The following is a 115,343-nucleotide window of genomic DNA, read 5'->3' as shown; positions in this document are numbered from 1 at the left end:
CGGAAGGGAGGACAAAAACCGGCTGCTTGTGGATACGGTCAAAGAAATGATCGAGAAACACTACGTCGATCCGGACCTGAACGTCCAGAAAATCGCCGAAATGCTGAAGATGAGCGCCGTCTATTTGGGCCAAGTGTTTAAAGCGCAGGAGGGGACAACGGTGGTCGACCAGATCAATGCGACTCGATTGGCCCGCGCGCAGCAGTATCTGGAACAGCAGCATTTGACCGTGGCCGAAATCATGGAAAAGGTGGGCTTCGGCAATGAAAGCTATTTCTATCGGCTGTTCAAGCGCCGCTACGGAGCGACGCCGAAAGAGTACCGTCTGAAATCAGCCATCGACCGCAGCACCTAACATTAGAAATATTCCATAGGACCCGCAGGTGAGGTTTGCCGTTTGCGGGTCTTTGGCATGCCATGTTTCCCCATCAGGCGAGCGAGCTATCGGAATCGGTGCAATCGTGTATGTGCAAGCTCCTATCGAACATCGGATGGATCACCGCGGAGTTGAAGATATTGCCATCCCTAACACCTTCGGCATTGCTTTTATGGGGAGAATACGTACGGTGGTACTTTATTCAGGTAAGATCCAGAAATTTTCCACAGTACAGCAAACCTGCTTCTATACAGCGGGCTGTACAGCATTCCGAAATCCTTACAGCCCGCCCGTACAGCAATCCTGAAATTGTACAGTAACGCAGAACCCCGGGTTTGAGCTATCGTTAATCATGCAAAGCCTGGGATGCAGGCGAGGAAAGCATGAGAAAAGGAAGGGGCTTTCGCTATGTTGAAGAAGGTAACACTATCGGGTTCTATGGACGCAGACCCGGCTAACCGTTCGGGACCCGAAACGGGACCGAATCCTGGACCTGCCGGCGCGCGCCAAAAAAAATCGGCGCTTCGCAGAGAGCTTCGCCATTTTCGCAACAACCGGGAGTTGTTTCTGCTATCGCTGCCAGGGATTCTGTACAAGCTGATTTTTGCCTATATCCCGTTAGTGGGATTGATCATTGCTTTCAAGCATTACCGCTACGATCTTGGCATATTCGGCAGCGAATGGGTTGGACTGGAAAACTTCCGTTACTTGTTCTCGACCGATACGGCTTGGCGGATCACGCGCAATACGGTGCTGTACAATGCGGCTTACATTGTAGTTACCACCGCCGCAGCGCTGCTGCTGGCGATCCTGATGAACGAACTCAGGGCGAAATGGAGCAAATTTTATCAGACCGCGCTGTTCTTGCCCCATTTTTTATCCTGGGTGCTGGTCGGATACGTCGCCTATGCCTTCCTGAACCATTCCGACGGGTTCATTAACCGCACCTTACAGATGTTTGGCATGGATCCGGTCAGCTGGTACCAGACGGCCGAGGCATGGCCGGCCATTCTCATCCTTGTTCACTTATGGAAGGCGGTTGGATTTAATACACTCATCTATTTTGCGGGCATTCTCGGCATTAACAGCGAGTATTACGAGGCAGCGCGGATCGACGGAGCGACGAAATGGCAAATGGCGATGAAAATTACGGTTCCGCTGTTGGCTCCGCTGGTCATCATTCTGCTGATTTTGTCCATCGGCAACATGTTTCGCGGCGATTTCGGGCTCCATTATTTCATTCCGAACAACTCCAGCTTCCTGTACGGCTCCACGGATATTATCGATACGTACGTATACCGTGCGCTCCGCGAGATCGGCAACGTTAGCATGTCGGCGGCTACGGGCTTTTACCAGTCGGTTGTCGGCTTCGTCCTGGTGCTGGTGGCGAACGGGGTCGTGCGAAAAATTAATCCCGAGCATTCCCTGTGGTAAGAAGGAGGACATCCGATGCCTAAGAAGTTCGAACTACCCAAACTGTTGATCCATCTGCTGTTCATCCTGCTCTCGCTGGCGGTCGTCCTGCCGTTTCTGCTTGTTGTTGCCGTGTCGCTGACGGACGAAGCTTCGCTCACCGGCAACGGGTATCAGTTTCTGCCCGAATCATTTAGCCTGGAGGCGTATCGCTATCTTCTGGATGCTCCCGATATTCTGCTGCGGGCTTACGGGGTTACGATCACGGTGACCGTCATCGGAGCGCTGGCCGGTCTGCTGCTCACCGCGATGACCGCATACGTCATCTCAAGGCCGGATTACCGCTATAACCGGGCAACGACGTTCTACGTATTTTTCACGATGCTGTTTAGCGGAGGACTCGTTCCTTCCTATATTCTCATCACGCAGTACCTGCATTTGAAAGACAGCTTGCTGGCACTGATATTGCCGGTGCTGCTCTCGCCATTCAACATTATGGTCATGAAAGGATTCATGTCCAAAATTCCGCTCGAAATCGTGGAATCCGCCAAAATTGACGGGGCGAGGGAGCTGCGGATATTTTTCAGGATCATATTACCACTGTCTACACCGGCTTTGGCTACGCTTGGCTTGCTGATCTCGTTTACGTATTGGAACGAATGGTTCAATGCCATGCTGTACATCGACGATCCGAACAAGGTGCCCCTGCAGCTGCTGCTCGTGCGGACGCTTGGCAGCATTGAGTTCATTACTTCCAATTCGGAATTTGCGCAGCAGTTGGGCGTCGATTTATCCAGCTTTCCGAACAATTCGGCAAGAATGGCAATCGCGGTGCTTGCGGGTGGGCCGATGCTGATCATCTTTCCATTCTTCCAGCGGTTTTTCGTGAAAGGGCTTACGGTTGGCTCCCTTAAGGGTTAACATACAACAACCAATTAAACATTCAGGAGGTCATGGTATGAAAAAAAGACTGCTAGGACTTTTGGCGATCGTCTTGATCGCGATGTCCGCTCTTGCCGGCTGCGGGGGCAGCGGCGGAAACGGCGTGACGGAAAGCGGAACGCCGGACACGAAAGGGGCGTCACCGGAGATAGGCGGCGAGAGCAAGCTTGATCCCGTCGAGCTGACTTGGTATTACCCGCTACTGCAGCTGCAGCCCGACCAGAAGAAGGTCGAAGAGGAAATCAACCAAATCGTGAAAGAGAAGCTGAATGCCACCGTCAAGCTGATGCCTGTTGCGATTGGTGACTACGTGCAGAAGATGAATACCGTGCTCGCGGCGGGTGAAAAGTTCGATATTCTCTGGACCGGTTACATGCTGAAGCCGGAGGAGCTGGTCCGGAAGGGAGCCATCCAGCCGCTGGGCGGACTTCTGGATGAATACGCGCCGGAACTCAAGGCGGACGTCCCCGAGGTGATGTGGGAAGGCCTGTCGGTTGACGGGGAATTATACGGCATCCCAAACCAGCAAATCAATGGTTCAAGATACGGCTTCATCGTGCAAAAGCGCTTTGCCGACAAATACGGCCTGGATCCTTCCGCGATCAAAACCATAGCGGATATCGAGCCATTCCTTGAGCAAATCAAGCAGAACGAGCCGGGCATCATCCCGATCGGGCTGTTCGGCGGTTCGTTCGTCAATCCCCAAGCGCATGATGACCAATACTGGGTGGTACCGGGACTTGACGATCATTTCTACATCAAGACGGATGATCCGTCCTATACGCTTCATCGCTATCCCGAAGAGGAGCTGGACAATTTCCGACTGGCCAGCAAATGGTATAAGGCAGGATACATCCACAAGGACGCAGCTACGGAGAAAATGACCGACTATCAATCCAAAGGCCAGATTGCGGTCGAGTTTGACGTCACGCTGAAGCCGGGAGTGGAAGCGGAAGTGAAGCCGAAGAACGGCGGCAACGATGTTGTTATCATTCCGCTCAGCGATTGGTTCTCCAACGGCTATTCGGCGACAACCAATCAGTCGATCAGCCGAACTTCCCCCAATCCGGAACGAGCCCTGATGCTGCTCAATCTGATCAACACCGACAAGGAGCTCTACAATCTGTTGATCAACGGCTTAGAGGGAGTCCATTACGAGAAACTGAGCGGTGATTATATCAAAGCGATGCCGGATTCCAGGTATCGTCCGAACATGGATTGGGTCTTCGGCAGCGTGTTCAATTCCTACCTGAAGGAAGGACAACCGGAAAACATCTGGGAGGAAACGAAAAAAATCAACACCAGCTCCGAAATCAACCCGGTCGGCGGATTCAAATTCAATTCCGAGCCGGTCAGCACGGAAATCGCCAACCTGAACGCCGTATGGGGCGAGTACAAACGCGGACTCGTGACCGGAACGCTCGATTTCGAGGAAACCTGGCCGGTTCTTTACGGCAAGCTGAAGGAGGCTGGCGAAGAGAAATATGTGGAGGAGGTGACGCGTCAGTTCGAGCAATTTCTAAAAGAGAAGGGCTTGAAATAAAGGTCCATGAACTTGCCCATGGATGGAGTCGAAACGGGAGGAACCTGCTGTCCTAAGGAGGGCTTTGACCGCACTGCGTCGGCAAAGCTGACCGAATTCCACGCTGGAGGAAGGGGAGCAATTCATGAAGAAGCTTTTGCTTGCGGCGCTGGCGGCAAGCCTGTTGTTCGCGCTTTATCCATTCCTGCCGATCGCCGAACAGGCGTCGGCCTATGGAAATCCGCACGGGACGGCTTTTTACGTAGCTTTAGACGGAAATGACTCAAACAAAGGGTCGAAAAACAAACCGTTTCGAACGTTGGAAAAAGCGCGTGACGCCATCCGGGCGTTGAAAGTAAAGAAAGGGCTGCCGAGGGGCGGCGTCACGGTCTATCTTCGCGAAGGACGTTACGAGCGGACGGCAAGCTTCGAACTGGGTTTGCAGGATTCAGGGGAAGCGGGTAAGCCGATCACTTATGCGGCCTATCCAGGTGAAACGGTCATCTTGTCCGGTTCTAGGCTTCTGGAGAAATCCGCATTCGTTCCGGTAGATGATCCTGCCGTTCTGAACCGCATTATCAGTGAAGAGGCACGAAACGAAGTGCTGGTAGCCGATCTGGCAGCCCTCGGCATTACCGATTACGGCGAGATGAGCCGACATGGTTATTATTTGGCCAACGATTTGAGCAAGGTACCGCCGATGGAGTTGTACGTAGGCGGGCAAGGCATGACGCTGGCCCGCTGGCCGAACGAGGGAACCGTTCAAATGGACGAAATCCTCGATCCGGGACCGACGCGGAAGGATCCGAACGGGGAAGTTCATAAGAGGGGCGGCACTTTTACGTATACGTATGACAGGCCGCAATACTGGACGCAGGCGGATGACATCTGGCTGGATGGCATTTTCGGCTATAGCTGGGAATGGTCCTACAACAAAATCGCTTCCATCGACACCGAAGCCAAAAGCATCACGCTCCGGTACGGGGAAATGAGCGGTATCTTCAAAAATTGGTACCCGGATTTTCATTTCGCGCAAAACTTGCTGGAGGAGATCGATATGCCCGGCGAGTATTACATCGACCGCCAGGCTGGAAAGCTGTATTTTCTGCCGAACGCCGAATTCATGACCGCGAATCCATCCATTGAAGTGACGATGCTGAAGACGCCGATGATCAATGCACTGGATGCATCCTATATCGATTTCTCGGAGATGATTCTGGAGAACGGACGCGATTCGGCAGTCGTCTTCATGGGCGGCAGCCATATGCGTGTCCTCCATAGCGAAATCCGCAACTTCACAAATAGCGGCGTGCTGGTCAACACCCAAAGCCGGTTCCATTACAACGACTTTACCGGGGTTCCGGGCAGGGATCATAAGATCGAGTATACCCACATTCATCATATCGGGGGTACCGCCGTCACCCTCACCGGAGGCGACAAGACGACGCTCGCGCCGGGCAACAATGCGGTGGAGAACTCTCATATTCATGATTTTGCTTATTATCATAAGGCCTACAATCCCGGCGTTCTCTTGTCCGGGGTGGGTAACCGCATGTCGCATAACGAGCTGCACGATGCTCCCCATCCCGGCGTGCTGATCTTCGGCAACGATCATCTCGTGGAGTACAACGATATTTACGACGTATGCAAAACATTCTCGGATCTCGGCGCTATCTACATGAATGCGGGCGAAACGCCCCAGCAGCGCGGCACCATTATCCGTCGCAATTACTTCCATAACATCGGAGAAAGCAAACCCGGCGTAGAAGGGGTCTATCCTGATAATTTCACGATGGGACTTCAGATCGATGAGAATATCTTCTATCGTATGGGGAATTCGGCAATCAAAAACAACGGGGGCGCGCATATTTTGGCTCGCAACAATATCTTTGTGGACAGCAAGGTTCCATATGATTATGCGGATTTGTTTCTCGGCGATGAGCCGGAGGATCAAGTTCCGCTGAATTACATGCCGAAATGGAAGGCGCTGTTCGAAGTCAATAACGACTTCGTCGGAACGCCGTACTTGACTAAATATCCGGAGCTGGCGGATTTTTTCAACGAGAACCGCTATTATCCGGACACCAATACGTTCCAAGGTAACGTTGTATTTAATCCGACGCTTCCGCGCAGCACGACGACGAACGATCAGGGGGCGTACGACAAATTCAATCTGGTCCAATACGCCGATAACTGGGTAACCGACGAGGATCCGGGATTCGTCAATTTGGCAGGGGGCGATTTGACGCTGCGTCCGGATGCCCAAGTTTATCAGGCGATCCCCGGCTTTCCTGATATCCCGTTTCACGAGATCGGCATTAACGGGAAAGCGGGTACCACCAACAGCCCGGACAGCTACCCGGTGCAAAGCGTGGTAGTCTACAACAACGAAATCACGGTGGATCGGTGGAAAACGGTGAAGCTGCAGACGGCGGTTCTGCCGTGGAACGCTGACAATCCGAAGCTGCTCTTCACGACGGCCGAGCCCGGTGTCGCCACGGTCGACAATAACGGCATTGTCACGGGTCAGGCGGTGGGCCAGACGATCATCACCGTGGCATCGGCGGAGAATCCGCAGCTCACGGCAGCGGTGGACGTCACGGTCGAAGCCGGAGACGGTGTCATGGATTTCACCGATTTCGAGTCAGGTGCGAACGGCTGGCCGCAGGATGCGAACCGCAGCATCGTCAAGGAAGGAGACAACCGCTGGTACAAAATTGTTAACGGCGCTACTGCCCTAAGCAACAAAACCTTCTCCGATTATGAGCTGACCTTTAAGCTGAAGACGCCTGAGTCGATCGGTGAAAACGCAACGCTGTATGTGTTCGATCGCCAGGCGGGCAGCGGCTCGACCCGTATCGGCTACAAAACCCGTCCGGACGGATATTCCTCCTGGCTGCTGTATAATGCAGCTTGGACCGTGCTGCGCGAAGAGAAGCTTCCAGGCCACGACTTGCAGCCGAATACGAAATACGAGATCAAGATGCTGGTCAAAGGCGGCGAAATTAGTGTGTACGTGGACGGTCAGTTCCGCCTGAAGGCCGCCGATCCCGGCCATAATGCGGCGGGCAAGGTCGGATTCTACGTGAATAACGTCAGCCACATGCTGTTTGACGATATCCAGTTTAAGGCGTTGAGCTCGGAACTGGCCGGTATCATCCCGTCGGAGCGCGAAGTGCGGCTTGCCGCCGGCGAGCAGCGACAGCTTGAGCTGACGTTCGACCCCGAGGACACCCCGGACACCGGCGTTCTCTGGCAGTCCGCCGATCCGGCCGTAGCGGAGGTGAGCGACAAGGGGGTCGTCAGTGCCGTTTATGAAGGAGAGACGACCGTCACAGCCGTATCCGTCATCAACCCGCTCGTTAAAGCGGATATCAAGGTAACCGTTTCGAACATCATGCACGAGACCGATTTCGAGACGGGAGGCAACGGCTGGCCGGTGGACCCGAACCGCAGCATCGCGGCGGATCCGGACGGCAATCGGCGTTACAAAATTTTGAACGGAGCAACAGGCCTGCTGGACCGGGTCTTCGAATCGTATGAGCTGGATTTCACGCTGAAGACACCGGCCCTCATGCCGGACGACGGCACCATGTATGTCTTTGATCGACAGGATGCCAGCGGTTCAACTCGAATCGGCTATCGTACGCGTGCGGATGGAACATCAGGCTGGATCCTGTATGACACGGCTTGGCAGACGATCGCCGAGTCCGGCTTGCCGAATCGAGACCTGCAGCCGGACACAGAATATGCGGTCAAGATCATCGCGAAGAACGGGGACGTTGCCATCTATGTGGATGGCGAGTTGAAGCTTGTCGGCACCGATCCGAATCATCGGCCATCCGGTAAAGTAGGCTTCTACGTGAGCGGATTCGACTACATGCTGTTTGACAACATCCGATTCACGGTGGTGCCTTAAGGAAATGAGGCGCTTCCTCCCGGTAAATGGGGGAGCGCCTTTTATGATCGGCAAAATAAAACGGATACGGATTTTGATCTCCACGAGCATCAAAATTACGATGGGAGGTACATCATGCAGCGATGTCTATTTAGGGCCGAAGGAATCGAGGAAGATGCCCTTACACGGTTACGGGGCGAATGTGTTTCACAAGAGATCGAAGCGGCGATGGAACGGGAACGCGTGGTCCGATTAAGCTTGTTTGCAGACGGAAGCCGGTTGTTTCTTTATTATGAATGCCTCGGGGAGAAGGTGCCTCCGGAAAGTTTGCTGCCGCGAGCTGAGGCATGGCTGGCCGTTTGGCCAGGAGGAGATTCTGAACGCAGGTGGGCGTCGATGACCGATATTTTTCATTATCAAGCACCCGTTTCGGAGCAGGATTGGGTACGGACGAATGATCACAGCGTGCCGTATGGAAGGATTGCCCGGCTTAAGCCCGAAGAGATCTCAAGCTACGTGTACTACCATTACCAGTACCAGGAAGAACGGCCGGGCGATGGAGATAAATTCGGCATCATCGGGATGCATGAGAATCTGCTCTTTTTTTACTCAGAGCTTCCTGCCACACTCGAGCCTGCCCCATATGAAGGAAAGTTGAATACATCGCTCCGTCCGGACGATTGGGCCGCGGTGATGGAGCCGCATTTCATGAAGTGGGAGGAGGCCCCGGACGGCCAAGAGATTTGGCGCGAGCTGGAGCTTGTGCTGGAAACGCGCTTCTCCACCGAAAGACAGGGAACAAACCATGCGTAACCGATTATGCCTGAACGGGGACTGGGATTTCATGCCGCTGTATGGCCAGCCTCAGTGCCGCCGGCTTCCGGATGAAATCGTCTACGAGCCGCAGCATATCCAAGTCCCTTCCAGCTGGAGACGGTCCTACGAGCAAGCCAACGGCAAAACGTTCGGCGAAATTCGCGAGCATGGATATGCTCCGATGGATCTCTACGGCTACCCGAAAGAATGGGACGGAGCGGAAGCGGGCGTGTTGCATCGAAGTTTCCATATTCCCGAATCCATGTGGGGAGAGCGGATCGTGCTGCGGATGGACGGCATCATGCAAAAGGCCGTCATTTTTCTTGATGAGGAAGAGGTCGCCGTATGGGAAGATGGCTACCTGCCGCTGCGTCTCGATATCACGCCTTGGGCCGAGCATGGGCATGAGCATCATCTCCATGTCATATGCGGCAGTTTCGATAAAGTAACGTTGGCAAACGGCATGGAGAAGGTGACCGGGCTGATGGGCTCCTGGTTCGGCAATGTTGCCCGGGGAATATGGCAGGACGTTTATCTAGAAAGCTATCCGGTCTTGTCTATAGAGGATGTAACCATCCGCACATCCGTTCGGAAAGGGCGGCTTGAACTGGATGTCACCGCTGGGGCGGCGGAAATAGGAGGGGAGCTCGATCCCCTTCAAGTCAGATTGAGCGTGCGGGAGATTGGCATGCTAAGGCAAGGAGAAGATTCAGATACAAGGGAAAATGCATATTCGATAAGCAGTGACCATTATACGGCTGATGAAATGAAACCATCGCAAGGCCGAGGGCGAGGAATTGGGATGGAGGGATTACCTGCTGAGGAGGAGGGAGGCGGCGAGCTGCGATTCGGAGATAGAGGGCGGTCCGTGCCTGTCCTACAGGCAGAGCAGACGGCACAGCGCATCGATCCGGTGGAAGAGATGAAGATTAGACTGTGCGAAAACATACGCGACGGGACGGTCTACCGCGCTTCCTTTAATTTGGAGTGGAGCGATGCCATCCTATGGGATCCCGATACGCCGTATTTGTATACGGCGAAGCTTGAGCTTGTAGAAGGTGAGAAGGTGCTAGACCGTCGCGAGGAAGTGTTTGGTTTCCGTGAATTTTGGTGCGAAGGTCCGCAATTCATGCTGAATGGCATCCCGATCCGATTGCGAGGCGATTCGTGGCATTTTCAAGGCGGACTGCAGCAGACGGAAGCCTATATCCGGAACTGGTACCGAATGTGCCGTTCCGTTGGGATCAACAGTATCCGGCTGCACGCTGAGCCTTATCCGGAGGATTACGTTCGAGTCGCCAACGAAGAAGGGATGCTGATCATCGACGAAACGGCGATATACGGATCAAGTAAATCCATGCTTGCCGACCACCCCGATTACGTGGACAACTGCAGGAAGCATGTACAGCGGCTCGTGAAACGTGACAAGAACCACCCGTCCGTGATCATGTGGAGCCTGCAGAACGAAATGCGCTGGGTGGATGGCCGGGACGGCTATAAGCGGCATATTCCTGGCTTCATGGAGGCGATCCGGGAACTGGACGCCACGCGTCCGATCGTCGCCGAAGGAGACAACCGGCTGGTGTCCAAAGCGCACACGGAGGTGGAAAGCCGCCATTACAACATTGACGGCACCATCGCGCAGTGGGACCGTACCATACCCCTTACCTTCGGTGAACACGGTGGCTGGTGGTATATATGTCCGCAAAACAGCAGTATGTATGTGGGGCTGCGGGCATATCGAGATTCGGACGAAAGCACGGCGGGGCTGGCACAAAAGGAACGTCTATTCGTGGAGTATGCGCGGCGGCAAGGCGTCTCCGGCATTGCGACCTTCAATTTCGCCCATTATTTCATGAGGGCTATGCCGGAAAGTGATGTTGGGATAACGCCGTCCGAACCGGGCTTGCCCGGGGTGAAGCCCAAGGTGATACCGGCCTATTCGCTTACGATCAACAACGGCTTGCTGCCTGATGCTCCGATGTACGTCCCTAATCCGGCTTTTTTCATCATGGCGGAGGCGTTTAAGCCAGTCACGATGTTCGCAGCCGAATACAACTACTGTTTCTACGACGACGAAACGATCACCCGCAGCTTTGACGTCTTCAACGACACATTGTCCGCACAGGATGTTCGGATCGAGTGCATGATTAGGCAAGGGGAAACAATCGTTCAAGAACGCAGTTTCATATTCCGGCAGGAGCCAGCCGAGCAGAAAACCATTGCGATGTCGTGGACTCCGCTCTCCGTCGAGACCGAAGGAATGACAGAGCTGACGGCAGTGCTGTTCCACGGCGATCATCTTATGCATGAACTTCGGAAGGAATACCGGCTTGTGTCGGGAAGCCTCCTTCGCCATCCGGCTGACGTTGGGCGCCCGGCAGCTTACTGGGGATCGGATGAAGATTACTCCAAGATCCGAAATCTTGTTCCGGACTGCAAGCGGGTAGCCCGGGATGGGCTTGCTCTGCTGTCATGCGATCATTTGCTTATCATCGGCAGTAAGGCAGAGGACCCGGATGGCGGGTTGGAGACAGAGTTAAAAGGCTTCGTCGCACGCGGCGGACGCCTGCTGATGCTGGAGCAGCGCGGGTTGTCGCTAGGCGGCCGGCTGAGGCTGTCGCGGAGACCGTTTCTTCGGGCCCATGCCGGAGATTACCAACATCCGGTGCTGAAGGGTTTAAGCGACCCAGATCTAATGTTCTGGCACGAGGAGCTTCGCGAAGAGGGCCCGCTGCCAATCATCCACGCCGCTTTCGAAAAGCCGATCCAAGGCGATTTCACGCTGCTGCTGGAGTGCAGCGCCGGCGACTTCGGCGACGGTGGGGATTTATGGTCGCCGCTCTTGGAGTACCGAAGCGGAAGCGGCATGTTTGTGGCTAATCAGCTGGAGCTGATGGCTAATCTTCGTCACGTTCCGCAAGCCTGCCTGCTGCTGCGCAACCTGCTGGCTTACATCGGTCGCAACGAAATCGCTGACAGTGCGACTGTGCGGCCGGTGGGGGCGCTGGTCCGTCCCGGCGGGGAAGCGGCTGCGTTCCTCGAGCGGCTGTGTCTGCGCTACACCGTGCTGGATGCAGCTGCGCTGATAAATGAGGCTGCGGCCCACGACGAAAATGGACGAGGCGATCTTCCCGCATTCTCTGCGCAATCATTCGGCCTGCTCGTAGCAGAAGCAAGCTTGCTTGCAGCTCCTGGAGCACCTGAGGCCGCGCGGCGCTATGCCGAAGCAGGCGGACATGTGCTTGTCCTGCCGGCGGACAGCAGTCAGCATGACACCCTTGCCCGCCTGTTGGACCGTCCTGTACGCGTGGATGCTTATGAGGCGTACCATCTCGCGGCGGCTTACAGCAACGAGGCCGTACGCGGCTTTAGCCCGGTCGACCTGTTCGGCTACGACAAAGTATTTCTGTCTCCCCGGGAAACCTCAAACCCTTTGCTAGCCGCCTTCCGACTTGAGGTTGCGGGAACGGACGCCTTATGCGTCAGCGTGGAGGGAACCGCTTGGAAGGATTATTTTGTCAATGGCTGCACAGCGGAATACAGCCGTCTCGCACTGGTCGAGCTGAATCGCAGGAAAGCGCGTTCCCCCGGAGCGTTTCTGGTCCAAGCGAGGACGGGGGCAGGCTCCATCCTGTGCTCGCAGCTTCTGCTAGACCCCGACAATGAGAAGGCACTACGGCTATATACCCGTTTGCTCGCCAATCAGGGAGCAATCTTTGATGACGGCTTGCTGGCGAGCGAAAAAGACGACGGAGCATGGGCCGTGGAAGCGGTTATGGCACTGCCTTGCCCGCCTCATATCGATTATGAGGCCATGAAGACATACTATACCGACCCCGAATTTTCGTTAAACAATTTGGGTGAAGGCCTATACGGCTGGATGCAGAAAAAAGAACGGCTGCACAAGGATGGGATGATGCGGATCGCCTGCGCCGGATATGATCCATGGTTTATGAGCTGTTTTGTACAGGTCCCTGAAGGAGCTACGCCATTCCGCAAGGGACGATTGCAAGTCCATGCCAATGTGCCGTATACCATTTACCTGAACGGTAAGCATGTGCCAGAACCGGAGCGCGAGCTTGTCCTGAAGGGCGGCCTTAACCGACTGATTGCAATCGTCCGCGGAACCGGCGAGGATATTGTCTTCGGCATGACCTTTCTGCACGCGGACGGGACGTACATGAGGGATCTGGAATACCGCATGACCCTGGATGAAGTCGAACCGAAATAGTCGCACGCATAGGATTGGGACGGGCGAGAGCAGGTGAAGCAAATTGGATATGGGGAGGACATTATGGACTGGAACGCTGTCATCGAACGAACTTTACACACAACAAAAGCGAATATCGCCCGATTTGGAAATCGGTTTCCGCATGTCGGAAACGGGGACGGCAAGTATCAACTGGTCAATCATACGGATTGGACGGAAGGATTTTGGTCTGGCATCCTGTGGCTGAGTTACGAGTATAGCAAGGATCCTTGCTATTATAAGGCGGCTGTCCGATCCGTGCGTTCGTTTCAAGAGAGATTAGCGAAAAACCAAAAACTGGAGCATCATGATATCGGCTTCTTGTATTCATTATCCGCTCAAGCGCAATGGATTGTTGAACGGGACGAAGCTGCCAAGAACACGGCACTACAAGCGGCCGATGCGCTCATGAGACGATGGAGGCCCTCGCTTCAGCTTATCCAGGCATGGGGCCCAGAAAACGATCCCCAAAACGGCGGCCGGATCATCATCGACTGCCTGATGAATCTGCCCTTGTTATGCTGGGCCACCGAACAGACCGGAAAAACTGCATATGCCGATGCCGCGCGCATCCACGCTGACAAGAGCTTAAAATTCCTGGTGCGTGGAGACGGCTCTTCCTACCATACTTTTTATTTTGACCTGGAATCAGGCGATTCCATGCGCGGCGGAACGCACCAAGGATACAGGGATGGTTCTACGTGGTCGCGGGGGCAGGCTTGGGGCATTTACGGATTTGCGTTAGCCTATCGTTATTTCAAAGATCCGCAATATTTGGATACGGCCATTCGGATGGCGCGTTATTACATCGACCACCTTCCAAATGATCATGTCGTCTATTGGGATTTTGACGTCCTGCCATCGGTGCTTATGCCGAGGGACAGCTCCGCCTCTGCCATTGCGGCATGCGGGATGCTTGAAATCGCCGACCAGTTGCCAGGCGATGATCCCCAAAGGGAATATTATCTAAATGCCGGTCGGCGTTCAATGGTTTCGATGGTTACTGGTTATTTTGCGGACGGTAATCCGGATGAAGAAGGTTTTCTGCGGCATGGTTCGTATTTTGTCAGGGGAGGGATCGCGCCGGATGATTTTGTTATATGGGGAGATTATTTCTTTCTCGAAGCACTCATCCGATTAAACAATGGGCGTCCCGGCTATTGGTATGAACGTGAAAGATAGCTGGACTTAAAAAAATGAGAATCCCTGTGCTTTTAGGTAAAGCACAGGGGTTCTCGATGCGGTTTGGGCCCTTGCGTGTGAAGGGCTTTTTTGCTTGTAGAATATGAACTTTAATGGGCTGTTATGAACGATGAACGCGGATTGGAAGCTGTGTCAACATTTGTCCTGCTGCAGACGGACTCAGGTTATCCTCCAGTTTAAAGTCAGCCATCGGCTCAATTCGCGGAAAATAATCCATAAATCTGCTTATCGCAATGTTTGCTTCAAGTCGCGCCAGCGGAGCACCCAGGCAGAAGTGTGCGCCGTTACCAAAAGTTAAATGCTTTTTGTTATTGGCCCGGTGGATGTTCAAAGTGAAGGGATCCTCGAATACCTCCTCATCCATATTGGCAGCACTCATCCATGCGATGACGACGTCGCCCTGCTTCAAATCCACGCCGAGTATGTTGTTATCCTGTTTTACGGTACGGTCCATTTTGGCAATGTTAAACCGATAGCGGAGCATTTCCTCTACGGCATTAGGAAGAAGCTCGCGGTCGGCCCGAATTTCGCCATAAATTTGGTTGTTATCATATAAAAAGGAATAGAACGTATTGGCTAACAGCAGCGTCGTCGTTTCAATACCCGCACCGAGAATGAACATCGTCGTTCTGACGATCTCGTCATCCGATAATCGATCTCCATCCACCTCGGCTTGAATGAGGTCGGAGATGATATCGTCAGATAGATTTGCTCTTTTTTGCACGATATGAGGGTAGAGATAATTGTAATATTCCTTGGCTGCATGACGTTTCAGTTCCTGTACATCTTCCGAATGGTCTTTGGGCAAGGGGAGGAATAAATGGTTGACCCATTCCTTAAACAACAGGCGGTCTTCCGAAGGGACGCCGAGCAGATCGGCGATGACGATGGTCGGCAGCGCACTCGCGTAATGTTGAACGATATCAACGACATCGGCGTCTCCCAATTCGTTCAGAAGCTGGTCCGCAATCTCTTGAATGCGCGGCTCCCAGAGCTTTAAACTGCGAGGGGTAAAAGCGGCGGAAATCAATGCTCGACTTTTTTGGTGCTCCGGCGGATCGGATTGAAGGTTGATTTTACTCATCATCTGGCCTTCGGCATTGTCGGCACCAACGCTAATCGTCGTTCGGGTTCTTGCACTAGAGAAATATTCATGATCCTTGAGAACCCTCTTTACATCATTGTAGCGGAAGACGTTCCATGTATGGGTTGCCTGGTTATAAACGATGGGCTCATGCTGCAATTTGTGCTTGTACCAATCATAAGGATTGAATTCTTCGGTCGGTGAATGGAATTGCGTGATTTCCTCTAAAGAGATGATATCATGATTCATTACATTCCCTCCAATGCTAGTGTAATATACCATATGTTAATTTAACATAATTCCACAACTGGTCATAGTTTCCAATGACCCATGTCCAAAGTTCCGTTTATATTCTGCCTTGTCGGATTTTAGTAGAACATATACTCTAGAGGTGTGCTGCTTCGATGCAGCGATTTTGCCAAATCCGTTGACGAAAGGCTTGAGCCATCATGTATCTTGAACTTCTCATTCTGATCCAAATTGAAAAATCTCCGAAACACGGTTATGAAATAAAAAAAGAAATACAAAAGGATCTCGGTTATTTGATGGACGTCAATCACAATATGTTATACCCGACATTGCGAAAATTTACGGATGAGGGGTTTGTACGCAAACATAGGAATGAGCAAGAAGGCAGACCGAATCAGTATATATATGAAATTACAGAAGCAGGCAGGGGGAAAATCGCCAACCTCATTAATGAATTCACCGAAAAAGACGCAAAACATCAAATCGAATTCATGGTAAGAGTGTCCCTGTTCGAGCGGATTTCTAAGGAGGACCGAATTCGAATATTACTTAGGAGAAAGAAGGACTTGGAAGATCTGCTGTCCGATATCGAGAGAAGACTGGATGAAGGTGGGGAGGCGTTATTCCGGGACGAGGTTCTGCAGTATTCGATCTCTCAGGTTAAAGGTGAATTGACGTGGATTGAGAAACTGATTGATAGCGTAACCTGATGGGTGAATAGAACTTCCACCAGTTCTTGATGAACTTGGCGTTTGGAAAATGTTCGAGCCCTATGGCGTATTGGTGAATTTTCACGATGAAGGCATCGTCTGATTAGAGTGATCTTTCGGGAGCCGAAGAAGTTTGATCTGGCGCCAATTGCGGGAGTGATATTAGTACCGATGAAACGATCGTTATCAAGGAGACTGAATGAGCGTGAGGGACCAAGAGAGAGTATAGCATTTGGCCAAAGCTGAACTTATATTCGGGCAGCCGTCTGTTACGGGGATTTTCTGTTCCAGATGGAGAACTACGATGCGTCTGCAGAATGGCTCCGCCGTGCACTCGATCAATATACGGCCGCATGCTGATAAGGATGTATTGAATATGGAAGTGAATTGCGCCCGCGGGTATGACGAGGATCAGGTCAATGAATTTTCCAAATCGTTCGTATATTCTGGACAAAAGAACCCACAATATGAAGGGCGTATAATAACTTTAGGAGGTACATGAATGCAATTTGAACAATCACAAAATCATCAAAACATGGAGACAGGTACGATTCCACCGCAAATGAACCATGGTGGTCATGAAATGTTTGATGTCCACGAAGTCTTGGCAGGGGCAATCAACACCATGAACACGTATACCATTCTGAGCGGGCATGTACAGGATCCGGAGCTTCGGGATATCTTGCAGCGCCAGCAGCAATTTATGGCGGATGAGTACAACATCACTTTAGAGTGCTTTAAAACAGGACAAGATCCGTCAAAGCCGACGCAAAGCTATAAAATGAAGCAGGGCAATGACTTTATTTACGGCATGAAACCAGGTCAACCGAAAAAACCAATGCAGTCCACAGCTGAGATCAACGATGAGACCATCGCGCTCAGCATGTTGAATGCAGTGAAATCGGGTGCTACGATGAAAACCAATGCTGCCATGGAATCTACGAATCCGGTCGTGCGCCGTGTGCTTGCCGATTCCCTTCCCAACTGCATTGAAATGGCTTATGAGATTTCGCTTTATCAAAATAAGCATGGCTACTACCAAGTACCGCAGCTGCCTCAGCAAGATATGCAGTACATGCAGAATAGTTACGGCACTGCCCCGATGCAGCCGCAAATGCCTGGCAAAATGGCCCCTCACTAAAAACCAAAGCGCTATGTCCGCATGGACAGGGCGCTTTTTTAACTCTTCCCAAGGGAAGAGTAATACATAAACCCCCACACATTGGATATCAATGCATTAGAAGTCGCGATTCTTGCGGCTTTTTTTTGTGGAGGATCTTCTCACTATGTTAACAACTTTAAATAGTTTATAATGATTAGATAATAGTAGATATTTTAATCTATCAATATTTATAATAGACTATAATATGGTGATTATTGACACAGAAAAGGTGTGTTTTCAGGGGACGCCTTGCTTTTTAATGACATTTTTAGCAGGGACGTCTACTCTTTTTTCAAATATATGGGATAAGGAAGGTTTATAATGAGCAACATGGAGAAAAAAACAGACGTAATCTTAATTGGTGCCGGCGTTATGAGTGCGACATTGGGATCCTTACTGAAAGAGCTAGTACCTGAATGGGAGATCAAAGTGTTTGAGAAACTCGCAAGCGCGGGGGAAGAAAGCTCCAATGAATGGAATAACGCGGGGACCGGCCACTCCGCACTGTGCGAGCTTAACTATACGTCCGAAAAACCTGACGGATCTATCGACATCAGCAAAGCGATCAATATTAACGAACAGTTTCAGGTTTCAAGACAGTTCTGGTCTTATCTGGTAAGCAGCAATCTGATTCGCAATCCGCAGGACTTTATCATGCCTATTCCTCATATGAGTTTAGTGCAAGGCGAAAAAGACGTGGCTTTTTTGAAAAAACGTTTTGAAGCGCTGTCAAACAACCCGCTCTTTCAAGGGATGGAATATTCCGAGGATCCGGATCAGCTGAAGGAATGGATTCCGCTTATTATGGAAGGGCGTACAGTGAATGAGCCGTTTGCGGCAACCAAAATCGACTCCGGGACGGACATAAACTTTGGCGCTTTAACGCGCATGCTGTTTGACCACTTGAAGAGCAAAGGCACCGAGATTCACTACAAGCATAGCGTCAAGGATATTAAACGTACACAAGATGGTTCGTGGAAAGTGAAAGTGCATGATATCGTGAACGGTAAAACCGAATATCATACGGCCAAGTTCGTCTTTATCGGCGGCGGGGGTGGAAGTCTGCATTTATTGCAAAAAACCGGTATTCCCGAGTCAAAACATATCGGAGGATTCCCGGTAAGCGGACTATTCATGGTGTGTAAGAAACCGGAAGTGGTAGCGCAGCATCATGCTAAAGTATACGGAAAAGCCAAGGTTGGCGCCCCTCCGATGTCGGTTCCCCACTTGGATACAAGATTTATTGACAACCAAAAAGCATTGCTCTTTGGTCCGTTTGCCGGCTTCTCGCCCAAGTTCTTAAAAACGGGTTCGAATTTTGATTTAATAAGCTCCGTCAAACCGAATAACCTTATGACCATGCTCGCCGCCGGTGTAAAAGAGATGGCATTGACCAAATACTTGATCCAGCAAGTGTTGCTTTCGAATGAAAAACGCATGGAAGAATTACGCGAGTTTATTCCGAATGCCAAGAGCGAGGATTGGGAAATCGTCGTGGCGGGCCAACGCGTACAAGTGATTAAGGATACTCCTAAGGGGAAAGGAACGCTTCAATTCGGGACGGAAGTGGTTAGTGCTGCAGATGGCTCGGTTGCTGCCTTGCTCGGCGCTTCCCCGGGTGCTTCGACGGCCGTTCACGTTATGCTAGAGGTATTAGAAAAATGCTTCCCGCAGCAGATGAAAGAGTGGGAGCCGAAAATAAAAGAAATGATTCCTTCTTACGGCATGTCCCTTGCAAACAACCCAGCCCTATTCGAGGAAATTCAAGAATCAACTGCGCAAGCGCTAGGTTTAAGCTCAAAAGCATTGGTCTATAGTTAGTATCTTGGATGTAGAAATAAGAACCTTTGATTCTCTTATGGATCGAATGAAATCGCGTCGCTGGAAGAACCGTATGTTCCTCATCCGATTATTGGCTTTGAGTAATCCGCAGGGCAAGAACATACACGCATAAGAAAGTCGCCATATTGGCGACTTTCTTGATTTTACGATCGTATTAACTCAATCATTGCGTAAGGAATCAACGGATGAAATTAAAGTCGACTCACACATCCTCAAGAAGCTCTTATGGTTTTACCGTACCTGTTTGACGATCCGAATGTGCGCTGTACCCCGTTTCATCTGTAGCGACTGCGATAGATGAATAGGCTGATAAGGAGACGGTGACGAATAAGGCAGCAAGCAATAAAACGAATCTTCTTTTCATGGACAAACCTCTTTTCTATTGGGATTATATTCCATATCCATTTTAGAGCACACCAATAGCTTTTGAAAAGAGCATGAGAGAAAGATCGAGGAGTGTTTTTATCATAAAGGGAGGATCATGCTGAACAAAAAATGACCGTTACGATGTTTGAGTTTAAGCACTCCGTTATGCAGCTCAATAATGCTGCGGGCAATGGAAAGTCCAAGTCCTGAACCGGATTGGATTTTCTGTACGGTACGGGAGTCGTCGGCTTTGTAGAAACGATCGAATAGCCGCGCCTCCTGCTCTTTCGTAATCGGCATTCCTTCATTTTCAATGGACAGTTCCATATGGTTATCGTAACGAGTTAAGGTAATGTTGATCATGCCAGGCTTCACCGAGAACTTGAGCGCATTCATCAACAGATTGTCGATAGCTCTGCGAATCATCTCTGGATCCGCCTCACGCAGAAGGGGGCTTTCATCGATATTCATCTCCAATTGAAGCTGGTTTTCCTTGGCAATTGGCTCCAACTCAACCAAGAGCTGAACCAGCAGTTCCCTCAGGTCAATCCTTTCCATCTCCGGCTTTGTTTCATTCGAAGCTAATCGGGTGTATGCGAACAAATCGTCAATGAGCTGTTTGAGCTGCAGCGCTTTATTGTAGGTATTGTTTACAAAACGGTCATGTTCCTCTGAGTCCTGGTACGCCTTATCTTTCAGTAAATCCAGGTAACCGATAATACTGGTGAGGGGTGTTCTCAAGTCATGAGAAACGCCGGTGATCAGCTCCAATTTGGCTTTCTCGATCTGTCGTTCCCGGCCAATCTGCTTCTCCAGCTTCTCGGCCATGGCGTTGATATTCAGCGCAATATCCCCCAGTTCATCTTTTCTTTTTACCTTGACCCGGTAATGCAACTGGCCTTGGGCGACGATGTCCAGACCAGATGCCATTTCCGATACGTATCTGATGATGTTGCGAGTCAAGAAGAAGAATGTAAATAAGAAGGGGAGGATGAACGACAGCAGCACAACCAGCAAATTCACATAGTAGACTTCTGAGAATCGAGGGGTCGCCAGGGAGACTAACAAACCCACAAGTATACTGATGAAAAAGGACCAAAGCATCCGCATGCGTAAATTGCCGGCGCCCGTGAGCATGAAATACAGTTTATTTTTCAATTTTATAGCCTACCCCCCAAACTGTCTTGATGTACTGCGGCTCACGGGGGATCAGCTCAATCTTTTCTCGGATGTTGCGGATATGGACCATCACCGTATTATCTGAGAAAAATGGAGTCTGTTCCTTCCAAACACACTCATGAATCTTGCTTACGCTGAAAATCTGTCCGCGATTTGCCGCGAGGAGCTCAAGGATTGAAAATTCAATAGGTGTCAGGGAAACCACCATACCACGAACCGTAACGACATGCTGTTTTTTGTTGATGACCAGGTCCTCGATGCGAATCTCGGATTGGTCCTCGTCCCGGAGGTTCAGGAAATTTTGCCGCCGCAATTGTGCCTTTACCCTCGCCATAAGCTCTACCGGATGGAACGGCTTTGTGACATAGTCATCCGCTCCAGTGGAAAGTCCGGTAATCTTATCCAGTGATTCCACTTTGGCCGAGAGCATGATAATTGGTATCGCCGATCGCTCACGGATTTGGAGACAGGCGGCAATGCCGTCCATTTTCGGCAGCATTACATCGAGAATTATGAGTTGAATATGATGCTGCTGAAGAAGTTCCAGCGCCTGCAGTCCGTCTTCGGCCTCCAATACGTGATAGCCTTCGTTGCGAAGATAAACATGCAGGACATCACGAATTTCCTTGTCATCATCGACGACCAGAATGTTAATGTTGTTCAAGGACGAGTTCCCCTTTGCAAAGTATGCTTGCCGTTCTTAGTAGATCCACGTTGAATTTCTCACAATCTAATGAAAGAGTATCATATCGGACAAGAAATGATAAAGTTTTAAACCATCGAAAAAAACAATGCGGACAACTGCCTTATGATGTTCATGGATTCAGCAGAGCATAGGATTATCACCAAATAGCGCTGAAGACAGGTTAGTCTTACAGTTTCGCCTTACTCGAGCCTTCTTTTTTCCGACACACGTATACGAAGGCGGGAGGGAAGTTTCTAGGCACGAAATGGATGTCGAGGATGTCAAAATGCTCCATGAGCTGCCTCTTCATCTGTTGTGAATATTGAAAAGCAATAAAGAGCCCGTCCTTTTTCAATGTTGCCACAATTTCGGCGACGATGCGATCCCGAATGTATTGCGGAAAGTTGAAAAAAGGGAGTCCGCTGATGATGCAGTCCAGTGATTCGATACCCTCCTGTTTAAGAAAAAGCCGGAGGTGGCTGCCATCGGTGTAACAGGGATAATTCGGATACCGTTCCTTCAGCTGCCCGCGCAGATAAGGATCTTTTTCGAATAAAATCACTTGGGTTTCCGCTCCGGCCGCCAGCTGTATTTGCTTCGTAATTACACCTGTGCCGGCGCCAAGCTCCGCTACCGTTCGTATACGGCCCCAGGGCACTGGCTTCATCATAGCAAGGGCAAGCTCTTTAGAGCTTGGCGCTACACTCCCGATCTGTCCCGGTGAAAGAAGAAATCTGCCTAAAAACATGGTTTGCTCATGTAACCAATCCATTAGCTTTGTCATTATGTCATTTCCCCCTAGAATCATGTGATTGGTTCCATATTAAGGGGGAGATCTTGGGATAAAACGGAGGAATTTCTGAATTATTTCTGAAGAATATATGAAAAACCGTATCGAGGTTCGTGAGCTTAATACCCATCATTAACGAGCAGGTGCCGCGACAGCCTGCTCGTTTTATTATGTTGCCAGGGATCACAGATCAATATTTCGGATAATATTGAAAGTTTGCAGGATATTATGAATGGGCCAAGCCTCTTATAATGAAATCAAGAAATTGATAACACTTACATAACGACCATAGGAGGCTTATCCATGAAAATTACCCGGCATCCGGAGAATCCGATCGTAGTGCCTGGACTTTACGATTGGAGAAAGGTGACGGTATTCAATCCGGCCGTCATTATCGATAACGGAAAATTCTATATGATTGAACGGACGGCAGGCTCCCTGACTCCCTGCAAAAACTACCTGGGACTCCTGGAAAGCACGGACGGCGTGCATTTCACCCACGTGCTGGACGAGCCCGTTGTAACGCCGGACCAGCTGGGATTCCCCTACGGCAGCATCCAGGACCCGCGGATCGTCAAGATCGACGATACCTTTTATTTGAACTATGCATTGCGTCCGTGCGCCATGAACTATTACCCGACGGGAGCCGGCATCCCCGAACGCTCGATTCCCGAGTATCCGGACGGCTGGGGCGAAGAGGAAGGTCACTGGCTGACGCGTTCCGGGATATTGACTTCCAAAGATCTCATTCACTGGGAGTACCTGTGCGATACAACGCCACTGGATATCAATGATCGCGATAACATTCTGTTCCCGGAGAAAATCAACGGCAAGTATGTGCTGCTTCGCAGACCGGAAGAATATGTAGGGGAGCCATACGGAACAGAAAAAGCAGCCATGTGGATCAGCTACTCCGAAGACTTGGTGCATTGGGACGAGCCCAAGCTGTTGGCAAAGGCCGAGAACAACGATTGGGAGTTTAAAAAAATCGGCGGCTCGACGCCTCCGGTGCGAACAGACAAAGGATGGCTGGTGCTTTATCACGGCGTGGACGAGGATACAGTGTATCGCGTAGGGGCCTTGCTGCTGGATTTGGAAAATCCGGAAAAATTCATCGCCAGAACCCGTCGCTTCATTATGGAGCCGGAGACGTATTATGAGAAGTTCGGCTATCAGATTCCCAATGTCGTCTTCCCGACAGGCAATGTGGTCAAGGACGGGCTCCTCTATATCTATTATGGCGTGACGGATACGGCGATTGCCCTCGCAACGGTTCCTCTGGATGAGTTGGTAGATTATATTTTGAACGAACCGCAATAACGAGAGGAGTGAAGGCGTGGCAGAGCAGTTGGTTTCTCTGTCGCGCTTTCCCTAGAATCTAATATGTAAGCGATACCATTTATTTGAAAACTTGCAAATTTGATGTTATTAAAATTGACGTTAAAACTGAAATTATGTATTTTGTAAGTTTCCGTGTGATTTAAAACGACTTAAAAATATTAGATGAAATCGTTTTTTTAATGGATATTGGGATCTTCAGCCTAATTGTATAATGAATATATCTTATATTGTTAAATATAAGAACATTATATGTAACATATAAAGAGAGGGGTATGAAAACATGAAAACGTCTAAGAAGCTTAGAACGATGCTGCTCACCGGAACAGCCGCGCTGCTGCTCATGTCAACCGTAGCCTGCGGATCTGGAGAGAAAGACGCTGCCGAACCGGAAAAGGTTACGTTGAACATCATGCATCCATGGACTTCGCCGAACGTGGATAACGAGGTGTACAAGGAACGGATCGCCGAGTTCGAAAAACAGCATCCTGACATCATCATCAAGCAGGACGGGGTAGCGGCAACCGAGTATAAAACGAAACTGCGCACGCTGGCTGCCGCAAACAACCTGTCGGATATTAATGTAGTATGGCCTGGTGCCGATCTGGCTCCCTTGGTAGCCGGAGATCTGCTGATGCCGCTGGATGGCCTGATGGACAATTGGAAGGAGATTTTGCCGGAGGACGCATTGGCCGGGTTTAACCAGAACGACAGTCAATTTGCCGTGCCGACCAAACAAACCTTCGTGGATATTATTTACTACAACAAGGAAATGTTCGCTGGAGTCGGCTATGACCAATTTCCGGCTACCTACGACGAATTCATTGATGCAGTGAAAAAGCTGAAAGAAGCCGGTATTACGCCGATCTCTCTGGGCAACAAAGAGAAATGGCCGCTTCAGTCGTCCTTCTTGTCCATTATCGGAGACCGTTATGTAGGCAGTGATTTCTTGCAGAAAATTCTGAACAAGGAAGCCAAATTTACCGATCCCGAATATGTGAAAGCGATTGCCGTCATCGACGAACTCGCCAAGCTGGGGGCATTCAATACCGATGCAAACAACATGGATTCCGTGCAAGGCCAGGATTACTTCATCCAAGGCAAGGCAGCCATGCATATCTCTTCTTCTACCGTTGACGGAAGGATCCGTATCAACAACGAGGAAGGGGACAAATTCGGCATTGCGCTCTTCCCAAGCGTTCCAGGTGGCTCTGGCGATCCGGTGAAAAGCGCCGGCGTCGTTCAATACGGCATTGCCATTAAAAAGGGACTGAGCGATGAAAAGAAAGCGGCTGCTGAGGAATTTATTAAGTTTTTCGTCAATGAGGACTTGTACAAAGATCTGATCAGTAAAGGCGTTGTCGTACCAGCCAACGTTGAAATTCCTGAAGACGCGAGTCCGTATCTCAAGGAAATGCTGGAGTTGACCAACAAGGGAACGGCACCGGTGTTCGACAGCGTCATTCCGACGCAAGTTACTGACGTCATGCAGAACGGATTGCAAGCTCTGACCATCGGCAGAGGGACGCCGGAGGAGCTCGCCCAAGAGGTGCAGGAAGCTTTCGACAGCATGAAGTAAGAAACAAATTTCCTTACTTAAGTCAAGATCATGATGGCACAAAGAAAAACCCGGCAGCGGGTTTTTCTTATTAAAGGCAGAAAGAAAGGAGTTACGCCAATGCATACGCTTAAGCATACGAAATGGGCTATTTTCTTGGGCTTGGCGCCAGCACTCATTATCTATATATGTATTGCTATTTTTCCCATCGGCTTATCGGTCTATTATTCTTTGATGAACTGGGATGGGATCACGCCTATGCGTTTTATCGGGCTGGACAATTTTGTTGATATATTCAAGGACGATATTTTTTGGCTGTCCGTTAAAAACAACATCATTATCATGTTTACCGGGATAGCGGGACAAATCCCGCTTGGCCTGCTGCTTGCCCTGCTATTGAATCGTGGGCTCAGGGGCTCCAGTTTCTTCCGGACCATCGGATTTTTGCCCGTGGTCATTTCATCGGTTATGGTGTCCCTGATCTGGGGCATGGTATACAACACGGAATACGGGATGCTGAACAACCTGCTAGGCGTTTTGGGGCTTGAGAGCTGGCAGCAAAATTGGCTGGGCGATCCGTTTTGGTCCATGATCTCCATCAGCATCGCTTATATATGGCAAAACTGCGGATTATATATGATCATTCTTTTGGCCGCATTGCAGAATATCCCCGATGAAGTCAATGAGGCGGCTGCTCTGGATGGGGCAACCGGTTTAAGCCGGATCATGCGGATAACCATTCCGATGATCCGGGGGACATTGCTCGTCTCCGTTGTATACAGCATCAGCAATTCGTTCCGCGTGTTCGATCTGATCCAGATCATGACCGGCGGAGGACCGGCACATGCGACGGAGGTTATGACTGTCTATATGTATAACAACTCATTTATGAATATGAGATTCGGCTACGGCAGCGCGGTATCCGTATTGATTTTGCTGTTTAGCCTTATCGTCATTACGATCGTGAATCGAATCGCTAGAGAAAAAGAATAGAAGGGAGAGGGAGGAGATGTACAGACAAACGAAATGGTTCCATTTAACGGCATACACTTTTTTGGGGATATTCGCTATTATTAATATAATCCCTTTCTTTTGGATGATTGTAGATTCTTTCAAAACCGAGCAGGAATATGCGGCGAACCCGTTCTCCATACCGACTGAACTGCAATTCTCTAATTACGCGAAGGCGTGGGAAGTCGCGAATATGGATACCTACTTCCTTAATAGCATCATTGTAACAGTTGTGTCGTTGATTGTGACGGTCCTTCTCGGATCGCTTGCCGCGTACTTTTTGGCCCGGTTCAATTTTAAGCTGCGCGGTGCGACTTACGCGATATTTCTGCTGGGCATGGTCGTTCCGATTCACGCGACCTTGATTCCGATCTTCTTAATCATGCGGAATCTGCATTTGCTGGATACCCATTTATCGCTGATCCTTCCGTACACGGCCTTCCATTTGTCCTTAACGATTTTTATTCTGGAGGGCTTCATGAGAGGATTTCCGAAAGATCTGGAAGAATCGGGCGTCATGGACGGTGCAGGCGTATTCAAAATTTTCTGGTCGATCATTTTGCCGATCACGCGGCCAGCGATTTCAACCGTGGTTATATTGAACTTTATCTATAATTGGAACGAGTATTTGTTTGCGCTCGTCTTGATCAGTTCGTCGTCGCTGAAGACATTGCCGCTTGGGCTCGCCAACTTTGTAGGCATTGAGACGGCCAGCCTTACGCTGCAAATGGCTGCACTGACGATCGCACTTATACCGATCATTATTTTTTACCTGCTTTTGCAAAAACAACTTGTTAACGGCATGACGGCAGGAGCAGTAAAAGGTTAATCCTGTTTCTATTCAACATCATGAAGACATCGAAAGAGGGAATGGACATGCGCGGCAGTTTTGGCTGGATCGGGAATTATGGTCTGAAACAGAAGGCTCTGGTCATTTTCCTCTTTTTTGTCATTCTGCCAACGCTTGGGGTCGGCGTCCTGGCCCAAGACAAGCTGAACGAAGTGCTGCGCAATCAATTTATCCAATCAAGCCAGCGCAGCCTGGAGATCGTAACGAATCAGTTGGAAGAGCAAACGACCATGATTGAGGATATAGCCGATTATTTGATCCTGAGCCATGACATGCGCCAATACCTGCGCCTTGACCCACCGCCAGAGAGCGGGAGGGCTGAGCAGTTGAAGCAAAATCTCGAAGGGTTTCTGACGTTTCAGTTAATGTCCAAAAACTATATCAAATCGATTTCGATCACCGGGTTTAACGGCAATTCCATTGAGATGGGCGAGCCGATTCACGGCAATGAAGAGTCATGGAACCGGCTTGCGGACGAGCATAAAGGCGGGATCGTGTGGAGCAGGGGCTATCCTTCAACCAGCGGTTGGTATGGAGAAGTAAGCCTCGTTTCCTTGTTCCGTGTACTGAATTCCTACGACGAGATCACGCTGCCGCTTGCCCGGCTCGTGATCCGCATGGATGAAGCCAGTATATTAAAACAGCTTCAGCGGGGGTTGACGAGGGATGAGGGGATGGTATTCATCGTGGATTCCGAAGGACAACCCGTTCTGCCTTCCAAAGATAGGTTTCCTTTGAATATCGGCGATGAGGCAGCGTTTACGGATATCGTAACCACAGGGACGATGGGAACTTTCACTTACCGTCACGAAGGTGATGAATACTTGACCTTTCATCAACGGATGGAAAACACCGACTGGAATATCGTTTCCATGGTGCCCAAGGCTGCTCTTGATCAGGATATACGCGGCGTAAGAATCTTGATGCAGGTCATTCTCGTCGGGATTCTCCTGTTGGGTTTATTAGCCTTGATCGGCTTCCACTATACGATCATCAGGCCGATCCTGCGCTTGAAAATTGAGACCAATCGGGTAAAACTCGGCGATTTCTCCGCCAGGGTTCCTATACGTTCCAAGGACGAGATTTCCGAACTGAACCGCAGGTTTAACGACATGGTATCCACGATTCAAGAACTGATCGAGCATAAATACAAGCTGGAACTGCGGGAGCGCGAATCGGAGCTGCGTCTGCTACAGGAACAGATGGATCCGCATTTTCTCTACAATACGCTCGATATGATCCGTTGGACCGCCAGGCTGGAGAAGGCGAGCGAATCCAGTCAGCTCATCGAAATCTTGTCTCGATTTTTGCGTTCCAGCCTGAATAATGGCCATTACGAGACCAGTCTGGCAAAGGAAATAGAATTCGTGCGCTCTTATCTGTATTTGCAGCAGAGGCGGCTGGGTCAAAAACTGAAATACACGCTTTACATGGAATATGATTTGGTAAATTCGCTAACTCTGAAGGCTACCATTCAACCTTTGGTAGAGAATTTCCTCAAGCATGGCATCGATCGAGGAGAGCCGGTAGCGAAGATATCGGTCAAAGCATACAAGCGTGAGGATGAAATCTGGATCGACGTGCAGGATAACGGACGAGGAATGGACGATGTTACGTTAGAGGAGGTCCGAAAGTCTCTCTGTAACGGGGTACAAACCGGTCACAATCGAGGTGCACTCTGCAATATTCATGAACGTCTTTACCTATTTTTTGGAGAACGTTACGGGCTGGAAGTCGTTGAGGCTTCAAGGCAAGGTACCTTGATTCGCCTCAAGCTCCCACATTCTGAAACCTACGGTGGTGAATCGCATGATGCAACACGATAAGACAGTAAAAATGCTCATCGTTGACGATGAACCCGTGATCTGTCAAGGCCTGCGCTATACGATTGATTGGGCAGATCATGGCGTTGAAGTCGTTGCGGAAGCCTATGACGGCAATGAAGCGCTGCAGGTGGTCCAAGAACAAGAGATTGATTTGGTTCTGACGGACATCCGGATGGAGGGAATGGACGGTCTTCAGCTTACTAAAGAGCTGAAGCGCTGCTACCCTCAAGTTCGGGTCATCATGATCAGTGGTTATGAGGAATTCGAGTATGCACGCCAAGCCATCAAGCTTGATGTAACCGATTACTTGTTGAAACCCGTTGATATTGAAGAATTGGTTACAGTCGTGGCTGGAATCGTGGAAGACGTTCGCCGGAAGGATACCCGAATCGAGGGTTCAGTGAAGGACGCCGAGCTTTGGCTTGCTGAAATGGCCGCGCCGTACGAAACTACAATAGCTAAGCCTGCGCCTCCATACCTATTAAACAGTGCCGAGTATAAACTCATTGCCACGCAACTGGAGATGTTCTCGAACCTCGCGGCTACCATGACCGAACAGGATTTTGCGATACTTCAGCAATTGTGGCTGCGCACGATACGCGAAAACCTGGAATCTAGCCGTGTTCGTCACGTATCCGTATTCGTGCATAAAAATTTGTTGATGACCCTGCTGATGACAGATCAACCGCTACTGAAAAGGCAGTGGGATGAAATCCTGCAAAGAATGCTGGATTATTGGCCGATAGAGCATCGCATGTATTGTGCGGTATCGGAGGCCTACGTTTCCTTGGATCAAACCGCAGCCATGTGTTCAGAAGTTCGAAATTTGCTGCCTTATTATGCTTTGGATAACTGCCCTTTGCTGGATCGAGCCTATAGGACCAAGGTTGATAATGGTCGGGTGCTGCGCGATTTTGATAGTGCGGACATGGTCTCGAAGCTGTCCGTGGCGTTATTCAAGCAGGATGCAAATATGCTGGAAGAGCTTGTCGGCGGCATGTTCCAATTTTTCCGCGATCAGCGCTATCTATTGACGGATATGGTGAAGGCATGTGATGAATTATCGATCATGCTGCGGCAGCGCCTTCGACAAAGCGGGCTGACCCAGCTTGAGCATGGTTTGGAAAGGACGTTCGATTTGGATATATGCAATCATCCTGATGCGATCCGGCAGGCGATATCCACGGAAGTGCGTGATCTTCTGCAGCTCATCGACAAGGTTGGCATCGACAGATCATTCTGGATCATTGAGAAGGCCAAGAAGTATATGGCAGAACATTATCTTAGCGATCTGAAAGCATCGGAAGTGGCTGCGTATTTGAAAATTACGCCAAGCTATTTCAGCAATATTTTCAAACAAAGCACGGGAAAAAGTTTCAGCGAATACATGAACGAATTGCGTATTAACGAGGCGAGAAAGTTGCTCCTGACGACGCAGGACAAGGTGTTTGAGATTGCCGATCGCGTCGGCTATAAAGAATACAAGTATTTTGTATCCGTCTTCAAACTGTATACGGGTATGACGCCCAAGAAATATCGGGTCTTGAATATCAAGGAATGAGCATGATTGCCAGGATGGAAGGAGTATAGGGAACATGGAGAAATATCGTAATGCTGCGCTTTCCGTAGACGAGCGTGTGGACGATTTGTTGTCCAGAATGACGCTTCGTGAAAAGGTAGGGCAGCTGAATCAGCATTTGTACGGCTGGATGGCTTATCGGAGATGCGAAGGGACCGAAGCAGAGTTTGAACTGACCGAGCTATTTAAGGAGCATGTCGATTGGGGCGCCGGTATGGGGGCGCTGTATGGATTATTCCGGGCGGACCCATGGTCCGGGGTGACCTATGAGAACGGGATTCCTACGCAAGACAATGCGAAAGTCGCGAATGCCGTCCAGCGCTATGTGATCGAACACAGCCGGCTAGGCATTCCCGTCCTGCTCTCGGAGGAATGCCCCCATGGTCATCAGGCGCTTGACGGGACGCTTCTCCCCGTCAATATGGCCATCGGATCGACATGGAATCCTAAATTAATTGAGCGGGTCTATTCCCAAGTGGCCTCCGAGATCCGAAGCCGCGGGGCCCATATAGGCTTGGTCTCGGTACTGGACATCCTGCAGGATCCGCGGTGGGGACGCTCCGAGGAGTGTTACGGAGAAGATCCTTATCTGGCAGCACGAATGACGGAGGCAGTTGTTCATGGCATGCAGGGAAGAAACCCGGAAGAATGGAAGAACCCGGACAAGGCGGTTGCCGTGCTCAAGCATTTATGCGCTCAGGGAGCAGGGCAGGGCGGACGCAATGCAGGACCCGTTCCCGTTGGCGAGCGGGAGCTTCGAGAAATTCATCTGCCTGCCGCGAAGGCCGGGATAGAGGCAGGGGCGGCCGGCGTTATGGCGGCTTATAATGAACTTGACGGCATTCCTTGTCATGCCAATGATAAGCTGTTAACTGACATTCTGAGAGATGAATGGGGATTCGATGGGATCGTCATGGCGGATGGAACGGCCATCGACCGTTTGGTGTCCATTACGGGAGATTATGAGTCGGCAGCGGGGCTTGCCCTTTCTTCCGGGGTTGATCTTAGCCTGTGGGACAAGTCATTCACGACGCTTGAACAAGCGGTGAAACAAGGGAAGGCCGATATGGAGTACATCGATCGCGCGGTTGGTCGAGTGCTGCGACTTAAATTCCGACTAGGACTGTTCGAGTACCCATACATAGACGAAGGTTTGGCAGCTTCGACCGTGAACAATGCAGCCGCTAAAGACTTGAATGTCTCCGTTGCGAGAGAAGCGGTTGTGCTTCTTAAAAACGACAAAAGCTTACTGCCGCTGAATCGCAGCAGCATCAAACGGCTGGCGGTCATCGGCCCTAACGCCGACAGGCTCTACAACCAGCTTGGGGACTACACCAGCGTTCAGCGCGAGGGCAGCGGGGTCACAGCACTTCAAGGCATTCGAATGTCAGCCCCCGCAGGTACGGACATCGTCTTCGCTCACGGATGCAGCGTCCGAGGCATGTCCACGCAGGGCTTGCCCGAAGCGATAGAAGCTGCCCGCTCCGCGGACGCGGTCGTGCTCGTTCTCGGCGGCAGCAGTGCCCGTCAATTCGGGGACACCTTCGATAATAACGGCGCTGCGATCGTAGCAGAAGGAGATCCAACGGAGATGGATTGCGGCGAAGGAGTCGATCTTGCCGATCTGCGGTTAGGCGGCATTCAGGAACAGCTGGTCCGTGAAATCCACGCGCTCGGGAAGCCGTTGATTACCGTGCTCATACAGGGACGTCCACTGGCCATCGGCGAGGTGGCTGAACTCAGCGATGCACTGCTGTGTGCCTGGTATCCTGGAAGCGAAGGGGGCCGTGCCATTGGCGAGATTCTGTTTGGTCAGGTGAATCCCAGCGGCAAGCTTTCCGTATCCATACCACGCTCCGTGGGTCAATTGCCGGTTTATTATAATCAGAAAAACGCAGGCCGCCCCCGTCCCTATGTCGATATGCCGTCCAAACCGATATATCCGTTTGGATTCGGACTGAGTTACAGCACGTTTGAATACGGATCTCCGGTCATCTCGCAGAAGGAAATGACGATTGACGAGCTTCGATCGGGAGAACGGGCAGAGGTGAGCGTAGAAGTGAAAAACACCGGAAAGATAAAGGGGTACGAAACCGTACAGCTCTACATACAAGCCGATCAATCAGGGATCACCCGTCGCCTGCGAGAATTGAAGGGATTCAAAAAGGTAGCGCTGGAGCCCGGTGGGAGCACCACCGTTACGTTCGAGCTTGGCTTTGAGGAACTGGCCATCTGGAACCGCAACATGGATTACGATGTCGTCCCTTGTCGAGTCAACATCGTTGCGGGCCCCCACTCGGATTGGGACACTGGCGTCGTTGAATTGAAGTTAAAGGCCTAAACGGAGGCTGTAACAAGGAGTTTGTATACATCCGTCTAATCTTCGATATTTTGGAGACAGCATTCCATGCTGTCTCTTTTTGTTGTGAAGAGCCTTATACGTTGACATTAACAAGGAATCGGGATATCATTTAGGAAAATTAGGAAAATGATAATATTTTTTTGTTTTCCTGGACAAGGAGGTGTACCTATTGAGAGACCGAATTGTTGAGGCGGCAAGCCATGAAATCAGGAGAAGAGGATTACGATTTACGATGGGTGACCTTGCCAAACGGCTGGGTATGAGCACAAAGACGTTGTATGGCGTTTTTCCTTCCAAAGACGAGCTGATTGCTGAAATCCTGAATAAGGCGATTGCCGAACTTCAGCATAAAGAGAAGGAAATCCTGAATAACGCCGACCTTGGTACATTAGATAAACTGAAGAAATGTCTTATCCTTATTCCGGCAGATTTTCAGTTTATCGAGATGCAACTCATCACGGAGCTGCAGCGTTATTATCCTAGCCAATGGGACCAGTTGGATCAATTTCTGAATAAGCAATGGGACAGCATCACTGAACTATTTCATGAAGGAATCAATCAAGGACTGTTACGCTCTTTTAATACCAAAATATTTATCGATTTGTATGTAGGGGGCTTCTATCGATTAATTGAGGATTCGGCTGCCCCAAAAAGCAGCATAACACTTCATGAGGGCCTACGGGATATGGGAGAGATCCTTTTATCCGGTATTATCAAGAAGGAAGGCTGATCAATCATTAGTTCATTAAGGAGAAGAGAGGGTATCATTTGAGTAAAACATTAAGAGGGCTGTTTTTATTTACGGATATCGGATTTATCTTGTATTGGATAGTCACCGCGCTAGCCTTAATCCCTAAGGAATATTTATATCAGGATTATACCAATGAGCTGTTAGTGGCTTGGAACTGGTCGTTCTTCCCGTTGGATATATTCATTTCCATCACCGGAATGTACAGTCTTTACTTACATAAACACAAGAATATAAAGTGGAGAAACTTTGCCTTAATCTCGCTTACCCTGACATTTTGTTCCGGGCTGCAGGCGATCGTTTTCTGGATCATGAAGACCGACTTCGACATCATGTGGTGGGTGCCTAACCTGTACCTCTTGTTATATCCATTGTTTTTCATCCCAAAACTGCTTGAGACCAAGGAGCCGTGTTAATTCACGGCTTTTTGTTTTTTTGTTTCACTGTATCAGATGAGCATTTGATAACAGTCATTGACGACATATTCTGAGCTCCAACGAAAAAAAGGGCTAAAGGACCATGAGGTTTATCTAACTTTAAGTATTTTATACACGGGAAATTCTTGAGGTACATGGTAAACTCAGTAGTGGATCCCCCCATTTTCTGTAAAGAAGCAGAAACTTGATTGGAATGAAACGATGATTCTGTATACAGAGAGGAGGAGTGTATCCTATAGTCATGGCAAAAATGCCCGCTTGAACCTTGTTTTTAGTACGTTTTCGGGGGCAGTCCAATTTGTTTCCTACTATTCATGGAGGTGTATTTATGGTTGACGTTCAAGGGTTGAACCATATGAAAAGGCACTTAAAAATTCTCACGTCCGCAATACTTGCAGCTCTCGTGTTTTGTTTGTCCGGATTGCCCGCATTCGCGGCAACTCCAGAGAAAACGCTCAACGCTTCGGCAACGCTTGCCTACAATTTAAAGGGACTGAATCATAACGTGGCAGTTCAAAAGGCTTATATCGCGGATAAATATCTCTATGTCACACAGCGGTCGAAGGGAAATTGCTATCTTTCAAGACTGCTCATTAACGGGAAAGACGCTACTTATGTAGATGAAATGACCGTCACGAATACCGGCCACTGCCAAACGCTGGATATGTACACGTACAACGGCATCAATTACTTTTATTTCAGTTCGAAGGCAGATCCTTCAACTGACTATTACTGGTCGCTGCAGGTAGCAAGACTTCAATATTCGGCTGGCAAGACCGTGGATTATACGGATTTGCATCGTTTCACTTATATGAATTACGCCAATAAAACGGGGGCAAGGCTAGGTGAGACCTACCGTGTGGATGGTGGCGGTAACAGTACTCATACGGTATTCCGCGTTCAGACGAAAGAAGGGACTGTAACTTGGTCCATTTATGACACGGTCGCACTCAATAAGCTTCTGGACAGCAATGAACAGGTGAGGATGGACAGCGCAGCAGCGGTTAACGCCGCCGTTGGCAGCTTTACGCAGTCGGGCAGTGCAATCGTAAGGCCGAACGGATCCTTCCAGGGAGCTGACATGCTGGGTCAGACGAAAATATATACGTCAGGCGGTGGGGAAGGCGACATCCCGCAGATTGCCATGATGACTAACGCAGGGACATACAAAACCCTCGTGAGCATCACGAATGTAGGGAACCATGAAATCGAGGGAGTGCAGACTAAGAACGGCAACGTTTATTTTACGATCGTAACGGACCCATCAAACAAAAAAGATACACAAAAAGTGTATTACGTTCCGGACAGCATATTTAATTAATTTCCACGCGAGTCAGGCGCTGAGGCGGAATTATTCTGGAGAAACGAAGAGGTCGCCCGAAAGCTTTCCAAAGGAAAGCTCGCATCGGAAGCAGATACTGCCCCCGGATTTCAACCATGATACGGATGAATAGAAGAAATCTGGGGGCAACAGCGATCGTAAGAATAATCCGCATTGGTAGTGATGCTCAGGCTAAGAATCTTTAGTTCACCTTATAGTATCGTTCGGCATTCGACTAGGAAGGGAGATTCGTCCATGAAAAAGAGCGTCATCTCGGTTATCGCTTGCCTGTTGTTTGCTCCCTTGTTTACAACGGGTGTGCTGGCGGATGGAAAAGGAGAAGGCAAAGAAGTAAGCACAACGGTGATGTCTTACAACATCCATCACGGGGTTGGATTGGATGAACAGTTAAGCCTGCAAAGAATCGCTGAAGTCATCCGTGATTCCGGCGCAGAGATTGTCGTCCTTCAAGAAGTGGACCGGTTTTACGGGGAACGAAGCGACTTTCAAGATCAAGCGAAGGAACTGGCGGGTTTGCTAGGTATCACTATGCTTATGGTGCCAATCTTGATTTGGAACCTGCGGAAGGTCAGACAAATAACCGTCAGTATGGAACAGCCATCATCAGTAAGTATCCGATCCTTCGATCCGAGAATGTATTGCTAAGCAGCTTCGGGAAGGAGCAGCGCGGTGTCCTACATGCTGTTGTAAATCTGAAGGGAATCCACGTGGATGTGTACAACACGCATCTTGGACTGGATGTGACCAGCAGAACGGCACAGGCGCAGGAAATCATTGAGCCTGCATCAGCCTCTGAGGGACCGGCGCTGCTGATGGGCGACTTCAACGCAGAACCTGACAGTTCAGAGGTTAAATTGTTGCTGGACAGCGGTTTGTTCGTAAACAGCTTTCAGGGAATTGAAGATGCCTATACGTTCCCTGTAATCAATCCGTCGGCAACGATCGATTACATTCTGACATCTCCAGCTGTTCGGCATTCGAATCAGCGCGTGATCCATACGGAAGCTTCGGATCATCTGCCCATCGCTGCCGAATTGACATTCGAGCGTTAGAAATTTGCGGGAGGCTTAAGATTAGGTCCAAACAGATAGGACATAACAATGGTCAAGAGGCTACCACCAGGCATTTGCTTGGGGTAGCCTCTTTCGTTTAAGGAGATGAATCGATATTCTTCCCTTTACAGTTTTTTTACCGTTCTGTCTATATCCACAAAATAGGTTATGCTACGATACAAGCACAAGGAGGGAGCATGCATGATCACTTGGAGATTACCGATGATTGCATTGATGTGCTTGAGCATAACCGTAACAGGGTGCATGCAGGGTGGCAAAGGGCAGGGCTCTGACCGTCTAATTTCGTACTCAACGACATCGGATAAAGCTGGTGCCGAAGAAAAGACAAAGCTGAGATTCTGGTCAACGGGGCGCCATGACGCGAATTATATCAAAGAGGTCATTCATCGTTATAACCAAGAGAATTCCGATCTGATTGAGGTTGAGATGACGGTTATGGCAGATGATTTTGCCCAATCGCTTGATTTGTCATTTGCCAGTGAGCAATCCCCTGATATCTTCACCCCGATCGATCTCGCTGAAATGACCCGAAAAGGCTATGTAGAGCCTTTGAATGAATATTTAACGCCTGAGATCCGAAACAGGTTCGGGAAGCAAGCCTTCATTGAAGGATATAATGTGTTTGATCCATACATATACAGCCTTCCCAACAGCGGATCTACTCTGCGACTTATTTATAATGTGGAGCTGTTTGAACGTGCTGGCATAACCGCGCCACCGAAATCGCTTGACGAGTTGGTGGAGGCGGCGAGCCGAATCACCGACATTGGCAGAGCGGATGGGGTTTACGGTTTTGCTCTACCCTATAAAATCCCTGCCAGCGCACTTGGCCGGTCAGCTGTTCCGATTGCGGAAATAAGCGGAATCAGCGGTGATGGTTATGACTTTTCAACAGGCGTCTATGATTTTACGGGTTTCATACCGATTATTAGCGCGTTCCGGACCATGATGGAGAATGGCAGTACGCTGCCGGGATCGGAATCCCTGGATATCGATCCGCTTCGAGCACAATTTGCCGACGGGAAGATCGGGATGTATCTGTCCTATTCTTCGGAACCCAGCATTTATAAGTTTCAATTTCCGGCTAAGATCCAATGGGGAGCTGCTCTTCCCCCATCGATTGACGGAACCTATAAAGGAGTGATCAACCAGGGAGTTGGAGCGACGAGGTGGTTATCGATTAGCAGCCAGTCGAAGCACAAGGAGGAAGCTTGGAAGTTTCTCCGTTATATGTATAGCGATGAAGTGCTGATCGGGTATCAGGAAGCCGGACTTGGCATTTTATCCGTGGATGCGATAGCCGCTAAAGCCAGGAAACCCGATATCGACGGCATCACCGGCTTTTTTCCAGGTGATTATGACGGGATATGGCCTGCATCGCCTCAAGGATTCAAACCAAAGGGAAAGGAGTGGGAGGACGAATTCGTCAAGTACATTATGATCGGCGGAGATCTTGATCGATTGGTTGAGGATCTGAACGCGCGTTACAACGCAGCATTAGATCAGGAACGGGCCGCCGGCAGAGTGAATATGCAAGCTATTCCGTCATTTGATCCGCTGCATCCTCAGGATGTCTCATGGCAAAGTGATTGATCTACTATTACGGACAACCGCAGCCACAGCCGAAACTTAGAGACGGAGGATGTTGATCTATGCTCTACCGACTATCGTTCAGACGCCGAATCTGGATCGCGTTTATGCTCATTGTCATCTTTGCGGTTACTACCGCAGGTGCGTTAAGCTACATGATCGCGGAGGAAGTTGTGAAGGACAACGCTTATCAGCTAAGTCAGGAAACGATTCATCAAACTTCGAAGGTGTTAGATGAGAAGCTGAATCATATTACGCAAGCGGTTTACTCGATGATGGTCAATACGGCTTACCGAAGAGCGTTAGGGATGGACAGCAGCTACTCGGAGGCGGAAAACTACTACACACATCTGTCCGGGCTGCAATCGACTTTTGTGCAGACCAAGCTGTATGAACCAGTCATCGATTCCATACTTATCGCCACGCGCGAGGGTGACTATTATCAAACAAGTCAGCAGCGTAACTTCTCCCATTCGTTCTATGACTCGGAGCTGTATACGCATATCAAAAGCGAGAAGCGCAAATTATGGGTGGCCGGTCATGAGGATCGTTTCTTTTCCAGCAGGGAGAACGTCATATCCTTTGTGATGGAGGGCATACCCTCTCATTATATCGAAGATATTTACGTTGTAGCGAATGTCAAAATCGACTCAATTCGATCCTTAATTGCTTCGGAGGATAAAAATCGCAAACAATTCCATCTTCTGGCCTCATCCGATGGGAGCGATGTGTTGTTAAACAATTCCATCATCGCGGATACGCTGAAACATGAACCTAAATATAGGGAGGCCTTATCAGCTGAGCAGGGAAGCTTTGAATATTCGGATCAAGGTTATGAGTATTTGGTTAACTTTACCAAGCTAGGTGGAGTAAAGGAGTGGACGCTATTCAGCTTCCTGCCTAAATCCGAATTGATGAAGCAGATGGACAGCATTAAGCTGACCATTCTTGGGGTTATTACGGGATGCTTGCTCGTATCGTTTGCTTTTGCGAATATGCTGACCCGATTGCTTATAAGACCGTTAAGCCTCTTGCAATCACTAATGAAACGGGTGGAGATGAACGATCTTAACGTACGTTATGAAAGCGAATACAATGATGAGATTACGCAGGTCGGTTATCGTTTTAACCGGATGCTGGAAGAGCTTAATGAAATGTTTGACGTTGTGAAGCAGGCAGAGAAGGATAAACGCCAGTCCGAGATGAAAGCCCTGCAAGCTCAAATTGATCCTCATTTTCTATATAACACGCTTAACACGGTGTACTGGAAGTGCCAGCTGAATCAATTGGAGGATGTTCAGGACATGGTGCTGTCCTTATCACAGCTGTTTCAGCTCGGCCTCAATCGCGGCAAAGAGATGACAACGCTTGCTCATGAGCTTCTGCACGTGGAGCAGTATTTAAAAATTCAACAGAAATGCTATGAAACGCTGTTTACCTACAATATCGAGGTAGATCCCTTAGTGGATATGCAGCACCCGATCTTGAAAATCATGCTGCAGCCGCTGGTTGAAAATTCAATCCTGCATGGCTTTAACGATCGCAATGAGGGTGGGTTCATACGGATTCAGGTGAAACAGGATAGCACCTATCTGTACTTCATCGTAGAAGATAACGGTATGGGACTGAACGAGAAGGATCCAGCTGATCCCCTTCTTCGACAATCGGCATCCTCGGTTACATCCGGTTATGCATTATATAATGTCCGATTGCGATTACAGCTTCAGTATGGAAGCACGGCTGATTTGCACATGGAAAGCGAACCTAATGTATGTACCCGAGTTTCGATTATCATCCCCCGTTTCCCACAACTCGAAGGGAGTTGACTCAAACCGATGAGCGCAATAACGACAACGATTTGCTTTATTGATGACATTCAGAGTGTTGTCGATGGCATATCCAAGCAAATCAACTGGGAACGTCATGGGATATCCGTAAGCGGGACGGCAATCAATGGAGAAGATGGACTCATGTTGATCACCTCGTGCAAACCGGATATCATCGTGACGGATATTCGAATGCCGAAGCTCGATGGTCTGGAATTGACCCGACGCGTCAAAGAGTTGCTGCCTCGAAGCAAAGTTATATTGATGACAGGTTTCAGCGATTTCGAATATGCCAGGCAAGCGGTTCAGCTTGGGGCGTTTGACTTTATAACAAAGCCCTTTTCACTGGCTCATATCGAGGAAATCGTTGTAAAGGCCAAAAAAGAAATTGAAGCGATACGAAACCAAGAGGATCATATCGCTGAATTAGAGCAGCGGGTTCAGGAGAGTATGCCGTTCCTGCGTCAGGAATTGTTCACGTTATTGTTACATCATAAGGTGGACGAACAGGAGGCGGAGCAGCGGTGGGAATATGTAAAGCCGGATCTGGAGTCCAGGCATCTGCTCGTCATGATTCTTGAAATCGACGGATTTGATGACAAGCATCGAGATTCACCGATGAATGAACTGGAGCTCGCTCGGTTTGCATTGAAGAATATTACGGAGGAAACCATCGCTTTGTATACAAGGGGGATGGTATTCCGGGATTCGGCTAACCGCTTAGTAGCGGTGCTGAATACACCGTTATCAGCTTCAGCGGCAGCCATAGCAGAAGCGTGCTGTCAGCATGTTAGATTATATACTTCATTAACGATATCCATAGGAATTGGCAGACCCGTCATGTATATCCATGAATTGTACTCATCATATGATCAGGCGTTGCATGCCCTGTCATACCATTTCTATACCGGAGGCAATGCGGTGATTTCATATGAAGATGTAGCTAATACGGAAATGTGCTTGCCGCGCAGCATACGGACCGCAGAGCAGGAAATGGTCTATGCCTTACAATCCGGAAACGTCGACCAAGCCTTACGGACGCTCGATCATATCCTGAATGAGTTTACGAACAGGTCGCCGCTTCCCAAGCCGGAATACTTCATCAGCCTGTACTATGAGCTGGCGTACATGATGCTAAGGGCGATTCAAGATAAGGTACCGATGAATGAACTGTCCGATTTGAACATGATCGTTCGGGAAGGGCGGGTCAGCTCGGAGAGGTCCTTAACGGACATGAAGAAGATTTTGCATAGTATCGTGACGCTAGGCTGTGAACGCATCGAGAACCAGAATCGCTCCGCCGCCGCAAAAATCATCCAGGAAGCTATTCATTATGTGAAATCCAAGCTGGATCAGGACCTCAGCTTAAGTGCTTGCGCGAAGGCAGTTCACTTGAGCCCAAGTTATTTTGCTGGCTTATTCAAGAAAGTGACGGGAATGGCATTTAGTCAATTCGTCACTCAAGAACGAATGGAGCTGGCCAAGCGGCTGCTCTTGGAGGATCGGCAAATTCAGGAGATTGCGGAGTCGCTTGGTTATGTGGAGCGGCGGTATTTTACCGACGTATTCAAAAAATATACGCAGATGACACCATCGGAATTCAAGCAGGCACACATAAGAAACAACATTTCATTGTAATAGGAGGGATATCGTGACTACCCGCATAGAGAATGCCATTGACTGGCCGGTGTTTATGTTCAGACACGATATGTTGTGGACGACGCGTCCGATCAGCTGGGATGAAGGGGCTTTTCTTGGAAACGGCATGCTCGGAGCGATGATTTATAGTGAAGAACATCGGGATAAACGGAATGTGCTGCGATTTGTGCTTGGACGCTCCGATATAACCGCATCACGTCCGGGTGAACAGGCCTTCCCGGTCCGCGTGCCAATTGGCGAGCTCGCATTGGAGCTGGAGGGATGGATTTATCAGCCCTTTGAAATGCGGCTGGAATTATGGAACGCGGAATTGAGGGCGGTTATACCGACAACGAAGGGAGAAGTCAGAATTCGTGCGTTTGTGCATGCATTGGCTCCTGTACTTGTCGTGGAGCTGGATGCAGATGAAGGTGAACGCGATGCGAAGCTGAAGTGGTACGCCTATCCGGAGGTTGACCCTGTTTTGAAGAACGCGGACGGGATTAATCTCAACCAATACCTTCCCGAAACCACCGTTCAGCATTTGGAATCCGGTGAGGTATCGATCGGCATTCAGGAATATGGAAGCGGGGAGGGCTGCACTACGGCTTGGCTAACTCGACTTACTGACCAGTCTGAGCAGAAGTCGGAAAGCTGGCATCGGCAAATCTGTATCTTAACCGTGATGAATGGCGTGGACGATGCCGCTTGTGATCAGGCGTTACGGGAACTTGGGGTAGTGCCGAACTCATCCTCAGGCTGGGAAGCCTGGATTCATGACCATCGCAGGTGGTGGCATCATTACTATCCGGAAAGCTTTATTTCCATACCGGAGCAGCAGCTGGAAAGCTTTTATTGGATACAGATGTATAAGCTGGCTTCTGCGACCCGTGGGAACGCATTGCCTATCGATAATCAAGGTCCGTGGCTCACTTCTACGCCATGGCCTGGATTATGGTTCAATATGAACGTGCAGATGAGCTACTCTCCGATTTATACGGCGAATCGCCTCCATCTGGGCATGTCGCTGATTCGTTCCCTGCAGGAGCATCAGGACCAATTGATCCGTAATGTTCCCGAAGCTTACCGCGCGGACTCGGCAGGACTCGGTCGAAGTTCAAGCTATGATCTGGACAGTCCGGTCACGGATGAGGTGGGGAATTTAACTTGGGTCATGCATAACGCTTGGCGTCATTACCGTTATGCTATGGATGATCATATGCTGCGAAGCTTGGTATATCCTCTTCTCCGGCGCAGTGTGGGTTTATATTTGCACCTTCTTGAGGAAGGGCAGGACGGCCGTCTTCATTTACCTCCCACAATCTCACCGGAATATGGGTCCTTTAAGCAGCTGAAGACAGCCGATTCTCATTACGATTTAGCGCTGCTGCGCTGGGGATGTGAAACCTTAATCCGCATAACGGATCAGCTTGGTGTTCATGACTCGCTTCATGATCGATGGCGGGAAGTCCTTGAGCGATTGGTACCTTTTCCGGAGGATTCATCCGGTTATATGATCGGCGAGGGTCAGCGTATGGAATTCGGACACCGCCATTTCAGCCATATGCTGGCGGCCTTTCCACTGCATATCGTCGGCGATACTGAAGAGGAGAAGGAGCTGATTCTTCGCTCGCTCCGGCATTGGATCGGCCTTGAAGGAGATTTGCGCGGATTTAGCTTCACTGGAGCCGCCTCCATCGCAGCCAAGTTGGGTTTAGGAGATGAAGCCCTCGCGTACTTGCGGAGTTTAATGCATCTCATTAAGCCGAACACCATGTACAAAGAAGCGGGGCCGGTCATTGAAACGCCACTGGCCGGGGCTGAATCGATCCATGACATGCTGCTTCAGAGTAGAGGGGAGCGGATCTTCGTTTTCCCTGCAGTCCCTAAAGAGTGGCCGGAGTCGGCATTCCATCAGCTGCGGGCAGAAGGAAGCTTCCTTGTTAGCGCTGTTCGGGAGGAAGGGCGCACCGCTTGGATACATATTTGCAGTCTTGCCGGAGAGCCCTGCCGGATTGTAACGGATATGGCCACATCTGCGGACGACGGCCTGGATATTGACATCGGGGGAATCTCCAGGAAGTGTCCAATCCAGGCAGATGGGACGATCGATCTGGCTCTGAAGCCTGGTGAGGAAGCTTACATTTACAGGGCCCGTTGGAGCGAATCCACTCGATTCCGCATCTCGCCTGTCCCTGCTGAGAAGGGCAAATGCAATCTGTTTGGCAGTCGTAAACCGTGGAGATTGTATGGGATTCCCAAATAATCCGTAGTTATTCGTTAACCTGCAACCGTTCTTGTCTTTAGAGCAGCCTTATCCCTATAAAGGCTGCTCTTGTTATCACCAAAGGCTATAAGGAGGAAAAGTACATGTTCAGCATCCTTCGTAAATATAACCGCAGCGTCATTATGGCATGGCTGTTCTCTTATGTCACCGTATTAATGGTGCCGATTCTGATCAGCTTTGTGCTGTATTCATTCTCATACCATCAAGTGAAGAGCGAGACCAATCGGGCAAACGAATTGCTTCTTCAGCAGATGGAAATGTCCATTGACAGCAAGCTGAAAAGTCTGGAGCGTTTAAGCCTGGAAATCGCGCTAAACAAGGGGATTTCGGCATTTTCCAGCGTGGAGTTACCGCTCCGTGATCATCAGTATTACGATGTGTTCAGCATATCGGAAAGCCTACGAACTTATAAAAATGCAAACGATTCGATTGAGGATATTTACGTGATGTATTTGAACAGTGATACGGTGATTTCAACGTATGGTCATACAAGCGGCAGGGGGCTCTATCAAAAACTGCGGCAGAGTGGCGAACCCTCTTATGAGAAGTGGAAGGGGCTGTTTGAGCAACGATATGTAAACGGTTACAAATCAATGGAGTTTCAAGATGGTCTTCAGAGCTTCCCGGTGGTCGTATTTGCACATTCCCTCGTATTTAATTCCCCGGCCCAGCCACCGGCTGTTGTCCTGTTCTTAATCAAGGATTCGAAACTCATCGAGAGCGCTCCCCGGCAAAAGGATGCCAGTATGTTTATTATAGATACGGATAGCATGTATATCGCTGCATCGCGACAGGATTCGGCCGTACCTGCTGGTCTAAGTTATGAGCAGCTGCAAGGCGATAGCGGGATGATCTATATAGACTCTGGCGCGGAGCAGTTCGCGGTTTCCTATATCACGTCGCAAGTAACCGGGTGGAAATATGTATCCGTACTGCCAGCGGCATTATTCGATGAGAAAATGAAAGAATTACGCCATCTGACATGGATCAGCATCGCCCTGAGCTTGTTTATTGGAGGTATTGTTACGGTATTGTTCTTGCGCAGAAACTATATGCCAGTTCAAGTGATGCTGCAAAGTTTATCCAAAAAATTCGGACTGAGGTTTGACGGGGGAGCCAATGAATACACGTTCTTGCAGGGGACGATTCAGCAATATTTTCATGACAAGGCAGATATGCAGACGGCGCTTCATAAACATCGCAATACAATACGGGCGCATTTGTTGCGGCGACTTTTAAAGGGCTACGCCGATCAAGATCAGTCTCTCCATACAACGCTGCCTGCTCACGATATACAGTTTCAATCCGCCCGATCCGTTGTCCTGCTGATATCGATCGATCATTATGGCAAGTTTGAGCAGTTTGGCATTCGCGGGCTCCCGGATCAGAAGCAGCAAATGCTTTATTTCATACTAACGAATGTATTTGAGGATACGGCTTCCGATGAAGCGCTTGTGTTCACAACAGAAATGAACGAAGCGCTTGCTTGTGTCATTAATTTTAAAACGAGCTTGCCAGTGGAGCAGGAGCAAACCGTATTGAATCGAATACTGGCCCAGGTTCAAGATTTCATGCGAAAGCATATCGAGGCAGAGCTTACCGTGGCTGTAGGTCAAGTTCATTCGGATTTACACGGCATCGCTCTTTCTTATCAAGAGGCGCAGACCGCGCTTGAATATCGGATCGTGATGGGCAGCGGGCAGTTCATCCCGTATACGGACACTCTGATGGACAGGAGCACGCAATCCCGTCAATTTTATTATCCTTTGAGTGTCGAGCAGCAGTTTATAGGTTTGGTGAAGAGCGGGAACTACGACAAAGCGGAAGCCATTTTGGATGATATATTTCAAGCCAACTTTTCCAAGCACCCGGTTTCGGTGCCACTCGCCAAATGCCTGATGTACAACCTGGCAAGCACGATGCTGAATACGCTTGAGGAAGTGAGGGCGGGCAGCAAGCGAACCGATGAAGAACATTTTATCGACGCCGATCAATTGCTCGAGTGCGATCATGTGCCGGAAATGAAGGAACGGATGAAACAGATGCTTGCGCAGGTCTGTGAATGGATCCTGGCCGAGAAACGGAATCACCACCGTTATTTAATCGAGGATGTCTCGCAGTATGTCCAAGACCATCTGTATGATCCTAAATTGAATATTTCAATGATTGGCGACGCTTTTCAAATGACCCCTTCATATATATCGAGACTGTACAAGGAATTTATAGGAGAAGCCTTGCTGGATACCATTAACCGCCTCCGTCTGTCCAAAGCAAAAGAACTGCTTATTTTGCAAAAGCTTACTGTCAATGAAATCGCTAGCCGGGTCGGTTATGCGGATGTTAGCACGTTTTTACGAATCTTTAAAAAATTCGAAGGCGTTACCCCGGGGAAATATCAGAAAGCCGCACCGTAAACCGGATTTTTCATGAAAAACCATCGATTTTTAAGGAATTGCCTGCGATTTTAGATTTTGTCTATGGTAAGGGATACGGGTTTTATTGAACAATGACAACGGATAGGGCAACATGCTGGCCTATCCTACACCTTATCTTACAATCGGGGGAATGATGATGGTTCAACGTTTGCTGGTCAAAGACAGCTTGTTGCGAAATGTAAAGTCAGGACTGACCGCCATATTGTTAACAAGTCTGGTGCTTGCGGGATGTTCGTCGGGAGGTAAGGATACCACGCCGGACGCTAAGCCGAACGAGGCCGGGAAGGGGACATCCACTGCAATCGGTTCATCGTATCCGTTAAATACAACCGAATCGATCACGTCATGGGAAATCTTGAACATGAATGCGGTAACCTTCTATTCCAACCTTGCAGAAACGCCGTTCGGGAAAGCGCTTGCCGATAAAACAGGAGTTCAGGTGGAGTATATTCATCCGAATGATCAGCAGACGGCGGAGCAGTTCAATCTGATGATCGCGTCCGATGAGCTACCGGATGTCATTGAATACGATTGGACCGGACGAAGTGCGGGATCCTATCCGGGCGGACCGGAGAAAGCCATTCAGGACGGCGTCATTCTGGAGCTCAATGAGCTGATTGATCAATACGCGCCGAACCTGAAGAAGAAACTCGAAGCAGATCCGACGCTTGATCGCATGGTCAAGACAGATAGCGGCAAATATTATGTATTTCCCATGATTCGCAATCCGTCCGGGCTCGTCTTCCGGGGTCCCATGATCCGTCAGGATTGGCTGGATGAGCTTGGTCTTCCAGTTCCAACGACCATAGAGGAATGGGAGAAGACGTTAATCGCCTTTCGTGACGAGAAGGGGGCCAAAGCACCGCTCAGTGTGACTTACACTGGAGGGAATTTTGAGATCCGCGATGCCTTTATCGGAGCTTATCGCACGTCAAACTCCTTCTATGTGGACGATGAAGGAAAGGTGAAGTATGGGCCTATAGATCCGCAGTATAAAGATTTTCTGGCCTTATTCCGCAAGTGGTTTGCGGAAGGATTGTTTGACAAGGATTTTGCGCTCACCGATACCAAAGCGTTGGATAACAAGATTCTGACCGGGCAGACCGGAGCAACGGTAAATCTCCTCAGCGGTGGCATGGGAAAATGGATGGATGCCATGAAGGAGCAGGATCCGAAATTCAAGTTGGTTGGCGCTCCATATCCAACTCTCCTTAAAGACGAAGTTCCTTTTATTGGACAACGGGATTTCAAGTACAATCCGGGACCAAGCAAAGCCATCACAAGCGCCGCGAAAAATCCGGAACTGATCGTACGCTGGCTTGATTATGCCTACAGCGATGAGGGTGCGATGCTCTACAACTTCGGCATTGAAGGAGAGAGCTACGTGTTGGAGAACGGTGCTCCAGCCTATACCGATTTGATTAAAAATAATGAGAAATACAGTCTGCAGCAGATGGTATCGCAGTATTCCAAGCCGAATGGTCCATACGAAGCGGATGAACGTCGGAATTGGAATACGTACCCTGAGCAGGATGAGGCCGTGAAAGTGTGGGCGAAGACGAATGCCGAGAAGCATATACTGCCTAGCTTCCTGACGCCAACCGCCGAAGAGAGCAAGGAGCTTGGCAAGATTCTAACCGAAGTAAGCAACTATAAAGAGGAAATGTTTGTCAAGTTCATTGTCGGCAAGGAGCCGATGGAGAGTTATGACAAGTATGTGGAGCAAATCAAGAAGCTGGGGATTGAGCGCGCGGTTGAAATCTATCAAAGCGCTCTGGATCGATACAACAGCCGATAATGAAATCTTGAGCCGAGGGGAATGGAGCGGGTTCATTCCCCTTAGTAACTTGAACCTTCAATAGACAGAACATAGGGAGTGAGAACGGCATGGCGAAACTTCCGCCTCCGACACGCACGTCAATTCCTTCAAACTCGGTAGGACTGAATCCTCGAAATTGGGGCTTGCTGAAGGACATTAGTAAAAATCCTTTCCTGTACATCATGTTAATTCCGGTACTTCTATACTTCGCGGTTTTTCATTATTTCCCCATGTACGGGGCGTCCATCGCCTTTAAGGATTTCTCTCCACGTCTTGGCATCATGGGAAGCCCATGGGCTGGCTGGGAGCACTTCGAATCGTTTTTTAACGGCATTTATTTCTGGCGGGTCGTCAAAAATACGCTGTTGATCAGCTTTTATGAACTTCTCTTTGGCTTTCCGGCACCCATTATATTGGCGCTCCTGCTGAACGAGGTGAGAAAAACCGCATTCAAACGCACGGTTCAAACCATAACGTATATGCCGCATTTTATTTCGCTGGTCGTTGTTTGCGGCATCATTAAGGAATTTACGATGAGTGACGGGTTAATCAACGATATCTTGGCTTTTTTCGGATGGGAACGGGTCTCCCTTCTGCTGGAGTCTGAATATTTTCGGACCCTCTTCGTAACCTCCGGAATTTGGCAGAACATCGGCTGGGGAACCATTATCTACCTTGCCGCCCTGGCCGGTATCGACCAGGAACAATATGAGGCCGCGAAGATCGATGGAGCCAATCGGTGGAGGCAAATGTTGAATGTGACCTTGCCGGGGATCATGCCTACGATTATCATCCTGTTCATTCTTGAGATCGGCAGGCTGATGAACGTCGGCAGCGAGAAAATCATCCTGCTTTATAACCCGTCAATCTACGATACCGCAGACGTCATTAGCTCCTATGTGTACCGGGTCGGGCTGCAGGAATTCAATTACAGCTTCAGCTCGGCAGTAGGGCTGTTCAATTCGGCCATCAATTTCACGCTTGTCATCGGCTCAAACTGGCTGAGCCGCAGAATGAACAAAACCAGCTTGTGGTAGGAGGTGAAAGGAATGGAATGGAGAGCTGGGAATCGATCGGTCGGTGAAAAGCTGTTTGATGTTTTTAATTACATCTTGTTGACCGTAATCACGTTATGTACCTTATACCCATTGATTTATGTGCTGTTTGCTTCCTTGAGTGATCCTACCCGTTACATGCAGCATTCGGGGATTCTATGGAAGCCGCTGGATATCACATTTAACGCTTACCGGCTCGTGTTTGATAATCCGATGATTATTCAAGGATATTTAAATACGTTCCTTATCGTTTCTGGAGGCTTGGTGCTCAATATTATATTGACCGCATTCGGAGCGTATGCGCTGTCCCGTAAGGGTTTACGATATCGTAAGCAGCTGATGCTGTTTATCGTATTCACCATGTTCTTCAGCGGGGGGTTGATTCCGCTGTATTTTACAGTGAAAGGCCTGGAGCTTACCAATACGCTGTGGTCCTTAATTATTCCGCAGGCCATATCTGCTTTTAATCTAATTATCATGAGAACGGCTTTTGAGGCGGTGCCTGATAGTCTGGAGGAATCCGCCAAGATCGATGGAGCCAATGAATTCGTCATCCTATTCCGGATCATGATGCCGCTGTGTATGCCGGTCATCGCCGTCATGCTGCTGTATTACGGTGTCAGCCACTGGAACTCATGGTTCCAAGCCATGATCTATTTACAGGACCGCTCCTTGTATCCGCTGCAGCTTGTCCTGCGAGAGCTGCTGCTTCTGAATGATGCAAGCTCCATGGCAAGCGGAGCGAGCGGAGGGGAGGTCGCCGTCATCGGCGAAACGCTGAAGCATGCGACCATTATCGTTGCGACGGTACCGATTCTGCTGGTCTATCCGTTTCTACAGAAGTATTTTGTGAAAGGTGCTCTAATTGGTGCCATTAAAGGATAACGACAGGAGGATATGATGAGTAAATTAAAGATTCAACATGAACTCGATTTGGATATGTGGTGGAATGGTGCTCGGTTGAAGGTGGACCGGATGTTGGCTAGAAAGCCTGAGCTTGCTCCGCATGCGGCCAAGGGCGGGGAATACGACGGCTTGACCCTGGACAACTGGATTTCAGGGTTTTGGCCGGGAATGCTGTGGATCTTTTACGATATGACCGGAGAGGCGAAGTATCAGGAAGCGGCGTGGGAGTGGGATATACGGATGGAACGATTGACTCTTGAAGAGAGTCGCTTTCATCATGATGTCGGGTTTCAGTATTTGCCGACAGCCGTACTGAAATATAAGTTAACCGGCGATGAAGATGGCAGAAGGCGCGGACTTGCGGCGGCTAATTTTCTGGCCGGACGATTTAACTTGGCAGGCCAGTACATCAGGGCATGGAACAAGGATCTCCCGGGCTGGGCTATTATCGATTGCCTCATGAACCTGTCCCTCTTGTACTGGGCTGCCGAAGAAGGAGAAGACCCAAGATTTCGTCACGTTGCGAATGCCCATGCGAATATGGCTTTGCAGCATATGATCCGTGCCGATGGATCCACCTGTCATGTTGCTTCGTTTGATCCCGAAAGCGGGAATTTGCTGGAGTATATGGGCTGGCAGGGTTATGCCCCGGATTCCTGCTGGTCAAGAGGGAATGCATGGGCGCTGTATGGGATGGCTAACGCTTACCGCTACACGAACAATAAGGATTATTTGTACGCCGCCGAGCGGGTAGCTCATCATTTTATAGCTTCCTTACAAGGGCAGGGGGTACCGCCATGGGACTTCCGGGTACCGAATCCCGATACCGAGCCTCGTGACACCTCCGCTGCGGCCATTGCCGCCTCCGGATTGTTGGAGCTCGCTGCTTTGACAACTCCGGAAGTTGGGGCTGTATACCGGAAAGCTGCTGAGCGAATCGTCCTGGCTTTGTCGACGGAGTACGCAGCTTTCCAGGCTCCTGAGCATGAAGGGATCCTGTTTGGCGGAACCGGCCATAAGCCGGCTGATACCAATATTAATGTGTCGCTTATTTATGGGGATTATTATTACATCGAGGCTCTCGCGAAGCTTCGGGGCTGGGTCCATCGCGTATTTTAATTGGTTATGGGACGTTAATATTCGATAGAGAGGTGAACGGATATGAAAACGTTATTAAACGCATTAAAAAACCAACGGATTCACACATCGATAAGTTTGGTACTGGTATGGATCCTTTTGATCGGAACACTGGTGATGACGCCTTCAGAAGCCCAAGGGGCTTCGAGCGATGCAGGAGGGAGCAGCAGCATGAGTCGGATTGAGAGCACAGTAACGGCAAGCAGCTATCAGCCGGGCACGAATTACGTGCCTGGGAATGTACTGGATGGGGTATGGGGCGAGGACGCGGAGAGCGAGCAAAGTCGCTGGTCCGCTTCCGGTCAAGGTCAATGGCTGCAATTTGATCTAGGCACGGAACATACCGTCACGTATGTGAACATTGCCTTTTTGAATGCTAGAGAGCGTCAGTCGAGCTTTGAGATATTAGCTTCGAATACCGAAGATTTCCAATCCGGCACCGTTGTTTTGGAACGACAGTTCAGCCGGCAGCTGAAACCGGAAGATCGTATCATGCAAACATATGTGTTACAGAATCCGGTGAAGGCCAGGTATTTGCGGTTGATCGGATATGGCAATAACGCCAGCGGAAGTTCGGGAAACTGGAACAGTATCATGGAAGTAGAGCTTTACGCAGGGAAAGTGCCGGGCGAATCACCGGAGGAACCCCAACCACCACTTCCTCCAAACGCTGGCGAAGAGAAGGAGGAAGATGTGAAGCTCCCTGAGATGAAGCGCGTCTCGGTCAGCACGGCGGTGCAATTGCAGCAGGCACTGGATCAGGCAGTTGCCGGTACGCTGATTGAACTGAAGGACGGGACCTATGAGCAGAACGGTCCGTTTGTTGTGAAGGATAAACACGGCTCTGCGGCCTATCCGATTCGAATTACCGGGAAGCCCGGCAAGGTAACCATAACCGGAAATAGTTATATGCACATTGAAAATTCAAGTTATGTTGAAGTCAGCGGACTCACGTTCCGGAACGGGATCGGCGACGAGAATGGAAAACAGTCCTTGATTGATCGGGGATTGGCAAATCGGGCGCTTACAGGGGTACACCCAGGCATTCAATTGGAAAGCTCCAGCCGAATCTCCATTCTGGGCAACGTCTTTGCCTTGGATGAAACTGGCCAGCCCTACCGATTTAAAGCTCAAAACCGATATGTATGGTGCCTGCTCAATGTGGAGAACAGCTGCCGGTACAGCGGTGAAGAGTATGACCCGAATGGGGAAGTATATGAGGGATTAACGCCTTATGAAGATCCGAAACTGATCACGGACAATGGCACCCACAGGCATTATATCCGAGTCGAAGGAACAAGCAGCCATAACCGGATCGCTTATAATGATATTGGGCCGAAGAAGGGCTTTGGCGCAGTCGTGATTTATGACGGTGAGGGACATCGCGGACAGCATATATCGCAATACGATGTCATTGAGTATAACTATTTTCACGGTATCGGCCCCCGGGTAACCAACGGGTTGGAAGCCATCAGGCTTGGACTTTCCAGTACCTCGCTCTCTTCCGGTTATATCACGGTTCAGTACAATTTGTTTGACGGGTTTAACGGTGAAGATGAAGTGATATCGGTGAAGAGCAGTGACAATATCATACGGTACAACACGATTCGTGATTCATACGGCGGGATTGTGTCGCGACATGGAAACCGTAACAGCTTCTATGGCAACCATCTGATCGGCGATGGAGTGACTCCGGGCAGCAGCGGGTTTCGGATATACGGCAACGATCACAAAATCTATAACAATTACATGGAGGGTCTTACCGACAAAGTGATTCGTCTTGATGGCGGAACGCATGACGGCGGACCGGAAGGCAGTACGAATCCAATCGTTCGTTGGGGTGGAAACCAAGAGCAAACGGCAAGGCTTGGCGATCTGCCGGCCGAACAAAGAACGGAACTTTTGCGTGGACATTGGCGGCAGTATAACGTTCAGATTTACAACAATACGATCGTGAATGTCGGCAATCAAACGACAACTTTCAATCTGGGCGGCAGAACCTATCAGCCGGTAGGGACTAAGATTTATAACAATCTGATCTTTAGCCATGCAGGCACGATGTTTCAGGAGACCGATGCGGTGATGCAAGCACCCGAACAGGAACGGGCTGACTACAAGGGAAATATGCTCTCGGGGAACGCACCGATTTCTAACAACCCCATTGTGGACAGAGGGATGAACAAACAAGAACTTCATTTGGTGCGCAGTAAGGACGGCCTCATTCGATTATCCGTCTATAGTCCAGCCGTGGACGCTGCCCTGACTCCATTCGTTGCAGCGGACGACATGGATGGCCAGATCCGCTATATACCTGACGTGGGTGCAGACGAATATGCGCCAGGCAAGCAGCGATCGAATCCTCCGCTTACCGTCCATGATGTCGGCCCGGAAGCCTGGACGAATTGAAGGTGAATACCCTACATCATTCTGCCTTCATCCCCATTCTTCGAACTTTCGAAGTCACACGATAATCAAAGGTTACGTTTTTATAGATTTCACCCCATTGCTCTGCAGATTTAACATGGCTTTTCCAATACGATGGTTCTTTGGCTCTTACCAATTCTCCGAATCCGAATATATCGGATTCTTTTTTTTGTGTCTTTTGGATTAATCCGATTAATAATTCTGTAACGGAACGCTCATTCTCGCGTGCAATTTCCTCCAGAATTTTTGAGTTATCGATCGGGATGGTATCTGAGTTTTTTTCTTCGATATTAATCTCCGTCGTTGCCGTGATCGTAAAATGGGGCATACCGTTCTTGATATCCACTTTAATTTCCGATTCCCGGTTCGTCGCATGGATCATTACGACCTGGGAATCCCTCCCAATATGGATAATTCCGCGGTATCCTGCCGGACTGATTCCCTTGATGACCAGGTATCCGGCAATTTCAAACGGTTTTGTCGTGCCTACCATTTTGGCCCCCTTAAAAAAAGCCATTCCGCTGATTTCCACGTTTTCCCCCTTCATGATTCTGATATAAGGCAGAAATCCTTCCTGACCTTTCTTTGAAGAATTGCTCCAGAACGTCCCAATGTAGTTACTTGGAAACTTGCCATGCTTTACAGCATCGTCCAATGTAGACGCTAGATACAGCGCCGGGACTCGCTCCAATTTCGGTGCTGCTTGCATATGATTTTTTGCTTTTCCTTTCGATACCATCAACCAGGCCATACGGCGAACTTCGGCATTACGGTGTAGATAGTCGTTTAAATTCTCGATTCCTTTTCTGGCAAACTCTTCGGATACGACGATGACGCGGAGATGGCCAAAAAACAATTTGCCTGATATTTGCTGCTGTAAATTCATCATGGCATCGTCGACCGTGTGTCCTACAACATCGAGCACCCACACGGTTTCTTGCTCACCTTCTCCCGAACCTCCGCCTTCACCAGGCCCGAGCGGTATTCTGCCGGGAAGCGCAATTTGAACGGATAGTTGGATTAATTCCTGTTTCGGAGCAGGGTATTTCCCACGAAGATGAGATATTTCATCCTCACGTGCCTCAGCACCCTTTTCAGCCGTATCGATCGATATCCCCAGAACGACAGCACGCTCTTCAATCTCCATCCGATCCCAGCATCCCGTAAGGAGTGAGCACGATAGAAGAAGGACGATCATGAATTTTACGTTTAGGTTTACGCTTATTCTTGTACTCATTGAAATCCTCCTACACTCTGTGAACATGCTCACTCACACCAGGACTTTGACAAGGACGATACCCAGGAACAAAACCGTTACGAACGCGATATTAATCCAGCCCAACACGCGAGATACTTTTTTTTCCTTGGCCATGTTCGACTGATCATACTTATTCGTATCGATTAACAGGTTGAACAAACTAGAAAACACCCAGATTATAATGGCGACATCCAGATAACCGCTGTAAATTTCACCGATCATTTGGATTTCCCTCTTTTTTTACGCAGCATGGCGATGATAAGCAGCACTCCGGGATAAACGATCGTAATCAGCAGTCCGAATTTGGATATCACGCGGTTCACTTCATTCAAATGAATCAAACTTTGGGGCAGCATGGCCAAGACGAACACAAACGGAAGGATGAAGAAGGACAGCATCCCATGATCAGCTAACCGGAATAACTTGCTTATCGAGTAAATCGTAAAGTAGTAACAAGAGAACAAGGATGTAAATACAGCTGTTACCCAGACTGCAAGAAAGACCGCATCCAAACGTTCCAGTACATTGGCAGGTAATGAAGTTGCTTTTGCCAGCTCCAGTGTCGGCCACAACAGCTTCTTCGTCTCCTCTGCCCCAAACACGCTAACGGTTGCCGTGACAATTAATATATACAGCACCCCGGTAATCACCATCGCCCATATGCTGGATCGCATCGCTCTTTCCGGTTTGCACATGGCAGGGATGACCATCATCATAATGAAGTATCCCTGGAACATGGTGGACAATGTAATAATGCCTGCCGGTATTCCTCGAATTTCATTCCCCATCACAGGAAGAACATTGACGATGTCAGCGTTTTTTAACGACAGGGCGACGATCAAGAGCGCAGGAATTAGAATAAAGGGGCTGTAAAATAAGTGAATGTAAGTAAAGGTCATAATATTTCGGCGTGAAGAAAAAGCAGCCAAGAGCAACATGACCAGTACAGTCACCTCCAATGGCGTATTTTTCAAAACGGCTGTGACAACAACCTCTCCGAACTCCCTTGCAACAAGAGAGCTTAAAACGGCAAAGAAAGCAATCGATAGAAGGCCTCCGATTCTACCGAGCCATTTGCCGATGATGATCTCGCTATACTCGATGTATGAATCGTTCGGGAACCGCATGCCAAGCCGGGTCATGAAAAAAAGTCCGACAAACGCAAGCAGCATTCCCAAAAAAGTGACTAACGGAGCTCCTGCATCTGCGGCCTTCGCCGCAGCCAAGGGAAGTGCAAGAACACCTACTCCAACGATGGTGCTGATTGTAACGGCAGAAGCCTGCAAGACCGTAATTTGGCGCTGTTCATTCATGGTTAACGCCCTTTCTCGTCGTTAGGATGGACGGGATCCATAATATGGGATGAAGAATGATCCACCTGTTCCTTCATTTGATCACCCAGTCTTGTCTTGCTAATCGGATGGAGGAAGGAAGGCCGGTTCTTCATTTTCCACAACGGCCCACGGGTCAGGAGATCCCGCATGCCTTGAAAGTTGCCAGGTACAAATGGGCTTATGTATGGGACCCCGAACGATTTAAGTGACAATAAATGATTGGCAATCAAAATGATGCCGACCATGACGCCATATAGACCGAAGATACCGGCTAAGATGATCAGCGGAAAACGAAGCAGGCGAAGAGCCAGAGCCGCATTGTAGGCCGGTGTTGCAAAAGAGCCAATGGTTGTTAAAGCGATAATAACGATGGTTATCGGGCTCGCGAACCCGGCCGCTACGGCAGCCTGGCCGATGACGAGCACACCGACAATAGATAAAGCGCCGCCTACCTGTTGGGGCAATCGTATGGTGGCTTCCCTTAAAACCTCCATTGAGATTTCAATGACAAGCACTTCGATCATGGCAGGGAAAGGTACGCCTGCGCGCCCGCCAGCAACGGCGACCGCAAATTCTGTGGGGATCAGCTCAGGATTAAACGAAATAATCGCCACATACAGTGAGGGAAAGACCAATGAAAATACTAGAGCAACCAGACGGGACAATCGGATCGCACTCATCAGGACGAAGCGTTCGGTATAATCTTCAACGGTCTGATAGAACTGGTTAAACACGGTTGGAGCGATTAGGGCCAGAGGGGAGCCGTCGACCAGAATGGCGACTCTTCCTTCCAGCAGATTCGCCACGACTTTGTCAGGTCGCTCGGTGTACTGGATTTGCGGAAAGGGAGACCAATGGTTGTCTTCGATGAATTGTTCCAAATAACCCGAATCCAGAACGGCGTCGATTTCAATGGCATCCAGCCGCTTCTGTACCTCTTTTATGATTCCGGGATTAGTTATGCCGTCCATGTAACACATGGCCACTTTGGATTTGGTTTTCGTTCCGATCTCCATGGATTTCACTCGAAAATCCGGCGTTTGCAGCCGATAGCGGAGTAGAGAAATATTAGTCCCCAGGGACTCTATAAATCCCTCTCTGGCCCCGCGGATGACCTGCTCCGTTGCCGGCTGCTCAATAGCGCGCTGCGTGATCTGACGTGTATCAAAGATAATCGCCTCGTCCAGCCCTTCAATGGCTACGACGGATTGTCCCCTTAGCAGGTTGTCGGTTAGAACGGAGATTTTTCTTTCCGAATACCCCTCGGTATGATAAAGCGTATCTTTCATGATGGTTTCCATTAACGCATCATGCGGGAGGTTATTCACATCGATATGGCGCGGCCCATATTTGAGGGGCTTCAATATCGTGTTATTGATGACGACATGATCCGTCATATCGGAAAAATACATCAATACAGCCGAATGCTGCCCGAACACATGGAAGCCAAATACAATAAAATCGTCACTATCACCCAGAACCTGCTTGATTCCGGATAGGGTCTCTTCCAGATTCACCGATATGTCCATATCCTCTGAGTTCTTCCCATTCGGATTGGCAGAAAGATTATCGCTATTGTTGGGTTGGTTCGAACCCGCCCATGTGGAAAATGACATTGTGTTTTTACACCTCTCCTGATTCAACGGGGGTCACAGCATTTGGATATTTTGATTAAGTATTTCCTCTGGTTGTTATTTTTATCAAAAAGAAGAAGTCTAAAAGATGTTGCTCTGGCCTCTCGTAGTTCTCCGATCCTGATTGTTCACATAGTGTTAGATTTTGGAATGACTGCAATCACATATACGAAGATAATAGTTTCATATACTTGGGTTGTAAGAGTGAAATAGTTCACAAAGACGTATTTAGTCTAAGGAGGTTTGAACATGAGTTCATTCACGCTTCAGAGTCAGGTATCCGATATCGTTACATCCATTCCGCAAACCGCGGACTTATTCCGATCACTCCGCATTGATTTTTGTTGCGGAGGGCAGGTGCCTTTAGAAGAAGCGGCTAAACAGCGCAATTTGGAACCTGCCGCCGTTTTGGAGCAGGTTCGGTCCGTGGAGAGCAAGTTTGCAGATTATCAAGAAAGCCGTCCGGCTTCACTGAAGGAATCCGAACTGATTGAATACATCCAGCAGAAACATCATGCCTTCTTGCGGGATGAATTACCTGCGTTAACGCCGTATGTGACGAAATTAGCCCGCGTCCATGGGGAGCATCATCCCGAACTTCTCCGGGTGCAGGCGCTTTTCTCGGATTTGAAAAAAGAGCTGCTGGATCATACGAAGGATGAGGACGAGCATGTATTCCCGCTCATCTTGAAATTTGTTGCAGAGCCTAACCACCAAGCTGCGGTGGAGCTTAAGCCCCATGTGTCTGAGCTGGAACATGAGCATGCTCAAGCAGGCAAATTGCTTCAAGAGCTCAGGGAAGTAACCACTGATTTCGAACTTCCGTCGGATGCCTGCGGTACGTATCGGTTGGTCTATCAACGGTTGGCGATGCTTGAAAAGGACACCTTCGAGCATATCCATCTGGAAAACAACATCTTGTTCGAACGGATTCGTCAAGCTGTATAACATTGATGACCGTGAGAGTGAATTAACGCTGCTCGGATGAATATTCCAACGCAAAATAACGGGGCCGTCCCAAGAGTAGATGTAGTTGCTTGACGTATGGCTTTCATAAACATAAAGTGTGTCAAATAAAGCCATGACGGTGCTCAGGATGTTATTCCCACACCGCTATGGCTTCTGTTTTGATCATTGGCCGCCTTCTTGAGCAAATTATGGGCAAGCGAAAGCCGAGAGAGACCTCCAGGCTCACGGTCTCCCTCGGCTTTCGTACATGTTTTTTTGAGCGGACAACCTTCGCAGCTTTCGCTTCGATAGATCCGCTTCCGTAAGAAACCGTTCCTTTCGTAAATGGTTTGGGTTGCCCTCCATTTTATCAAAGAACGGTTTCTTTGCGTCTAAAAGTAATCAAACTGCACGGCGTAGCGGAGAGGACGAATCGATTCCGGACAAGCGTCAGCGCTCGCCTTTGCTCCCACATTTCGTCCTTGCTCAGAACCATTCCAAGAAATGTGGGGGCAACAGCGATGGTAGGAACGATTCGTACATGGAGCGTCTTCTAGCAGCATTATTGAGACACCCCCGTTATTATTCTGCACTTATTTAACGTATAGACTCCCTTGCCCTGGGAGGGAGAAGAGGTCAAAGAAAATTCACTTAACAATTACCTGTATTTAGTCGATAATGATATTGATCAGTTGGAATTATTCGACACAGGAGGGTTCATATGGATTACTCGAAATTAGGAAAGCAATTCATAGGCGGGGAATGGCGAGACGGTAAGAGCGGTAAAACGCTGCCTGACATCAATCCATACAATGATGAAGTCATTACTGCTTTTCAAATCGCAAGCGTTGCAGACATTGATGACGCATATCAGGCTGCCTATCAAGCTAAGCTGGAATGGGACAAGGTTAATCCTTACCAGAAACGCGACATTCTTGAAAATGCCGTTAAATATATTGAATCGCATGAGGAAGACATTTCCTCCATTATTGTTCAAGAGCTGGGCGGAACGCGTCTGAAGGCGGCGTTCGAGATCGGTCTTGTGAAGAATATGATTAAGGAAGCGGCTACGTTCCCCCTTAGAATGGAGGGAAAGATTTTACCTTCCACAGAGGATGGCAAGGAGAACCGCCTGTATCGGATCCCGGCTGGAGTGGTTGGGGTTATCAGTCCATTTAACTTTCCTTTCTTCTTGTCCATGAAGTCTGTCGCCCCAGCATTGGGTGCTGGCAATGGCGTCGTGCTGAAGCCACATGAGGATTCGCCGATTACAGGCGGAACCATGATCGGGAAGATTTTCGAAGAAGCGGGCGTACCGAAGGGCTTGTTGAATGTTGTGGTGACAGATATTAAGGAGATTGGCGATGCGTTTGTCGAGCATCCGATTCCGAGAATCATTTCTTTCACAGGTTCGACTAAGGTCGGAAGCCATATTGGTCAACTGGCCGTCAAGCACTTTAAGAAGCCGCTGCTGGAGCTCGGCGGGAACAGCGCGTTCATTATCCTGGAAGATGCTGATATCGATTACGCGGTACAAGCGGCGACATTCAGCAGATTCACACATCAAGGCCAGATCTGTATGTCGGCCAACCGGATTCTTGTACAGAAGTCGATCTATCAGGAGTTTGTAGATAAATACAAAGAGAAGGTTTCTACCCTGACAACAGGTGATCCGAGCGATCCGCAGACCATTATCGGACCCGTCATCAACCATCGGCAGGCAGAGACACTGCAGAAGCTGATTGAGAAGGGCATTGAGCAAGGTGCAGTTCCATTGGTGCGAGGGAATATCACCGGTAGAATGGTGGAGCCTACCGTCCTTGTCAATGTCAAACCGGATATGGAGGTAGCGCAAGAGGAATTGTTCGGCCCAGTTGTGTGTATCATTCCGTTCGAAACGGAAGAGGAAGGCATTGCCATTGCCAACGATACACGTTTTGGGCTCAGCGGGGCTATTCACACCTCCAATCTTGAACGTGGTGTAGAAATGGCGAAGAAGGTCCATACAGGCATGATCCATGTGAATGATGTCACAATAAATGACGAACCGATTGTAGCATTTGGCGGAGAGAAACAGTCGGGGTTGGGTCGTCTGAATGGGCAATGGAGCCTGGATGAATTTACGACCATGAAGTGGATATCGGTTCATTACGGACAAAGGAAATTCCCGTATTAAGGGTTGGGGGAGATAGGCATGAATAATGTGACTGAAGAGCAAACACAGCATGAGCTGATCCGTGCTTTTGTAAAGGTAGCTCCACTGCTGAAAAGTCTAACGAATGATGATATCACGATTGGCATTTATGATACGGAGAAACTTATCATTAATATTCCGGGCAAAACCTTCTCGCTGAATGTGAGTCCGGGAGACCCGCTTGTTGAGGGCGATATAGTCACCAATGCAATTCGAAATAATACACCTTTATCGGCTGTCGTTCCGAAAGAGCTGTTTGGATTTCCGCTAGCTGCACGCGCGATCCCGCTGCACGACGAACAGGGTAGGGTTATCGGCGGCGTAGGCATGGGGACAAGTCTCGAAAAAGCGAATGCGCTGTTTGAGATGGCCGAGAGTTTTTCGGCCATTGTCGAACAGACCACCGCATCCATTGGAGATATCAGTCAATCGATTGCTCACCTTACCGAACGTGTGACCGACGTAACGAACCAAATGACGGACGTCAGCTCCAGTGCACAGCAGATTGGGAAGATTTCCAGCGTTGTTAAGGAGATTTCGGATCAGAGCAACATGTTAGGCCTTAATGCTTCGATCGAAGCGGCGAGAGCGGGGGAAGTCGGAAGGGGCTTCTCGGTTGTTGCCGATGAGATTCGGAAGCTGGCGACAAGCTCCAAAGAGAATGTGGACCAGATTAATGGTATCACGAAGAATATTCAGGAATTTTTGCAGCGGTTGAATCATGCTTTTTCCGATATCCACACCCTAACCGATACCCAGTCAAGGGCGATTCAGGAATTCTCTACAACGATCCATGAGATTAGTATCAAAGCTGAGGAGCTAGCGCAGGTTGCTGAAGAAAGCCTGTATGCAAAAGATAACAAGCAATAGAAAATTACGATGCTTACGTACATATAGACATGGATGGCCGCATATCTTTTGCGGCTTTTTTCTTTTGACGAATTTAAAAGTCTCTGCTCGTTGGTTGAGCAGAGATTTTTAATGAACATTGTTTTCTTATCTGGTTAAGTTAAAGATCAATAAAGCCATCATCTATGATCCCTGTATGGGTGGGGAATAATGCTGAAGCTCCTCCCAATGAGGTGTAGCCATGTTCGCGCGTATCTTCAAATCATCAAAAGCTTGCTGTAAAGCAGTCATCTCGTTTGCTGACACAGCCTGATCACTCAGCAGGATTCTGCCAATCGGGGTTGACAACATGATCTTCAACAGGATGTTGAACAGCTTTCTTTTGTTACGGGCGAATTGCTTTTGAGCGGCAGGCGTAACCGTAAAGCCGTTTTTCTCCAACACTTGATGCCCTTCATCCACAGCATGGATAACAAGATTAAGGAGCTTCTTATCTTTTGCGGCTCTGCGCAAATTACCGTTATATGATGAAGCAATGGAATTCAAAGGCAAGATGATAACAAAATGACTTTTCAGCCACTCATCCATATTTTTATAGTAAGTCCATTTAAATTTGGTGTTAACCAAAGCCTGATCGATCACCGAACGCCAAGACAGCTCCTCACCTAAACCGCCGATATTGATTTTGGTTCTTGGTCCGCGTACGCTAATGACCCGGCCATTCTCTCTCCAGCCAGCGATCGTCTGAAAAGCGAAAGCAACCTTTTTCGCTACCGGGCTATGGGTTTGCAAATACTCCTCCATTTCCCCAGGACTCGCATTGTTGCCCATTATAACGATGTGGCTGCTATGGTTCGCTGCAAGTGCAGGCAGTACCGCTTCGAAATCCGGATATTTCATCACAACAAAAATAAGATCATAAACATCGTTTGGCTGTAGTTCACGGATTACCCTTACGTAATTAACCGTTGTGCGGAACTGAAAATAATGCCGAATGACATTGCCGTTCTTCTCCAACTCCTCTGCTCGTCGTCCTCTGGCCAGCATCGTGACCTTGTGCCCTCCACGCACCAGCTCGTGGGCTAAATAACTGCCAAGAACCCCAGCGCCATAAACCAATATTTTCATAGTAACTCCTCCATTAGGGTTAAACGATTTGATCAAACCGTGTTTTCTCAAACACTTATTTTTGTTTTCAGTATAGTTTTTAAATAATTAATGAAATATTTAAAAATTATAGCTTGATTCTATATGGATATCGACCGGACTGTCAAGAAGTTTTTAAATATAAACCCCGGAATTTAAAAACTACTCTTTTTATGGTAAACTACTTGTAGCGACGAATACGGGAAGTGAGTGAAGGCTGATGAATAAATTCGAGATAAGAACGCAGCAAAAGAAGGATGCGATCATTCATGCCGCATTAAAGCTTTTTAAAGAAAAAGGCTTCATCCATGTCAGCATCAAGGACATTGCCGAAGAATCCGGTGTATCGTCTGTATCGCTGTATAACTACTTCGGCAGCAAAGAAGGGGTGGTTACTGAATGTGCGAACGTTCTGATGCAAAATACCATCCATATGGCCAAGGAGCTGTTGAAGCAAAATATCGAGTTTAAAGACAAGCTATCCCAAGTACTGGAGATCTGTGCTGAGCATGACTATCAATTGCTTTCTACACCGGGTGCAGTTGAGGATCAGGTGCTGGCAAGCTTATATAGTGAAAACACCAATAAAATTAGAATTGAGCTTATTCAGGAATTTATTGAGCTGGGGAAGAAGGAAGGGGCGGTCCATTCTTCTGTTTCTCTGGAGACCCTTTTGGAATTATTAAGTGTCGTCGGGACACTTCAAGCTTCATGGGCGAGAGCCGGGAATTATAAAAATAAGATGGCTGAACTTAACCAGCTTCTCTTGTTTGGCTTTATTGGACGCCAATAAATCAATAATAAAATGACCTCCGACGCTCTAGGTGGGGGGTTATTTGCGTACAATGATACTGACGAAACCACCCAGAAAAGGAAATCAGCCCCCGCAAGGAGAACCATATATTACTTGGAGGGGGATGCTTATATGACTAAAACGATACTTGTGGTCGATGATGATCCGGATATTATCGACATGCTTAAGCTCTATCTGAACGCAGAGGGATATAAGACGCTGGAAGCTTTCGACGGGAAAGCAGCCTTAGAGCATTTGCGAAGTAAGCACGTGGATCTCGCACTTTTCGATATCATGATGCCGTTCATCGATGGTTTTCAGCTGCTCCGCATGATGCGGCAGGATTACAAAATCCCGGTCATTCTCATTTCAGCCAAAAATCAGGAACTTGATAAAATAACCGGTCTGAAGCTGGGGGCAGACGATTATGTGTCCAAACCGTTCAGCCCACTCGAAGTGATGGCGAGAATTCAGGCCCAGTTAAGACGGTCCTGTGAGTTTAATGAGCCGTTGGAAGCTCCTCCGGTATCTGAAACCTGCGTCGGGGACTTGCTGCTGGATCACCGCGAATGCATGCTGTACATCAAGGGAACACCGATTTCGCTGAGTGCGATCGAGTACAAATTATTGAAGCTGTTCATGGGGGAACCGGGGCGCGTATTTACGAAAAAGATAATTTTTGAACAAGCCTGGGACGAGCATTATCTGGCTGACGATAACGCCGTCATGGTCCAAATCAGCAGGCTGCGCGATAAAATCGAAGCTTGTCCGAGGAAACCTGTTTATATCAAAACCATTCGCGGGCTCGGATACCGATTTGCGAAGAAAGATGAGTTACAGCCATGAAATCTCCTAATCGTCTGCAGCGTTCGCTGATTCGCCAATATATTTTTTTCTTTGTTACGATTGCACTTATTGCCGTGTTTTCGCTATTTGTATTAAATGCGTTGATCATGGATTATTTCATGGAGGCTACCGGGCCGGTCAAGACGGAGACTGGAGTCATAGGCAGTCCAACAGCGGTGCCAGGCATGGACAGCGATCAGCATGAGAGAGTATTTTATAGAATGGCCGTCCAAGCCCTGCTGCTGTTTCTCGCTTTGTTTGCAATTACCGTATATGTCTTCGGAAGATGGACGGCTTCCCGGCTCACGACCCCGCTTCGTTCGATTACGGACGGCATCCGAAACATCGCTCGTGGGCACTACCACCAACGATTACATTTTCGAGCGAGTTATGAACTGGCGCAAATCCAGGACGATTTCAATGATATGGCGGAGCGGCTTGAACGGATGGAGAAGGAAAATCGGGAGCTTGCGGAGAGCAAGCAGCGAATGCTGATCAACATTTCCCATGACCTGAAGACACCGATGACCACCATTAAGGGTTATATCGAAGCGATGGAAGTGGGGCTCGTTGATTCGGAGGAGAGAAGGCGGCAAATCCTGCGTTTGATTTCCGACAAAGCCAGTCTGATGTCAGAGCTGATTGACGGCATCTTCGAACTGTCCAAGCTGGATAGTCCCGACTATCCTTTTGCCGTTGAGGCATCCGACATTACGGAATTCACGAGAGAAATCGCAGCCGAGTATTACGAGGTTTTCGAAGAACAGAAGTTTCATTTCCAGTATGATATTCCCGATCGTGAAATCATCGTCCCCTTCAACGCGACATGGTTATACCGGGCGGTTTCCAATATCCTGTCCAATGCAATCCAATACAACCCGCCTGGCACAACCGTTGGATTGAAATTGGTAACGAAGGGGAATGGTGTCGAAATTCACGTTTCAGACGATGGCATCGGTATCCCGGATGCCATGAAGGAAACGATTTTCGATGCCTTTGTCCGCGGAGACCAAGCCCGAAAAAGCGACGGGGGCACGGGTCTAGGGCTTGCCATTGCTAAACAAGTGGTAGAAAAACATGGGGGTAACATCACGCTGACCACGAACGGGCAAACGAAATTCATTCTTTTTCTGCCTAACGAATTGTAAGATTACTGAAAGATTCGGGAAAGTGCAGAGAAAGAATGATCCGGTAACCTGAGAAGTAGAACCAATAACGATAATGGTATACAGGAGGACTGGAGAGATTGGAAATACAAAAAGAGAAAGAAACAGAGAAGGACGTTGTTTTTGTTCGAAGAATAATGGCCAACCGAAAGCGACGGGGGCCGTTATCCCCTGGATGGAAGGGTGCGTCACTTGGCCTTGGCGTCATTGCCTTTATCCTGATACTGATCCAGGCAAATTATCTACTGATGGGGTATAGTTTCGGTAAATTCTTCGTCGGTACATTCCTGTTTCTCTTAGCGGCAGCGCTTATAAGCGGTCTGGCTGCATTATTGCTGCACGGGGTTAAAAAACTACCAAGCCGTTATATGTGGATATTGTTGTGCTCCCTTATCATCCTTTTATTCTGTTTCATTGGGCCGCTGGAAGTATCGGTGGTTTTCATTGTGTTGTTTGCTGTTGTTTTTTCTTTGTTTGGTGCATTGGTTTATAAATTTGCAACGGGAAGCTACAAGCAAGCGTCCAACACTAGGAAGATCGGCGCCATGGCCTGTTTATCCCTGATCATTGTCGTGATCGGCGCCGGCAGCTTCTGGTTGATTCGGGCCGGGGATGAAGCCGCTCCGGACGTGACCTTAAAACAGCTGAAAACTTCAGCCCGATATGATGGCACGTCGATGAACAACCCTGCCGAACAAGGCGAGTATTCCGTCAAAAGCCTGTTATACGGAAGCCCCGACAATTACAGGAGTGAGTTTAACCAGAGCGGTTCCCTAACCACCCAAACGGTGGATGCGTCCAAGTTTGTTGAGAAATGGTCGGCCGTGCGCACGAAGTCGCTTGGATTCGGACCCGAGGCCATGCCGTTAAACGGCAAAGTATGGTATCCCGAAGGGGAGGGAGCCTTTCCACTTGTCCTGATTGTGCATGGAAATCACTTAATGAACGATTACTCCGATCCGGGTTATGAATACCTGGGCAAACTGATGGCGAGCAAAGGGTATATTTTCGTCTCTGTGGATGAAAATTTTCTTAATTTCTCCCCTTATGAAGACCTTTTTCTGGTCAGCCCCCTGCGGAATGAAAATCCGGCAAGAGGCTTGCTGCTGCTGGAGCATTTGCAAACCTGGAAAGGCTGGAACAGCGACCCGGTCCATCCGTTTTATCAAAAGGTCGATATGGAACGAATCGCCCTCATCGGGCATTCCCGAGGCGGTGAAGCGATTGCCATCGCGGCAGCCTTCAACAAGCTCGGCACGCATCCGGACCATGGCCACATCAAGTTTGATTATAACTTTTCGATCCGCTCGCTCATTTCCATTGCGGGCACGGACGGGCAATACAAACCCCAGGGTAAACCCCTGCCGCTGGAAGACGTGAATTATCTGGCTTTGCATGGAGCTCATGATATGGATGTCATCAGCCTGGACAGCGTGAAGCAATATCACCGGATTAGTTATACTAAGGGCACAAATTACATGAAATCGCTGGTCTATATTTATGGAGCCAACCACGGCCAGTTTAACGGAGGCTGGGGCAGAGGGGATGTTGTAGGCTTGGGGAACCAACTGTTTAACCTACATCAAATCATGCCAAGGGATGAACAGGAAACCATTGCAAAAGTGTTCATATCTTCTTTTCTGGATGCCACGCTAAAGGACCAACGGCAATATCGAGAGGTGTTCAAAGATTTCGGTTACGCCAAGGAATGGATTCCGGACAACCTGTATGTCGGCAATTATTACGATTCGAACACGACCTTGATCGCCGATTTTCATGAAGACATCGATCTGCAGAGCACCACAATTCCCGGCGGCAGCCTGATGGGTGAGAACCTCCAGCAATGGAAGGAGGAAAAGGTGAAGGTCAAAATGGGCGAAGCGGATTACAGCGCCGTTCGCTTAGGCTGGAATTCGGAGGCTTCGGCGGAACTCGCATCCTATACGGTTGCTTTGCCGGACCATGGGGTGAGAACAGGGAAGGAAAGCTCCATCGTATTTTCGCTGACGGATGCCCGTGGGAAAGAAGAAATTGGCGACTCGAAAGAGCTTATCAATTTTACGATTACTGCCGAAGATAGGAAAGGCCATGAGGCAAGTCTTCCCCTCAGCCATCGATCCAAATTGCCGCCTGTTATTGAAGGTAAACTGCTGAAATGGCCGTTTTCGAATGCAGGTAATATTTCGGAACCCGTATTTCAAAGCTATGATTTCCATTTAGATGATTTCAACAAAATGAATCCGGATTTCAATCCAGAGCAGTTGAGCAAGATTCGTATGGAGTTCAACCTGACCAAGCGGGGAACCGTACTGCTTAGTGATGTGGGCATCCGATTATAAACGATAAAAAAAGTCGCCTGAAATGGCGACTTTTCGTATTAGTACGCCAATCATGAACATCTGGTGCGGAGCTGATGATACGAATCCTAATTTTCTACTTGTTAGGTTTTTGCCACAATTATTCTCGAATATCAATAGAAAAAACAGTATAATAAAAATAAACAAAACTAAACAAAGAAATTCGGATAAGGCGGTGGAAGGAATGAATCAGGATTTTTTGCATCCAGCAGATCTGCTTCTTCAATTTATCAATCGTATTTACAACCATGGCATGACGACCACGTCCGGGGGCAATCTGTCGATCAGGGACCAGAACGGAGATATTTGGATCACACCGGCCGGGGTGGACAAAGGCTCATTAACCCGGATGGATATGGTATGTGTGAAGGAGAACGGCGCAGTTCTGGGAATTCACAAGCCGTCCAGCGAGTTTCCGTTTCACAGGCTTATCTATCAAGCCCGTCCGGACTTGAAAGCGATCATTCACGCACATCCGCCCGCACTGGTTTCGTTCAGCATTGTCCGTCGCATTCCGGATACCAGGCTGCTTCCGAACGAACGGCAGATCTGCGGCGAGATCGGGATCGCGCCGTACGCCCTGCCTGGAAGCGAGCAGCTCGGGGAGAACATTGCGGCTGTATTCAAGCGCGGGATCGACACGGTCATGCTGGAGAATCATGGCGTTGTGGTCGGAGCTGGGGACCTTTCTCAAGCGTTTAACCGATTTGAAACCCTGGACTTCTGTGCGCGGCTGGAGATCGAGGCGCGTCGACTCGGAAATCCCGTCCTGCTGACCGATGAGGATTACGATACCGTCCGCAACAAAAGCACGCTGCAACTGGATACGTATATCTACGACACCTGCACGTCGGAGGAAAAAGAAATCCGCCACGAGATGTGCGCACTCGTGCGGCGTGCGTATAAACAAGGTTTGTTCACAAGCACGCAGGGCACATTTTCCCATCGATTGTTTGGAAATGATTTTGTTATCACACCCTATGGTAAAGACCGCAACGATCTGGAACCGGGTGACTTAGTCCGTATTGAGAACGGCAAAGCTGAGGCTGGCAAACAGCCAAGCAAGTCTGTCTTTCTCCATGATGCGATCTACAAAATGCAGCCGCATGTCCATTCGGTCATCATCGCGCATCCTCCCAACATTATGGCATTTGCCGTAACCGATACCGCATTCGATTCAAGAACGATACCGGAGAGTTATATCTTGCTTCGCGGAATGCCGAAGCTTCCCTTTCATGCGGTTTACAACGAGCCTGAGCGTACCGCTTCGCTGTTTAAAGCGAATACGCCGATTGCCATCGCGAATAATAATTGTGTCATTGTTGCCGGTCAGAGTCTGCTTAACGCGTTTGACCGATTAGAAGTTGCCGAGTACAGCGCCAAGTCCATTCTGTCGGCAAGAACGCTCGGCAATGTCATCCACATCGATGACGACCGGATTCGCGAGCTTGAAGCAGCGTTTAATCTGGAGTAGGAAGTTCATTGGAATACCTCAGCTGTACCAAGGCTGTCGCGGTAATAGAGCGGCAGCCTTTCGTTTGTTCTGGCACCGATGAATCGGCCTCTGTGTGGAAACATTTGCTTCCAGAGCGTTATTTCAATTGAAGCTTGGAGAACCATTCTTTACAACAACATAAAAATTATCTATTATATAAATAGATAAAAATATAAATTGTTTGTTTTTTAGGAGAGAGGAGGAACCATGAAAATACCTACTTCAACAAATCATAAACCCGTGATTGTGTCGGATAACTATGGGAAAGTGGATGGACGATTGGCATCTAAAACAGATGTAGGAGCTCTATCTTTAGGATTGACCGAGCAGAACGAGGAGGCTAAGGCGCAAATTGCCGCCAAGATATGGAGAGCTGCTGAGGAACAAGGGACCAGTCCATCGGATGAGTTACCTATTCATCGAATTCTAGATTTGTCCATTCTCATTTGCACTGCGCTGACACATTTTAGCGAAGCCTATAGATATGAACATTTATATGACCCGCAACAGCCTGTGATCGACCGGATCGGATTGCAGGGGAACGCCATGACGGTAGCTGTTTGCACGGATAATGAACAGATTCAGGAGGATATCAAGCTGTTCAACGAGGCACTGAGCGATAATGGTGAGATGATTGGAGAACGTCTACGCACTTTAACGAGAATGTTAGAAGAATTGGGTTATGTACGATAAGAAAGTCGCCGAACGGGGGGGACGGGGCTTTTCCTGCGTTCAGTGTTAACGAGAGTTTGGAGGTGAGCGGTCATGAAAGACCGGAATGACAATGAATCTAACGTGCTGTCTCCTGGGAGAGCATGGACTGAGGAAGAAAAGAGCCTTGTTTGGAAAAAAACATTAACGCATAAAGTAAGCGAGGAAGAACGGCGAATCACGAATGAAATCAAGCGTAATTGGCATCGCGGTGAGATGAAAATCGCCAATATTCTATTAGAGGGAGATGCCGGCTCCGGAAAAACGCAGCTCGCCAAGGCGTTGTCCGCAAACTTCAGGTTACCCTATACCAAAGTAACTTGTTTTGCCGATATGGATAAATCGGATATTCTCGGAGCCATTTTACCGGTTATTTCATCTGATCGAATGAAGCAGTTGGAACCTGCGGACCAAGCGGCCTTGAGCGCATTATACGAAAGCGACGGCTTTCGAAGCTCGACGGAGATTTTAATGGAGGCGCTGGAGATTCCACAAGAGATGGCTTCCGCCAAGATGAAGCGATTATTGAAGCTGGCCGCGCATAACGCTCAAGATGATGGAGCTGTCGAGTATCGATTTTACGCTTCCGAGATCGTCAGAGCTTTTCAAAAGGGCTATCTGCTGGAAATACAGGAACCGAACGTGATTCGGGACGCTGGCGTATTGATGGCATTGAATTCCGCGTTGGAGCCGAGCGGCAGCCTTAATCTCCCAACGGAGATCGTGCACCGGCATCCGGATTTTATAGCGGTGATCACGGCAAACCGCAGTTATGCGGGATCGAGGCCGCTTAACGAGGCATTGCGTGACCGAGTGCAGCATACGGAGAAGATGGACCTGCCGACCAAAGAGATCATGATGGAGCGAGCAATGGCCAAAACCGGTTATCGGAACGATGAAATGCTGGACGTACTGGCAAGAGTCATAATCCTATTGGATAAAACAGCCCGAGCTAATGCCATTAAAGGCGTGGCTGGCATGCGCTCCTATTTCTATTGGGTAGATGCCGTTGCTCAAGGTGCTTCTGCGAGGGGAGCTCTTTATCATAAAGTGATCTACAAGATAACAACCGATTCGGAAGAGATCAAACTGCTGGAAGAAGCGCTGGAAGGCGAAGGCTTAATGGATATGCTAGAGGAAGCCCCGCTTGAGATGAGTAATAATCGAAATACAGAGGCAGTGGAGATCACGACATGGAACAGCGATATCGACCTGGATTCCACTTCTGATAGGCAAGCCGAGGAAGAAGGTATCCGGTTAAAAAAGTCCGCTGAAAGCGAAGACAGCACATCCATCCTCGCGGATGAGTCAGCGGATATGGAGAGTTCGGATTCGGGGGAGGACGGATCACCGCAATATCACCAGGCCAATCCCGAACCCATGACGGAGGAGGAGAAGCAGAAGGAGCGGGACTTTCGCAAAAAGCTGAATCAAGTCTCCAGATCCATCGTGTCCGATTCGATTCATCAGGCTGTTAAGCTGATCGTTCACCGTCCTGAATACGATCCGAACCAGCAGGAGGAATATAGGAGCCTGAGTAAGGGCCTTATGACCATCGTGCGGGAAATTGCCAGACAGACGCTGCCGCTATTGGAGCACGAGATAACCACGGAATTTGCCAAAAACCATTACTACGGTTCTAAATTTCAAGCAGACAGCGTGGCCTACCGCGATTTCAGGTATTTTGCCAAGAAGCGTCCTCCGACGGAATCCCCTGGTCTTGTGGTCGGTTTGAGGGTGGATGAATCCGCATCGATGGCTGCTTTCGGAAGATTGGAGGCGGCCAAGCGGGCGGTTATTGCGGTCTATGAATTCTGTCAAATTTGCCATATTCCTGTTTTAATTTATGGGGATACTGCGGATGTTTCCCGCTTGGAGCAGATGTCCCTCTTCGCTTATGCCGATTACGATCAACCGGATGTCCGCGATCGGTTCAGGCTGATGGGGATCCGAGCCAGAAGTAATAATCGGGATGGTATGGCTTTAAGAATTATGGCGGAAAGGTTAGCCACTTCACCGAAGCAAACTAAGCTGTTGATCAGCATCAGCGACGGGCAGCCTAAAGCCATGGAAGACTATACCGGAAGTCTGGCCATTCAGGACATGCAGCAGACTCTATCTGAATTCGAAAGAAAAGGAGTCAAATTTCTGGCAGCAGCCATCGGTCAGGACAAGGATGTCATTAGTCAGATCTATGGTGCCGAGAGGTTTTTGGATATTACCAACCTGAATGAGCTGCCAGCGAAGCTGGTGCGTATCATTTCACGGTATTTGTAAAACCATACTGAACAGCTTCAGCCTGCGTGTCTTTATGACATGCGGGCTTGTTCCAGTATTCATGTCAGTGAACATCTGAACATACTCCTAGTTCGTACTTGGTAAACTGGACATGTGCCCCGTCCAAACATTATAGTTAAAAGAATGAAGATAGCGTCATTTTGGCGGATTTTTGTCGGTGTCGTGAATCGATGCTCAGCTTTACATCTTGAATATGTATACATAAGTAAGGGAGGACATGTATGGAGCAACCCCGTATTTGGCCGGATCGGTTCAAGCGCTTTTTTCTGAACAATAAATTTGTGCTTCTTTTGCTTGTTCTGTTGCTGGTTGGACTCAACGTGTTGGTTATAAGCAAGATTTCGTTTGTGCTGCATCCGCTCGCCGTGTTAGTCAAGACGATCGTTTTGCCGATCATTTTATCAGGGATCCTCTATTATTTGCTGAACCCCCTGGTGGATTTGATGGAGAAAAGGAAAATCAAGCGCGGATGGTCCATCCTGATCCTGTATCTGGTTATTGCCGGTATTCTAACGATCGTGGTGCTCGCGGTCATTCCGGTGCTGCGCAATCAGATTATGGGGCTGATCGACAATTTTCCGATATATAGCGAGAAGGTTAGACAGCAGTTTGAAGATCTGACGGGCAGCGAGTTGTATTATCAGATCCAAGAAACAATGAACATTAATTCCCAGGAGTGGTGGACAACCGTCACGCAAAAAGCAACGGAAATTCTGAACCATACTTGGAGCAGAGTAGGCGGGTTTCTGGGTGCTTTTACGGAGATTGTGTTGTCGATCGTGACCGTACCTTTTGTGCTGTTTTATATGTTGAAAGATGGCAAAAAGCTCCCTCTGAAAATATTGTCTTTTCTGCCGACGAAGAGTCGTTCCGGAATTTTGCATGTGCTTCAGGATATCAATCATCAGATCAGCTCGTTTATCCGCGGGCAGATTATTGTGAGCTTCTGTATTGGGATTCTGCTCTATATCGGTTATATGATCATCGGTCTGGATTACGCGCTGATTCTGGCGATTATTGCATCGTTCACCAGCGTGGTGCCCTATCTGGGACCCGCAATTGCGATTACGCCTGCCCTGATTGTGGCACTGGTTACTTCTCCGATGATGCTGTTGAAGATGGTGGCGGTATGGACGATCGTGCAATTAATAGAAGGGAAGTTCATCTCCCCGCAAATCATGGGCAAAACGCTTAAGATTCACCCCATTACGATTATCTTCGTCATACTGACAGCCGGCAATCTGTTCGGTGTGGTTGGCATTCTGCTAGCCGTTCCCGGGTATGCGGTCCTCAAGGTTTGTGTATCCCATATCTTCGAATGGTTCAAGGACACGTCGGGCATGTACGATCCTCCGAATAGCAATACGCTGAAATAGTCTTTTGGACTGTCTCATTAAATAGAAGCAGGAGAAGTTCACTTGATATACAGCATCCAAGATTTACAAAAGGGCTGGGGGAAAGCGGAAGTTTCTGTTCTTCTGGGGTCATACGCCTCCAGCCGACGGCAGCTGTTAATAACATCTGTTTCAGTCAGTGGTGGAAATGCACCTTCATGATGAAGGCTACACATTTTTAACCATCCTTCATCCTGAAACGTGGATTCATTGCAAAAGAGAATCTGAATTAATATAATGGATATCATAGGTCCATGTCATTCGAATTAAAGGAGGAAACCGCCATACAGTTTTCCAAAAGCGTTGATTATGCTCTGCATGCCTTAATTCATTTGGCTCATTCGGAGCGTGACCAGAACATCGGAATCAAGGAATTATCTGCGACACTGGGCGTTTCGGAAAGCTACTTATCTAAAATCATGTCCAAGCTGAGACAGGATGGAATCGTGCGGGCAGTTCCGGGAGTGAACGGGGGCTACGAGCTGGCCAAGACGGCCGAGCAGATTACATTCCTTGAAGTGATACAGGTGATTGAAGGAAGGCAGCAGTTGTTTGAATGCTCTAATATCAATTCGCAGCAGCATCGTTTGTTAACCGAAGAGAAAGCTGTCGAGATGCAAGAGGACAATCCCCGTGAGTGCGTATGCCTGGTCAAACAGGTGATGGACGGCGCCGAACAGCAATTGAATCAATACCTGGAAGAGCAAACCATCCAGTCAGTATTGGACACGGCATCGAAGCGTGGCAGCTGTACTGAAGACAAGAAGTGATGAACTTCTTGTTTTAGAAAAACAACTCGGATTTCATTGCGATTCATTGACCGAATGTTCATTTTTGAATAAAAAGGGTATAGTAGATTTTTTGATAGAGAATAAACTACACGCAAAAAGCCGCATAACTGCGGCTTTTTTAATGAAATTTATGCAATGTCTTCATGTGAGTAAATGGAATGACACGTATTTATTGTGACTAGATATTCTCTAATAAACAGGTGGGCGACGAGGTTGCAAGCACCCCGATTACCTCGATTCCTTACTTTTCAGCTTTATTCCCCGGTACTGCCGGTTGTACTTTTTTAGGAGTTCCCTGGCTCGTCTCAAAGCTAATTGGCTTGATGCCTTTTGCTTGCCACACCGTGCCTCTACGCTCGTATTCGAATAACTTCTCAATGGCATTCGCAATCTGTGGCCCGACTTCACGCTCAACCAAATACAAGGCCACATCAAGTCCGGAGGTAACACCTCCGCCAGTCACCAAGCGAGGACTATCTTCCACGATTCGTGCATCAACTGGAATTGCACCGAGAGCTTCTAGCGCACCCATGCCTATCTGATTGGTGACAGCATATCTGTCTTTCAACAACCCATCCATAGCAAGGAGCAATGAACCTCCACACACGGTCGCCACCGTAACTTCCTTATTATTCATAGCTTGTTTCATCATACTGGTTAAGCCTGTATCCTTAGCCTGCCTCAATATGTTGGGGATCGCATCTGCGGTATTCCCCGCTGGCTTTCCCGAAGCTCCAGGAATCACAATAATCCCGGAACGATTAGGGTCTAATACGGCTTGTGCTTCAAGGGTGGGCCCATCCAGCCCGCTCGGCACCGAACGCTTACCTTCTGCAGATACCAATTCTACAGTGACTTTTCCTCCCGTGTACATTCCAGCGGCAGCAAATACTTCATATGGCGCTAATGCGTCCAGCAGGTCAAACCCATCGAATAATACGATTTGTACATGTACGCTTTTATCCTTGGATGGATCTTGATTCTTGTTTGTTTCCGCGCTTGCTGCGGGGGCTAACAGACTTAGAACGAGCGTAAACGACATGAGTAAGCTAAGTACTTTTTTCATTCTTATACCAATTCCTTTCGATTCGTTCTAATGATGATTTCAGGAATAACTAGTAGCAGCGCAATTGAGCCGTAAACGCCGATGGTGTAGCTGGTAGCGTAAACGTACCCGAATCCCTGATGAAAAAGGGAAGTAATGAGATGAACCAACATGTTCGTGAAGCAAAAGGCATAACTACGAATCATCCAGTTGCGGTGACGGATGATCCGTCTCCTCTTGATTTGGATGAGTGCCGTAATGGTGATAAAGAGCCAGATCATATTCAGCAAATTGAATCCCATACTGCTAATTTTTCCGCCGGTGGCGTATGGCGCCATATAACCGGAAGTCAGCACAACAAGCAGTACGGACACGATATATACATAGCCGTTTATGCGATGGAGCCTGCGGCTTCTTTCAAATATTCGATTCGAAAAGTTAACCAGCCCGGATGCCATGGCCATACATGCGAATGCAACATGAACGTGCATGACATTAAGCCAAACCGGGAGATTCAGCTCGCGCTTCAGCCCAGTTTTATGACTTAAAAACCCCGAAGCACCGGGATCGATCCAATAGTTTTTCACCAAAGCGTATAGTATAAATAGAACGCTGACAGAGGTCAGCAATAGATATAACGATTTCCGTTTTTTCATCCGTTCGCAACTCCCGATGATCAGGAAACCCGATTTCCTGTTAATTTAGATGCAGGCAGTAGGCCAGCTTTGGCGATACCCACCATGTGATCTCCATCGACGACAACTTCAAATTTCAGATTTAAGCGCATGGGTTTCGTGATTCGAAGTGACCAGGCCAGTTTGTTATCCTGAAGCACGGGGTTCATAAACTCGATGGTTTCATCCCCCTGCGCTGCCGTGCCTTGGATCATATCGTTCCTTGTCAATATGGAGAGCCTGACCTCCATCTTCCCGACGGGTGTAGCGATCGTGGTCTCCCAATCCCCGTCGAAGACCGATGCCTGTGTGCTTTTGCTAAGCTGGGAGCTGGGGGTGGGTGTCATCGCTGTTTTGTTTATCACAGTGTTTGGCTCGTTGCTCGTTAATGGTTTATTAACGTTAGGCGTTATCCCTGTATCCCTCCAAACCGTTCCTCTTCGTTCATATTCGAATAACTGCTCTACCGCGTGAGCGATACGAGGCCCAAATTCACGTTCCACCAGGTATAGCGCTACATCGAGTCCTGAAGTTACGCCGCCGCCGGTCACCAGATTACCATCGTCCACAACGCGAGCCGAGATGGGAACTGCTCCAGTTGCACCAAGTAAATCCATGCCCAGATGGTTCGTTACCGCCGGCCTGCCTTCCAGGAGGCCTCCCATGGCAAGAATCAGGGAACCGCCACAGACCGTAGCGACTGTAATGTCTTTGTGCTGAAGAGCCTGCTTGATCATACCGGTCAATTCCGTACCCATGGTTCGGCCCAAAATAGCCGGAATCGAATCGGGCCCATCACCTTCGACGTCGCCGGACGCGCCCGGAACGAGAATGATGCCCGCACGTTCCGGGTCCAGTCTGCCACTTGCTTCAATCTTCAACCCGTTGATGCCACTAGGCACGGATCTTGGTCCTTCTGCGGTGACCAATTCTACGCTTAACGCGTTTTCAGCATTCATGGCTGCGGCGCAAAAGACCTCATAAGGTGCTATCGCATCCAGAAGGTCGAAGCCATCAAACAACACGATTTGAACCTTTAGCATCAATAATTCCTCCTAGTCTTTATTTAGTCAGTAGATCTTTCAACATGCGATATTCCTTCTCATCAATTTCACCTTTGGCCATTCGGTTCTTCAGAATCATAGCGATGTCATCCTTTTGTTGATCGCTTTTGTAACGATGACGAATCGCGTATACTCGAACCGCCAGGAAAGAGAACAGTGTGAGACAAAACAAAGCGCCGAAAGGAAAGAACGAGAAGGCGTTATTTTCCAAACCCATATGTAAACCTCCTTTATCGATGACTGCGCGGGAAGATCACCCGAAATATCGGCTTTCTGTGTGCGCAAGTAGAAGCATAACAAACGAATATCTCAAACAAAGATGCAGAAAGGTCACAAAAGTATAAACAAATCATCACAATACATAAGATCGCGTTAGTTCTAGCTAAATAAATGATAAACTAGGATAGCAAAGGTGGGATAAACATGAGTGCATTCAAGACGATATTGGTTGTAGACGATGACCAAAGTATCGTTGAGTTATTAAGGGATTTTCTAGAGAATGACAACTTTCAAGTAATGACAGCTTGCGATACCGCTCAAGCGTGGGACATATTTAAGCAAAACTCCATTCATTGTATTGTCCTGGACATTATGATGCCGGGACAAAACGGATTTGAATTTTGCCGCCGGATTCGCGGGGAGAGCCATATTCCGATCCTGTTCTTGAGTGCTCGCAGCGATGATGTAGATAAGATTCGAGGTCTCACGCTCGGTGGTGATGATTATATCGTCAAAACCGCTTCACCCGGGGAAATCGTTGCCAGAGTCAAAGCGGTATTGCGGCGTTCCGCTTCCTCGCAGCAAATGGATAGCAGGGTCTTGGATTACGGGCGAATCAAGTTAAATCTGTCCACAAGAGAAGTACAAGTGGATGGAAATCACGTCGTGCTCACCCCCAGGGAATATGAGTTACTGCGATTATTTGCCGAACACCCGAGACATGTTTTCTCCTATGAACAATTACTAGCGAAATTTTGGGATGGGGTGGGCGACAGACACACGATTCGGGTCCATCTCAGCCGACTTCGCGAGAAAATCGAAGCCGATCCGAACCAACCGATATTCCTGGTTAACGTATGGGGAGTAGGGTATCGCTTTGAGGGAGGGTAACATGAGGTCACTCCGCATTCGTACGTTTACTATGCTCTGCTTCGTCTTTATTCTCACTTTGCCGTGGATATTTTTTGTTGCTGCTCACTTTATAGAGACGAAGACGCTCAGCTTCGAAAAAGGTCGGCTGCAAAATGAGACACTGCAACGAAATATATCGGAAATGACTCAGCGAATTGAATCGGAAACAGACCTATGGACGGATCCCGACTGGCAAGACCAACTGCACTCAGCGCTGCGCGAAGCGAGGATGGATGTTCTCATTCTATCCGCAGCAGATCAGGATATTTATCGTACCAATCCAGATCGACGAGGAACTAATTTATCAACCGAGCGATTTTCCGTCATCAAGGACGGCCAGTTGCTGGGAAGGGTTATTCTGTATCTGCCTCAGTCCAATCAATTTCAAGTGATGTCGGCTTTTGTCGGGCTGCTGCTTGCGATCTTTGTTGTTGGAATGGAAATGAGGCGATTCGTTCTTAAACCACTCGAGAAGATGGGAATCGCAGCTAGACAAATTGCAACAGGAGATTGGGATGTTCGGTTACCCATGTCCAAGGTCACCGAAATCGCTGAAGTCCGAGACGGTTTCAATGTTATGGTCACGGGGCTTGAGCAATCCTATCGAAAACAGGCCGAATTGGAGGAGGAGCGCCGATTCGTCATTGCGGCAGTTGCGCATGATTTGCGGACTCCTTTGTTCGCTTTGCGGGGCTATTTGGATGGACTGGAGCAAGGGATCGCTCAATCTCCGGAAAAAGTGGCCCAATATGTGGCGGTTTGCAAGGATAAATCGGCACAATTGGATCGGTTGGTAGAGGATCTGTTCACCTTTACAAAGATGGAGTATGTGGAGTCGGAACTGAACACTAAAACGGTTGATTTTAACCAGGTAATCCGGAATTCGATGGACAGTCTGAGTCCGCTGGCTCGGCAAAAAGGCATCTCGATCTCATTCCGTGTAACAGATGGCTGCATTATCAATGGAGATATGCATTTATTGGAGCGAGCCATGAACAATCTTCTGGATAATGCCGTCAGACACACACCTACAGATGGTGACATCGAAGTCCAGTGCAACAAAGAAGACAATAAGGTTATGTTTGCAATACGCGATACCGGGCCGGGCTTCTCTATGGAAGAACTTGAGCGCGTATTTGAACCGCTGTATCGCGGGGAAACCTCTAGAAGCCGCTCTACTGGAGGAAGCGGATTAGGCTTAACCATTTCACAAAGAATTATTAGGCAGCACGGAGGCGAGCTTGCCGCTAGCAATCATCCGGAAGGGGGAGCGCTGCTGGAAGGATGGTTGCCTCCAGCAGCTTCAGAGCAGATGGATTCGGATGGTCTTTAGTGGTAAAGATTGTTCACGCCGATCAATTAACATTTGTTGAACATTGTGGCAGCATCGATGCCGGATGAGCTGCTGACCCAGAGGGTTGACCGGCCTAATATAAAGCGCAGAACCTCGGTTCTGCGCTTTTTTAATTGATATTGATTTCATCTCCACTTCATCTTGATGTCACCCTTGTACACTCGTTTAAGGAAGGGGGAGAAAACGGATGAAAAAGGGTACAACGATCATAACGCTTATATTGTCAGCAATATTCATTATTTTGCTGTATAATAACCTTTCGAAAGAAGGTTCAGCAAGCTATCGTATGGCGGATATAACCAGTTCGAATGATCGCTCGCTTGGCAAACAAACACAGCATCCAGAATCGACCTATAAAGTAGTTATCGATCCTGGACATGGGGGAAAGGATGTTGGCGCGACAGGTGCCAGCGGTCGCTTCGAAAAGGAGTTTACGCTGCAACTGGCCCGTAAGGTCGAGGAACTGACCGAACAAGAGACGCAGCTAGAGGTGTATTTAACTCGAACAGAGGATCAGTTTATATCGTCTGTTGAACGGGCAAGACCGGAATTCGCCAACCAATTGGGTGCAGATTTATTTATATCCATTCATGGCAATACGTACGAGGATTCCAGCGTTGCAGGTACCGAAACTTACTATTACCACGACAACTCCATCATCTTGGCTGAGCTTATGCATAAGCATATCGTGAAAGGCGTCGGGTTTCGGGACCGGGGAGTGAAGCATGAGGATTTCTTTGTATTGAAGGATACCAATATGCCGGCCGTTCTGCTGGAGGTGGGTTATTTAACCAATCCGCAAGAAGAGGAAGACATGCTGACAGAAGAAGTCCAAACCAAGATGGCAAGTTCCATCCTGGATGGAATCAAGGAATATCTAGAATTACAATAAACAGTAGCTAAAGGAGCCCTATATATGAAGCCTTATACATCTGGCCGTATCAAAATCCCGCCGGGATTTTGGGAAGGATTACATCAATTAGGGATTGCCGCCCATGACATAGCTCGCAAAGCACAATTACCGCTCACCATCATAACGGAATCTATAGTCACCAACGCCCAATATTTCGCGATCTGGCAGGCTTATTCCGATCTCATTGGTGACACTGCCCAAGCCATCATCAAGCTTGCGACCGTCTTTGAAACGGCGAAGTACCCACCGACCGTCTTAGCGCCTTACCACGCTCGTGACTACCGCGATGCTCTAAACCGAATGGCTCGGTATAAACAACTATGTCCACCCGAAGGCTTGCTGATCACCGAGGAAGGCGAACACTGTACCATCGAGCTGGAATGGCTGAATCTAGGCGAGCAACCAGGTCCGCCGCTGCTTGTGGGTATCACACTGGCATGTCTTTTGGAGCTTGGACGCCGGGGCACAGGTCAACCGCTGACCGCACACTTGGTTGAATTTTCGCAGCCTATGGGCGATGTACAAGCTCTTGAAGCTTATTTTGACTGTCGTATCCGGATGGGGGCTAAACGTAACCGGTTAACACTCTATCGAAGAGATCTGGATCGCCCTTTTATCTCGTACAACGAAGAATTGCTGGAGATCCTGACTCCCGCTCTAGACCGATCACTTTATGAATTACAGAACAACCGCTCTATTACCGAGATGGTCAAGTGGATCATCAAACACAGTCTCACAGGAGGGCGACCTGACATTCAGTCTGTGGCGAAGGAGCTCAATATGAGTGATCGTACATTACAGCGCAGGCTAACGGAAGAAAATACGAGTTTCAAGCAATTGCTGACGCAAGCTAGACACGAGCAGGCCATCGAGTATTTGGCAGACCCCTCGCTCGATCTCAAAGAAGTTGCTTTTTTGATTGGATATGAAGATCAGAACTCGTTCTATCGTGCCTTCCGTCTGTGGGAAGGAGATACTCCATCAAATTGGCGTACTGAGCATTTCAGTTCCTACTCGCCATCAGAACAACGGCAGGGAATGCTGACAATGAATTCATAGCGTTCTCAACGGAGCGGTTTCTATAGAGAGGTTGGCGTGTTATACAAGTACTTTGGCGTTATGTGCTAGTGACTCAACATTCCTGACAAAGTAATATAATCACTATCCGGATCACAAAGGAGAAATGATTATATTATGGATATGGAATTAAAAAATAAAACGGCTCTAGTTACCGGGTCAACAAAAGGCATAGGTAAGGCCATTGCTATTGAACTTGCAAGAGAAGGTGTTCATGTACTCATTAATGGACGAAATCATGAAGAGGTCGAGCAAACCGTGAATGAAATCAAGTCCCAATTCCCGGCGACTTCTCCTCAAAATGCTACAGCCGATATCGTGGATGCGAAACAAAGAGAAGCTTTGTTTGAAAAATATCCTCATGTGGATATTTTAGTTAACAACATGGGTATTTATGAAATTATGCAGTATGAGGATGTTAGTGATGAGGTATGGGAGAAATATTTCCGTACGAATGTGCTTGCTGCTAATGGATTAACTAAATTTTACTTGCCTCATATGTTGAAACGTGATGATGGGCGCATTATTTTTATAGCCAGCGAAGAAGCCGTAATGCCTTCAGGACAAATGCCTCAATACTGTATGACAAAATCTATGCTTTTATCCTTGTCTAAAAGCTTGTCCAAATTAACCAGGGGAACGGAAGTAACCGTTAATACGATTATGCCAGGACCTACCCTCTCAGAGAATGTGTACCAAATCATTGAAGGAATGTATCCTGATTCAAAAATGACTTTTTCTGAAAAAGAGAAGGAATTTATGGTTACAAACCTACCTCAATCCGAAATACAGCGATTTATCAAGCCTATCGAAATAGGTAGACTGGCTGCATTCCTGTGCAGTCCTTACGCATCCGCGTTTAAAGGTTCTCCAATCCGTATGGATGGCGGCATGGTCCCTACGATTTTCTAACGTTGTTAAATTATTTTATTCTTACTCATATTAAAAGCTTGGGATCTAAAAGAGATCTCCAAGCTTTTTTAGTATCCATACGCATTATCCCTGATTCAACCTGGTTTTTACTCGCTTATCAATTCCAGCTTGTTCAGCCTTTTGTGATATACAATGCGAGACAGTCCGACGCTAATTTCATATAGAAGTAACAGGGGCACAATGACGAGAATGTCCGACACGATATCTGGCGGTGTAATGGTAACGGCTGCTATCGTCAGCAGCAAGTAGGCGATTTTCCGCATTTTAGCTAAGCGGAGCGGATTCAGGATGCCAATCGAGGTCAAAAACATGATAACGACGGGCATTTCGAACAGCACACCGAACGGTACGGTCATATGCACCATAAAACGGAAGTATCTCTCAGCGGTATAAGCTGTTATGAAATGATGCGACAGCGAATCCAGGAAGGACAGGACCATGGGGTAAATGACAAAGTAGCCGAAAGCCAACCCCAATAGAAAAAGGGCTCCGATCGCGGGGATATACGCTAGTGATGTGCGCCGCTCCATGGTGCTCAAGCCGGGTACGACGAAACGCCATACCTGAAATCCGGCAACAGGCATCGTCACCGCCAGAGCTATAACGCCTGCAATCATGAAGTATACCCAAATCACGTCCGTTGGTCCCAGTACTTGAAGCTGACCCTCCACGTCGCGAGTCAACATTTCATACAGTGGTTCAACATACAGAAAAGCGGCACAAAGGGCTACCAAAAAGGTGCCCAATGTGATGAGAATCCGCTTTCGGAGCTCTGTTAAGTGCTCCAAAATATGCTGCTCCTGTTCTTGTGCCTGCTCGTGCTCAGTCATTTCAATTTATCTCCATCTTGGATATCTTCGCTCGAAACCAGTTCACGCGTTGAGTTTTTGAACTCGCTCAGTGTACGACCGAAGGCACGGCCCAGTTCAGGGAGCTTCGAAGGACCGAAAATAATCAAGGCGATCAACAGAATGAGGATCAGCCCTGTCACACCGATATTTCCTAGAGGCATACGATCAACTCCTTTACTTATTTTTTATCCGAGGCCATTTTCAGCAGCTCTGTAATATCTCTGGCGATCGACTCATCGCGCGGCGCATCATGCAGCTTCGAGGCAATTCGGTCGATCAGCTTAGGAGCTTGCGGATTCGTTACCGTTAGAATTTGGACTTCTTCATTAAACATGCTCTTCACATGCTCTTTGGCTTGCGACATATTGTCGTTGTTCGCGGCCTTGGCTCCGATAACACCTTCGTTCGGTTCACCTTTACCCGACATTCCTTCCGTCTGACTTAAAACCTTTTGCTGCATGTTGTCATATTGGTTAGAAGAAACGCGTGATTCTGCACGTGCCAGAATAATCGTGTCATTCAGGACAAAGGCTTTGACTCCTTCAATGCCTAAACTTGCGAGTCTTGATTGGACATGGGAAGAGATACCGCCTTCATGCAGGCTGGATGAGCCGATCATGCTGTACACGGACATGCCCATACCGCTTGTCGTTTTCCCGTGGACATTGGTCGTTTCGGTCTTCGGGCCATGATAGCTTGGGATCACATCGGTACTGTGCAAGTGAACGCCATCGGCGTTACGCTGTTCCATGGATTGCGCATTTTGTTGATTGCCGTTTTGATTTAAGCAGGCTGTTAAAGAAAGAAGCAGTGCTGAGCCCAATATTGGACCTCTCCACTTGCTCCATAATTGATTCATGAGCATTCGCCTCCATATCGTTAGTGTTTTTATCATGCCCACCGGATGGAGAATAATGTATGAATGAAATGTTGATGGGGACAATACCCATTATTCCAAATGATGAAGAGTAGGGGTGTTGAAAGTTTGAGCGAACATGACCAACAATCCAACCAATCGAAGCCTGGCAGCTCACAGACGATGTCACGGCGGAAGTTTCTGAGAAACTCCGGTTATGCCGTGGGAGGTGTGGTGCTGGGCGGGGTACTCGGTTATCTGCTGCCGAAGCGGGCAACTCCGCCTGCAGCGCCAGCACCTGAGACGAATGAAAACAACTACAATCAAGCATTAATGTTCTTCAACCAGGAACAATACCGGATCACAGAAGCAGCCGTAGAGCGTATATTCCCTGCGGATGACAATGGTCCTGGCGCCAAAGAACTTGGCGCAGCATTCTTCATCGACCACCAGCTGGCCGGTGATTGGGGTTTTAATGCAAGAGACTACATGCAGCCGCCTTTTTATGTCGGAGAGAAAACGCAAGGTTATCAGGGACGATTGAGACGACGAGAGATTTTCTACATTGGTCTGCGCGAAATTCAGAACTACAGCCAAAAAAATTATCAGAAAGATTTCCCGAGCCTGTCGCCAGAGGAACAGGATGCGGTGTTAACAGCCTTTCAGAACGATGAGGTCAAGTTGACAACGATCTCAGCCAGCGGGTTCTTCAACCTGCTTCGCAGCAGCACATTGGAAGGTGTTTACAGTGATCCGCTATATGGTGGCAATAAAAACATGCAGGGCTGGGTGATGCGGCAATATCCGGGTAACCAAATGGCTTACACGAATATTATTGAGAAGAATTTTACTGTCATCCCGCCTAAGAGTTTAAAAGATCACCTATAACGGCTCACGATTAGCGAGAGGAGTATAGATATGGCCAAAAAATTACCTAAAACAGATGTTGTCATCATTGGCGTCGGCTGGGCCGGCGGCATTATCGCTTCGGAACTGACCAAGAACGGTTTATCCGTTGTCGGATTGGAGAGAGGTAAAGAAAGAGTGACGGAAGACTATTACATGGCTCACGATGAGCTCCGTTACGCGCTTCGTTACGATTTGATGCAGGACCTCTCTAAAGAAACAATTACCTTTCGAAGCACCGAAAAAATACGTGCGCTTCCGATGAGGCAATATGGGTCGTTCTTGTTAGGCGAGGGATTGGGAGGAGCCGGCGTGCACTGGAACGGACAAACGTTCCGTTTCCTGCCTTACGATTTTAAGATTCGGAGCATGACGGAAGAACGATATGGGAAAGATAAAATACCGCCGGAAATGACGATCCAGGACTGGGGTATCACCTATGATCAGCTCGAGCCGTTTTTTGATAAGTTCGAGAAGACGACCGGCATCTCCGGCGAGGAAAATCCCTTGGCAGGGAAACGTTCGAATCCTTACCCGACACCGCCCATGCTCCATACTCCATCCATGAAGATGTTCACAGAAGCGGCGAAAAGTCTGAAGCTCAATCCCTATACGGTGCCTTCAGCGAATCTGTCGGAAAGCTATACGAATCCGGATGGCATTGCCCGGGCAGGTTGCCAGTACTGTGGGTATTGCGAGCGGTTTGGCTGTGAATACGGGGCGAAAGCGGATCCAGTCGTTACCGTGATTCCTGTTGCCAAAAAAACCGGAAAGTTCGAAATCCGGACCCATTCCTATGTAAGACGAATTCTTCATACGGGAGGTAAGGCAACGGGTGTTATGTACACGGATTTAACGACGGGAGAGGAAATCGAACAGCCAGCGGATATCGTCGTATCAACAGGGTATGTATTTAATAATACTCGCTTGATGCTTCTTTCTAAGATCGGCAAGCCGTACGACTCGTCCAGCGGAACAGGTGTAATTGGAAAAAACTATGCTTATCAAGTCATCAAGGGGAACGCCGCCGGATTTTTTGACGATCAATTCAATCTGTTTGCCGGAGCGGGAAGCTTAGGGATGGGCTTGGACGATTATAACGGCGATAATTTTGATCACTCGGACCTGAAGTTTATACATGGGGGGAACATTGCCCATACGGTAACGGGACAAAGACCCATTCAGAACAATCCTGTTCCGGAGGAAACACCGCGTTGGGGAAAAGAGTTTAAGGCGAATTCCTTGAAGTATGCAAACAGTGTACTGTCCGTGGGCTCCCAAGGATCTTCTATGCCTTATCGGCATCACTACTTGGACTTGGATCCCACTTACAAGGATGCATACGGAGATCCGTTGATTCGAATCACGTTCGATTTCGAAGAGCAGGACCGTCAGTTGGCGAGGTATCTTTCCGATCGCTGCGCGGAAATCCTGAAGGAGATGGGGGCCCAGAAGATTATGAAGTTGAAGGAACTGGGACCTTACGAAATAACGACATACCAATCGACTCATAATACCGGTGGGGTTATTATGGGTGAGAATCCTGGCAATTCAGCCATCAATAACTACATGCAAATGTGGGATATGGAAAATTTGTTTGTCGTAGGCGCATCCGCTTTCCCGCATAACAGCGGCTATAATCCGACAGGTACGGTCGGGGCTCTTGCGTATCGCGCAGCGGACGGAATCCTCGAATACAGCAAAAAAGGCGGGTTACTCGTATAACTTGCATTTTACAAAAGGAGGTCGTTTCAAACATGTTCAAAAAAGGGTTGCTATTTGTCATGCTTTTGACAGCTTTTGCTTTTGGTGTGGTTGCATGTGGAGGTAATACCACAGCGCCTGCCCCTGGCGGACAAGCTCCACAGGAAGGTACAACCGGCGGGGATGCAACGAATACCGAAGCAACCTCGCTCTACAATGCAAACTGCATGGCATGCCACGCGACGGACTTAAGCGGGGGTGGGAATTTTCCAAGCCTGCAGAACGTAGGGGGCAAATACGATGCCAGCCAAATCTCAGCTATCATCACGAATGGCCGAAATGGAATGCCGGCATTCCAAGGCAAGCTCTCCGCTGACGAAATCAATGTGTTATCTGAATGGTTGTCCGCCAAAAAATAAGGTGAATAGAATATGAAAAAATGAGGACCCTCATGCTACAATGCAGATATGAATCGCGTTGTTATCATGGGGGTTCTTCATATGCAAGAAGATTGGGAACACTTTTTAGGAGGGGGGCTGTGAAGTCATGACAGAGACGTTCGTATCCTCCTATAGCACCTGTTCAACAAAGTGCCGAACGGTGGTTTGCTTTTTTGCCGGTGTCCTGACCTATCGGAATAATTTTGAAGACGCTGCAAGCGAGATTGCTCTTAGATATCCAAATGCCAAAATTGTGGTGATCTTTCCGTATGGGATGGCAAACGGCATAGCGGGTTCTTCGTTAATCCGTCTGCTAGCACGGCAGCTTACTCAAGTGGGCTATGACTTGGTTCGCGAGCAGTCTCGCCGGGTAGTGAACGCAGTGCAGATCATCCGCGAGCATGCAGCAGATGCGGATCAACTGATCCTCATCGGGCACAGCGCTGGAGGCGTGGTCGCCTATAAGGCAGGGCTTTATTTGGAGGACAAGTACGACTTTCAGGGAGTCCATGTATTTGCTGTGGGGTGTCCAAAGTTTTATTTGAAGGACATTCCTTACAATGACCGGTTTACATATATCACTGGGCAGAATCCGGACAGAATCACCAGAATTGGCAGTTGGCGCAAGCCGGGTTCCAGGGTGTACCGGGGAAGTCCGGGGCGTGAGATTCAACTGGATTTTAATCCAGACCATCAGGGATGGCGATTTCATGCTTCTTATTTTCTGAAATCGGCATGGACGGATTCAAATGAAGCGTTCCATACCAATTCAGTAGATCTGGTTTCCAAAATCCACGAATTGTATCCTGGAAAATGAATGCTACATAATAAATATTATGTAAACTAAATACGCGAGTGCTTGTGTCATGCCCTGTCATATCATGTGATTGTCAAGTGGTGAGGCAGGAAGAGTTATAGGACAAGAGCCGAATTCCCTTGAAGGAATTCGGCTCTTTGTTGCTTTACGGCCGTATATCCGTCTGATGATTTTTACGATATTTCAGGGGAGAGAGGCCGATTATGCTTTTAAAGGTGCGGCCGAAATGGGTGGAATTGTCGAAGCCGACGCTTTCGGCGATTTCGGAAACTTGTAAATTGGATTCTTTCAACAAATGGCACGCTTGCTTGATCCGTACGTGATTCACATACTCGATCAGGGTAAACCCTGTTGATTCCTTGAAAGTTCGACTCAGATGGGAGGGACTTACATGGAATCGGCCGGTGAGTTCCTCTAATGTCAGGCGCTGGTCGTAGTGGTGATTGATAAAGTGGGCAATATGGGAAATACGCTGATGAACCTGGTTCGTTGAGACATTTATGTATTGACGGCCGCTGTTTAGAATGCGGTGGATGAACACCAAAAGCTCGGACAACAGGATTTTGAGATAGAAATTCGACTCTGGAAATCCGTTTACCGATTCGGCGGCCATCTTCGCAAAAATCCCTTCAACATACCCCTGCTCCTGGCCCTTTAACCGGATGGAGCCGGAACCTGTTTGGAAAGGGGAAAGAGGATGAAAAGACGAATCCTCGGTCAATAACCCGCCTAAGAAATCTTCTTGAAAGAGTAGGGTCACTCTTTCAAATGGCGCACCGTTAGGATTGATCAGACGGTGTCCGTCATTCTTGCGGATGAGCAGCATGGAACCGCCCACAAGCTGAAACGGCTGGCTTCCAATACAGTAATGCAGCTCGCCTGAGACAATATACAGAATTTCGTAAGCGTCGTGATAGTGGAATGAAGGAATACTCGATCGGGATTTGCTCTCTCGACTGATATAAAAGGGATCGGAGCAAAAAAAGTTGATGTCAAATCACCTCTCAGGGAATCCAGCTATGTCATGATGTCCTCATTGTACCCGAAGCCGATTGAATTGTTAATCAAAATAACAGCAATATATGTTGAAAAGGGCCATTTTTAAATAAGATTCCGCGAGAATCCTGAGAAAACATGGGATATATTCAAGAAGGCGGGATTCCAATCGAATCCTCAAGCCAAACCGTTCATGTTGAACGGGAAAGGGGTGCAAAGCATGCGAATCAAGAAGAAAAGAGGAAGGAATCCAAAGCGGATGTTCTTATTGTTTTTAGCATTATTGTTGATCCCCTGGACATTGCCGGCAAATTCACATGCCGACTCCGTGACGGGTAAGCCCGAGCTAGCCTCCGATGGGCCGGGGAAAGCGACCGAGGCCTTAATCGCCGAATGGGTCTTCAAGAACAAGGGAGAAGGAGGCGTCCATCCTGCAACGGGAGGAGAAAACAAGTCTTCCTCCATCCTCCAACAGGTCGGAGGATATTTCGAATACTACGACAGTAAAGCCCAAGATATCAGCTACCAGGGCTGGGATAATGGCCAGGGCAAGAAATATTGGTTGGCCATGGTTTCTACCTCAGCCTACAAGAATATCAAACTATCCTCGGAGCAAAGCTCTTCGGGTTCCGCTCCTAACGATTTCAAAGTACAGGTAAGTACCGACCGAACCGTATGGACAGACGTCCCAGCAGGCACTGTCCAGATGAATATCGTTTCAAGTTACAATTGTCCGAATCAATCCTGCATACTTAATAACGTCTCCCTGCCGAATGCGGACGATAAGCAAATGCTGTATATCCGCTGGGTGGTTAATTCCAATAAGCCAACCAACCCTAAAGATAATCCGAACGGCATTGGATCGGGAGGTTCCAGTAAAATTCGGAACATTCGCGTAACTGGAGAACCGATTTCCGGAACAACGCCTGAACAGCCTACCATCGACGTATCCTATATACCGGAGCAAGGTGCGGATAAGGTAGCTGTGACCACGCCGATTGAGGTTAAGTTCAATAAACCGATCACGGTAACGGCCAAACAGGACATCACGGTTCGGGATGGCCAGAATCAGCCAGTTCCAAGCCTTGCCGTCGAAGTCATAAACCAAACGACCTTGCGCATTGGGCATGGCGGATTAGGTCAAGGGAAAAGCTACAGGGTTACCATTCCCCAAACCGCGGTCCAAGGAAAAGACGGCTCCCTCCTGATTCGAAATATCGAGTGGAGCTTTACGACTGTAGGAGCAGTCTCTCAGCCGAAACTCATTAACATGACCTTGAACGGCGATCCTAAAACAAGCATGGCTTTCGCTTGGTACACGGATACCTCGGCCGGAACGAAGGTCCAGGTTGCCGAATCAACGGGAACCGGTAACGTGTTTCCGAAAGAGGGTGTTCTTGAATTCACCGGAACTTCCGAGGAAATTTCGACTTATATGACTAAGGGTGACAGAACGACGGGTAAGAAGAAAAAGTTTTTCAGTCATAAAGCAAGCGCGAATGGATTAAAGCCGGGAACCGATTATGTATTCCGGGTAGGCGACGGTTCGATATGGAGCTCCGTTGGATCGTTTAAAACCGATACGGCAACACCGCAGCCATATCGCTTTATCGTGGGAGCCGACTCTCAGGCCTCGAGCAAATCAGGCTTTGAACCATGGGCAGATACCTTCAAGAAAGCCTACGAACATATTGGCAACCCCAAATTTCTGATCAATGCCGGCGATCTGGTTGATAATGGCGACCTGGAAGAGCAGTGGCAGTGGATGATCGGGCTTGCGCAGGAGCATCTGATGAAAGTGCCATTTGTACCCGTACTGGGCGGACACGAAGTATCGGATTGGGACGGGGATGCCACAACGCCGAATAATAACTTTTACAACCATTTTAATCTGCCACGGAAAGTGGTGGATGCGACACATGACGGCTCGGTCTATTCTTTTGAATACGGCGACGCGCTATACATGGTCTACAACTCGCAGTTTGACGGCAAGCTGAACAAAGACGGCTCCGTCGACTGGGATGATGAACAGCACGAACAGTTTTGGAACCAGATTGATTGGATGCGGAATACGGTGGCGAAGACCGACAAGAAGTGGAAATTCGTAACGCTTCACAAAGCGCCATATGCAGCTGGCGATAATTCCGCGCAATGGGAAGGGGATCGCGTTAAATTTTACAGGAAAAATCTGATTCCGGTTTTTGACGAGCTTGGCATCGATATGGTGTTTGAGGCTCACGATCATATGTATATGCGTTCCTTCCAAATGTACGGGGACAAGGTCATCGATCCGAAAAAACTCGAAAAAGACGAAGCAGGCAACGTCGTCAATCCTCAAGGAACGGTGTATCTGATGTCCAATGCGTTTGGAAACAAATTCTATTACAAGAATGAACCGTATGACGATTTCTTTGCAGCAATTAACAACCAGCCGAAGAAAAAAATGTTTACGGATGTGTCGGTTGCGGATCAAATTTTGAAATTCGATGCCTATACGGCTGCTGTTGAAGATGAAGGAAAGAGCGGATACGGGAAAAATGGGCTGAAGGTATACGATCATTACGGTATCAAACGAACAGATACCAAACCGGATCCGGTGGAGGGAGCACAGGTTAAACTCCAAGGTAGCAAAGCTACGTTGACCTGGAAGGCGCCTTCTTCAAGTAAAGAGCAGGTAAGAGGATTCCGTATTTACGAAAAGGATGACAAGATCAGCAAGCATTGGAGCCTCTATGTACCAGTGAAGTCGGGAACGTCGCAGTACAGCGTTGTTATCGACAAATTGAATCCGGATATCCAATATAATCTGGTGATCAAGTCTGTTGGCAGAAGAGACAATTCCAACCCAGTCACGGTAAGCACTTCGAATCAGGCCGAGGGGAATGAGCCTCCATCCGCTTTGGATGGATTGGCGGGCAAAGGCGTGTCTCCTTTCCAAATCGACCTGACCTGGAGAGCGCCTTCCGGCAAGGCACCGGATCGTTATCATGTTTACCGCAACGATAGTCACGTTGGAACAACCAAGGAAATAACATATATCGATACCGGGCTGACGCCCGACACGGAATATCGGTACAAGGTAACGGCCGTCACCGCGGGAGGAGTCGAATCGCTGCCATCGGAAGAAATCCGCTTGAAATCGCCGCCTTCTTCGCAAGGCATCGGGCCTTACAAGCCGTTCCCGCAGCATACGGCCTACACCTCCGGCTCGATCAAGCCAAATCATATGCAACAAGCGCAACTGGATGCGACCGTTGCCCGGTTGTATGATGAGTGGAAGCAGAAATACTTGAAAAAGAAGCCGTATCTTCAATCTTCGGAGCCGGATCAGTACTATGTCTGGTATGCCGACGGGGACTGGTTCCAAGAAGAGTTTGACAAGGAGCTTAATGTCAAGTATCAAGCGATGACCGTTTCGGAAGCGCACGGATACGGGATGCTGATCACCGCACACATGGCGGGTCATGATCCTAAGGCCAAGGCTTATTTTGACGGACTATATCGATATTTCAGAGCACATCCGAGTAAGATCAACCCGGACCTTATGGCTTGGAAGCAGGGCGATACAGGTCAGGCCGTCGTGGATGTCAGCGGCGTGGATTCGGCCACGGATGGTGATATGGATATCGCATACGCGTTACTCCTTGCGGATCGCCAGTGGGGAAGCAACGGTGAGATCAATTACTTGGCCGAAGCCAAAAAAGTAATTGACGCTATCATGAAGAGTGATGTCAATCATGCTGAGTGGACTTTGAAGCTTGCAGATTGGGTAAGCGACGATGATGCCAAATATGGCAGCGCTACGCGTCCTTCCGATTTTATGCTTCAGCATTTGAAAGACTTCAAAAACGCGAGCGGAGACGCCAATTGGGACCGCGTCATCGACAAAACCTATTCCATCAGCGAAGGATTATACAAAAAGTACAGTCCGAATGCGGGGCTGCTGCCCGACTTCGTGGTCAAGAAAAATGGCAGCTATGCTCCGGCAGATTCGACATTCCTGGAGTCTGAAACGGACGGGGACTATAGTTATAACTCTTCGCGTATTCCTTGGCGGATCGGCACGGACGCTCTCATGACAGGGGAAACTCGTGCCAAGGAGCAGCTAAATAAAATGACGTTTTGGATTCGCCAAGTGACCGGGGATGATCCAAGCAAAATATATGGTGGTTACAAGCTGGACGGGTCAAAAGCACTCGTGGATTATACGGATACTTCATTTTCTGCGCCGATGATGGTCAGCGCCATGATAAATCCGGCGAATCAGGAGTGGCTCAACCGATTATGGGACCACAATGCCTCCATCTCTACAAACGATGACGTGTACTTTGGGAATACGCTGCGTCTCCTAAGCATGATTGTCGTTTCGGGTAACTGGTGGTCACCGACCATCGCGGATACCGAAGCGCCGATGCAGCCAACCATCGAAGAAGCGATAGCTGTATCCGATTTATCTGTGGAACTGAAGTGGACTCCTTCTTTCGATAATGCAGGCATTGCAGAGTATAAGGTTTATCGGAATAATACCGTCATTGGAACCTCAAATACGACGGATTATAAGGATAGCGGCTTGACGCCGAATACAACGTATCAATATTTTATCGTAGCTTACGATACTTCCGGTAACATGTCCAAAATCAGCAATGTCAGAATGGTCTCGACGGGGAAGCAATGAATATAATGCGATAATGATCAAACCATGTAGGACTGTACCGCAATGATCACATGAGCTCGCGGCAATCATAATAAACGAATAAAGAGCCTGGGGCCACCCCGGGCTCTTTATTATCCGCTCCTGGAACAACCTATTTATCGTTTATTAAAGAATAAGAGGCATTAGAGCTATCGTGCTTCCTCATTAGCTTTGCGAATTTCTTAAGTTGTTTCCTTAGCAGAAAAGGTTATACTTATCAATAGGTTAATTTGAAAGTCATCAGGGGGATATGTAAATGGCAAAACAGGATGAAGTTTCATTACAGAAGAAATTGAGGCCAAGGCATATCAGCTTTATGGCGATGGGCGGTGTAATCGGCACCGGGATATTCAAAGGAAGTGCCGAGACGATCAGTCTCGCTGGTCCGGGCGTTATTTTCTCTTATATCTTTGCAGGACTGCTTCTTCTGGTCGTTATGGGAGCGATGACGGAAATGGCTACGGTGTATCCGGGCCGCAATATGAAGGATTTTGTTCGCGAAGCCTTTGGTAAGCGGGTTTCTTTTGTCATGGGCTGGATGTATTGTTTCATGTGGCTGTCGGTATGCGTAATTGAAGTGATTGCGGCTGGCAGCTTTCTGCAATACTGGTTTCCGGAGGTTCCGCTGTGGCTGCTGAGCCTTGCAAGTGCGGCGCTCATTATTTTAATCAATATGATGAGTGTTGGAAGTTTTGGCGAAGTGGAATTCTGGCTTGCCGGAATAAAAATCGCCATGATTATTAGTTTTATTGTGCTGGGAAGTTTTCTGATGTTTGGCATTATTCCGAGTTCGGACACCCCGTACCTTCAAAATTTCACTGCTCACGGCGGGTTTTTGCCAAATGGATGGTTTGCCATATTCTCGGCTCTGCTTGTCGTTACCTTTTCGTATGGAGGCTCCGAGCTGATAGGTCTCACATTAACCGAGACCGAGAATGCGGAGAAAATCCTGCCTAAAGTTGTGCGCAACTTTATATTAAGGGTGATTTTGTTCTTTACGCTGCCGCTCCTGATTATTTGCGGGTTGATTCCATGGAACCAGCTGGGGGACGAGTCAAGTCCTTTCGTTCAGGTGTTGTCCGCTACCGGATTGCAGGGAGCAGCCCACATCATGAATTTCATATTGGTAACGGCCGTGCTGTCTGCAGCCAACTCCGGTATTTATGGTGCGACACGCATGATCTATTCCATGGCAGCCGCCGGGGAGGCTCCAAGGAGCTTGGCCAAGACCACAAGCAAAGGCATTCCGCTTAATACGCTGAAACTTTGCGCTATGATTCTTTTGGCAGGCTCAATGCTGGGACTGTTCGCGCAAGACCAGTTGTTTCGGGTCCTGATGGCGGTTCCGGGCTTCGTTGTGGTGCTGGTATGGATCTGCATTTGTTTCTCCCAGCTGAAGCTTCGCAAAGCTTATCCGGTGGAGCCCAGCTTTAAGGTATGGGGCTACCCCTATGTAACTGCGTTTACTGCGCTTTGTCTATCGGTGATCACGGTCCTCTTCCTCATCGATGGACAGAATCGGGTCAGCATCAGCGTATGTCTGTCCGTTCTGCTGTTATTGGTTGCTTGGTCCATCATGAAATTCAAAAAAGAGGCAGAAACGCATAACTGAGTGGATCTCGGGCTTTAACTCAATGGTAATCGGAGACAAGCATCATGATTAACGGAATATACGAAAGAGAAGGCGGCAGGGGGAATGAATCCTCTGCCGCCTTTTTATATGCGTGGGAACAAGTAAAGAAAGTGAAAGGAATTTATGATCAAAAGAAGTCACTAAATAGTGGTTTCTTTTTTAATACACGGAGTAATTGTGGGAAATTGTTATAGTTCGTGCTAAAGCGATATTATATGGCATAAAAGATGGCATGTGCTCGACGAGAAAAAATTACAATTACCTTATATCAAAACTTTTGCTCTATCAACAAAAAAACGAATATCTTCATGTATACTATATTCAAACTCTGATCAAATATAGTTAATTAAAATTTATTCAATATATAATGAGGTTAGAATTTAATTAGTTAATTGCAGAGTGCTGTTGTTTCTTACGCCTCGAGATAAAATCCAAGTGATTCATCAGGCTTTTAGCTTACCGAATATATAATTGTTTCGGATAGATGTTGCGAAGTAATTCTTCAAGCTTTTCTTTTTATACATTTGTCAGACCTAGACTAATCGTAACTAAGCTTCTTTTGAGCCTTATGTTTATATTTATAAACTAATTTTTTTCTCATTTCATAAAAGAGGTGTAATAAATGTCATTAACATCATTTTTATTAAATGTATTATTCAAAAAAGGGGATGCTAAAAGAGATAAAGGATTATCTACCCCAGAAAATATCGAAAGGTTTGACAACCTTGATTACTATGGGGATAAAAGTGAAGACCATTTGCTTGACGTATATTATCCAAAGGCTACAGAAAACCCTTTGCCAGTAATTATATCGGTTCATGGTGGTGGCTGGGTGTACGGGAACAAGGAAGCCTATCAATTTTACTGCATGAATTTAGCCCAGTACGGATTTACAGTAGTAAACTTCAACTATCGCCTAGCACCAAAGAATAAATTCCCATCGGCTCTAGAAGATGTGAATTCGGTTTTTTATTGGGTGAAAAATAATTCAACAAAGTTTCATATGGACTTAAATAATTTGTTCATTGTAGGTGATTCAGCAGGAGCACAGATTGCAGGTCAGTATGCAGCAATCATTACTAATTCAAAGTATGCAAAACTGTTCGACTTCAAAATGCCTGATATAAGAATAAAAGCAATGGGATTGAACCACGGAATGTATGATCCTCTCGATAGAATAAAAAACAAAGAAGCGAAAAAATGGAACATGGGTCTTTTAAATGCTTTGATGAAGGACTATCTTGGTAATGAAATTCACAAGTATGAAAAGGAAATGGATTTTCAGTCAAACATTACGTCATCTTTTCCTCCTTCTTTTGTGACTTGCAGTGTTAATGATGGATTAGTTGGGATTCAGCCTGTTTTCCTTAGTAAATTAGAATCCGCAGGAATTCATTATATTTATAAGGAATATGGTCATAAAGACAAAGCGAGCGGCCATGTATTCCACCTTGACTTAAGAAAAGACGAAGCAACAATACTCAACATCGAACAAATAGATTTTTTCCGGCAATACGTGGGTCACTAGTAAGTTTTCAATGATTCCCATTCGCACAAACATCAATCTGACTTGGGAGCTGAACACTGGCGAAAATGAGATCAAATCCGTGGAATTTCCACTTATTCGATTCTCTCAAATCAGATTGAAGGTCAATGAGGGAGCTAACCCATTGGGGCAAATCGCACTGAACGAGCTTGAATTGTATAACAATTCTGATCTATCCAAAGATATGATCACCACAACATTTGCTACAGGAGCAGGTTCGATTACTAATATCATCGACAACAATTTGAACTCTGCATGGGGAAGTACCGGAGATGTGACCTTCCCAGGCTATATTACCTTGGACTACGGAAATAATATAGTACCCGTAAACAAGGTTACATTGGTCACGTTTTTTGGAATCGGCCAAGGCATTACAAATGTTGACGTGGAGTATTTCGACGGCAGCCGTTGGGTGACGGCATTATCTGGCGCATCGGTCGAATGGAAGCTGAACGACAGTACGAAAGAACGCCAGAGCGTTTCTTTTCCAACGGTAAACGCTTATAAACTTCGATTGAAGGTTAATGAAGGGAATCGGATCTGGGGGAACATTGCGTTAAATGAACTTATTGTTGAGCATACCTCTGATAACGTACCCGTTACTGGCATTATGCTGGATAAACCGGAGCTTGTTTTTAATTCCATTTCGGGCCGCAGTGCAGAACTCCAAGCAACGGTTATGCCTGCGTGATGCGGCGATGCTCCTTAACCCATAGCAGATTGTGAATGAACTGAATCGAAATGGAATCAGTGGCTGTTTCTACGGAGGCAGCCGCTGATTTGTGCTGGGAAGAAAGCATTCGAGGTGCATTCCATGATAATCCCGGGTATGATGATTAGGTAGTATGGGAGTAATTCATTATACTTATAGTAAAATGGTTGCTTCAATATGAGATGGAAAAGAGGGAACGGATGCCTACTATACTGGTTGTTGACGACGATGCGAATATTCGCGAACTCGTCTGTTTATTTCTACGCAACGATGGATTCACAACGGCCGAGGCCGCGGACGGGAAGGAAGCAATGAACGTCTATGCCTCAACGCATGTTGATCTTGTCGTGCTCGATATTATGATGCCGAATATGGATGGTTGGACGTTGTGCAAAGAACTCCGAAGAGTCAATCCTGATCTTCCGATACTTATGCTGACTGCGAGAGGCGAAACATGGGAGAAGGTAAAAGGATTCGAGCTTGGGACAGACGATTATTTGACCAAACCTTTCGATCCATTGGAGTTGACGGTGCGTGTGAGAGCATTACTTAAACGATACCGGATCGGCTCTACACAGACAATTCAGTTAGGAAGCGTTACACTTGATCGGCAAACCTATAAGGTGACGAGAGGAACAGAGGCGTTCATGCTGCCGCTTAAGGAGTTCGAATTGCTGTATAAGCTTGCTGGTACACCCGGACAAGTCTATACGCGCGAGCAATTGATCGATCAAATTTGGGGGATTGATTATGCTGGAGATGATCGAACCGTAGATGTACATATCAAACGTTTGCGCGAACGGTTTGCGGCTACACCTGATTTTCGGATCGAAACGGTGCGTGGGCTGGGCTACCGGCTTGAGGTTTACGAATGATTAGGTCTTTATATATCCGTGTAGTCCTGACCTTTCTCGTCTCCGTTATCGCAGGCACGGTCATCTCATTTTTTATATCTACTTGGATATTCGAAGATAAATTGAACCAAAACGCGCAAATCAACTTGCGTAACTTTGGCCAAGACGTTGTGCAGATCTATAAGACGCTACCGTTACGTGAAGCGGAATCGTTCGTAAGTGGAATGAAGCAGCTCGACTCCTATCATATTCGGATTTACGAAGCAACGGGAGAGTTCCAGCCTTACGGTAAACTTAACGGACACAAACCTGCTAAGGTGACGATGGAGCAGCTAAAGAAAGTCATCGATGGAGGCGTTGTTCAAGAAACGCCGAACGGTATTGCTACGGTCCTCTTAGGGTTGCCTTTAAAAACGGAAATGGGAACGAAAGCGATGTTTTTGGAAACGCTCGCCCCCCCTTCTGCCTCTTTTGTCGCCAAGTGGGGATTGATCTTTGCAACCTCTTCGTTGATTGCAGGCAGCTCATTGATTCTCATTGCCTCTGTATTCCTGGTCAGACCGATCAAAAAGCTGACAAAAGCGACCAAGCGTATTGCAGCTGGAGATTTCAACGTTAAATTGAATATTAAGCAAACGAGTGAGCTAGGTACGTTGGCTCGCAGTTTCGAAGACATGATGCACGATCTGCAGCGACTGGAGCAGATGCGCAGGGAATTCGTAACGAACGTGTCGCACGAGGTACAGTCCCCGCTCACCTCGATATCCGGTTATGCTCAAGCGCTCAAGCAAGTAGACCTCTCTGATCAAGAACGAAGTCGGTATCTCGATATTATCATCGCTGAAGCGAAGCGGATGTCCGTCATGAGTGATAGCCTGCTCAAGCTGAGTATGCTTGAATCGCAGTCACAGCAACCACGACTTAGCACACTCAGCCTGGATGAACAGATCAGGCGCGTCATTGTAACTCTCCAACCACAATGGTCTGCTCGCAACATTCATTTTGAGCTTGATTTACAGACCGTAAAAGTAACGGCTGATCACGACCAGTTAAATCAGGTATGGACGAACATCCTCAGCAATGCAATCAAATTTTCCGAGGATGGCGGCGTAATTAAGGTCAGCATCAAACAGGACATCAAATACGTGACCGTCCGAATAACCGATACGGGCATAGGAATTTCCCTTGAAGACCAGAAGCGTATATTCGAACGTTTTTTCAAAGCGGATCGTTCCCACAGCCGCAAGTATGACGGTAGCGGTATGGGACTTGCCATCGTCAAACAGATTGTATCGCTTCATCAAGGCGACATCCGAGTGGAAAGTGAACCTGGTCAAGGAACGACCTTTATAGTCACGTTGCCAATCACTCCACCAACGGAATAATTAGGCTTACAGGATAAGGTGGAGGTATAGAATGTCCATCTGATATCTAAACCGAATTTTCAGGCCACGTTTCACACACAAGTTTCCTTGTATGTGAAACGTGGCCTTTTTTGTTAGTTCATGCTCCGTTCATATTGTCGTCATGGTGAGGACATCTTGGTTGGTTAGGCTTGCATTAACGCTTGTTACGGCCATTAAACTGATGAGGACAGGAGCAGATGTATGTGACACAAGAAAGAGAGAAGAAAAAATGGGATGGAACCAAATTGAAGAAAGTATTAAACATTTTGCTTAAAGTATTAGGCGCGATCGTTATAGCCATCCTACTTTTTGTTGCTATCGTATATACCGTTAACAAAATCAGCAGTCATTCGGAGCAAAAAAGAATGGAAACGTATGGACAGCAGGTGACTGTAGATGGGAAACAGATGAATGTCTCCATTCAGGGTGAAGGGGATGAAACGATCGTAATTCTGCCCGGTTTTGGAATAGCGGCACCAGTACTAGATTTTAAGCCACTCATTTCAGAGCTATCCCCATATTATAAAGTCGTCGTGGTTGAACCTTTTGGTTATGGATTGAGTGATCCAACCGAAAAGGAACGCAGTACGGCAAATATCGTAAGTGAAATCCATGAAGCGTTGCAAAGTCTTCATATTGATCGTTATATCCTTATGGGCCATTCCATTTCCGGGATCTACAGCCTGGATTATGTGAACAAATATCCAAACGAAGTAAGTGCATTTGTCGGACTGGATAGCAGTGTTCCAACACTCAGTGAACAAAAGATTGATGCGTCAGATACGCAACCGATTAAATGGTTCCGTAACTTAGGATTCGCGCGATTACAATTGAAACTGAGTGCTGACCCTTATGATGGACTGCCTTATGATGAGCAGACCAAAGAACAATTGAACATTCTGATCCGAAAAAATATGTATAATACCACTCAATTAAATGAGGCAGAGAGCATGTATTCCAACTTTAAAGCAGCTGAACAACTAACGTTCCCTGTAAATCTACCTGTCCTTTTCTTTATTCAAAAGAATCACCCTGCAACAGACAGATGGATTCCCGAGCATGAGAAGCTAATAGAGAACACTGTGCATAGTGAAGTGGTGCTGCTAGAAGCGAATCATTATTTGTATCGTTCCCATGCCAAAGAAATTGCGGAAAAATTCAGGGGATTTATGACGTCCCAGTAAGTAATAATTTATTTGCTTGTTCATATTCAGTTCATATTGACGTCACGGGGAGTACATTTTCATCGGTTAAGATTTCATTAGCAGCAAAGAAGAAAGCCGAACTAACAGTTCAAGACAGGAGAAGATGAGAGTGACACAACCAGAGGAAAAGAAAGCGAAGAATGGATCGAAGGCCAAGAAAGTACGGAATATTATACTTAAAATACTAGGAGCAATCGTAATCGCCATTATTTTGTTTCTAGGTATTGTTTATATCACGAATGTGATCAGTAGCAATTCCGAAGCGAAAAAGATTGAGCCTTATGGTCAGCATGTATCTGTAGACGGGAAAAATATGAACGTGCTCATTCAAGGCGAAGGCAAGGAAACGATTGTGCTTCTGCCCGGTTATGGAACAGCCGCACCAGCGCTTGATTTTAAGCTGCTCATCGATGAGTTATCTCCACATTACAAAGTTGTGGCGGTTGAGCCATTTGGTTATGGATTAAGTGATGGAACTGAAAAGGAACGAACGACAGAGAATATCGTAAGTGAAGTTCATGAAGCTCTACAGCAGCTTAACATTAACAAATACATTCTCATGGGCCACTCCATTACAGGGATTTACGGCATTGATTATGTGAACAAATATCCAAATGAGGTGACTGCATTTGTCGGAATTGACAGCAGTGTTCCAACACAACCAGGCATGGATGTTAAATTTCCATTAAAGACGTTTGCATTTCTCAAAAAATCAGGTCTCCAAAGATTGGCGGTCAAATTTGGCAGTGATCCTTATACCGGACTCCCATTTGATGAGCACACTGTAGAGCAGATGAAAATGCTGTCGAATAAAAATTCGAATAGTTCCACGATGTTGAATGAGATGGACCATATTTCTTCCAATTTCAAAGGGGCTCAAGGATTAACCTTCCCGAAAGAGCTTCCGCTTCTTCTCTTTGTTCAAGCGAATAATGAAGATATAAAAGGATGGATACCGTTGCACGAAGGACAGATTAAAGATTCGGTACATGGGAAAGTAATCACAATGGATGGTACACATTATTTACACCATACTCAATTCAAAAAAATTGCTGAAGACGTTAGAGCTTTTATGAACGAAGCGAAATAAATAGGGGGTAAAAGTACACTCGTGACTTAACAGATATGCATTAACGAATATGAAAAACCGTCCTGTTGGGCGGTTTTTCCATAGTAAATCCAATTCGGATGATGTCCGTGAAGAAAGAGAGAGGAATTCAACATGAGATTTTTTGAAATACTTTTAGTTCTATCCTGTTTCGCTTTACTCATAGACCTACTATTTATTAAAAGAAGTTCAAAGAAAATAGGCTTGGGTGTGGGGATAGGAAGTAGCGTCATATTCGTAGTTCAATTGCTGCTTGAGGGATACAGATGGCAGTTACTTTTGGTATATATCATGACGGCTATATTCATACTTCTTGTTTTACTCAGACATTCTGAAAAGATGATAAATCTAAAAATAGGAAAGCTGTTGAAATATAGTTTATCTTCCCTAATCGTCATTCTGCTGGTTGGTTCTACTGCCTTGTCTGTATACCTACCTGTCTTTAATTTGCCGAAGCCGGATGGTCCAGAGAAAGTGGGTACTCAAACATTTCATTTTACAGACCATAATAGAGCTGAAGTCTTAACTGAAGATCAGAGTGATAAGAGGGAACTAATGGTTCAAGTCTGGTACCCTACTGAAAACAGCAATAACCACAAGCGTGACACGCTGTTTCCAAATAATAAAGAAATGTTCAAAAAGTATATTCAGAGCTTCTCAACTTCTTTAAAACTGCCTGAATTTGTGCTCGACTACTTGAAGTATAGTCAAACCAACTCTTATGAAAATGTAGAAATATTACCTTCCACAAGTCCTTATCCCGTGGTACTGCTATCTCATGGTATGGGAACCAGTAGAGTTCTACAAGCATCACAGGCGGAGAATCTGGCCAGTCATGGGTATATCGTAGTGACAATCGATCATACGTACAGCACCTTTGCTACCCTTTTTCCGGATGGCCGTGTAACGAGTTATACAACAAAGATGACAACCATAGACGACCGCAGAGAAATTGGGGATATATGGACAAAAGACGTGGAGTTTGTAATCAATCAAATCGAAAAGCTGAATTCAGGTGCAATTGAAAGTCAATTTAAAGGGAAAATTGATTTAAATAACATAGGCGCGATGGGGCATTCTTTTGGGGGTGCAACGGCGTTTAATGTAACGTATTTAGATCATAGAATCAAGGCCGGAGTTAATATGGACGGGTCACTGAATGAAGTGGAAAATAGAGATGATATAAACAAGCCGTTTATGTTCATTAGATCGGGAAGTTTTAAAGACTGGTTAGTCAATTTTGAAAATGATAGAAATTCGGATGACGAAGTAAATAAATTTCTTTCAGATGAGCTGCACATTATGAAAAATGTTATCGAACATGGGGGAAATGTGATTTATGTAGAAGGAACCCAGCACTTTAATTTCACGGACCTTCAATTCTATTCGGAGCTGATTAAACTGTCCGGGATAACAGGAGATATCAATGGTAAAAGAGGATCAAGCATCGTAAATCAATATGTACTCGATTTCTTTAACAAGCAATTGAAAGGAACGGGTGGAAATCTGATTAAGGGTCCGAGCGAGAAGTATCCAGAGGTGAAATTTATTGACCCGGAAGAACTCTAATCAACCAAAACATTTAAACTCAGGAGATGATGTGAATGGGACGACAAAAGGGAAAACGAACTTCAATCGCTGCGTTAACCCTGGCGTTAACGATGTTAGCTCCGATGTCAGTAATGGCCACACCAGCTGCCGATAACAGAAGCAATCTTTTGTATGAACCAACCAAGAAAACAGTAGCGGAGAAAGCCAAGATCCTTACCGAGACGTACGGTACGACCAGTGTGCAATATGCATTAATCGATGGTGGAGAGATTGTGGTGTCCGGTCAAACGGGCAAAAACGATATAAATAACAAGATACCTCTCACTTCGAATACGATCTACGGCATTGGTTCAACCAGTAAAATGGTACTTACCACTGCTGTACTGAAGCTGGTTGACGAAGGCAAGATTGATTTGGATGTGCCCGTTGTGAACTATATCCCTGACTTTAAAATGAAAGATAACCGATACAAACAAATCACACCACGCATGCTGTTGAATCATTCCTCCGGTCTACTGGGCAGCTCTGGCAGCAATGCCACATTGTACGGGGATAATGACACGTATTCACATGACACTTTTCTGGATCAATTGGCGATACAGACTCTAAAAGCCGATCCAGGAGAATACTCCGTATATTGTAACGATGGTTTTACATTAGCGGAGATACTAGTCGAAAGAGTTAGTGGCATGGGCTTTACTGCATTTATACACAAATATATTACAGAGCCCCTGGACATGAAACATACTAAAACACCGCAGGATGTGGTTGACCCGGCAGAAATGGCGCGAATCTATTCTCCTTTGTATGAAGGCCAGCTACCACAAGAGAATTATAATATCATCGCTACTGGAGGCATTTATTCCACCGCTGAAGATCTGGTGAAATTTTCACAAATCTTCACGGGAGAGGTCGAAGGCATTCTTTCCAGTAAGTCGGTAAAGGCCATGGAGCAAGAAGAATACAAAAGAGGCATGTGGCCGAAGGATAGCGATACGTCTATATCTTACGGGCTAGGGTGGGATAGTGTGAACTTGTTCCCATTCAGTGAATACGGCATCAAGGCCGTTACGAAAGGTGGGGATACCATATCGTATCACTCATCATTAATCGTACTGCCGGAATACAATCTGGCTGCAGCCGTTACCTCTTCAGGTGGGACAAGTGCCAAAGATCAGTTCATTGCGAGTGAACTATTACTCGGCGCACTTGAGGAAAAGGGTATTATTACAGAACGGAAGCCGGAAAAATCATTTGGGGTGCCAGTGAAGGCAGATATACCTAAAGAAATATCCACGTATGCAGGTATGTATGGCGCCAATAATTCGGTTAAGAAGATCGAAATGAATCATGCTGGACAAATGACTGTATCCACTCTCGCAGCTCCGAGTGATTCGGCGCAAAAATACACATATACATCAGATGGTACTTTTGTTAACGATAAAGGCACAGAAAAGTTGAAATTCGTTACGGAGCAGAATGGAAGTACGTATCTGTGGTCTCGATCATATATATCCTTGCCAAGTCTTGGGCAGTTGGCTTTCTCAGAATATACAGCAGAGAAGCTGGAAGCCAATGAATTGTCCCAGGATATTATGGCTTCGTGGGAGAAGCGTGAAGGTAAAAGATATTACGTGGTAAATCAGAAATATACATCAACGGTTTATCTCAATTCATCACCAATTATTTCTATTCATTCTAATAAAGAGACACCAGGGTATATGTCCAATCATAAGATTATTGGAGCAAACGAAGCAGTCACTGAGCTGCAAATCCCTGGCATGGCGGGGCGTGATACAAAGGAAATTTATTTCTCTAAAAAGAACGGAGTAGAGTACATTACAGCCGTAGGTAGCGTATACGCCAGTGAGGAACTTGTACAACCACTCTATTCGGGTAATCAATCCGCAACAACGATTCAAGCAGATGGATATGCCAAATGGTTTTCGGTACCATCGACTGTGAAAGGAAAAGTCATGACGGTTAAAATGCCTTCAGATGGCGCCTTTGCCGTATATGATCAGAATGGTGTTTGCATTAATCACACCGTGGTTAGCGGTAAGAATGAAGTTGTGTTACCGGAGAACGGCCGTATTGTATTTGCAGGTGAGGTCGGTTCCATATTTGAAATTTCATTGAAATAGACAAAGTCTTTATCCCCTTTAAGTAGACCCTTAAAGGGGATATTTTTATGGAGAAAAAGGAAGAATCAAGGATTTTAAATCATCATGTATTCAAATTATTTTGCCTGTTCATACTCGGTTCATATAAACGTCACGAAGAGTACATCTATATTGGTTATGCTTATTCTATCACCAAGAAAGATACTCTAATAAAGAGATAATGACAGGAGAAGATGCAAATGATACAACAAGAGAACATCAGAGTGCCCAAGAGAACCGTCAAAAAACGAACTTCAATTGCAGCGTTAACTCTAGTGTTAACCATGTTAGCCCCATTATCTGCAATGGCCGCACCGGCTGCCATGAATAACAGCATTAACCTTACATATGAGACAACAAAGAAAACCGTAATCGAAAAAGCTAAATTACTGACTGAGACGTACGGTACGACGAGTCTGCAATATGCGCTCATTGATGGTGGAGAGATTACGGTGTCCGGTCAAACGGGGAAGAACGATCTAAACGACAAGGTACCTCTTACTACGAACACGATCTATGGCATTGGTTCAACCAGTAAAATGATGCTTACAGCCGCTGTAATGAAGCTGGTTGATGAAGGCAAGATCGATTTGGATGTGCCTGTTGTGAACTATATGCCTGATTTTACAATGAAAGATAAACGATACAAACAGATTACACCCCGTATGTTGCTGAATCATTCCTCGGGTCTTCTGGGCACCTCAACCAGCAGTGCCATATTGTACGGAGATAATGACACGTATTCACATGATACGTTTCTCGATCAATTGGCGGATCAAAACCTGAAGGCAGATCCCGGTGCATACTCAGTCTACAGCAACGATGGCTTTACGTTAGCCGAGATTCTGGTCGAAAGAGTGAGCGGCCTCGACTATACGGCATTCATACACAAGTATTTCACGAAGCCTTTGGATATGAACCATACTAAAACACCACAGGATGTGGTTAATCCGGCAGAAATGGCGGGAATCTATTCCCCTTTTTATGAGGGACAACTTCCAAAAGAGAATTATAATATCATTGCATCAGGAGGCATCTATTCCACGGCTCAAGATCTGGTGAAATTCTCACAAATCTTCACAGGAGAGGTCAAAGGGATTCTTTCCAACAAGTCAGTAGAAGCCATGGAGCAAAAAGAATACAGAAGAGGCATGTGGCCAGAGGATAGTGATTCTTCTATGTCTTACGGATTAGGGTGGGATAGTGTGGACTTGTTCCCATTCAGTGACTACGGCATCAAGGCTGTTACGAAAGGTGGAGATACGTTATCTTATCATTCTTCACTCGTCGTACTTCCGGAATACAACATGGCTGCAGCCGTGATCTCTTCAGGCGGAGCAAGCATAACCAATCAATTCATTGCGAGTGAGTTATTACTTAGCGCACTTGAAGAAAAGGGCATTATTAAAGAACGGAAACCGGAAAAATCATTTGGTGTACCTGTGAAGGCTGATATGCCTAAAGAAATCTCCAAGTTTGCAGGGATATATGGTGGCAATAATTCAGTTACGAAGATCAAAATAAATAAGGCTGGACAAATGACGGTCTCCTCTCTTACGGCTCCAAGTAATCCGGTTCAAGAATACACCTATACATCAGATGGTACTTTTGTGAGTGATGATGGTACAGAAAAGTTGAAATTCGTTGTGGAGAAAAATGGGAATACCTATCTGTGGTCTCGATCGTATATCTCCATTCCAGGACTCGGACAGGTGGCTTTCTCAGAATATAATGCGGAGAAGCTCAAAGCCAATACATTACCCAAGGAGATTAACGCTGCATGGGCAAAGCGCGATGGTAAAAAATATTATCTAGTGAATGCGAAATACACATCAATGTTCTATCTTAATGCTACATCGATCCTGCCTATTCATATGAATAAAGAGAATCCAGGGTATATGTCCAATAATAAAATTATTGGAGCAGGCGAAGCAGCCAATCAATTGCAGATTCCGGGTACTGCCGGACGAGATACGATGGACATTCATTTCTCCAAAAAGAACGGAGGAGAGTATCTTACATTTTTAGGTTATTTATTCGCCAGTGAGGAAATGGTGAAACCAATCTATTCGGGTAAACAATCCGCAACAACCATTCAAGCTGATGGACATGCCAAATGGTTTTCGGTACCAGCTACTGCGAAAGGAAAAATCATGACAGTGAAGTTACCTGCAAATGGAGCCTTTGCTATCTATGACCAGACCGGAATTTGTATTAATCACAGCGTGGTCAGCGGTAAGAATGATGTTGTTTTACCAGAAAACGGTCGTATTGTATTTGCAGGTGAGGTTGGTTCCCAATTTGAAATTTCATTAAAAAAGTAATTTGAATAGATCTCGGAACGGCTGTACAACAAACGAACTCAACAGGAGAGAACCATCATGATGAAAAAAATATTAATCATTTTGCTCAAAATATTCGGAGCCATAGTTATCGCTTTTGCATTATTTATTGCCACTGTTTTTATCGTTAATGTATTTAGCAACAAATCAGAGGAAGGGAAAATAAAACCCTATGGTCAGTTTGTAGCGGTTGACGGGAAAAACATGAATGTGTTGATCCAAGGAAAAGGCGAAGAAACGGTCGTATTACTTCCCGGATATGGAACACCAGCTCCAGCCCTTGATTTTAAACCGCTCATTGATGAGTTATCACCATTTTACAAAGTTGTTGTCATTGAGCCTTTTGGTTATGGATTAAGTGACGTAACTGAAAAAGAGCGTACCACGGAAAATATGGTTAGTGAAATTCATGAAGCGTTACAGCAGCTTAATATTCATCGTTACACGCTCATGGGTCACTCCATTTCAGGAATTTACGGACTGGACTATGTGAACAAATATCCAAACGAAGTAAGTGCCTTTGTCGGGATTGATAGCAGCGTACCAACGCAGGGAGGTAATGATGATCCATTCCCAACCGAAACGTACAAACTGCTTAAAAAATCCGGATTCTACCGATTGTTAATGAAACTGGCCCCTGATCAACTGATTGCACCCGACGTTGATAATGAAACAAGAGAACAAATTAGAATACTTTCACTCAAAAATACGTTTAATCCGAACAACCTGAATGAAGGCGAAAATTTCGGTCCTAATTTCAAAGCAGCTGAGAACTTGTCCTTCCCCAAAGATCTTCCTGTGATTTTCTTTTTACAAGCGAATGATACCGAAACGGAAGGATGGATACCTTTGCATGAAGAGCAAGTTAAAAATTCAGTACATGGTAAAGTGATGACATTCGAAGGTGGACATTATTTACACCATACCCGATCCAAAGAAATAGCTGAAAACTTCAGGAAGTTTATGAATGAAGTGAAATAAACTTGGTACCTATCAAAATTGATTTCAGAAAGAGAGAAACGCCCGTCCCCAGTCGAACACCGGGGAACGGGCGTATTTATTTTTCATATTCATTATTATTTATCTGTTAACGAAATTTCGAACCTTGAACCTGCTTCACCGGCAAATACAATCGTACCATTCACAGGTAATGCAACTTCATTCTCACCACTGACCACGGTATGATTCGTGCTGATACCAGCCTGGTCATATACAGTGAAAGCACCTTTCGAAGGCATCTTCACCGTCATCACTTTACCTGTAGCGGCTGCGGGGACCGAATACCATGTCGCATAACCATTCGTTTGAATCGTTGTCTCTGATTGTTTTCCCGAATAGAGTGGTCTCACAAGTTCTTGACTGACGTATACCTTTCCTCCTGCTGCCACGTATTCCACGCCGTTTTTCTCGAAGAACTCATACTCCATCGTATCCCGTCCAGCCAAACCTGGAATTTGCAGTTGGTTCACGGCCAGGTTTGCATCAACAATTTTATTGGTATACACATAACCGGGTATCTCATTAAACATATGAATGGGGATGATCGGCGTTGCACTGTCATATACCGTTGAGGTGTATTTCTCATTCACCAGATAATATCGGTACATGGAAAAGTTATAACTATGTCGTACATATATTCACTTTGCATTCAGAGGGCCCTCCTGAGTAAGCAGCTTACACCCTATATTGTCTCTCTATCAAAAAAAGGTTCGGTTCTTTTATTTATTTTTTCAAGAACGAGTGGGACAACCCGGTTACTTAACTATAAATCAATCCGTTTCCATTCGACTATTCAGCTAGGTGTCAATGTCACAAAAGCCTTGATTGGTATTGTTATATATATAGTTAAAACAACCAAACACAAGGAGAAATGACCTATGAACAAAAGTATGAAAATAACGGTTGCTGCGCTAAGCGGTGTATTGATGTTGGGCGCCATGAATGTTTCTGCAGAGGCAGCACCAGGTAAATCTGCAAGTACGGCAGCCGCTGTGAGCAAAGTGGCACAACTGGAAAAAGAGGAAATAGCCAGAATTGAAAAATTGCTTGAGGCGAATCCGAATGACTCTTATATGGTATACGTAAGCAATGAACTGACCAATGGAAAAGGTATAGAGACTTTCGCTATGGGGAACATTCATCCAGAGTACACTACCTATGATGATTATTGGAAAAAAGCCTCTACTTTAAAAGAATCGGTACTGAAGGAGCCGAATAAACTGCCAGAGAATTATAGCTTTGTATCGGGGGAAATACTCGGTCCATACAGCAGTGAATATTATAATGAATTGAAGGCAGAAGCTAAAAAGCTGAAAAAGCAAGTTCATTCCAAAAAAGTGAATTGGACGAAATCAAGCATGATTTCATTACAATATAAGAACGGAACCGATTATGTTAAATTCCAAAGCGCACGACTTGATCCGAAAGATAAGAAGCAGAAAGGGTATACCTATATAACCGCTGAGGAATTGAAAAAGAAACATCCCAAGCTGGGTAAGAATTTTATAACCAACACGCTTTCCTGGGTCGAAAATGGCAAGTCATTCAGCATCTCCACCAATCCGGGTAATCCGTTGACAGAAGAAGACCTGATTAAAATGGCTACAACGGCGGTCAAAAAGTAAAAAGAATAACCATATTTAGTTTTAAATTGATATAGAATACAAATATAAAATCTTTTGAGTGAAATAGGGTGCATTTAGGAAAATAATTCTTCCTACTTGCACCTTTTTGTAATATTATAGAAATGTTTATATAAAGTAAGCGTTTACTTTGGAGGTTGCGCATTTGAAAAGGAGGGGTGAATTCAGAATTAATACCTGTATTTCAACACTAGATAATATGGAGGGAACTGATGAAAAAAACCGTTTATATCAAGATCGTTTGTCTGCTGTTGAGTTTGGTTGTAGGGATGGGTTCGGCATTTGTGGCAGTTCAACCTGCAAGCGCACAGGCGAAGACGAAACAGGGGAGCGGGAATGTTGAAAGCAGTGATACTGGCGCTATAGTAACCTTTCCTGACAACAAGAATGACACGCCACCAAGCGTTACCGATGTTGTGTATGACAAGGACGGGAATATAATGTCCAATGGACAATCGGATGATGAAGGGGCTCGCCTCCTTGCAGGGGCTACATTCAGCGGAACGAATCTTGCCCTGAATGCTCCAGCTTTTTCTTCGGGTAATGAAGTGGATTATTTGACGCCTGACTTGGCGGTTGACGGCAAGGGCAATACAAGATGGTCTTCAGCTATAGAAGATGATCAGTGGTTCTATGTTGATCTGGGCGAGAAGAAATCGTTCGACCGGGTGGTCATTCGCTGGCAAACTCCAGCCGATACATACAAGATTCTTGTGTCGGATGACGCTCAGACCTGGGTCAATGTCAAGGACAATGATGGAATTATCCAAAGCAAGGGAGGCGTGGAAACCGTCGACTTCCCTTCGCTTGAGACTCGTTACGTGAAATTCCAGGGCGTTAAGCGGGCGCCTGTCGAAGGAACGCTGTACGGCTATTCCTTTTATGAATTTGAAGTGTATCAGTTGAATGATTTACAATCTGTGATCGATAAGGTTGCGGGTGTTTTGAACGTGAAAGCCGGACAAACCAAGCTGGATTGGTCTGCAGCAGAGGTGCCGGATGGATACAGCGTAAGTGTATTTGGAAGCGACAGGCTCCCTATCATTGACCTCGAGGGAAATATCCGTACACCGCTTGTAGACGCCAAGGTGAATCTGATCATCCAAGTGGAGGATCTGAACCAACCGGATCGGAAACTGCTGTCGGACAATATGACTGTCATCGTTCCGGGCTTGCATGAGCAAACACCGGATCGCAATGCCGAGCCGGATGTCATCCCTTCGCTGCGTGAGTGGTGTGGAGACTCAGGCAATTACACATTAACCGAATCCTCGCGCATAGTGGTGGACCCGAAGGATGAGTCGGTATTGCGCAAGGCAGCGGAGATCACGCGCGATGATCTGTTGGATCTCACAGGATATGAGCTGGAAGTGACAGCAGGGCAGCCGCAATCCGGCGATCTCTACTTAGCTATTGATCCGTCCTTGTCCTGGCTTGGGGATGAAGGGAACGTGTTCAAGGTGAGTGAGTACGTTTCAATTACCTCATCTTCGGCGACAGGGGCCTTCTTCGGCACGAGAACGGCGCTCCAAATCATCAAGCAGAACGAGGGCCGCACGATTCCGCGCGGGGAAGCGAGGGACTATCCGAAGTATGAGAAGCGGGGACTTATGATCGACGTTGCCCGCAAATATTTTACGATCGATTTTCTGCGGGACTATGTAAAGCAGTTGTCTTGGTACAAAATGAACATGTTCCAAATCCACTTGAACGATGATGTAGGGACTCCGTTCGCAGATGGAACGACGGCTGCATATCGCTTGGAGAGCACCACGTATCCCGGACTTGCAAGCGGGAACGGTCACTACACGAAGCAAGAATTCAAGGAGTTGCAGTTGATGGCCATGGATTATGGCATCAACGTGGTTCCAGAAATTGATACGCCTGGACATTCCCGCGCATTCACTTCCTATAATCCGGCACTCGGGGATGAGCGGGGATTGGATATTTCCAAGCCCCAAACGGTGGAATTTGTCAAAAGCTTGTTCAATGAATACTTGGATGGAAGCGATCCGACCTTTGTCGGGCCTGAAGTGCTCATCGGCACGGATGAATACTGGGGACCGGATATCGAGCGATTCCGTTGGTACATGGACACCTTTGTGAAGCATATCAATAGCAAGGGCAAGCATCCGATCATGTGGGGAGGCTTGACCATGTACAACGGGACCACACCGATCAGTAATGATGCAACGATGGGAATCTGGTATGAACCGTATGGTGCACCGCAGCAGGCCGTGGATCTCGGTTATGACATCATCAACTCCCAAAATGTCTTTTTGTATATCGTGCCTACGCTCTATGGGAATTACTTGAACTCGCAATTCCTATATAACGAGTGGGAGCCGAACAAATGGGAGAACACAACGCTACCGCTTGGCCATCCGCGCGTGAAGGGCGGCATGTTCTCAATGTGGAACGACGTGTCCGATGCGAACAGCGTATCCATGGACGATGCGCATATCCGTTTAATGCCTGGAATCCAGGTGGTCGCAGAGAAGATGTGGACCGGGACGAGAGACGACAAGTCCTTCTCCCAATTTGAACAGCGGACGAAGCTTCTTGGCGATGCACCGAATGCTGACCGTTCTCACAAAATTAAAGTGAACAATCAAGATCATCTAGTCATGCGGTATTTGTTCGAGCAAAGCTTCAAAGATGATTCAGGCAACGGCTTTGACGGAAAAGGCGTCAATGTCGATATAACGGGCGGCAAGTACCAGCAGGGCGTTCGCTTCAATGGAGGGAAAAGTTATATCGAAACGCCGGTGGATGCGATCGGGTTCGGCTGGACCGCCTCCATGTGGATTAAGCCCGATAAGAACAATCCTGATGATGCCGTATTAATGGAATCGCCTGCAGGAACTCTGAAGCTGAAGCAAGGCAAGACTGGAAAGCTCGGATTTACCAAGGAGCATTATAACAGCACTTTTAACTACGTCGTTCCGGAAGATAAATGGACGCATATTTTGCTGAAGGGCGATGACAAAGGCGTATCGCTGTTCGTCAATCTTGACGAATATGTGGAACGGCTGGAAATGCAATATCCGAAAATGCATACACTCGTTTTACCTACGCTGCGAATCGGCAGCGAGACAAACGCGTTCAAAGGAGTATTGGATAATGTTGTCATCCACAACAAAGCGATCGAGCTGCTGAGTACAGAAAACCTTGCACTGCACAAGACGGCAGAGTCCTCTGAAACGGAATTCCCTTATTATTCTCCTGATAAGGCCGTGGATGGCAATGAATCCACCCGCTGGTCCAGTGCGTATGTCGATGATGCCTGGTTCCTCGTGGATCTGGGAGAGAACAAGGAAATAAATAAAGTTACGATAAAGTGGCAGGGCGCTTACGCGGAGAAATATCAGATTCTGGTGTCGGATGACAAGACGAACTGGGAGAATATTTCTGGCGAAGGCGGCGTCATAGAGTCTAAGGGAACACTGGACATTCTGGAGTTCGACACCAAGCAAGCCCGATATGTGAAGTTCCAAGGCGTGAAGCGGGCAACCGTCTTCGGCAACTCGTTCTTTGAGTTTGAGGTGTATTCACCGGGGAACATCCCGGAATATAAGGAGCTGATTGCCAAGATGGAGTTCCTTCTCACGAAGGTGAACGAAAACGCAAAGCTGCATCAATTACTGCTTCAGGTATTGAATCGCTATCCATATGACGCGAATCGTCCGATTGATCCTATGAAGACATTGATCAAACAGATTGAGGATTGAGACTCCCACGGCTAAAGCCGCAAGCTGACACCTTCGGTATCATTGGGATTCTT

General features: G+C 47.7%; 87 protein-coding genes and 1 pseudogene (1 of these 88 running past the window's edge). 68 read left to right on the top strand and 20 right to left on the bottom strand.

The window, feature by feature from the left end:
- The 8 genes from ABEW73_RS18995 to ABEW73_RS18960 form a co-directional block, all read left to right on the top strand.
- A protein-coding gene (locus ABEW73_RS18995; RefSeq protein WP_430166011.1) for a helix-turn-helix transcriptional regulator crosses the window boundary here: on the top strand, positions 1-355 show its 3' portion. It extends 1,955 nt beyond the left edge of the window; only the last 355 of its 2,310 coding nucleotides appear in the window; the start codon falls outside the window, past its left edge; the stop codon is at positions 353-355.
- A 429-nt stretch (positions 356-784) separates the two neighbouring features.
- A complete protein-coding gene (locus ABEW73_RS18990) occupies positions 785-1,810 on the top strand; it encodes an ABC transporter permease (protein WP_430166009.1) in 1,026 nt (341 codons plus the stop codon).
- Positions 1,811-1,825: 15 nt separating this feature from the next.
- A complete protein-coding gene (locus tag ABEW73_RS18985) occupies positions 1,826-2,710 on the top strand; it encodes a carbohydrate ABC transporter permease (protein WP_430166008.1) in 885 nt (294 codons plus the stop codon).
- Positions 2,711-2,747: 37 nt separating this feature from the next.
- A complete protein-coding gene (locus ABEW73_RS18980) occupies positions 2,748-4,274 on the top strand; it encodes an ABC transporter substrate-binding protein (RefSeq protein WP_430166006.1) in 1,527 nt (508 codons plus the stop codon).
- 124 nt (positions 4,275-4,398) lie between these two features.
- Entirely contained in the window at positions 4,399-8,172 is a 3,774-nt protein-coding gene (locus tag ABEW73_RS18975; protein ID WP_430166005.1) for an Ig-like domain-containing protein, read from the top strand.
- Between the two features lie 114 nt (positions 8,173-8,286).
- Complete coding sequence (locus ABEW73_RS18970; RefSeq protein ID WP_430166004.1) at positions 8,287-8,964, top strand: hypothetical protein; 678 nt, start codon at positions 8,287-8,289, stop codon at positions 8,962-8,964.
- A complete protein-coding gene (locus ABEW73_RS18965) occupies positions 8,957-13,201 on the top strand; it encodes a glycoside hydrolase family 2 protein (protein ID WP_430166002.1) in 4,245 nt (1,414 codons plus the stop codon). The genes ABEW73_RS18970 and ABEW73_RS18965 overlap by 8 nt, the downstream gene beginning before the upstream one ends.
- A 63-nt stretch (positions 13,202-13,264) precedes the next feature.
- On the top strand, positions 13,265-14,401 hold the full coding sequence (locus tag ABEW73_RS18960) for a glycoside hydrolase family 88 protein (RefSeq protein ID WP_430166000.1): 1,137 nt from the start codon (positions 13,265-13,267) through the stop codon (positions 14,399-14,401).
- Between the two features lie 121 nt (positions 14,402-14,522).
- Here ABEW73_RS18960 and ABEW73_RS18955 read toward each other — a convergent pair whose 3' ends face one another.
- A complete protein-coding gene (locus ABEW73_RS18955) occupies positions 14,523-15,755 on the bottom strand; it encodes a cytochrome P450 (protein ID WP_430165999.1) in 1,233 nt (410 codons plus the stop codon).
- A 200-nt stretch (positions 15,756-15,955) separates the two neighbouring features.
- Here ABEW73_RS18955 and ABEW73_RS18950 point away from each other — a divergent pair, with 200 nt between their 5' ends.
- The 3 genes from ABEW73_RS18950 (at position 15,956) to ABEW73_RS18940 (ending at position 19,448) form a co-directional block, all read left to right on the top strand.
- Positions 15,956-16,465, top strand: a complete 510-nt coding sequence (locus ABEW73_RS18950; RefSeq protein ID WP_430165997.1) for a PadR family transcriptional regulator — start codon at positions 15,956-15,958, stop codon at positions 16,463-16,465.
- Between the two features lie 502 nt (positions 16,466-16,967).
- Positions 16,968-17,606, top strand: a complete 639-nt coding sequence (locus ABEW73_RS18945) for a spore coat protein (RefSeq protein ID WP_430165996.1) — start codon at positions 16,968-16,970, stop codon at positions 17,604-17,606.
- 342 nt (positions 17,607-17,948) lie between these two features.
- Positions 17,949-19,448, top strand: coding sequence for a malate:quinone oxidoreductase (locus tag ABEW73_RS18940; protein ID WP_430165994.1), 1,500 nt, complete (start codon positions 17,949-17,951; stop codon positions 19,446-19,448).
- Positions 19,449-19,692: 244 nt separating this feature from the next.
- On the opposite strand, the gene ABEW73_RS18935 is transcribed toward ABEW73_RS18940, so the two are convergent.
- The 4 genes from ABEW73_RS18935 to ABEW73_RS18920 form a co-directional block, all read right to left on the bottom strand.
- The gene (locus tag ABEW73_RS18935) at positions 19,693-19,833 is read right to left on the bottom strand and encodes a hypothetical protein (protein ID WP_430165993.1); all 141 of its coding nucleotides are present in this window, start codon (positions 19,831-19,833) and stop codon (positions 19,693-19,695) included.
- Positions 19,834-19,934: 101 nt separating this feature from the next.
- Positions 19,935-20,993 (bottom strand): sensor histidine kinase, encoded by a 1,059-nt coding sequence (locus ABEW73_RS18930; RefSeq protein WP_430165991.1) that lies wholly within the window; start codon positions 20,991-20,993, stop codon positions 19,935-19,937.
- Entirely contained in the window at positions 20,983-21,678 is a 696-nt protein-coding gene (locus tag ABEW73_RS18925; RefSeq protein ID WP_430165989.1) for a response regulator transcription factor, read from the bottom strand. The genes ABEW73_RS18930 and ABEW73_RS18925 overlap by 11 nt, the downstream gene beginning before the upstream one ends.
- Before the next feature lie 208 nt (positions 21,679-21,886).
- The gene (locus tag ABEW73_RS18920; protein WP_430165987.1) at positions 21,887-22,483 is read right to left on the bottom strand and encodes a class I SAM-dependent methyltransferase; all 597 of its coding nucleotides are present in this window, start codon (positions 22,481-22,483) and stop codon (positions 21,887-21,889) included.
- Between the two features lie 309 nt (positions 22,484-22,792).
- On the opposite strand from ABEW73_RS18920, the gene ABEW73_RS18915 reads away from it, so the two are divergent.
- From ABEW73_RS18915 to ABEW73_RS18810, 22 genes are all read left to right on the top strand, one after another.
- Positions 22,793-23,809, top strand: a complete 1,017-nt coding sequence (locus tag ABEW73_RS18915; RefSeq protein WP_430165985.1) for a glycosidase — start codon at positions 22,793-22,795, stop codon at positions 23,807-23,809.
- A 301-nt stretch (positions 23,810-24,110) separates the two neighbouring features.
- Complete coding sequence (locus ABEW73_RS18910; RefSeq protein ID WP_430165983.1) at positions 24,111-25,406, top strand: extracellular solute-binding protein; 1,296 nt, start codon at positions 24,111-24,113, stop codon at positions 25,404-25,406.
- A 99-nt stretch (positions 25,407-25,505) separates the two neighbouring features.
- A complete protein-coding gene (locus tag ABEW73_RS18905) occupies positions 25,506-26,378 on the top strand; it encodes a carbohydrate ABC transporter permease (protein ID WP_430165981.1) in 873 nt (290 codons plus the stop codon).
- 16 nt (positions 26,379-26,394) lie between these two features.
- Entirely contained in the window at positions 26,395-27,225 is an 831-nt protein-coding gene (locus ABEW73_RS18900) for a carbohydrate ABC transporter permease (protein ID WP_430165980.1), read from the top strand.
- 47 nt (positions 27,226-27,272) lie between these two features.
- Positions 27,273-29,072: a cache domain-containing sensor histidine kinase gene (locus ABEW73_RS18895; protein WP_430165978.1), complete on the top strand. Its 1,800-nt coding sequence runs from the start codon at positions 27,273-27,275 to the stop codon at positions 29,070-29,072.
- Positions 29,056-30,633 carry a response regulator transcription factor gene (locus ABEW73_RS18890; RefSeq protein ID WP_430165976.1) on the top strand — a complete coding sequence of 526 codons (1,578 nt, stop codon included), beginning with the start codon at positions 29,056-29,058 and terminating at the stop codon, positions 30,631-30,633. The genes ABEW73_RS18895 and ABEW73_RS18890 overlap by 17 nt, the downstream gene beginning before the upstream one ends.
- 34 nt (positions 30,634-30,667) lie before the next feature.
- Entirely contained in the window at positions 30,668-32,992 is a 2,325-nt protein-coding gene (locus ABEW73_RS18885) for a glycoside hydrolase family 3 N-terminal domain-containing protein (RefSeq protein ID WP_430165975.1), read from the top strand.
- Between the two features lie 190 nt (positions 32,993-33,182).
- On the top strand, positions 33,183-33,743 hold the full coding sequence (locus tag ABEW73_RS18880) for a TetR/AcrR family transcriptional regulator (RefSeq protein WP_430165974.1): 561 nt from the start codon (positions 33,183-33,185) through the stop codon (positions 33,741-33,743).
- Between the two features lie 38 nt (positions 33,744-33,781).
- Positions 33,782-34,177, top strand: coding sequence for a DUF5360 family protein (locus ABEW73_RS18875; RefSeq protein WP_430165973.1), 396 nt, complete (start codon positions 33,782-33,784; stop codon positions 34,175-34,177).
- 349 nt (positions 34,178-34,526) lie between these two features.
- Complete coding sequence (locus ABEW73_RS18870; protein ID WP_430165971.1) at positions 34,527-35,519, top strand: hypothetical protein; 993 nt, start codon at positions 34,527-34,529, stop codon at positions 35,517-35,519.
- A gap of 255 nt (positions 35,520-35,774) precedes the next feature.
- Complete coding sequence (locus tag ABEW73_RS18865) at positions 35,775-36,185, top strand: endonuclease/exonuclease/phosphatase family protein (protein WP_430165970.1); 411 nt, start codon at positions 35,775-35,777, stop codon at positions 36,183-36,185.
- Positions 36,092-36,592: an endonuclease/exonuclease/phosphatase family protein gene (locus ABEW73_RS18860; RefSeq protein WP_430165969.1), complete on the top strand. Its 501-nt coding sequence runs from the start codon at positions 36,092-36,094 to the stop codon at positions 36,590-36,592. Before ABEW73_RS18865 ends, ABEW73_RS18860 begins: the two co-directional genes overlap by 94 nt.
- A gap of 201 nt (positions 36,593-36,793) precedes the next feature.
- Positions 36,794-38,206, top strand: coding sequence for an ABC transporter substrate-binding protein (locus ABEW73_RS18855; RefSeq protein ID WP_430165967.1), 1,413 nt, complete (start codon positions 36,794-36,796; stop codon positions 38,204-38,206).
- A 59-nt stretch (positions 38,207-38,265) separates the two neighbouring features.
- Positions 38,266-40,029: a sensor histidine kinase gene (locus ABEW73_RS18850; RefSeq protein WP_430165965.1), complete on the top strand. Its 1,764-nt coding sequence runs from the start codon at positions 38,266-38,268 to the stop codon at positions 40,027-40,029.
- Positions 40,030-40,038: 9 nt separating this feature from the next.
- The gene (locus tag ABEW73_RS18845) at positions 40,039-41,667 is read left to right on the top strand and encodes a response regulator (RefSeq protein ID WP_430165963.1); all 1,629 of its coding nucleotides are present in this window, start codon (positions 40,039-40,041) and stop codon (positions 41,665-41,667) included.
- 13 nt (positions 41,668-41,680) lie between these two features.
- A complete protein-coding gene (locus tag ABEW73_RS18840; RefSeq protein WP_430165962.1) occupies positions 41,681-43,933 on the top strand; it encodes a glycosyl hydrolase family 95 catalytic domain-containing protein in 2,253 nt (750 codons plus the stop codon).
- Positions 43,934-44,037: 104 nt separating this feature from the next.
- Positions 44,038-46,368, top strand: a complete 2,331-nt coding sequence (locus tag ABEW73_RS18835; protein ID WP_430165960.1) for a helix-turn-helix domain-containing protein — start codon at positions 44,038-44,040, stop codon at positions 46,366-46,368.
- Between the two features lie 157 nt (positions 46,369-46,525).
- The gene (locus ABEW73_RS18830) at positions 46,526-48,187 is read left to right on the top strand and encodes an extracellular solute-binding protein (RefSeq protein ID WP_430165958.1); all 1,662 of its coding nucleotides are present in this window, start codon (positions 46,526-46,528) and stop codon (positions 48,185-48,187) included.
- Between the two features lie 89 nt (positions 48,188-48,276).
- A complete protein-coding gene (locus ABEW73_RS18825) occupies positions 48,277-49,245 on the top strand; it encodes an ABC transporter permease (RefSeq protein WP_430165956.1) in 969 nt (322 codons plus the stop codon).
- A 12-nt stretch (positions 49,246-49,257) separates the two neighbouring features.
- Positions 49,258-50,148, top strand: a complete 891-nt coding sequence (locus ABEW73_RS18820; protein ID WP_213647257.1) for a carbohydrate ABC transporter permease — start codon at positions 49,258-49,260, stop codon at positions 50,146-50,148.
- A 15-nt stretch (positions 50,149-50,163) separates the two neighbouring features.
- The gene (locus ABEW73_RS18815) at positions 50,164-51,288 is read left to right on the top strand and encodes a glycoside hydrolase family 88 protein (protein ID WP_430165954.1); all 1,125 of its coding nucleotides are present in this window, start codon (positions 50,164-50,166) and stop codon (positions 51,286-51,288) included.
- Positions 51,289-51,330: 42 nt separating this feature from the next.
- Positions 51,331-53,712, top strand: a complete 2,382-nt coding sequence (locus ABEW73_RS18810; RefSeq protein ID WP_430165952.1) for a chondroitinase-B domain-containing protein — start codon at positions 51,331-51,333, stop codon at positions 53,710-53,712.
- A gap of 16 nt (positions 53,713-53,728) precedes the next feature.
- Here ABEW73_RS18810 and ABEW73_RS18805 read toward each other — a convergent pair whose 3' ends face one another.
- The 4 genes from ABEW73_RS18805 to ABEW73_RS18790 are packed head-to-tail and all read right to left on the bottom strand — an operon-like array spanning position 53,729 to position 57,938.
- Positions 53,729-54,967, bottom strand: coding sequence for a Ger(x)C family spore germination protein (locus ABEW73_RS18805; RefSeq protein ID WP_430165950.1), 1,239 nt, complete (start codon positions 54,965-54,967; stop codon positions 53,729-53,731).
- 33 nt (positions 54,968-55,000) lie between these two features.
- Positions 55,001-55,210 (bottom strand): CLC_0170 family protein, encoded by a 210-nt coding sequence (locus ABEW73_RS18800; RefSeq protein ID WP_430165948.1) that lies wholly within the window; start codon positions 55,208-55,210, stop codon positions 55,001-55,003.
- Positions 55,207-56,301, bottom strand: coding sequence for a GerAB/ArcD/ProY family transporter (locus tag ABEW73_RS18795; protein ID WP_430165946.1), 1,095 nt, complete (start codon positions 56,299-56,301; stop codon positions 55,207-55,209). Before ABEW73_RS18795 ends, ABEW73_RS18800 begins: the two co-directional genes overlap by 4 nt.
- A gap of 2 nt (positions 56,302-56,303) precedes the next feature.
- Positions 56,304-57,938: a spore germination protein gene (locus tag ABEW73_RS18790; RefSeq protein ID WP_430165944.1), complete on the bottom strand. Its 1,635-nt coding sequence runs from the start codon at positions 57,936-57,938 to the stop codon at positions 56,304-56,306.
- A 267-nt stretch (positions 57,939-58,205) separates the two neighbouring features.
- Here ABEW73_RS18790 and ric point away from each other — a divergent pair, with 267 nt between their 5' ends.
- Positions 58,206-58,904 (top strand): iron-sulfur cluster repair di-iron protein, encoded by a 699-nt coding sequence (ric, locus tag ABEW73_RS18785; protein ID WP_430165942.1) that lies wholly within the window; start codon positions 58,206-58,208, stop codon positions 58,902-58,904.
- Between the two features lie 242 nt (positions 58,905-59,146).
- Here ric and ABEW73_RS18780 read toward each other — a convergent pair.
- Positions 59,147-59,230 (bottom strand): annotated as a pseudogene (locus tag ABEW73_RS18780) (transposase); the annotation flags it as partial.
- A 395-nt stretch (positions 59,231-59,625) separates the two neighbouring features.
- Between ABEW73_RS18780 and ABEW73_RS18775 the strand changes: the two are divergent.
- Positions 59,626-61,080 carry an aldehyde dehydrogenase family protein gene (locus ABEW73_RS18775; RefSeq protein WP_430165940.1) on the top strand — a complete coding sequence of 485 codons (1,455 nt, stop codon included), beginning with the start codon at positions 59,626-59,628 and terminating at the stop codon, positions 61,078-61,080.
- 18 nt (positions 61,081-61,098) lie between these two features.
- The gene (locus ABEW73_RS18770; RefSeq protein WP_430165938.1) at positions 61,099-61,968 is read left to right on the top strand and encodes a methyl-accepting chemotaxis protein; all 870 of its coding nucleotides are present in this window, start codon (positions 61,099-61,101) and stop codon (positions 61,966-61,968) included.
- A gap of 162 nt (positions 61,969-62,130) precedes the next feature.
- On the opposite strand, the gene ABEW73_RS18765 is transcribed toward ABEW73_RS18770, so the two are convergent.
- The gene (locus ABEW73_RS18765) at positions 62,131-63,075 is read right to left on the bottom strand and encodes a ketopantoate reductase family protein (RefSeq protein ID WP_430165936.1); all 945 of its coding nucleotides are present in this window, start codon (positions 63,073-63,075) and stop codon (positions 62,131-62,133) included.
- Positions 63,076-63,313: 238 nt separating this feature from the next.
- On the opposite strand from ABEW73_RS18765, the gene ABEW73_RS18760 reads away from it, so the two are divergent.
- The 9 genes from ABEW73_RS18760 (at position 63,314) to ABEW73_RS18720 (ending at position 74,923) form a co-directional block, all read left to right on the top strand.
- The gene (locus ABEW73_RS18760; RefSeq protein ID WP_430165934.1) at positions 63,314-63,886 is read left to right on the top strand and encodes a TetR/AcrR family transcriptional regulator; all 573 of its coding nucleotides are present in this window, start codon (positions 63,314-63,316) and stop codon (positions 63,884-63,886) included.
- Between the two features lie 132 nt (positions 63,887-64,018).
- Entirely contained in the window at positions 64,019-64,732 is a 714-nt protein-coding gene (locus tag ABEW73_RS18755) for a response regulator transcription factor (protein ID WP_430165932.1), read from the top strand.
- A complete protein-coding gene (locus tag ABEW73_RS18750; RefSeq protein ID WP_430165930.1) occupies positions 64,729-65,880 on the top strand; it encodes a HAMP domain-containing sensor histidine kinase in 1,152 nt (383 codons plus the stop codon). The genes ABEW73_RS18755 and ABEW73_RS18750 overlap by 4 nt, the downstream gene beginning before the upstream one ends.
- Before the next feature lie 98 nt (positions 65,881-65,978).
- The gene (gene bahA / locus ABEW73_RS18745) at positions 65,979-68,237 is read left to right on the top strand and encodes a bacitracin amidohydrolase BahA (protein WP_430165928.1); all 2,259 of its coding nucleotides are present in this window, start codon (positions 65,979-65,981) and stop codon (positions 68,235-68,237) included.
- 202 nt (positions 68,238-68,439) lie between these two features.
- Complete coding sequence (locus ABEW73_RS18740) at positions 68,440-69,729, top strand: class II aldolase/adducin family protein (protein ID WP_430165927.1); 1,290 nt, start codon at positions 68,440-68,442, stop codon at positions 69,727-69,729.
- A 228-nt stretch (positions 69,730-69,957) separates the two neighbouring features.
- Positions 69,958-70,443, top strand: coding sequence for a DUF6530 family protein (locus ABEW73_RS18735; protein ID WP_430165925.1), 486 nt, complete (start codon positions 69,958-69,960; stop codon positions 70,441-70,443).
- 72 nt (positions 70,444-70,515) lie between these two features.
- A complete protein-coding gene (locus ABEW73_RS18730; RefSeq protein WP_430165922.1) occupies positions 70,516-72,738 on the top strand; it encodes an AAA family ATPase in 2,223 nt (740 codons plus the stop codon).
- Between the two features lie 242 nt (positions 72,739-72,980).
- Positions 72,981-74,135 (top strand): AI-2E family transporter, encoded by a 1,155-nt coding sequence (locus ABEW73_RS18725; RefSeq protein WP_430165920.1) that lies wholly within the window; start codon positions 72,981-72,983, stop codon positions 74,133-74,135.
- 302 nt (positions 74,136-74,437) lie between these two features.
- Positions 74,438-74,923, top strand: coding sequence for an RrF2 family transcriptional regulator (locus ABEW73_RS18720; RefSeq protein WP_430166276.1), 486 nt, complete (start codon positions 74,438-74,440; stop codon positions 74,921-74,923).
- Between the two features lie 262 nt (positions 74,924-75,185).
- On the opposite strand, the gene ABEW73_RS18715 is transcribed toward ABEW73_RS18720, so the two are convergent.
- From ABEW73_RS18715 to ABEW73_RS18700, 4 genes are read right to left on the bottom strand one after another with little or no spacing between them, the layout of a single operon-like run.
- Positions 75,186-76,010 (bottom strand): DJ-1/PfpI family protein, encoded by an 825-nt coding sequence (locus ABEW73_RS18715; protein ID WP_430165917.1) that lies wholly within the window; start codon positions 76,008-76,010, stop codon positions 75,186-75,188.
- 2 nt (positions 76,011-76,012) lie between these two features.
- A complete protein-coding gene (locus ABEW73_RS18710) occupies positions 76,013-76,645 on the bottom strand; it encodes a DUF2306 domain-containing protein (RefSeq protein WP_430165914.1) in 633 nt (210 codons plus the stop codon).
- Between the two features lie 20 nt (positions 76,646-76,665).
- The gene (locus tag ABEW73_RS18705; protein ID WP_430165911.1) at positions 76,666-77,706 is read right to left on the bottom strand and encodes a DJ-1/PfpI family protein; all 1,041 of its coding nucleotides are present in this window, start codon (positions 77,704-77,706) and stop codon (positions 76,666-76,668) included.
- A gap of 19 nt (positions 77,707-77,725) precedes the next feature.
- Entirely contained in the window at positions 77,726-77,944 is a 219-nt protein-coding gene (locus ABEW73_RS18700; protein ID WP_430165908.1) for a hypothetical protein, read from the bottom strand.
- Positions 77,945-78,150: 206 nt separating this feature from the next.
- Between ABEW73_RS18700 and ABEW73_RS18695 the strand changes: the two genes are divergently transcribed.
- From ABEW73_RS18695 to ABEW73_RS18675, 5 genes are all read left to right on the top strand, one after another.
- Entirely contained in the window at positions 78,151-78,837 is a 687-nt protein-coding gene (locus tag ABEW73_RS18695; RefSeq protein ID WP_430165905.1) for a response regulator transcription factor, read from the top strand.
- 1 nt (position 78,838) lies between these two features.
- The gene (locus tag ABEW73_RS18690; RefSeq protein WP_430165902.1) at positions 78,839-80,191 is read left to right on the top strand and encodes a sensor histidine kinase; all 1,353 of its coding nucleotides are present in this window, start codon (positions 78,839-78,841) and stop codon (positions 80,189-80,191) included.
- A gap of 208 nt (positions 80,192-80,399) precedes the next feature.
- Positions 80,400-81,104, top strand: coding sequence for an N-acetylmuramoyl-L-alanine amidase family protein (locus ABEW73_RS18685; RefSeq protein WP_430165899.1), 705 nt, complete (start codon positions 80,400-80,402; stop codon positions 81,102-81,104).
- Positions 81,105-81,128: 24 nt separating this feature from the next.
- The gene (locus ABEW73_RS18680) at positions 81,129-82,184 is read left to right on the top strand and encodes a helix-turn-helix domain-containing protein (protein WP_430165897.1); all 1,056 of its coding nucleotides are present in this window, start codon (positions 81,129-81,131) and stop codon (positions 82,182-82,184) included.
- Positions 82,185-82,319: 135 nt separating this feature from the next.
- The gene (locus tag ABEW73_RS18675; protein WP_430165894.1) at positions 82,320-83,114 is read left to right on the top strand and encodes an SDR family NAD(P)-dependent oxidoreductase; all 795 of its coding nucleotides are present in this window, start codon (positions 82,320-82,322) and stop codon (positions 83,112-83,114) included.
- Between the two features lie 107 nt (positions 83,115-83,221).
- Here ABEW73_RS18675 and tatC read toward each other — a convergent pair whose 3' ends face one another.
- The 3 genes from tatC to ABEW73_RS18660 are packed head-to-tail and all read right to left on the bottom strand — an operon-like array spanning position 83,222 to position 84,845.
- On the bottom strand, positions 83,222-83,965 hold the full coding sequence (gene tatC, locus ABEW73_RS18670; protein WP_430165891.1) for a twin-arginine translocase subunit TatC: 744 nt from the start codon (positions 83,963-83,965) through the stop codon (positions 83,222-83,224).
- Entirely contained in the window at positions 83,962-84,147 is a 186-nt protein-coding gene (gene tatA / locus ABEW73_RS18665; RefSeq protein ID WP_100536978.1) for a twin-arginine translocase TatA/TatE family subunit, read from the bottom strand. The genes tatC and tatA overlap by 4 nt, the downstream gene beginning before the upstream one ends.
- Before the next feature lie 17 nt (positions 84,148-84,164).
- Positions 84,165-84,845, bottom strand: a complete 681-nt coding sequence (locus ABEW73_RS18660; RefSeq protein ID WP_430165888.1) for a hypothetical protein — start codon at positions 84,843-84,845, stop codon at positions 84,165-84,167.
- Positions 84,846-84,971: 126 nt separating this feature from the next.
- On the opposite strand from ABEW73_RS18660, the gene ABEW73_RS18655 reads away from it, so the two are divergent.
- From ABEW73_RS18655 to ABEW73_RS18640, 4 genes are all read left to right on the top strand, one after another.
- Positions 84,972-85,730, top strand: a complete 759-nt coding sequence (locus tag ABEW73_RS18655) for a gluconate 2-dehydrogenase subunit 3 family protein (RefSeq protein WP_430165885.1) — start codon at positions 84,972-84,974, stop codon at positions 85,728-85,730.
- A gap of 30 nt (positions 85,731-85,760) precedes the next feature.
- On the top strand, positions 85,761-87,473 hold the full coding sequence (locus tag ABEW73_RS18650) for a GMC family oxidoreductase (protein ID WP_430165883.1): 1,713 nt from the start codon (positions 85,761-85,763) through the stop codon (positions 87,471-87,473).
- A 32-nt stretch (positions 87,474-87,505) separates the two neighbouring features.
- A complete protein-coding gene (locus tag ABEW73_RS18645) occupies positions 87,506-87,871 on the top strand; it encodes a c-type cytochrome (RefSeq protein ID WP_430165880.1) in 366 nt (121 codons plus the stop codon).
- 127 nt (positions 87,872-87,998) lie between these two features.
- Entirely contained in the window at positions 87,999-88,709 is a 711-nt protein-coding gene (locus tag ABEW73_RS18640; RefSeq protein ID WP_430165877.1) for an alpha/beta hydrolase, read from the top strand.
- Between the two features lie 145 nt (positions 88,710-88,854).
- Here ABEW73_RS18640 and ABEW73_RS18635 read toward each other — a convergent pair whose 3' ends face one another.
- A complete protein-coding gene (locus ABEW73_RS18635) occupies positions 88,855-89,640 on the bottom strand; it encodes a helix-turn-helix domain-containing protein (protein WP_430166274.1) in 786 nt (261 codons plus the stop codon).
- Between the two features lie 285 nt (positions 89,641-89,925).
- On the opposite strand from ABEW73_RS18635, the gene ABEW73_RS18630 reads away from it, so the two are divergent.
- The 12 genes from ABEW73_RS18630 to ABEW73_RS18575 all read left to right on the top strand — a co-directional run bounded on the left by ABEW73_RS18630 (position 89,926) and on the right by ABEW73_RS18575 (position 109,898).
- Entirely contained in the window at positions 89,926-94,380 is a 4,455-nt protein-coding gene (locus ABEW73_RS18630; RefSeq protein WP_430165874.1) for a glycosyl hydrolase family 8, read from the top strand.
- 274 nt (positions 94,381-94,654) lie between these two features.
- Positions 94,655-96,010 (top strand): amino acid permease, encoded by a 1,356-nt coding sequence (locus ABEW73_RS18625; protein WP_430165871.1) that lies wholly within the window; start codon positions 94,655-94,657, stop codon positions 96,008-96,010.
- A 643-nt stretch (positions 96,011-96,653) separates the two neighbouring features.
- The gene (locus ABEW73_RS18620) at positions 96,654-97,559 is read left to right on the top strand and encodes an alpha/beta hydrolase (protein WP_430165868.1); all 906 of its coding nucleotides are present in this window, start codon (positions 96,654-96,656) and stop codon (positions 97,557-97,559) included.
- Between the two features lie 142 nt (positions 97,560-97,701).
- Positions 97,702-98,268 (top strand): hypothetical protein, encoded by a 567-nt coding sequence (locus ABEW73_RS18615; protein WP_430165865.1) that lies wholly within the window; start codon positions 97,702-97,704, stop codon positions 98,266-98,268.
- Positions 98,269-98,489: 221 nt separating this feature from the next.
- Complete coding sequence (locus ABEW73_RS18610; RefSeq protein ID WP_430165863.1) at positions 98,490-99,164, top strand: response regulator transcription factor; 675 nt, start codon at positions 98,490-98,492, stop codon at positions 99,162-99,164.
- Complete coding sequence (locus ABEW73_RS18605) at positions 99,161-100,528, top strand: sensor histidine kinase (RefSeq protein WP_430165860.1); 1,368 nt, start codon at positions 99,161-99,163, stop codon at positions 100,526-100,528. Before ABEW73_RS18610 ends, ABEW73_RS18605 begins: the two co-directional genes overlap by 4 nt.
- A gap of 218 nt (positions 100,529-100,746) precedes the next feature.
- Positions 100,747-101,733: an alpha/beta fold hydrolase gene (locus ABEW73_RS18600; RefSeq protein WP_430165858.1), complete on the top strand. Its 987-nt coding sequence runs from the start codon at positions 100,747-100,749 to the stop codon at positions 101,731-101,733.
- Positions 101,734-101,863: 130 nt separating this feature from the next.
- Positions 101,864-102,844 (top strand): alpha/beta fold hydrolase, encoded by a 981-nt coding sequence (locus tag ABEW73_RS18595; RefSeq protein ID WP_430165855.1) that lies wholly within the window; start codon positions 101,864-101,866, stop codon positions 102,842-102,844.
- A gap of 132 nt (positions 102,845-102,976) precedes the next feature.
- Positions 102,977-104,431 carry an alpha/beta hydrolase family protein gene (locus ABEW73_RS18590; protein ID WP_430165852.1) on the top strand — a complete coding sequence of 485 codons (1,455 nt, stop codon included), beginning with the start codon at positions 102,977-102,979 and terminating at the stop codon, positions 104,429-104,431.
- 35 nt (positions 104,432-104,466) lie between these two features.
- Positions 104,467-106,557, top strand: coding sequence for a serine hydrolase domain-containing protein (locus tag ABEW73_RS18585; RefSeq protein ID WP_430165849.1), 2,091 nt, complete (start codon positions 104,467-104,469; stop codon positions 106,555-106,557).
- Positions 106,558-106,775: 218 nt separating this feature from the next.
- Positions 106,776-108,899 (top strand): serine hydrolase domain-containing protein, encoded by a 2,124-nt coding sequence (locus ABEW73_RS18580; RefSeq protein WP_430165848.1) that lies wholly within the window; start codon positions 106,776-106,778, stop codon positions 108,897-108,899.
- A gap of 57 nt (positions 108,900-108,956) precedes the next feature.
- Positions 108,957-109,898 (top strand): alpha/beta fold hydrolase, encoded by a 942-nt coding sequence (locus ABEW73_RS18575; protein ID WP_430165846.1) that lies wholly within the window; start codon positions 108,957-108,959, stop codon positions 109,896-109,898.
- Positions 109,899-109,993: 95 nt separating this feature from the next.
- Here the strand turns inward: ABEW73_RS18575 and ABEW73_RS18570 are convergent, their stop codons facing one another.
- On the bottom strand, positions 109,994-110,524 hold the full coding sequence (locus ABEW73_RS18570) for a hypothetical protein (RefSeq protein WP_430165843.1): 531 nt from the start codon (positions 110,522-110,524) through the stop codon (positions 109,994-109,996).
- A 270-nt stretch (positions 110,525-110,794) separates the two neighbouring features.
- On the opposite strand from ABEW73_RS18570, the gene ABEW73_RS18565 reads away from it, so the two are divergent.
- Entirely contained in the window at positions 110,795-111,541 is a 747-nt protein-coding gene (locus ABEW73_RS18565) for a hypothetical protein (protein WP_430165840.1), read from the top strand.
- Between the two features lie 230 nt (positions 111,542-111,771).
- Entirely contained in the window at positions 111,772-115,290 is a 3,519-nt protein-coding gene (locus ABEW73_RS18560; protein ID WP_430165837.1) for a discoidin domain-containing protein, read from the top strand.
- Positions 115,291-115,343 lie beyond the last annotated feature (53 nt).

Origin of the sequence: Paenibacillus lautus, from assembly GCF_050482385.1 — a bacterium.
In the GTDB taxonomy this organism is placed as follows: Bacteria; Bacillota; Bacilli; order Paenibacillales; family Paenibacillaceae; genus Paenibacillus_AQ; species Paenibacillus_AQ lautus_B.
Note: the sequence above shows the minus strand (reverse complement) of the source record. Positions and strands in the feature narration are given on the sequence as shown.

What these genes read in the sequence shown, in the direction of transcription:
- ABEW73_RS18990 (WP_430166009.1), top strand. Translation starts at nt 785, where the DNA reads ATGTTGAAGAAGGTAACACTATCGGGTTCTATGGACGCAGACCCGGCT.
- ABEW73_RS18985 (WP_430166008.1), top strand. Translation starts at nt 1,826, where the DNA reads ATGCCTAAGAAGTTCGAACTACCCAAACTGTTGATCCATCTGCTGTTC.
- ABEW73_RS18980 (WP_430166006.1), top strand. Translation starts at nt 2,748, where the DNA reads ATGAAAAAAAGACTGCTAGGACTTTTGGCGATCGTCTTGATCGCGATG.
- ABEW73_RS18975 (WP_430166005.1), top strand. Translation starts at nt 4,399, where the DNA reads ATGAAGAAGCTTTTGCTTGCGGCGCTGGCGGCAAGCCTGTTGTTCGCG.
- ABEW73_RS18970 (WP_430166004.1), top strand. Translation starts at nt 8,287, where the DNA reads ATGCAGCGATGTCTATTTAGGGCCGAAGGAATCGAGGAAGATGCCCTT.
- ABEW73_RS18965 (WP_430166002.1), top strand. Translation starts at nt 8,957, where the DNA reads ATGCGTAACCGATTATGCCTGAACGGGGACTGGGATTTCATGCCGCTG.
- ABEW73_RS18960 (WP_430166000.1), top strand. Translation starts at nt 13,265, where the DNA reads ATGGACTGGAACGCTGTCATCGAACGAACTTTACACACAACAAAAGCG.
- ABEW73_RS18955 (WP_430165999.1), bottom strand. Translation starts at nt 15,755, where the DNA reads ATGAATCATGATATCATCTCTTTAGAGGAAATCACGCAATTCCATTCA.
- ABEW73_RS18950 (WP_430165997.1), top strand. Translation starts at nt 15,956, where the DNA reads ATGTATCTTGAACTTCTCATTCTGATCCAAATTGAAAAATCTCCGAAA.
- ABEW73_RS18945 (WP_430165996.1), top strand. Translation starts at nt 16,968, where the DNA reads ATGCAATTTGAACAATCACAAAATCATCAAAACATGGAGACAGGTACG.
- ABEW73_RS18940 (WP_430165994.1), top strand. Translation starts at nt 17,949, where the DNA reads ATGAGCAACATGGAGAAAAAAACAGACGTAATCTTAATTGGTGCCGGC.
- ABEW73_RS18935 (WP_430165993.1), bottom strand. Translation starts at nt 19,833, where the DNA reads ATGAAAAGAAGATTCGTTTTATTGCTTGCTGCCTTATTCGTCACCGTC.
- ABEW73_RS18920 (WP_430165987.1), bottom strand. Translation starts at nt 22,483, where the DNA reads ATGACAAAGCTAATGGATTGGTTACATGAGCAAACCATGTTTTTAGGC.
- ABEW73_RS18915 (WP_430165985.1), top strand. Translation starts at nt 22,793, where the DNA reads ATGAAAATTACCCGGCATCCGGAGAATCCGATCGTAGTGCCTGGACTT.
- ABEW73_RS18910 (WP_430165983.1), top strand. Translation starts at nt 24,111, where the DNA reads ATGAAAACGTCTAAGAAGCTTAGAACGATGCTGCTCACCGGAACAGCC.
- ABEW73_RS18905 (WP_430165981.1), top strand. Translation starts at nt 25,506, where the DNA reads ATGCATACGCTTAAGCATACGAAATGGGCTATTTTCTTGGGCTTGGCG.
- ABEW73_RS18900 (WP_430165980.1), top strand. Translation starts at nt 26,395, where the DNA reads ATGTACAGACAAACGAAATGGTTCCATTTAACGGCATACACTTTTTTG.
- ABEW73_RS18895 (WP_430165978.1), top strand. Translation starts at nt 27,273, where the DNA reads ATGCGCGGCAGTTTTGGCTGGATCGGGAATTATGGTCTGAAACAGAAG.
- ABEW73_RS18890 (WP_430165976.1), top strand. Translation starts at nt 29,056, where the DNA reads ATGATGCAACACGATAAGACAGTAAAAATGCTCATCGTTGACGATGAA.
- ABEW73_RS18885 (WP_430165975.1), top strand. Translation starts at nt 30,668, where the DNA reads ATGGAGAAATATCGTAATGCTGCGCTTTCCGTAGACGAGCGTGTGGAC.
- ABEW73_RS18870 (WP_430165971.1), top strand. Translation starts at nt 34,527, where the DNA reads ATGGTTGACGTTCAAGGGTTGAACCATATGAAAAGGCACTTAAAAATT.
- ABEW73_RS18865 (WP_430165970.1), top strand. Translation starts at nt 35,775, where the DNA reads ATGAAAAAGAGCGTCATCTCGGTTATCGCTTGCCTGTTGTTTGCTCCC.
- ABEW73_RS18855 (WP_430165967.1), top strand. Translation starts at nt 36,794, where the DNA reads ATGATCACTTGGAGATTACCGATGATTGCATTGATGTGCTTGAGCATA.
- ABEW73_RS18850 (WP_430165965.1), top strand. Translation starts at nt 38,266, where the DNA reads ATGCTCTACCGACTATCGTTCAGACGCCGAATCTGGATCGCGTTTATG.
- ABEW73_RS18845 (WP_430165963.1), top strand. Translation starts at nt 40,039, where the DNA reads ATGAGCGCAATAACGACAACGATTTGCTTTATTGATGACATTCAGAGT.
- ABEW73_RS18835 (WP_430165960.1), top strand. Translation starts at nt 44,038, where the DNA reads ATGTTCAGCATCCTTCGTAAATATAACCGCAGCGTCATTATGGCATGG.
- ABEW73_RS18830 (WP_430165958.1), top strand. Translation starts at nt 46,526, where the DNA reads ATGGTTCAACGTTTGCTGGTCAAAGACAGCTTGTTGCGAAATGTAAAG.
- ABEW73_RS18825 (WP_430165956.1), top strand. Translation starts at nt 48,277, where the DNA reads ATGGCGAAACTTCCGCCTCCGACACGCACGTCAATTCCTTCAAACTCG.
- ABEW73_RS18820 (WP_213647257.1), top strand. Translation starts at nt 49,258, where the DNA reads ATGGAATGGAGAGCTGGGAATCGATCGGTCGGTGAAAAGCTGTTTGAT.
- ABEW73_RS18815 (WP_430165954.1), top strand. Translation starts at nt 50,164, where the DNA reads ATGAGTAAATTAAAGATTCAACATGAACTCGATTTGGATATGTGGTGG.
- ABEW73_RS18810 (WP_430165952.1), top strand. Translation starts at nt 51,331, where the DNA reads ATGAAAACGTTATTAAACGCATTAAAAAACCAACGGATTCACACATCG.
- ABEW73_RS18805 (WP_430165950.1), bottom strand. Translation starts at nt 54,967, where the DNA reads ATGAGTACAAGAATAAGCGTAAACCTAAACGTAAAATTCATGATCGTC.
- ABEW73_RS18800 (WP_430165948.1), bottom strand. Translation starts at nt 55,210, where the DNA reads ATGATCGGTGAAATTTACAGCGGTTATCTGGATGTCGCCATTATAATC.
- ABEW73_RS18795 (WP_430165946.1), bottom strand. Translation starts at nt 56,301, where the DNA reads ATGAATGAACAGCGCCAAATTACGGTCTTGCAGGCTTCTGCCGTTACA.
- ABEW73_RS18790 (WP_430165944.1), bottom strand. Translation starts at nt 57,938, where the DNA reads ATGTCATTTTCCACATGGGCGGGTTCGAACCAACCCAACAATAGCGAT.
- ric (WP_430165942.1), top strand. Translation starts at nt 58,206, where the DNA reads ATGAGTTCATTCACGCTTCAGAGTCAGGTATCCGATATCGTTACATCC.
- ABEW73_RS18775 (WP_430165940.1), top strand. Translation starts at nt 59,626, where the DNA reads ATGGATTACTCGAAATTAGGAAAGCAATTCATAGGCGGGGAATGGCGA.
- ABEW73_RS18770 (WP_430165938.1), top strand. Translation starts at nt 61,099, where the DNA reads ATGAATAATGTGACTGAAGAGCAAACACAGCATGAGCTGATCCGTGCT.
- ABEW73_RS18765 (WP_430165936.1), bottom strand. Translation starts at nt 63,075, where the DNA reads ATGAAAATATTGGTTTATGGCGCTGGGGTTCTTGGCAGTTATTTAGCC.
- ABEW73_RS18760 (WP_430165934.1), top strand. Translation starts at nt 63,314, where the DNA reads ATGAATAAATTCGAGATAAGAACGCAGCAAAAGAAGGATGCGATCATT.
- ABEW73_RS18755 (WP_430165932.1), top strand. Translation starts at nt 64,019, where the DNA reads ATGACTAAAACGATACTTGTGGTCGATGATGATCCGGATATTATCGAC.
- ABEW73_RS18750 (WP_430165930.1), top strand. Translation starts at nt 64,729, where the DNA reads ATGAAATCTCCTAATCGTCTGCAGCGTTCGCTGATTCGCCAATATATT.
- ABEW73_RS18740 (WP_430165927.1), top strand. Translation starts at nt 68,440, where the DNA reads ATGAATCAGGATTTTTTGCATCCAGCAGATCTGCTTCTTCAATTTATC.
- ABEW73_RS18735 (WP_430165925.1), top strand. Translation starts at nt 69,958, where the DNA reads ATGAAAATACCTACTTCAACAAATCATAAACCCGTGATTGTGTCGGAT.
- ABEW73_RS18730 (WP_430165922.1), top strand. Translation starts at nt 70,516, where the DNA reads ATGAAAGACCGGAATGACAATGAATCTAACGTGCTGTCTCCTGGGAGA.
- ABEW73_RS18725 (WP_430165920.1), top strand. Translation starts at nt 72,981, where the DNA reads ATGGAGCAACCCCGTATTTGGCCGGATCGGTTCAAGCGCTTTTTTCTG.
- ABEW73_RS18715 (WP_430165917.1), bottom strand. Translation starts at nt 76,010, where the DNA reads ATGAAAAAAGTACTTAGCTTACTCATGTCGTTTACGCTCGTTCTAAGT.
- ABEW73_RS18710 (WP_430165914.1), bottom strand. Translation starts at nt 76,645, where the DNA reads ATGAAAAAACGGAAATCGTTATATCTATTGCTGACCTCTGTCAGCGTT.
- ABEW73_RS18705 (WP_430165911.1), bottom strand. Translation starts at nt 77,706, where the DNA reads ATGCTAAAGGTTCAAATCGTGTTGTTTGATGGCTTCGACCTTCTGGAT.
- ABEW73_RS18700 (WP_430165908.1), bottom strand. Translation starts at nt 77,944, where the DNA reads ATGGGTTTGGAAAATAACGCCTTCTCGTTCTTTCCTTTCGGCGCTTTG.
- ABEW73_RS18695 (WP_430165905.1), top strand. Translation starts at nt 78,151, where the DNA reads ATGAGTGCATTCAAGACGATATTGGTTGTAGACGATGACCAAAGTATC.
- ABEW73_RS18690 (WP_430165902.1), top strand. Translation starts at nt 78,839, where the DNA reads ATGAGGTCACTCCGCATTCGTACGTTTACTATGCTCTGCTTCGTCTTT.
- ABEW73_RS18685 (WP_430165899.1), top strand. Translation starts at nt 80,400, where the DNA reads ATGAAAAAGGGTACAACGATCATAACGCTTATATTGTCAGCAATATTC.
- ABEW73_RS18680 (WP_430165897.1), top strand. Translation starts at nt 81,129, where the DNA reads ATGAAGCCTTATACATCTGGCCGTATCAAAATCCCGCCGGGATTTTGG.
- ABEW73_RS18675 (WP_430165894.1), top strand. Translation starts at nt 82,320, where the DNA reads ATGGATATGGAATTAAAAAATAAAACGGCTCTAGTTACCGGGTCAACA.
- tatC (WP_430165891.1), bottom strand. Translation starts at nt 83,965, where the DNA reads ATGACTGAGCACGAGCAGGCACAAGAACAGGAGCAGCATATTTTGGAG.
- tatA (WP_100536978.1), bottom strand. Translation starts at nt 84,147, where the DNA reads ATGCCTCTAGGAAATATCGGTGTGACAGGGCTGATCCTCATTCTGTTG.
- ABEW73_RS18660 (WP_430165888.1), bottom strand. Translation starts at nt 84,845, where the DNA reads ATGAATCAATTATGGAGCAAGTGGAGAGGTCCAATATTGGGCTCAGCA.
- ABEW73_RS18650 (WP_430165883.1), top strand. Translation starts at nt 85,761, where the DNA reads ATGGCCAAAAAATTACCTAAAACAGATGTTGTCATCATTGGCGTCGGC.
- ABEW73_RS18645 (WP_430165880.1), top strand. Translation starts at nt 87,506, where the DNA reads ATGTTCAAAAAAGGGTTGCTATTTGTCATGCTTTTGACAGCTTTTGCT.
- ABEW73_RS18640 (WP_430165877.1), top strand. Translation starts at nt 87,999, where the DNA reads ATGACAGAGACGTTCGTATCCTCCTATAGCACCTGTTCAACAAAGTGC.
- ABEW73_RS18630 (WP_430165874.1), top strand. Translation starts at nt 89,926, where the DNA reads ATGCGAATCAAGAAGAAAAGAGGAAGGAATCCAAAGCGGATGTTCTTA.
- ABEW73_RS18625 (WP_430165871.1), top strand. Translation starts at nt 94,655, where the DNA reads ATGGCAAAACAGGATGAAGTTTCATTACAGAAGAAATTGAGGCCAAGG.
- ABEW73_RS18620 (WP_430165868.1), top strand. Translation starts at nt 96,654, where the DNA reads ATGTCATTAACATCATTTTTATTAAATGTATTATTCAAAAAAGGGGAT.
- ABEW73_RS18610 (WP_430165863.1), top strand. Translation starts at nt 98,490, where the DNA reads ATGCCTACTATACTGGTTGTTGACGACGATGCGAATATTCGCGAACTC.
- ABEW73_RS18605 (WP_430165860.1), top strand. Translation starts at nt 99,161, where the DNA reads ATGATTAGGTCTTTATATATCCGTGTAGTCCTGACCTTTCTCGTCTCC.
- ABEW73_RS18600 (WP_430165858.1), top strand. Translation starts at nt 100,747, where the DNA reads ATGTATGTGACACAAGAAAGAGAGAAGAAAAAATGGGATGGAACCAAA.
- ABEW73_RS18590 (WP_430165852.1), top strand. Translation starts at nt 102,977, where the DNA reads ATGAGATTTTTTGAAATACTTTTAGTTCTATCCTGTTTCGCTTTACTC.
- ABEW73_RS18585 (WP_430165849.1), top strand. Translation starts at nt 104,467, where the DNA reads ATGGGACGACAAAAGGGAAAACGAACTTCAATCGCTGCGTTAACCCTG.
- ABEW73_RS18580 (WP_430165848.1), top strand. Translation starts at nt 106,776, where the DNA reads ATGATACAACAAGAGAACATCAGAGTGCCCAAGAGAACCGTCAAAAAA.
- ABEW73_RS18575 (WP_430165846.1), top strand. Translation starts at nt 108,957, where the DNA reads ATGATGAAAAAAATATTAATCATTTTGCTCAAAATATTCGGAGCCATA.
- ABEW73_RS18570 (WP_430165843.1), bottom strand. Translation starts at nt 110,524, where the DNA reads ATGTACCGATATTATCTGGTGAATGAGAAATACACCTCAACGGTATAT.
- ABEW73_RS18565 (WP_430165840.1), top strand. Translation starts at nt 110,795, where the DNA reads ATGAACAAAAGTATGAAAATAACGGTTGCTGCGCTAAGCGGTGTATTG.
- ABEW73_RS18560 (WP_430165837.1), top strand. Translation starts at nt 111,772, where the DNA reads ATGAAAAAAACCGTTTATATCAAGATCGTTTGTCTGCTGTTGAGTTTG.